The following is a 112203-nucleotide window of genomic DNA, read 5'->3' on the forward strand; positions in this document are numbered from 1 at the left end:
GGTCGGCATGGGTGCCACGGTGCTCAACGGCGCGCACATCGGGGCGGGTTCGCTGTCGTCTACGGTGCTGCTGGCGCGGCACCAGACCGGCGAGGAGAAGCGCAGATGACAGCACGGCCAGTGATTTCCGCGGTGGGCGAGGACCGGCCCCGTATCGACCCCGGGGCGTACACCGCCCCCACCTCCGTCGTCGTCGGCGACGTCACCCTGGCCGCCGGCGCGAGCGTCTGGTACCACGCGGTGCTGCGCGGCGACTGCGGTCCGATCGTGCTGGGCGCGGACAGCAACATCCAGGACAACTGCACGGTGCACGTGGACCCGGGCTTCCCGGTGACGGTCGGCGAACGGGTCTCGGTCGGCCACAACGCCGTGCTGCACGGCTGCACGGTCGAGGACGACGTCCTGGTCGGCATGGGTGCCACGGTGCTCAACGGCGCGCACATCGGGGCGGGTTCGCTGATCGCGGCGCAGGCGCTGGTGCCGCAGGGGATGCGGGTGCCGCCGGGCTCGCTGGTCGCCGGCGTCCCGGCCCGGGTCAAGCGCGAACTGACCGCCGAGGAGCGGGAGTCCATCAAGCGCAACGCGGCGATGTACCGGGAGCTGACCGCCCGCCACCGGGCGTCGGTCCCGGACGGCGCGGACACCGCGGGCGGCGCGGACTCGTAGCCGCCGCGGCCGGGGCCCGGGCCCGCGGCGGAACGGCATCACGGCGGTGCGGCCTGGTCAGGGCCGCACCGGCGGTGCGCGTCCCCCGTTTTGGCGGGGTCAGCCCCGCCGGGCGTACCGGGCCGCGCTGAGCGCCGAGGAGAGCAGTTCGGCGTCGAAGAGCGAGGCGTCCGCGAGCCGGTTGGCGCTGCCGTACGCGTTCATCATCAGCTTCGCGGTGCGCAGCGCCGACGGCGACCGCCGGACCAGCGGCTTGGTCCACCGCGCGATGGCCGCGTCCAGCTCGTCCTCGGGGACGACCTTGTGGAGGATGGACAGCTCCCGCGCGGTCTCGGCGTCGAAGTTGTCGGCGGTCAGGACGAGTTCGCGGACCTTGGCGGCGCCGACCTCGTGCAGCAGGCGGGGCATGATGCCGCCCCAGGCGGGCGGCACCCCGAGGCCCAGTTCCGGCAGCCGGAAGCGGCAGGTGTCGGCGCCGGCCCGCAGGTCGCAGAAGAGCGCCAGGCCCACACCGGCCCCGACCACGCCGCCGTGCAGCCGGGCGATGGTCACCACCTCGGTGGTGGCGAGCGCGTCGCACACCCGGCGGGCCTTGTTGCCCAGGGCGCGCAGCGCGAGGCCGCGGGGGTCCTCGGCGAGCAGGGCGGGGAACTCGGCGCGGTCGCCGCCCAGGCAGAAGTCGTCGCCCGCGCCGGAGAGGACCAGCACCCGTATGCCGGTCTCGTCGTCCAGCGCCCCGAGGACGGTGAGGAGGTCGTCGAGGACGGCGCCGGAGACCGCGTTGCCGGTCTCGGGGACGTTGAGGCGGACCGTGAGGACGGGCCCGTCCTGGGACACGAGCAGGGTCTTGAAGTCGTGCGTCATGGTGTTCCTTGTTCCGTAGGGCCGGGGTGCCGGGGACGGGGGTTTCCCGTCAGGCACGGACGACCGGGAGTTCGCTCAGCCGGCGGAAGGCGACCCGGGGTGCCCACACGGGCGGGCCGGCGACGCGCAGCCCGCGGTCGGGCAGGCGCCGCAGCAGCGAGGTGAGGACGCAGGTCGCTTCCATCCGGGCCAGGGCATTGCCCAGGCAGTAGTGGATGCCGCCGCCGAAGCTGAGGTAGGGGGCCTTGCGGCGGATGTCGAAGACCTCGGGGGCGGTGTACTGCGCGGGGTCGTGGTGTGCGGCTCCCACCATGAGCTGCACCATCTCGCCCTCCCGGACGGGCACACCGGCGAGTTCGGTGTCTTCCGGGGCGATCCGGCTGATCATGTGGATCGGGGCGTCGTAGCGCAGGGTCTCGTCGATCGCGCCCGGGATGTGCTCGGGGTTGCGGCGCAGCCATTCCAGCTGGCGGGGGTGGGCCAGGAGGAGCCACACCATGCTGGTGAGCAGGTGCGAGGTGGTTTCCAGGGCCGCCAGGACCATGAACAGCGCCAGGGCGTAGACGGCCTCGTCGGCGGCGTCCCGGTCGGCCTCGAAGCCGTCCCACATCCGGAGCCATTCGGACACCGGGTCGTCACCCGGCGATTTTCGCCGTTCTCGTATCAGATCGGTGAAGTACTCCCGCAAACGCGCGGTGGCCGCATCGGATATGTCGAGCTGGCTCGGCGAGGGGAACAATTCCTGGGTGTGCACCTGGTCGTGGGTCAGTGTGCGAAGCAGCGGGAAATCCGCGGAAGGCAATCCGAGCCATTCACCGATGGTGACGACGGGAAGTTCGTCACCGACCAGGGCGCAGAAGTCCGCGCCGCCGTCGCGGAGTTTCTCGGTGAAGGTGTCGAGGAGTCGCTCGGTGTTCCGCTCGATGGAATGCCGCATATCGTCCAGCGCGGTGCGGTCGAAGACATTCCCCAGCGGCCGCCGCACCTGGGTGTGATGCGGCGGGTTGAGCATCGGCATCGTGGCCCCCATCTGGCGTGATGCCGGCCGGTGCCAGCGGGCCGCGTCGGACTGGGCGGCCCGCCAGGCACTGTCCGGCACCCGCCAGTCCCGGCTCCGCAGCACCTTGTGGCAGAGCCGGTAAGACGTCGCCAGATGCCCGCCCCAGGGTGCCGGGATGACTTCCCCCATTGCGCGGAGTTTCGTGTAGAAAGGCAATGGATTCGACTGTCCTCGCGCGGAACGCAGTCGGGAGAAAAGCGCGACGACGCTGCGGCGGTCGACAGGTGCGGCAGCCAGGGCGGGCTCCACGGGCGACTCCTTTTCCAGAAGATCACACAGTAATCGCCAGCGCTGCATACCCCTCCGCGGGAACGTTCATGCGAGCAAAGAACGTCTGCGCTGTTGCAAAGCTCACACCTTCCACCAGGTCAGGAATCCACTCCACCAGCCGCTCCGCTTTCGCTTGCCCTGGTCCGGTCCGGGCGCGCCGGCGCCGTCCGCGCGCTGCGCCGGAAGCGGACCGGCGGAGCGACGTTCGGTACGCACCGGGGTGAACCGGGCGGGGAGGGCGTTGAGCGCCCGGTGGAACGGCCCCGGCCGCCAGGTGAGGGAATCCGCAGGCACGCCCAGCTCGACGTCGGGCAGGGTGTTGAGCAGCTTCTCGATCGCGCGCACCGAGATCAGCAGCGCCGGGTCCTTCGCCGGGCAGGCGTGCGGACCGGCACCCCAGGCGAGATGCGCCCGCTTGCTGAAGGTCTGTCGGCTGGCGGTCAGGCTCGGATCGGCGTTGGCCGCCGCGAAGCTGATCAGCACCGGGGAACCGGCCGGCAGTTTGCACCCGGAGATTTCCACATCCCGGACGGGATAGTGGGTGGCGTAGTTGGCGATCGGCGGGCTGTTCCAGAGCACCTCGTTGATGGCGTCCTCGACCAGGACGCCCGCGCCGTGCTGTCCGCCGCCGATGTGCTCCTCGGAGAGCAGCAGCCGCAGCGCGCTGGCGATGATGTTCTGCACCGGCTCGGTCCCCGCGCCGATGAGCAGGGCGAGCTGGTGGACCATCTCCTCGTCCGTCAGCCCGGCCGGGTGCTGCATCATCCAGGTCGTCATGTCCTCGGCCGGCTGCCGCCGCTTGAGCGCGACCAGCTCGAACAGCGCGCCGGCCATCTCCTCGTTGGCCCGCTCCACGTCGATGCCGTCGAACAGGCTGGAGATCGCCACGATCAGCCGGTCACCGAGGTCCGGCGGGCAGCCGAACAGGTCGTTGAACACCAGCAGCGGCAGGACCTGCGCGAAGTCGCTGATCAGGTCGGCCTTGCCGCGGATGCTGAACTGGTCGATGAGGTAGGCGGCGACCCGGTCGACGTGCCGGCTCACCCGGTGCATGTCGACCTGGGCCAGGCTGTCGGTGACGACCTGGCGGAGCCGCAGATGCGTCGCACCGTCCGAGAACATGCTGTTCGGGCGGTACATCATCATCGGCAGCACCGGGCTGTCCAGCGGCACCCGCCCGTCGTTGAGCGCCCGCCAGCGGCGCGGATCGCGGGCGAAGGTGTCCGGATTCTGGAGGATCTGCAGCGCGGTCGCGTAGTCCGTGACGAGCTCCGCCTCGACACCGGGGGCGAGTTCGACCGGTGCGGTCGGCCCGTACTGCCGCAGGCGGTCGTAGACGGCGTGCGGGGCGGCCGCGAATTCCGCGCCGTGCAACGACGTTCTCGTGCCATCGGCATGTGCCGGGCAGCCCGGCGGCGGAGTCTGGAATTCCGAATGGGATTGCATGCGTCAACTCCTAGTTGAGGCGGGACTGGAGATAGCGGACCAGCGTGATCAGGGAATCCGCGGAGGACTTCTGGTCGCGCGCATCGCAATGGACGACCGGCGTCTCCGGGAGCAGATCGAGCGCCTCCCGGATCTCGTCGAGCGAGTGCTCCGGAGTCCCGTCGAAGCGGTTCACGGCGATCGCGTAGGGGATGCCGTAGTGCTCCACCAGGTCCATGACGGGGAAGGATTCCTCCAGCCGCTGCGGGTCGACCAGGATGAGCGCCCCGAGCGCACCGCGCGTCATGTCCTCCCACACCTGAACGAAGCGCTGCTGCCCGGGAGTTCCGAAGAGATAGAGCACCAGTCGCTCGCTGAGCGTGAGCCGGCCGAAGTCCATGGCGACCGTGGTGGTGGTCTTCCCCGGTACCGCCCGGAGGTCGTCAATTCCCGCGCTCGCCTGCGTCATCACTTCTTCGGTCCGCAGCGGAGGAATCTCCGACATCGTCCCGATGAATGTCGTCTTGCCGACCGCGAAGTGCCCGACGATGAGGATCTTCGCCGCGGTCTGCACGGAATTCCGCAGGTACACGCCGTCATCCAAAGCGAGCCTGGAGCCCATTCAGCACCTCCTCAAGGATTTGCCGGTCGACAAGCTGAGCGCTGGGGATGGGCGCGCGCACATAGAGATGGCCCTCCTCCGTGAGATCGAACACCAGAATTTTGACGACACCCACCGGCAGACCGGCGTGCCCGGCTATCTCGGCGATCGACAGGAAGCCCCCGGCGCACAGCTCCAGCAGACGCAGCTTCTCCGGGTCGAGCGGCTTGGTCCGCGGCGGGTCCTGGGCGACGGTGACCAGTGTCAGCAGCGAGAAGGCGCTGTCGTCGACAAGGTCCCGGCCGTTGGTGATGACGTACGGCCGTACTAATTCCGCTGCCTCGTGTACCAGCTCCGGCTCGTCATCGGTCGTCATGGTTGGACATCGGCCCTCTCACGCGGAGGACTGGTCAGCGCCTTGCCGAGCTGTCCGACCAGCTGCTGCATCCGGAACGTGATCTCGGCCATGTCGACGTCGGGCGAGGCCGACACCGCGAGATAGGCGCCCTCGCCGGCCGAAATCAGGAAGACCCAGCCGTGGTCGAATTCCACCAGCGTCTGCCGCCACTGCGGGCGCATCTGGGGACCGGTCGGGTTGCAGAAATCGGCGACCGTACGGCTCAGCGACTGCATCCCGCTCATCGCGGCGGCGACGGTATCGGCGTGGTCCCGGCCGACTTCCTTCGAACGGGCCATGAGCAGCCCGTCGGCGGAGACGAGAATGGCATGCTGCGCTTCAGGCAATTCCAGAGCACTGTCAAGCATCCACGACAGATCGTAGTTCACGGAACCTCATGCCCTTCACTGCTTGCTTGGGTGGAACGACGGCCCGATTGCGTGCCGCGCTGGAATGCGCCCATGACGGACGCGGTGCGCGCGCTGTCCCGAGCCGGGGTGGGGGTGCTCTCGGCCGCCGGCGGCACGATCGAGATCGCGCCGCGGCGGCGCCGCTTCGGCAGTCCGCCGGCGGTCGTCTCGGCCACCGCCGGGCGGTCGGCGTCCGGTCCGCCGAAGGCCGGCGGGGCCGGCGGGAGCGGCGCGCGATGCCGGCCGGTGGCCTCGGAACCCTGGTGGCCAGGGGGGTTCTCGGGCGGCAACGGGGTGGAAGCAGCCACGGCAGGACCCTCCTCGGGCTCGTGCAGGGACGTGAGCAGCTCGTCGGGGAGCAGGACGACCGCGCGCACGCCGCCGTACGGCGAGGTGGAGTCGACCGACACCGTGAAGCCGTAGCGGGCGGCGAGCACACCGATGACGGTGAATCCGAACTGGGGCGGGTTGCCGAGGCTGGAGACGCTCGCCGAATTGCCGCCGGAAAGCAGCTGACCGGCCCGCGCCTTCTCCTCCTCGTTCATACCGACACCGGCGTCGTCCACGATGATGCAGACGCCCTTGGGCACCGGACGGATGTTGATCTCGATGATCGTTTCCGGTGCGGAATAGCTGGTGGCGTTGTCCAGCAGTTCCGCCAGGACCAGCGCCACCGGTTCGACGGCGCGGCTCACGATGGCGAAGTTGCTCTGCGATCGGATCTCGACGCGAGTGAAGTGGCGGATACGGCCCTTGGCGCTGCGGACCACATCGTAGAGCGACGCGTCATTACGCCGCCGGCCGAGCCATCCGTCGCAGAGCACGGCGATGGACTGGGCGCGCCGCGCGAACTGCGAATTCATGTGGTCGATATCGAGCAGATCCTGGAGGATCTTGTGCTCGCCGTACGCCTCCTGGAGTTTGGAGATCGCCAGCTGCTGCTCGCTCGCCAGACCCTGAAGCGTGCGCATGGCGGTCTTCAGGGTGTTCTTGGTGGCTTCTTCGGCGCGGTCCTTGGCCTCCTCCACGGCCTCCGTGTAGTGCTCTTCCAGCGTGGCGTAGTGCTGTTTCAGCTCAACTTGTTCTTTTCTCAGCTCCGAGATTTTTTTCCGGCTACGAACGATCGCGGTAGCGGCGACAGGTGTACCAGCGACCAAAGCCCACAGCGCTGGATCCTGGAAGTATTGCGTCATAGGTCTCTCTTCGGACGACGAAGCCACCAGGTGCCGTATGCCCGGCTGCCGTACGGACGTTCACGCGCGGCCCCAGACAATAGACGAACGGCCGCGCACGGTCGCCTGCCAGAAAGCCTCATAAGGCCCGGATAATGGCATAGCTCTCCCCGGGGTGGCGTTTTCTCAGGTCAATGCGCGGAATTTCCTTTTGCCATAGCAGGTGACTACCCGGTTGGCAAGTGCGATGATCTTAGCATCACGCCATCGGCGGAAGTCCAACAGTGATCTGTAACGTTCTGGCACCTGACGGAGATTCAACACAGGCCCCCTTTGGGGCCATTGGCTCCCGGCACCGCCCCCGGACGCAACCGTCCCGCCCGCTTCCTGACGGCCCGCTGACGCCCGCACCACCCGGTAGCGAACGCAACGTGAACGGCAGCCCGCGGCACCCCGGCCGGACCGTCCCGGCGCAGGTCGGCGCAGGCCGGCGGTACGCACCGGCCGCCCGCTGCACCGCGGAGCGCGCCCGCCGCCGGCCCGTACCACCGCTCCGGCGGCCGACCCTGACGCCTCGTCAGACCGTCGGTGCGGCCACCGGCCCCTGCATCTGCTCGCTGATCCAGTGCAGCGAATCGGCCATCTTCTTGATGTAGGTGTGACCGCTGTGCACGCCGTCCGGTATCTCGAAGAGCGTGGAGTGGACCGGCCCGCGGGGCCCGTCGGTCCAGCCGCTGATGAACCGCTTCACATCCGGCACCGCGGCCTCCTTGCTGCCGAGTTCGAAGGCCAGGTAGACCTGCGGCCCGCCGCGCGCGGCCAGCTGCCGCGCCAGGCGCCGCGGGTCGTTGGCCAGCTTCTCGGCCGGGTGCCCCCGCCACAGCGGCGAATCCGGCGCGGTGTCCGGCCCGTTGACGATCGCCGCCTTGAACCGCTGCGGCTCCTTGAGCACCGCCTTCAGCGCCGCGAACCCGCCCGAGGAGGACCCCATGAACGCCCAGCCGTCCCGCGTCCCGTACGTACGGAAGTTGGCCCGGGCGAACGCCGGCACGTCCTCGGTCAGCCAGCTGCCCATCTTCGGCTGCCCGGGGATGTCGCTGCCGTCGTAGTACGTCTTGCGCGGATTGAGGACCGGCATCACCAGGATGAACGGCAGCGTCTTGCCCTCCTGCGACCACTGGGCGAGCCGCTCCTCCAGCGCGAACGGCGCGTCCGCCCAGTAGTTGGACGGGTACCCCCAGGCGCCCGGCAGCGCGATCAGCACCGGGAAGCCGCTCTTGGCGTACCGCGGCTGGTCGTACTGCGGCGGCACCCACGCCCAGATGTCACCGGTGTAGCCGGACACCCGGCCGTGCCACCGGGTGCGCACCACACGGGTCCCGTCGTCCCCGGTCGTGCGGTACGTGGTGAACACCGAACGCGGGCCCTGCGGCGGCACCATCCGGGGCCGGCCGTTGACGGCGTCCGCCGCGTGGGCGCGCAGCCGCGGCACGTCCGACGCGTCCACGACGTCCTGCCCCGGGCCGCCGCAACCGGCCAACAGCCCCAGGGCCACCACACTCACCGCAGCTCGGACGCGCAGGGACTTCATCGGGACGTTCTCCTCAGGCACTTGGGGCCGGCCGGGGCACCGCGCTGCCGCCGCGAAGCCGGTCGAAAGGGATAACGATAGGAGCGGCCGTTCCGCGGCCCGACGCCGCCCCGCCCTTCGTGACCTGGGGTTTATCGTTCTGTGTCAGCACCAAGACGAACGGCCTCGTCAAACGGCCCGCACGTGTTTCCCCCTAACGGTGAACCCCAGCCGCTGTTTACCCGGCGGTCGGTTCTGGCATCGTGGGTCACTCCTGGGAAGTGCGCGGCGCTGTGCCGCGGTGGGGGATGACCGATGACCGCGTGGGCCGATCACGGGCCGCTGCCCGGCGTAGTGGGGCGAGCGGCCGAGCACGACCTGGTGGCCGGACTGCTGGGCACGGCCGCACCGGTCACGCTCACCGGGCCGGCGGGGGTGGGCAAGAGCCTGCTGGCCCGGGCCGTCCTGGAGGCGCACCTCCCGGGCCGCCCGGACGCCGTCCTGCGGATCCCCTGCTGGGACGGGCTGACCGCACCGGAGCTGACCGGCGCGCTGCGCGCCGCCGCGGGCCTGCCGCCCGGCACCCCCCTCACCGCCTTCGCCGCGCACTGCCGCGCCCACCGCCTGGTCCTCCTGCTCGACGACTGCGACCCGCTCCTGGAGCCGTGCGCGCACCTGGTCCGCCGGCTGCTGCGGGCGGAAGCGGACCTGCGGATCGTGGCGACCGCCCGCCGCCCCCTGGGCCTGCCCACGGAACGGGTGGTTCCGCTCGCGCCCCTGCCGGTGACGCTCGCCGAGGGCGTCACCGGCCCGGCCGTCGAACTCCTCGCCGCGCGCACCGGCCCCGCCGCCCCCGAACTCCTGGTCGCGGTCTGCCGGGCGGTGGAGGGCTGCCCACTGGGCATCGGGCTGGCCGCCCGGCAGCTGGACCGGATGCCGCTGGCCGAACTGGCCGCCCGGCTGGCAGCGGAGGGCCCGCTGCACTGCTCCGGCCCCTCCCCCACCGCCCGCCACACCTCCCTGTACGCCGCGCACGCCGCGGGCTACACCCTCTGCTCCCCGCTGGACCGCCGGGTCTGGGCCCGCCTGTCGGTCCTGCCCGGGGACTTCGACCCCTGGCTGGCGGGGTGCGTCTGTGCCAGCAGTGACGTTCCTGCTGCCGCCGTCGAGGGCGCCCTCGAACGCCTCCGCACCGCCTCCGTCCTCGAACGCGTACGGGACGCCGCCCCCGGTCCGGGCCCCGAGCTGCCGCCCCGCTACCGGCTGCCGCGCGGCGCCCGGGACTTCGGCCGCACGCGGCTGCGCGAGGCCGGCGACGAGGCCGGGGCGCTGCGCCGCTTCCGGCAGGCGTGCGCGGCCCTCGCCGCCGAGGCCCAGATCACCTGGCAGGGCACCGGCCAGCAGCTCGCCGTCCGCCTCGTCGAGGACGAGCGGCACCACCTCGACGCGGCGCTCACCCGGCCCCCGCTGGACGCCGACGACGCGCTGGGCGCCCTGGAGATCGCGGTCTCCCTGTGGTTCCAGTGGGCGGCCTGCGGCTACCGCCGCGAAGGCCGCGCCCATCTGGACCGGCTGCTGCTGCACTCCCCCGGGGACACCGCGGTGCGCGCCCGCGCGCTGTGGCTGGCCGGCTACCTCGCCGCCCAGGAGAACGCCCCCGACGCCGCGGAGCCCCTCCTCTCCCAGGCGTGGGCGGCGGCCGTGATGCACGCGGACACCGACGGCCTGGCCCGGATCGCGCACGCCCACGCGATCCTCGCCCTCTACCGCGAGGACACCACGACCGCCGTGGCCTGCCTGGAGGAGGCGGTCCGGCACACCTTCCGCGACCCGTGGTTCGGCCCCGGCCCCGCGCACAGCTGGGCCCTGCTCGCCATCGCCCTCGCCCCGTCCGACGCGCCCCGGGCCCGGGCCGCGGCCCGCCGCGCCTGGGACGCCCGCCACTCCGACGGCGACTTCTGGCTGCACTCGACGATCCTCTACGCCCGCGCGCTCATCGCCCGCGCCCACGGCGATCCGGCCACCGCCCTCCGCGCCTGCCGCAAGGCCCTGGTCGCCAAGAAGCTGATCGGCGACCCGCTGTTCATCGCGGGCGCCCGCACCATACTGGCCGGCCTCCGCCGCGGCGTCCGCACCATCCCTCCGGCCGCCGTACCCGGCGCCGCCGAACCCCGCTGGTGGCATCGCCCCACCTCCGGCACGAACCGCCGACCGTTCTTCTCCCGGCCGCGGATGGGGGGTTGAGGCAGGCGCACCCTTGGGGGCGGGGCTTGAGGGAGCCAGGGCGTTGGGGCCTGGGGCCTGGGGCCTGGGGGCCGGGGCCTGCCTTGAGGGGGCCGGGCTGGTGGGGCGGGGCACTGGGCGCCCTGTCGGCGCGGCGCCGGCCGGCGCCGCGCGGGACCTCCGCCGGTGCCGCACCGGGGCCTCCGCCGCTCCCGCACCGGCCCGACGCCGCACTGGGCCCCGCCTTTCCCTGACGGGCCCCCGCCTTTCCCTGACGGGCCCCCGCCTCTCCCGGAGCACCCACTCCCCCGCTGCCCACCCCACCCGGCACTGTCGGTGACGCCCCGCTCGCGCTGCGGATGCGCCCGGCAACCCCCCGCCGCATCCTGGAACGCATGAAGCGTGCCCCCGTCATCGTGCACCCGCCCTCCACCGGCGGCCGCCGCGTCACGCTCCACGGCCAGGACCTGGGCCGCGCCCGGCGGCCCGGCGACGTGGCCGCGATCCTCCGCCGGGCCGGATTCACCACCAGCCGCTTCGTCTGGGACGACACCGGCCTCATCGAATGGCGCGCCGGCGGCCCGGACACGTGGTTCATGCCGTAGACGAGGGCCCGCAGGGACCCGGATGGGAGTCCTGGCGGGGGTTCGGGGCGTTTCGGGCGTCGCAGCGAGGTCGCACAGCAGCCCACTCGACGGGGCTGGCGGCCGGCGGCCGCGGCTCCTGGCCGGACCAGCCGGCTGCGGACCGCGACCTGCGACGGTTCCGCTCAGTGCTCAGCCCAGGACAAAGGCCGGCCGACGTCGCCGTCGGCCGGCCCTACCCGCGACCGGCTCCGTAGAACCGGCCGCGGCGGTGAGTCCTGAGGGGTCGGCGGCGGGTCGCCGCCGGTCGTCAGTCGCTCGTGGTCGTCGCGGCGACCGGGGACTCGGCCCCCGCTTCCGCCTCCGCCGCCTCGCGCGCCGCGGCGGCCTTCTTGGCCCGGTACTTCATGAGCAGGAACGACCCGATGCCGAAGAGCGCCGCGGCGACCAGGCCCCACGTCGAGAAGCGCTTGAGCCAGGGTTCGGCGACGAGACCGACGGTATAGATCAGGGCGGTGGTACCGCCGGCCCAGATGATCCCGCCGAGGACGTTGGCGATCAGGAACTTCCAGTACGGCATCTTCAGCACACCGGCGAGCGGCCCGGCGAAGATCCGCAGCAGCGCGATGAACCGGCCGAAGAAGACCGCCCACATCCCCCACTTGTCGAACTTGGCCTCCGCCATGGCGACGTGGTCGGGACCGAAGTGCTTGGGGAACTTCCGGCCGGCCCAGACCAGCAGCGGCTTACCGCCCTTGCGCCCGATCAGGTAACCGATGGAGTCGCCGATGATCGCGCCGGCAGAGGCGCAGGCGCCCAGCACGTAGGGGTTGATGTGATCCTGCGTCGCGGCCAGGATCGACGCGCTGACCAGGACGATCTCACCGGGGAGCGGAATGCCCAAGCTCTCCAGTCCGATGACCAGCCCCACGAGGAGGTAGACGCTCACGGCGGGTACCGTCGCCAGCCATTCCTGGATGTGCAAGGCCGCTTCCTCCGCTGGTGTAAGGCCCCCGTGGGCCGCTGCCCGGTGCCGCGCGCACCGATCGCTCGTTCCCGGGCGCGCTATAGCAGCACGCCCGGGAAGCGTACTCGATCGGGTGGCACGGACCGCGATTTCGCGGCGCACGGAGGTACATCTCCGCACCGCGCCATCCAGCGGCACCGCCCCGGTCTCCCACCGGCCGCTTCTCACCCACTCCGTACCGGGGCCCCACTCCCCTCACTCAGCGGCTTCGCTCAGCAGCTCACGCCCCGTCCGCTTCCTACCGGCCGTTCGGGCGCAGCGTCCAGACGATCGTCATCTCGCCCGTGACCGCGCCGTCACTGTCGCGCGTGATCTTGACCGCCACCGGGAACTCCGGGCGCCCCCCGGCGTCCAGCTCGGCGATCACCTCGGATATCGGGCGGCCCAGCTCGGCGATGGCGGTGACCCCGCCCATCGCGAGCTTCTTGTAGCCGATCTCCGCGCCCACCGCCAGCGGGACCGCGCGGCCGAGCTGATCACCGAAGGCCGTCATCACGATCGCCCCGCTCGCCGACTCCGCGAGCGTGAACATCGCACCGGCGTGCGGACCGCCGACGTGGTTGTGGAAGTCGGGCTGGTCGGGCATGCGGACCACGGCACGCTCGGCCGTGGTCTCGGTGAACTCGAGATTCAGGGTGCGGACCATCGGCACGGATGCCGCCATCATTTCGCCGATCGACGGCAGGGTCTCGGAGGACATACCCTCCATGTTACCTAGCGGTAGCTTAGCTGTGAAGCCCCCACCCCCTTCATCCCACGTCCGGGACCGCGTACGGCTCCCCTCCCCCAACACCCCGCCGAAAACCGGGTGTTGCCGACCCCTCACCCCTCCTATCGTGAACCCCCATGACGCGACGGGGGCGAACGGACCGCAGACACCACACCCGACCCCAGCCACACGGGACCGCCCACCGGCCTCCCCCCTCCCCTCCCCTCCTCCCTCTCCTCCCTCTGACCGCGGCCGCCGTAGCACGCCCGGAACCGCACCGTGCAGAACGAGGACCGACGCAGCGGACGTTCCGGATACCGCAGCACGCTCCCGGGACCGCCGAACCGACCCTCGGAACGCCACCGCCCGCCCCCGGAACACCGAAGCGCACCAACCGGGCATCGAAGCGGGCCCCCGGGGTGCCTGGGCGCCTCGGCCGAATACCGAAGTGCGCCGGCGCACGCCACGTCCGCCCCGCCACCGGGGACGGCTCTGATGCCGGCCCGCCCGGCGTGGGCGAGCCGCAACTTCCTCCTGCTCAGCGCCGCCACCGTGATCGCCGGCCTCGGCAACAGCGGAGCGCTGATCGCCACCTCGTTCGCGGTGCTGGACGCCGGCGGCTCCGCCACCGACGTCGGGCTGGTCTCCGCCGCCCGCACGGTCCCTCTCGTCCTCTTCCTTCTGATCGGCGGGGCCGTCGCCGACCGGCTCCCGCGGCACCGGGTCATGGTCGCGGCGAACACCCTCAACTGCCTGTCCCAGGGCCTGTTCGCACTGCTCGTGCTCTCCGGGGCAGCGCGGTTGTGGCAGATGGCGCTGCTGGCGGCGATCGGCGGCACCGGGCAGGCGTTCTTCGCCCCGGCCTCCGAGGGCATGATCCTCGCCAGCGTCTCCGGGGAGGGGTCCGGCCGGGCCTTCGCGGTGTTCCGGATCGGCGTGAACGGCGCGGCCATCGGGGGCGCGGCGCTCGGTGGTGCCCTGGTGTCCGCCGCCGGGCCGGGCTGGGTCCTGGCGGTCGACGCCACCGCCTTCGCCGCCGCGGCAGCGCTGCGCGGTCTCCTCGACGTCCGCGGCCTCCCGGACCGCGCGCCGAGCGGCGGGATCGTCAACGACCTGCGCGACGGCTGGCGGGAGGTCACGCCCCGGCCCTGGCTGTGGGCGATCGTCGCCCAGTTCTCCGGCGTCAACGCGGTGGCCGTCACCGTCCAGTCGGTCTACGGGCCACTGGTCGCCAAGGACCACCTGGGCGGCGCCGGGCCCTGGGGACTGGCCCTGGCGGCCTTCGCCGTCGGCACCGCGACCGGCGCGCTGGTGATGACCCGCCGCACGCCGCGCCGCCTGCTGCTCACGGGCACGCTCTGCATCTTCCCGCTCGCCCTCCCCGCCGCCGCGCTCGCCGTACCGGTGCCGGCCGGCTGGCTCACCGCGCTCATGCTCGGCACCGGCATCTCGGTCGAGGTCTTCGCGGTGACCTGGATGATGGCCCTCCATCAGGAGATCCCGGAGGAGAAGTTCTCCCGGGTGTCCTCCTACGACTGGCTCGGCTCCCTGGCGGGCGCCCCCGTTGCCACCGCGCTCGCCGGCCCCGCCCAGAACCTCATCGGCCGCCCCGCCGCCCTCTGGTCCTGCGCCGCCCTGATCACCCTCCTGACCGCAGCCGTCCTCTGCGTCCCCGACGTCCGCCACCTGACCCACCGCCCCCACCCTCCTTCCCTTCCCCTCCCCCACCCCCCTACCGAGAGCAACAAACAACCGGGAACGAATCACTCTCCGTAATCGTTGCCGTAAAAGGAAGAAAGGAAGCGGCGAAGAAGGCAAGCAGGCGACAGCGAAGAAGGGCAGGCGCCCCCAGCAAGCGGACACCAAGCACAAGCCCCAACGACACGAGGAAGCACCCAGCGGGCCCTCGCGCGTGACCATGACCCGATCGCCCCGCCCCGGCCCCGCTGGCCTCGCCAACCCCGAAACCCCGTCGGGTCCGCCAGCCCAGGGGCCTGGCGGACCCGGCGGGGCCTCGGGAAACGAAGACTGAGGAGGCTTGAGGAGACCGACTTGAGGAGACCGAGGAGGCCAGGGGATCACTTAAGGCTGAACGCGCCGTCCGGCGGTTGCGGGGACGGGCGGGCTTCCGCGTCGGGCACCGGGGCCGCACCGGCGACCAGGCGTCGCAACGGAGCGCCGTGCTCGACCCGGGCCGGGAACGCGTCGGCGGCGGTGCGGCGGGCCAGGGCCGCGAGGGGGAGTTCCACCTGCGAGGCGAGGAGCACCGCATTGCCGAAACGGCGGCCGCGGAGCACGGAGGGCTCGGCGATCAGGGCAAGGTGAGTGAACGCCGTAGCGACGTTGGCGAGTTGACGGCGGAGGAAGTCGAAGGGGGCGCCGTCGGCGAGGTTCGCCGCGTAGAGGCCATGGGGCCGCAGTGCACGCGCGGCGGCGCGCGTGTACTCGACCGAGGTCAGCGACGCGGGCACCCGCGCGCCGCTGAAGACATCGGCCACGATGACATCGAACGCGGCCGGCGGCGCTGCCTCCAGGGCCGCGCGGGCGTCCTGGGCGTGCAGCGTGATGCCGGAGCTGTCGGGCAGCGGGAGGTGTTCGGTCACCAGGGCGAGCAGGCCGCGGTCGGCGTCGACCACGTCCTGGCGGGAGCGCGGGCGGGTCGCGGCGACGTAGCGGGGCAGAGTCAGCGCGCCCCCGCCAAGGTGCAGCACGTCGAGCGGCTGCCCCTCGGGCACGGCCTCGTCCAGGACGTGCGCGAGCCGGCGGACGTACTCGAACTCCAGGTGAGTGGGTGCGTCGAGGTCGACGTACGACTGGGGCGCGCCGTCCACCGTGAGCAGCCAAGCGCGGGGGCGGTCGATGTCCGGGAGGAGCTTGGCCATGCCGTAGTCGACGGGCTGGGTGAGGGGGAGGGGGTCGAGAGACTCAAGGGAATCGAGGGGGGCGTCGAGAGGGGCTGGGTCCTCGGATGGAACTGCGCCAGGGCTTGCACCTGGGCATGGGCCCGCCCTTCGGGGCGCGTCCGGGCCCCGGGACGGCGCCGGAGGCGAGGCAGGGTCCGCGGGAGGCGAGGCAGGGTCCGCGGGAGGCGCGGCAGAGTCAGCGGGGTCCGGGGAGATGTCGACCCCTCCGCGGTCGTCGGCCCCTCGGAAGCCGGCGGGGACCGCGGAGCTGTCGCCCCCTCGGGCGTCATCGGTCCCTCGGAGGTCGTCGGCGCCTCGGAGGTCGTCGGTCCCTCGGAGGTCGTCGGCTGCCGGGGTTCCGTCGGCCGCCGGTGGTTCGTCGTTCACCAGGCCATTGTGCCGCCCGGGCCGTGGAGCAGCCCGGGCGGCAGTGGCCCCGGATGTCAGGGCACGTGACCAAAGGTGGTCACGGCATCCCAAAGGGAGCCGGGCCCGTCCCGATGGCCGCCCCGGTGGTGGTCGCATCACCGGCGGTGGCGAGGCCATCAGGCGGGCGACGTCACCACGGCCGGGCCCGGTCACCGTCCGCTGACGTCACGTCATCACTGGACGGCTACCTCAACCGGCCCTGACCTTTCAGGCGTTACGGGTGTCCTCCACCGTGCGTACGGTGCCGGCGCCCACCGTGCGGCCGCCTTCGCGGATGGCGAAGCCGAGGCCCGGCTCCAAGGGGACGGCGCGGTCCAGGTCGACGGTGGCGGTCACCGTCTCGCCGGGCCGGGCGACGGCCCTGACCCCGAGGTCGAGGGCGCCGGCCACGTCGGCGGTCCGAATGTAGAACTGCGGGCGGTAGCCGGTGGACAGCGGCGTGCGGCGGCCGCCCTCCTCCGCGGAGAGGAGGTAGACCTCGGCGGTGAAGCGCCGTCGCGGGGTGACGCTGCCCGGCGCCGCGACGACGTGCCCGCGGCGTACGTGCTCACGGTGCAGCCCGCGGAGCAGCAGCGCCACGTTGTCCCCGGCCTCGGCGCACTCCATCGGCTTGCCGAAGGTCTCCACCCCGGTGACGACACTGGTCATGGCCTCCTCACCGCCCAGCACGGCCACCTGGTCGCCGCAGCGCACCGTGCCGCGTTCGACGGCGCCGGTGACGACCGTGCCGCGGCCGGTGATCGTCAGCACGTTCTCCACGGACAACAGGAACGGTGCGTCCACGTACCGCTCGGGCATCGGGACGTAGGTGTCCACGGCGTCCAGCAGCGCGCCTATCGCGTCCGTCCAGCGCGGGTCGCCCTCCAGGGCACGCAGCCCCGAGACCCGGACGACGGGCAGGTGCTCGCCGTCGTAGCCGTGCGCGCTCAGCAGTTCGCGGACCTCCAGTTCCACCAGGTCGGTGAGCTCGGGGTCGCCGGCGTCGGCCTTGTTGAGCGCGACGACGATGTGGCGCACTCCCACCTGCTTGGCGAGCAGGACGTGTTCGGCGGTCTGCGGCATGACGCCGTCGAGCGCGGAGACGACCAGGATCGCGCCGTCGAGCTGGGTCGCGCCGGTCACCATGTTCTTGATGAAGTCGGCGTGGCCGGGCATGTCGACGTGGGCGTAGTGCCGGGTGTCGGTCTCGTACTCGACGTGCGAGATGTTGATGGTGATGCCGCGGGCGGCCTCCTCCGGGGACCGGTCGATCCGGTCGAACGGGACGAACGTGCCGCTGCCGCGGTCGCTGAGGACCTTGGTGATGGCGGCGGTGAGCGTGGTCTTGCCGTGGTCGACGTGGCCCATGGTGCCGATGTTGAGGTGCGGCTTGGTCCGGACATATGCCGTCTTGGGCATGGTGTGCTTCCTCGCAACGATGCGGTGGTGACGACGACTTGGCGTCGTGGTGACGACAGCTCGGCGTCGTGGGGACCCCTGGCCCGCTCCGACCCTCCCCCTGCGGGGTCCGCCGGACAATCCGGAGAGGGTCAGCGTCGCGCGCCGTCGGCCGCGGCGGCAGTCGGGACGACTGCGGCGGTGGCGGTGACGGCCGCGGTGGCGCAGGGGCCGGCTGCGGTGGGCGCGGTGGCCGTGCCGACCAAGATGGCCACGCCGTTCGAGGCGCCAGTGGTGCCCGAGGTGACAGTGGTATCCGAGGTGACAATGGTGCCCGAGGTGGCCGTGGAGACAGTGGTGGCCTGGGTGGTCGCAGCGGTTGAACGGAACGCCGGGGTGTCCGTGAAGGCAGGGGCGCCCGTGATCGACCTGAGGGCCGTGGTGGCCGCGGCGAGGGGCGTGGCGGCAGCCTTCGGCGCGTCCGCGGCGGTCACGATGACCGCGGACGGCGTCGGAAGGAAGGCGTGCCGGAACATGCCTCCTATGGTGCCGGGACGACACCCCGGCGTCGAACGATTTACGCCCCGTCGCAGCAGGTACGTTCCGCCGGAACCCTATGAGGGCCGGGAGGTTGGCGGGATCGCGGTTACGGAGGGGGCCCGCCCCTCCGGGGCTGCGCGGCCCGGATTGCGGTCGTGCGGCACTCTTGTCGGTTACGCTCCCGGGATGCCCGTCCCCGCCGCAACGCCCGACGGCCTCGCCGTGCGCTGCACGCGTCTGCTGTTCTCCCCCTGGTCGCGCCTGGCCCTGCTGCTGGTCCTGCTGCTGAGCGCTGCGACCACGGTGCTGCTGTGGCATCCGCAGCGGCTGCTGACCGGCGACTGGCCGGCGCAGTTGTCCGGCCCGGGCGCCCTGGTGGTCTTCGCGCTGGCGTACGGGGTGTGCACCACCGCGTTCGTGCCGCGGCCGGTGCTCAACCTGGCCGCGGGGGCCCTCTTCGGAAGCCAGTCGGGCCTGGTCGCGGCGCTCGCCGGGACGGTGCTGGGCGCCGGGCTGGCCTTCGGGCTGGGGCGGCTGCTGGGCCAGGAGGCGCTGCGGCCACTGCTGCGGGCCCGCTGGCTGGCCGCCGCCGACCGGCAGTTGAGCGAACACGGGTTCCGTTCCATGCTCGCGATCCGCCTCTTTCCCGGCCTGCCGTTCGCCGCCACGAACTACGCGGCCGCGGTGTCCCGTATGCGCTGGTCCCCGTACCTCCTGGCCACGGCTCTCGGCAGCCTGCCCAACACGGCCGCGTACGCGGTCGCCGGCGCGCGGGCGTCCGCCCCCACCTCGCCGGCGTTCCTGCTCGCCATGGGGTTCATCGCGGTCAGCGGGCTGGCGGCGCTGCTGGTGGCCTGGTTCAAGCGCAAGGCGTTGCGGGGACGCTGATGTCCGGTGGCAGCGGAGCGGTTTCCTCCGCCCGCGCCGCCTGCTGGACGGGGTCGGCGCACCCCGGGTGGCCCGGCCCCGGTCCCTTCAGGAGGCCGGGGTGCCCGCTCGGCCGGTGAGGTGCGGCGGGGGCGTGATGTCCGGGCCGAGGGCCGGGTCGGGCCGGAGGGCGCCCCACCGGGTGTGGAGGGGCAGGGTGCCTGCCCAGAGGCCCAGGGCGGCGTCGGGGCCGTCGCCGTCGTCCGGGGCCCCGGTGCGGATCTTCACCGATGCTTCGTCGAGCGGGAGGGCGAGCAGCGCGGTGGCGGCCAGTTCCTTGCGGTTCGGCCGGCGGGCGTAGTCCCACTGGCCGGGGGCGGACTGCTCGGTGAGGCAGCGCAGGCCCGCCAGCTTCTCCTCGGGGTCGGTGACCGTGCGGGGGACGCCGTAGATCATCGCGCTGCGGTAGTTGACGCCGTGTTCGAAGACGGAACGGGCCAGTACCAGGCCGTCGACATGGGTCACGGTCACGCAGACGTCCGCCTCCGGGGCGGCGAGGAGGCTGCGGCTGGCGACCGACCCGTGGAGGTAGAGGGTGGTGCCGTCGGCGCCGTAGACGGTCGGGAACACCCGTACCGAGCCGTCGACGGTCACGCCGAGGTGGCAGACGAAGCCGGCCGCCAGGATGGCGTCGAGTGCGGCGCGGTCGAGGCTGCCCTGTTCGCGCAGCCGGCGGTGCCGGGTGCGGTCGGTCTCGGTCAGGGTGCGGCCCGGGTGGGGTATCGGCGCGGTCATGCCTCTTACCTGTCTGTCTCGGCCGCCCCCGCACCACCCCGTCCCCGGTCGACTGCCTCGGCAGCCATCCTCGGACGACCGGCCATGACCTGTCTGAGGGCCTGGGTGTCTGGATGTCTGGGTGCGTGTCTGGGTGTCTCGTGGACGGCTGTGCGGAGCGGGCTGCCTACGCGAGCGGGCAGCCCAGCGGGACTGCCCGTCAGAATAACGACTTCACAATTTTCAGGCCAGGTAATTCACCGAATCAGTTGTCGATTGCAGAGTGAGCGACTGATTTCGTGGCGACTTGGGCTTCGGTTTCGGCTTCGGCTTCGGCTTCGGCGGGGACCGAGACCGGTCGGGCGGCGGCCGGTCAGGAGCTGAGGTGGTACTGGGCCCATGGCTGGTGGGCCGCTACCGGTTCCTCGTGGGTGGGGGTGATGGTGCCCCAGGGGGCGAGGGCGCTGTCCCAGTCGGAAGCGAGGGCGGTGACGTCGGTAACGGGTTCGCCGGTGGGCATGGCGCCGCTGTGCCAGGAGGCGGACGTCATGTGGTGGGCGGCCGGCGCGGGGGTCCAGGACGACGTCTGCTGGGCCGGAATGGTGTATTCGGACTCGTGGACGTCGCCGGCGCCCCGGCGGTGGCGGCCCGCGTGGCTCTCGGTGGGGCCGGGGTAGAAGCGGCCCTGGGCGGAGAGCTGCTGGGCGCGCGCCATCAGGCGGCTGAGGTCGAGGCCGAATTCGGTGGCCAGTTCGCGCAGGTCCACCCCGGTCTGCCAGCTGCCGATGAGGACCGCGTCCATGGCCGGGGACCAGTTCTGCTCTCCGGTGCCGGCGGCGTGGTCGCGCGGCCCCCCGGCCGGCCGGCCCGGCGGCGGTACGGACATCGCCGGAGAGGTGTAGGCCGCGGCGGAATAGTCGGCAGGGTGGTCGAGCCCCGGGGCGGGCTCGTCCGGCTCCTTGGGGGGCGTACGGGCGGCGGACAGCAGCTCCTCGGCGACGGCCCGGGCGTCGTCCTTGCCCACCGTGCGCCGGGCGATGCGCACTTCCCGTTCGTGCAGCCCGAACAGCCCGGCCACCGCGCCCGTGCTGCCCACCGTCACCGCGAACGCCGCCAGAACGCGTGAGCGGTCCGCCTGTGCCTCGTCCAGTCTGGCCTGCGCTTCCCGGACGCGCTCGTCACCAAGGCAAAACGCTTCTGCCAGTACGGCGTTGCGGTCCCACAATTCTCTCGGATCCATACTCAGACAACGCCGCTTCCGTCGGAGGTGATCCGATCCGTCGCTGCAAAGCACTCCAAAGCACCCATCGGACCACCAGATGACAATCACGTCGTAGCCCCGCGGCATCCCCCACGAGTGAGAGTCGATTGTCAGTGCGGCGCGTTACCTTCGGAAGAAGTCGGAGGGAGAGGCGGCGGGCGGGGCAGCCGTCGAGGCACACGGGGGTGCGGAAGTGACAGTGGGCATGGTGAGCGCGGGGGGCGTGGCGGGCCGTGGTCCGAGCGGGGCGTCCTACGGCGTGTCGGGGTGGGGCAGCCCGATGGGGTTGGGGAACGGCAGCAGATCGGCGGCCAGGACGCGGCGGACGACGGGGTGCAGCAGCTCCATGAGGTCGTCGGTGTCCGCGGGGGCGAGCGGGCGGAGCAGCCGGGCCGCCAGGCGGTCGGTCTCCGCCTCGATGTGGGTGCGTTCGCGCAGGCCCGCCGCGGTCGCGCCGCCGCCTGCGTCCAGGAGGCCCCGGGAGCGCAGGCGGTCCCCGGCGGCCGCCCACTCCTCCTCGGTCCAGCCGCGGTCCTCCCGCATGGTGTCCCGGGGCACCCGGCCGGAGGCGGCGGTCAGGACCAGGGCTTCGCAGCCGTCGAGTCCCCGGTCGGCGAGTACGGCGAGGTGGGCGTCGCCGCGGAATTCGCGGAGCGCGGTGGTGAGTTGCCAGAGCCGCTGGACGGGGTCGGCGTGGTCGCACAGGGCGCGGTTGGCGGCGAAGAGCGGGCGTGCGGTGACCGGGGCGTGGTCGACGAGCGTCTGGAGGCGGGGCAGCAGCGTGGCGGCGGACCGTTCCAGGCCCGGGTCGATGGTGCGGAGAGCCCGGGCGGCGCGGGTGCCGCGCTCGTCGAGGACGTGGGCGGGGCTGACGACGCTCCATGCGGCGGGCAGCGCGCGGGCCACCATACCCGGGGCGAAGACGCCGAGGACGGCGGTGGCGGCAGCGGGTTCGACGGCACCGAGAGGAGCGGTACGGGAGGCGAAGTAGCCCATCCAGAAACCCTTGAGACCGAGGGACTTGCCCAGCGTCCGGCAGTCGGGGGCGAAGTAGCAGACCGCGTGGAGGGGTTCGGTCATCAGCCAGAGCGATCGTGCCCGCTGTGCGGTGTGGGGTTCCATGTCTGCTCCTTGCCGCCTCGGCTGGGTGGCTGCTCGGTTCTTGGGCTTGGTGCTGGGGTCTTCGGGCTTGGATCTTGGGGCTTGGGGCTTGGGGCTTGAGCTGACGCCTTGGGGTCTGGCCCGACCCCTTGGGGGCTGACGTGGCGCCGGCTCCTGGCTCGGAAGGGGCGCGGGCCCGAGCCCCTTCCGAGCCAGGGGCCGGTTACGGGGGCGGGGCGGCGCCGCCTCGACCGCTATCAGGGGCGTGCCCGCCATGGTCATGACGGTGGCCGGGCCGCAGCCGCAGCCGCAGCCGCAGCCGCAGCCGCACGCTATCGCTGCCGGGGCGGCGGCGCAGGGAAAGCGTTGGGAGGGGTGGGGTGGTGCCGGGGCGGGACGTGCGGACGTTCGGCGCCCCACCATCCGGCGGCAGCCAGCCGGTGGGGCGCCGGCCGGCCGGTCGGCCCTCAGGCCGTGGGGCTCCGGACGGCCCGGTGCCGAAGGGGCGACGGGGACGCCGGTGCAGGGTGTCAGCCGCCGGGAGCAGGGTGCTGGCGGCGTGACGGTCGGTGTCGGGACACCCAGGGGTGGCGCGCCGGAGGAAGGGGCCAGAGGTCGGAGGTCAGGGGGCCGGCCGCCGGTCGCCGGAGGACAAGGTGCTGGCCGCGGGGCGCCTGAACACAAGGGGCCGCTCGCCGGTCGTCGGTCGCCGGAGCACGAGGCACTGATCGCCGGACGCCGGTCGCCGGTCGCCGGTCGCCGGACGCCGGACGCCGGACGTCGGGTCAGGGTGCTGTAGGGGGTGCATCTGCGCCGGAGTCCCAGGACCAGAGGTGGGCGCAGTGGGGGCACTGGAGGTGCACCAGGCTGCCCTTGTTGGAGAGGAGGTAGCGCCAGTGGTCGGGGCAGGCGCGGCCGTCGCGGCAGACGTCGCAGTCCCGGTGGTCCTGGCAGCGAGGGCAGGGGACCCAGGCGCGGCGGCCGATGTCGGCGGTGGGATCGATCGGCAGCATGATCAGTCCTGCCCGGTGGGCGGGAGGACTCCGGCGGCGACGAGCATGTCGTAGGTGGCCTGCTGGTCGGCGTCCAGGCCGGAGTAGAGGAGCCGCTGGGCCGCGGTCTCGTCCGCCAGGGCCGCGGCCGGGTCCCAGGTGTCGCCGAGCGCGGCGAAGACCTCGGCCCGACGGCGGGCTTCGTGGCCGCCGAGGTCGAGCTCGAAGGTGCCGTGGGTGCTGTCGGCCGAGAGCGCGGTGAGGCGGGATATGCCGTAGGTGGCGTCGACGGCGGCGGTGGGGTGGGCGGGGTCGGCCGGGTGGGCTGCGTGGGCGGGGTCGGTCATGCTGCGCTTCCTGTGGCGATCGCGGATGTTTCGGGCGAGTCGCCCTGATCGGTCGTGTTTAGCAAGGGGGACGGACATGGGGAAGCGTCAAATGGAGGGGCACTCCGGTTCCAGGTGGGGGGCGGAACGCGCAAGGCCGTATTTCGGGGAGGTGAGGGCAGGGCGGGGCGGCGGGCGTGACGGACGTCATGCGGGGAGGCCGGCCGCCGGGGCTGCCGGTGGGCCCCCTTTGTCCGGTTACGCGGCGCCGGATTGATCGGCCACTGGGTACGGGCGGGGGCCGGGGCCCGTTCCCGGGCGGGCGGTGGGGTGGGGTGGCGAGGCCGACGCAGGCGCGAGTGCCCCTGCTCCAACGAGGCCCTGTCCACGGGTCTCTTCACCGGCGGGGTCCTTCTCCGGTAGGGCCCGTCCCGTGCGGGTCTCTCCTCCCGACGAACGCGGGCCAGCCGACGGGCTGCCCGCCGGCGAGCCCAGTCCGTCAGCTGAACGCCGCTCGCCAGCTGGACACCGCCCGCCAGCCGCATATCGCCCGCCAGCTCAGCACCGCCAGGCACCTGACACCGTCCGACAAGCTGGTCTGCCAGGAGGCGGCCACTGGCAGGAACCGCTCGGTCAGGTCCCGTCGGCCGCCCCGGCCGCCCCGGACGCCCGTGCGCGATCACCCCGCCGCCGCGTGGCGCCACTGCGCGGATCAGCGTGCGGAGCTGCCGTGGCCGCTGCCCGGCGGCCGGGTGTTCCTTGAGGTGCCCGCCGGGTGGTGGTGGCGGTGGGGCAGGCGGCGGACGGCTACTGCGGCGGCGTCGTCGCCGAGTCGGCCGCCCGTGTGGGCCAGCAGGTCCTCGCGCAGGCGCCGGAGCACGTGCTGGGGGCTGCTGCGGCTCCAGGCGCCGGCCCGTTCGGCCAGCGGGTAGAAGGCGCCGTGGGCGTCCCGCGCCTCGGTGACCCCGTCGGTGTAGAGAAGCAGCAGGTCACCGGGGTGGAAGGGGAAGGTCTCGATCGCGTAGTCCGGTGGGCCGGCGAGGGCGCCGAGGCCGATGGGCAGGGCGGTGCGCCGGGGCTCAAGGGTGTGGGCGCGGCCGTCGCGCAGCATGAGGGCGGGCGGGTGGCCGCAGGAGATGGCGCTGAGTTCGGGCCGCCGGTCGGGGATATCGAGGAGCGCGACGGTGGCGAAGGTCTCGTCGGCGTCCAGTCCGGGGACGTCGGCGAGGCTGGGGAGGCCTGCGGCGCCGAGGCTGGAGACGCCCGTGACGCCGAGGTCGGGGGCGTCCCCGGGGGCAGGGCCGGGCGCCCTTCCGATGCCCTGGTCGGGAGCGCCTCCGGGGCCGGGGCCGGAGCCGGGGACGTCTCCCGGGCTGAGCTCTGAAGCACCACCCGCGGCGCGCGGGGGGCCGGAGCCGGGTCGGGGGGCGGAATCGGGTCGGGGGCCTGACCCGGGTCGGGGGCCGGAATCGGGGCCGGGCCTACCTCCCCCGCCGGAGGCGGGCCCGGATACGGGCCCGGATGCGGCAGGGGAGGTGGGTTCAGGGCCACGGCCGGGCTCAGAGCCAGTGCCGGGCTCAGGGCCAGTGCCAGGTTCGAGGCCAGAGTCGGACGCAGGGCCAGAGCGGGGCCCCCGGCCGGAGCCGGAGGCAGAGCCGGAGCCGGGCCCCGGTCCGAGGTCGGGCGCGTCCGTAGCGGCCGGGGCGGAGGGGGCAGGGCGGGCGGCGGGGGTGTGCCACTGGCTGGTGTCCCAGCGGACGGCGCCGTCGAGGTGGCGGGCGAGGCGCGGCAGGGTGGCCTGGCGGTGCGCGGCCGCCCGGAAGGCGCCGAGGATCAGCGCCGCGTGGCTGTACGCGGGCAGGCCCTTGCCCCGGACGTCGCCGATGATCAGCCGGGTGCTGGCGGAGGTGCGGGCCGCGGCGAAGAGGTCACCGCCCATCTCCGCCTCCTCCTCGGCCGCGAGGTAGAGGGAGGCGATCTCCAGGTCGCCGCTGCGGGCCGGCAGCGGCCGGAGCAGGACCTGCTGGGCCACCGCGGCCACCGAGCGGCTCCGCGACAGGCGCGTCTCGTTGCGTTCCCGTACGACGGTGAAGACGAAGACCAGGGCGGAGACGAGGACCAGGGCGCCGATCTGGGCGTAGAGGTTCTCGGTGAACAGGACGCCGCGGGCGGCACCGACGCCCACCTGGGCGGCGACCGCCAGGACGCCGGCCAGGGCCGTGGGGCCGGGGCCGGCGAAGGCGGCGGTGAGGGCCGGGGCGGCGACCAGCAGCGGGCCCAGGTGGATCTCCGCCGGTGCGAGGACGTCGATCACGCAGACCGCGACGATCAGCCCGAGCGGGAGCAGCAGCAGGGCGTGGCTTGCTTCCGGTCGTTGGCGCAGCCGCATCAGCCGTGGAAAGGGCATGCATCATGGTTGCACTCGGGCGGGAGAAATGCCCGGATGGTTTGGATACGTCTATTCGCCCCGGGGCCCTGCCTCCCACCCCTCTTCTCCCCCTCCCCGCCCCAAGGCGCCCGAGCAAGCCGACCGCCGTGCCCAGGGACGTAGCACCGACCCGCCCCGCGACGACGTATCACCGGCCTGCCCCGCGGCGCATCATCGACCCGCCCCGCGCCGTAACGCCGACCTGACCGCGGGGCGCGCGGCCGACCTGACCGCATGACGCGCCATCCACCCGCATGACGCGCCGCCCGCCCGCGCGACGCACCGCCCACCCCGAGGCGCACCGCCGCCCCGCCACGTGCTACTCGATGACCAGTTCGACCTCGATGTTCCCCTGCGTGGCCTTGGAGTACGGGCAGAAGCGGTGGGTTTCCTCGACGAGCCGGCGGCCGGTCTCGCCGGAGAGGGTGTCGGGGAGTTCCACCCGCATGACGACGGCGAGCCCGAAACCGGTGGCGTCCTTGCCGAGCGAGACCTCGGCGGTGACCGAGACGTCCTTGGTGTCCAGGCCCGCCCGGCGGCCGACGTTGGCCATCGCGCTGGCGAAGCAGGCGGCGTAGCCCGCGGCGAAGAGCTGCTCCGGGTTGGTGCCGGCGCCGTCGCCGCCGAGGGCCGGGGGCATGGCCAGGGCGAGATCGAGCCGGCCGTCGGAGCTGACGGCCCGGCCCTCGCGGCCGTTGGCGGTGGCGACGGCGGTGTAGAGCGCGTCCATGAGGGGTCCCTTCGGGATGCGGAGAGGGGGAGGTGACCGGCCGGACCGGTGCGCCGGCGGCCCACCGGGCACCCCCAAGGGGCCCGGCGAGCCTTCACCCTCACACAGGAATGAGTTGTGTGCAACTTGATTGCGCGCAATTAACCTGAGCGCGATTAAGCCGGGCGCCCATCCCGCCCCTCGCCCACCCTCCACGAGCCCCCGCCCCCTCGATCGCCGCACAATCAGATCGCCCGCAGCCCACCAACCCACCGGGCGCTAGCCTGGCGGCATGAGCTCGCTGCCCGTTTCCGATGCCGAACTGCTCCGCCTCGACCATCAGGTCTGCTTCTCGCTGCATGCCGCCTCGCGGGCGTTCGGGGGCGTCTACCGGGAGGCGCTCAAGGAGCTGGGGCTCACCTACCCCCAGTACCTGGTGATGCTGGTGCTGTGGGAGCACGGGCCGGAGCCGGTCAAGCGCATCGGTGAGCGGCTGCGGCTGGACTCCGGGACGCTCTCGCCGCTGCTCAAGCGGCTGGAGGCGGCGGGCCTGGTGCGCCGGGAGCGGAGTGCGGAGGACGAGCGGTCGGTGATCATCCGGCTGACCGGGGCCGGTACGGAGCTGCGGGAGCGGGCACTGCCGGTGCCGCGCCGGATGCTGGCCGCCACCGGGCTCACCGTCGAGGAACTGCGTACGCTGCGCGGCCTGTTGGGGCGGGTCACCGGGGCGCTGGACGCGACCTGAGGGCGCGCCGCCGGACCGGCGGGCGGCGGGCGCACCACGCGCGGACAGGCGCGCGGACAGGCGTGCGGACAGGCGTGCGGACAGGTGTACGGACAGGTGTACGGACGGGCGTCCGGGCCGTGCCTCGGAGCCCGTTCGGGCGTTGGACAGCGTGCCGTCCGGCGAGCGGCGCGGGGGCCTCTCCGCCACTCCGGTGCGCCCATCACCCCATTGAGCTACCACGGTTGGGGAGCGTCCGGAACAAAGGCGTATAAAGGGTGGCCAAACCAGCCGGAGCCACCGGCGAAATCCCGCCCAGGACACGGTTGGCAGCATCGCCTACGAGCACCGGAGGAGCGCCACGTGAATGCGGCAGAAGTCGTCAACACCTTGCTGGAGGAGCGGTTCGGGGTCGCGCGGGACGAGGTGACCGCGGATACCGCGCTGCGCAGTCTGCGGCTGGACTCGCTCGCACTGGAGGAGCTGCGGGTGCTCATCGAGGAGCAGCTGGACATCAACCTCGAAGAGGTGTCGCTGACCTCGCGCGACACCGTGGGACAGCTGGTGGCGGCCATCGACGGCAAAGTCGCGGCGTGACGGGGCGCCAGCGGCCGTTCGCCGCGGCCGTGACGGGGCTGGGGCTGGTGACCGCGGCAGGGGTCGGGGCGAAGGCCACCTGGCACGCCGTCACCCATGACGTGGTGCCCGCCAACGTCTCGCACCAGCCCCAACTCGCCGATCTGCCGTGCGACTTCATGTACACCGCGGCGGATCTGGATCCGACCGCGCAGCTGGGGGTGGCCGCCCAGCGGCTGATGGACCGGTTCGCGCAGCTGGCGGTGATCGCCGCGCGGGAGGCGGTCGGTGATGCCGGGCTGGACCCGGAGACGTGGGACAGCGGCCGGGTCGCGGTGGTGATCGGTTCGGCGCACGGCGGGCTGCCGTTCTACGACCAGCAGAGCGCGGCGATGGCCGGGCACGGTGCGCGGCGGGTCTCCCCCAAGCTCGCGCCGCTGACCGTCGTCAACGGCGCGGCCAGCAGCGTCTGCATGGACCTCGGGGCACAGGGGCCCAGTCTGGGGGTGGCGACGGCGTGTTCGTCGGGGACCGTGGCGGTGGGTACCGCGCACCAGCTGCTGCGGGCCGGGGCGTGTGACATCGCGATCGCGGGCGGTGCCGAGTCGGTGCTGTCCCGGTTGCTGGTGGCCAGTGCCTGCCAGATGAAGGCGGTGTCCACCCGGCGGGAGGATCCGGCCGCGGCCTGCCGGCCGTTCGACACGGACCGGGACGGGTTCGTGATCGGCGAGGGGGCGGGGCTGCTGGTGCTGGAGCGGCCGGAGCACGCCAGGGCCCGGCGGGCGCCGATCCGGGCGCAGATCGCCGGTTACGGTGCGTCCAGTGACGCGTACGCGGTGGTGGCGCCGGATCCGGAGGGGCGGGGCGTCGAGCGGGCGCTGCGCAGCGCGCTGGCGGACGCCGGGGTGGCGGCCGGTGACGTGGGGCATGTGAACGCGCACGGTACGTCGACGGTGCTGAACGACCGGATCGAGGCGGTGATGCTGCGGCGGGTGCTCGGCGAGGGGCCGCTGGTGACGTCGACGAAGGCGATGACGGGGCACACGCTGGGGGCCGCGGGCGGGATCGAGACCGCGCTGACGGTGCTGGCGCTGGAGCAGCAGCTGGTGCCGCCGACCGCGAATCTCACCGTGCCCGATCCCCGGATCCCGGTCGAGGTGGTGCGGGACGAGGCCCGGCCGGCGGTGTTCGACTGCGCGGTGAAGACGTCGCTGGGGTTCGGGGGCCACAATGCGGCGCTCGTGCTGACCCGCGGCTGACCAGCCGTTTTACCGGGGCCCGGCGGTGGCGGGCCCCGTTCGTGTGCTCCGGCGGGTTCGGGTTCCGGGCGCGTTCGGATTCTGTGCGAGAGGGAAGCAGCCATGTCCGAGGAAGTGATCCGCTCGCTGTCGGTGAGCGGGGTGCCGTACGCGTACCGGGTGGTGCGGCAGCCGGAGCGGCGGACCGAGCCCGTCGTGGTGCTGGGGGGTGCGTTGCAGGGGATGTTCGGCTGGCCGCAGATGGAGGAGCAGCTGGGGGCGGTGGCGGACGTGGTGACCGCGGACCTGCCGGGGATGGGGAGCGCGGGGCCGCTGCCGCCGGGGCCGGGCATCGAGGTGCTGTGCGCGGCGATCCTGGGGGTCATCGACGATCTCGGGGCGCCGCGGGTCAATCTGTTCGGCTTCTCCTACGGGGCGGGGCTGGCCTTCGGGTGCGCGCGGCGCTTCCCGGAGCGGATCGCGCGGCTGGCGCTGGGCGGGGTGCCGGCGCACATCACCGAGGAGCAGGTGGCGCACTGGCGGCGGGCCGCGGGGTTCCTGCGGCGGGGGGACACCGACACGTTCGCGTCGATGGTCGCGGAGGGGCTGCTGTGCCGGGACGAGCACCGGCCGGTGGCCCGGCGGGAGCTGGCCTACCGCTATGTGCGGCGGGCGATGCTACAGGCGGCGCTGCACTCCCCGCACGCGGTGGAGTCGCTGCGCCGGGCGCTGACCGACCGGCCGGACTTCTCGGGGGGCCTGGCGGGGCTGCCGGCGCTGGTCTTCAGTGGCGAGCACGACACGGTGACGCCGCCGGCGCGGCAGCGGGAGTTCGCGGCGACGCTGGCGGGCAGCCGTTTCCTGACGATCCCGGAGGCGGACCACTGGGTGGTGCTGGAACGTCCTGAGGTGGTCACGGAGTTGGCGGTGCGCTTCTTCACGGACCGGCCGCTGGAGGACGCCGTGCCGGGGCCGGAGGCCGCGGGGGCGGTGGCCGGGACGGCGCGGGCGTGAGGGGGCGGGGCGGCGCGCGGGGCCCGGAGGGCTACGTGGTGTAGCGGGGTGGGTGCGCAGAGGTGGGCCGGTTCGCCGCGGGCGGGCCGGCCCCGCCGCGTTGTGAGCCAGGCAACAAACTGCCGTGTCCGGAGGGGGTCTTGGGGCGGCGAAACGGTGATGCCGGGCACGCGACGTACGTCACGTACGGCCCGGCCTAGTGGTGTGCGGGGGCGGGGCGGGGCGGAATCAAGCGGTGCATTGCGGACATCTGCCCTCAAGGCACGAAGTTCGGTAGTACATCACATCATTGCCTCCGTCCCGGGGCGGCGCTAACCATGTTTCCGGTAGCACCGAGAACGAGCCTGCGGACTCCGCCGGAGCGGCGAGCGCGGCACTGACCCTCGGTCCCCCACGACACCGAAGGCCACCTCCGGCCGCCTCCACGCCCTGGAAGAGGTCACCACCGCATGCCCATGCCCCAGTTCTCCCTGCCCCGCACCCTCCGCATCACCCGCACGCACAAGGTCTCCGCCGCCCTGGTGGCGTCCGCGAGCTGCGCGGCCGCGCTGGCCATGACCGCGGCGCCGAGCAACGCCGCGGCGCCCGCCGCGCAGGCGTCCGCCGTGGTCAAGCCGGTCAGCGCCAACGGCCTGCCGGTCGTCGCGAAGGAGAAGCCCGCGCAGCAGGACGGCGCGGCGACCCGCTCGGTCGCGGACGGCCTGAAGGTGACCGCGGTCGCCGCGCAGGGCCACGCCGCCGAGCAGGCCGCGAACCGGTCCGCGGAGCGCACGGACATCGCCAAGGACGCGCCGAAGGCCGCGCCCAAGGCGCCCGCGCCGAAGAAGTACGCCAACAACCTCGACGGCTGGATCCGCCAGTCCCTGGACATCATGAAGACCAAGGGCATCCCCGGCAGCTACGAGGGTCTGCACCGCAACATCATGCGGGAGTCCAGCGGCAACCCGTACGCCATCAACAACTGGGACATCAACGCCCGCAACGGCATACCCTCCAAGGGCCTGCTCCAGGTGATCCAGCCCACCTTCGACACCTACCACGTCGCGGGTACGGCCCATAACCTCTACGACCCGGTGGCCAACATCACCGCCGCCGCCAACTACGCGGCGCACCGGTACGGCTCCATCGACAACGTCAACTCCGCCTACTGAGGCGACGTTCGGCGCCGGATCCCGGCGCCCCGGCAGTACGGCAATGGCCCTGCCCGCGATGTGCGGGCAGGGCCATTGCCGTTGGCGGTTCTCAGTACATGTGCCGGTGGCGCGAGGGGCCGCCGAAGAGGACGTCGAGGACGTGTCCGGCGATGCGCAGGCCCGCGCGCTCCTTGGGCGTCAGGCGGTGCTGGTGGCTGTGGTGCCCGCGGTGGTGGTCGGCGGGGGCCGCGGCGGCGGGTCCGGCGGCGAGGAATCCGGCGGCGGCGAGACCGGTGAGCACGACGGCGATGCGACGGAGCATGAGCACTTCCCTACGGTGAGTTGCGGCTGTGCGTGGTCTCACTCTCGGGGGCCCCTCCGGCCGCCGCCATCCGACAGTCCGGGTGCTGCTACGAACGGACCAGCGGCACCGCCGCATCGACGGACCGGGGGGCGCGAGGGGTTGCCGGTGCGCCCCGGAGGGGTGAAGTGGGCGGTGCGGACGGGCATTTCGCGGTGTGACCCAGGCAACTCGCAAGGGGTGCCGGAGGGGCTTTCCGGGGGGCCGGCGGGTGACCCCGGGCACGCGACGTACGTCACGTACGAGGCGGCGTAGTCGTCGCGGTGGCGGGCCGGGCCCGTAACCACGGGGAAAATAACAGAGCAATACGGACATTGCGCCCTCTCTCACGAAGAGGGGTAGTAAAAGGGGTCATTGCCACCCGCCGGGTCGGCCGTTAACCATGGATTCCGTCGCACCGAGAGCGCACCGCACCTCCCGCCCCGATGGCGAACGCGGCCGCAAGGCTCCGGTCCGAACGCGCCAACGATGGCCGCCTCCCCGCTCCCGTACCTGGAAGAGGTCACCCCCGTATGCCCAAGTTCACCCTGCCCCGCGCTGCCCGGATCTCCCGCGTCACCCGCACCCACAAGGTCGCCGTGGCCGTTCTGGCCGCCGCCGGCGCCACCACGGGTCTGGCCGCGACCGCCGCCCCGGGCAACGCCGCGACCCCGGCGGTGCACGCCTCCGCCGCGGTCAAGCCGGTGAGCACCAACGGGATGCCCGCGAAGGCCGATGCCAAGGCCGCCGGCGCCGAGGCCGCGCGCCCGGCCGGCGCGACCGTCGCGGACCACATCAAGGTCACCGCCGTGGCCAAGCAGGACCGCGCCGCCGCCCAGGCCGTCAGCCGCTCGGCCGACCGCCCGGCCGCGCCGAAGAAGTACACCGACAACCTCGACGGCTGGATCCGCCAGTCCCTGGACATCATGAAGGCCAAGGGCATCCCCGGCAGCTACGAGGGCCTGCACCGCAACATCATGCGGGAGTCCAGCGGCAACCCCAACGCCGTGAACGACTGGGACGTCAACGCCAAGGCCGGCATACCCTCCAAGGGCCTGCTCCAGGTGATCCAGCCCACGTTCGACACGTACCACGTGGACGGCACCGCCCATAACCTCACCGACCCGGTGGCCAACATCACCGCCGCCGCCAACTACGCGGCGCACCGGTACGGCTCGATCGACAACGTGAACTCCGCCTACTGATCCACGGCGGACGACCGGCGAAGCGGCGACTTTGGCGCGTTCGCCGCTGAGACGGAGAGCGGGTCCCGGCACTGCCGGGGCCCGCTCTCCGTGTGCCACGGGCGCCGGGCGGGGGCCGCGCGGGGGCGCCCGGACGGGTGAGATGGCCGGGCCGGTCGGCGGACCGGGGGCCTGCTTAGCCATGGAATGCGGCATTTCAGCGTATATGTCTTTTCATCGGCAGGGTCCTGCTCACAAGCTGCCGAAACTGACTCGACCGAAGTCCTTCGGAGGCACGCGATGCCCTTGCGCAGATCCGCACCGGCCCGCCGTAGGGTCCCCCTGGCGGCCGGCTCCCTCGTCTCATTCGTCACCGTGCTCGCACTGCCCCTCACCCTCCCCGGCACCGCGACCGCGACCCCGGAAGCCGGCCGCACCCCGGCCCACCCCGAGCAGGACTGGATGGGCTCGACCATCGCCACGCACGAGGGCATCGAGCGGGCCGGCGGCTCGGAACCGCGCAACGCCTGGTCGCGGAAGTCCGTCGCCGGGGTCGACGTCTCCAGCCACAACGGCAACGTCAGCTGGAAGAAGCTGCGCCGCATGGGCGTGCGGTTCGCCTACGTCAAGGCCACCGAGGGGACGAGCTACACCAACCCCTACTTCACCCAGCAGTACCGGGGCTCGTACCACGCGGGCATGATCCACGGGGCGTACCACTTCGCGCTGCCGGACCACTCCGGCGGTGCCACCCAGGCCCGCTTCTTCGCGCGGCACGGCGGCGGCTGGTCGGCGGACGGCCGGACGCTGCCCGGCGCGCTCGACATGGAGTACAACCCCTACGGCGCGACCTGCTACGGCAAGAGCCACTCCGGCATGGTCAGCTGGATCGCCGACTTCGTGCGCGCCTACCGCGAGGAGACCGGCCGGGACGCGGTGATCTACACCTCGACGAACTGGTGGAAGCGGTGCACCGGCAATTCCGGCCGGTTCGGGCGGACCAACCCGCTGTGGATCCCGCGCTACGGGTCCTCGGTCGGCACCCTGCCGGGCGGCTGGCGGTTCCACAGCATCTGGCAGCACACCTCCTCGGGGCGCACGGTCGGCGACCACAACCGCTTCAACGGCCCGTACAGCCGGCTCAAGGTGCTGGCCAACGGCGAGGACGACGACTGACGAAGCCCGGCGCGCCGGGCTTTCGGAGAAAGCGGAGCGAACCGGAAAAGGAACCCACGTACTGGCGGAAAGGCGCCTGCAACCCTCCCCGTCCGGCCGGTGTCCAACAGGTGCAGCACCGAAAAGAACGCGGTGCACGACCATGCACAGGACACCACCTGACGGGGGTTTTCCATGCGGTTCTCCATGCGGCGTCCCACTCTTCTCGCCGGTTCCGCGGCCCTGGCCCTGGCGGGCGCCGGCACCCTGGGCCTGACCACCACCGCGGCGGCCGCGCCGGTCCGCGCCGCCTACAACGGGGCGTGCGGCAGCGGCTACGGCGTCGTGAATTCCGTACCGGTCGGTGCGAAGGGAACGGTTTACCTCACCTACAGCGCCAAGACCGGCAAGAACTGCGTGGTGACGATCCGGAACAGCCCCGGCACGGCGGTATCCGTGCTGGCCGAGCTGGGGCCGTCGGACCACAGTGCCCCGCCGGTGACCGACAGCGGGAAGTACACCAGCTATGCCGGTCCGGTCCGCCTCGCGGCGAAGGGCCGGTGCGTGGACTGGGGCGGCGCCATCGAAGGGGTGAGCGTGCGGGTCACCGCGTCCAACTGCGGGCGGCTGGCGCCCGGGACGGTGGTCCGGCACTGAACGGGCCGTCCCGGTAGGGGAGTTCAGTATCCGGCGGGCCGCACCAGGCCCGTCTCGTAGGCGAAGACGGTGGCCTGGGTGCGGTCGCGCAGGCCCAGTTTGACCAGGATGCGGCCCACGTGGGTCTTCACCGTCTGCTCGGCCACCACCAGGCGCTGGGCGATCTCCGCGTTCGACAGTCCCTGGGCGACCAGCGACAGCACCTCGGTCTCCCGCTCCGTCAGACCGGCCACCCGGTCCTTGAGCGGGGCCCGCGGGCCGCTGGTCACCCGGGAGAACTCGGCGATCAGGCGCTTGGTGATGCCGGGTGCCAGCAGCGCGTCGCCGGCCGCCACCACCCGCACCGCCTGGGCGAGTTCCTCGGCGGAGGCGTCCTTGAGGAGGAAACCGGAGGCGCCGGCGCGCAGCGCCTCGTAGACGTACTCGTCGAGGTCGAAGGTGGTCAGCACGAGGACCTTGACGGTGGCGCCGGGCGGGGCAGTGAGGCGGCGGGTGGCCTCGATGCCGCCGAGGCCGGGCATCCGGATGTCCATCAGGACCACGTCGGGGGCCAGTTCGGCGGCCCGGGCGACGGCGTCGTGGCCGTCCACGGCCTGGCCGACGACCTCGATGCCGGGTTCGGCGTTGAGCAGCACCGTGAAGCCCTGGCGGACCATCTGCTGGTCGTCGGCGATCAGGACGCGGATGGCGGGCGGGGTGGCGGGCGTCATGGGGTGGGGTCCTGGGCGTCGTCGGAGGGGTGGGGAGCGGGCGGGGCGGGGGCCGGGAGGATCGCGGTGACCTCGTAGCCGCCGTCGGGGGTGGGGCCGGTGGCCAGTTCGCCGCCGAGCATCGCGGTGCGTTCGCGCATGCCCAGCAGGCCGTGGCCGGCGCCCGGGGAGGGCGGGGCGGGGCGGTCGGGGGCGGTGTTGGTGACGCGCAGGGTGAGGCGGTCCGGGCGGTAGCCGACCGCGATGCGCACGGCGGCTCCGGGGGCGTGCCGCATGGCGTTGCTGAGCGCCTCCTGGACGATGCGGAAGGCGGAGAGTTCGGTACCGGGCGAGAGGGGGCGCGGGGCGCCGGTGGTGGCGACGGCGACCTCGACGCCCGCGCCGCGGACGTTGCCGACGAGTTCGCCGAGCCGGTCCAGGGTGGGCTGCGGGGCGTGCGGGGCGCTGTCCGGGCCGGTGTCGCCGGAGCGCAGGACGCCCAGGACGCGGCGGAGCTCGGTGAGCGCCTCGACGGCGTTCTGGCGGATGCCGCGGAGGTTCTCGCGGAGTTCGTCGGAGGGGTTCTCGGCGAGGTGCGGGGCGACCTGGGCCTGGATGGAGATCACCGACATGTGGTGGGCGACCACGTCGTGCAGTTCGCGGGCGATCCGGTTGCGCTCCTCCAGCAGGGTGCGGCGGGCGCGTTCCTCCGCGGTGAGCTCCTCCTGGGCGACGAGGGCGGTGCGGGCCTTCTGGCGGCCGCGGAGGAGGGCGCCGACCAGGGCGCAGACGAGGAGCGTCAGGGCCGGTAGCTGGTCGTCGCGGTAGCCGCCGGAGACCCAGCCGTTGGCGAGGGCGCCGGCCAGGACGCCCAGGACCAGCATTCCGGCGGTGGCGCGGGGGCGGACCCGCAGGGCGGCGAAGAACAGCACCGCGGCCTGGGCCGGCAGCCCGGTGCGCTCCCAGAGCGGCGCGGTGAACGGGCCGGCCCCGGCCGCCGCCGCGTATCCGGCCAGCAGCAGCGCCCCGGTGGCCGCCCACCAGCCCAGGGCGGGGCGGTAGAGGGCGAGGACGGGGGCGGCGGCCTGGGGGGCGGCCAGGAGTACGGCGGGGCCCATGGGGATGCCGTACCGGAAGTGGTAGGTGTTGACGTTGCCGGCGAGCATGACGACCCCGAGCACCACGAGGGGGACGACGATCGCCGGGCGCCATTCGAGCCAGGCGGGGCGCCGGCCGCCGGCCGGCGTCGGTTCCTCCGCCGCCGTGGTCCACAGGTCCTCGCGCAGATGGCGCGGCACCGCGCGCAGGGCCGCCGTCAGCCGGCCGGCCGTGATCCCCCTCTTCACGGGATGCACCTTAGGCACGGGGCACCACGGCCGCGCGGCCGGGGTTGCCTTCGCGGGCGGCCGGGACCGGGCCGGGGGCGGCCGGTGCGGGGCCGGGGCGGCGCGGCCGGCGGTGCTCGTGGCCGGCGAACGCGGCCCGGCACAGCAGCAGCACGGCCGCGAAGACCGGGAGCCAGGCGAGCCGGGCGAGGATCCAGGCGGGGCCGTCGGGGAGGGTGTGCAGACCGGGCAGCGGGCCGGCCAGGAACCAGGCGGTGGCGGTGACGGCCATCATCGCGGTCTGGTGCCAGAGGAAGACGGTCATCGCGGAGAGGTTCAGCAGGGCGACCGCGGCCCAGGCCGCGGGGCGGCGCAGCAGGCGGTTGAGCGGGCCGTGCAGCAGCAGGGCCGCGCCGCACTGGGCGAGGCCGAAGGCGACGGCGGCCAGGGTGGGCGGGTTGAGGTTGGAGACCGCGGCGCCGGGCACGCCGACCATGGCCGCGGGGTAGCCGGCGAGGACGATCAGGAGGGCGGTGGCCGCGGCGCCGCCGAGCAGCAGCGCCCAGCCGGTGCGCGGCCGGTGGGCGGCGCCGCGGGCCCGGGCCGCGCCCAGGCAGAACGGGACGAGCCAGCCGGCCGGGAGGTTGAGCCAGCCGAGCCAGGCAGGGGCGTCGAGGCCGAAGCGCAGCACGTCGGTGAGGAGGACGACGGCGCACGGCCAGAGCGGGTGCAGCCGGGCGGTCAGCGGGGTGGCCGCGGTGAGCGCGGCGAAGACCAGCAGGAACCACAGCGGTGACAGCACCAGTTTGAGCAGGGTGTGGAGGGTGTCCGGGCCGACGCCGGCGGCGAGCATCGCGGCGGTAGCCGCGGCCCAGACGGTGAGCAGTGCGGCGACCGGGCGGAAGAGCCGGTGGAGCCGGGCGTGCAGCCAGTGCCGGTAGGCGGTGCCGCGGGCCCGGGCCGCGCGGTGGCTGCGCGCGGCGACCTCGCCGCCGACCAGGAAGAACACCGCGAGGGTCTGGAAGAGCCAGGATATCGGGGCCAGGTGGGGCATGCGCTGGAGCGGGCTGGCGCCGTGCAGGGTGCCGCTGTCGGTGATCAGGGCGGTGACCAGCCAGTGGCCGAGGACGACGCCGAGGATGGCGAAGCCGCGCAGGGCGTCGGTGGCGCGGTCGCGGCCGGGCGGGGTGGCGGTCTGGACGCGGCGGACGAGGGCGGCCGCGGCGGCGCGGGGGGCGTTACGCACGGGGGGCCTCGCCGGAGGTGGTGTCCTGGGTGGCGACCGGGGGCCGTCCCGCGGTGATCAGCGCGAGGTTGGTCAGGGAGAGGGTGCCGGGCCTGAGGTAGGCGCTGTGGCCGCCGGTGCCGGCCGGGAAGACCCGGGCGCCGAACCGCGCGGAGACCGGGTCGGTGCCGAATCCGGCGGTGGTGCCGGGCAGCGGCAGCCGGACGTGCGGGACGCGGGCGATCCAGTCGTCGGTGCCGCGGGCGGCCCAGACGGTGGCCCGGGTGTGCAGGCCGGCGGCGGTGTCGGCGCCGGTGCCGGGGCTGCCGTAGAGGACGAGGGCGGTGCCGGCGGGGAGGCCGGCGGCGGCCCGGCCGCAGACCACGGAACCGTAGGAGTGGCACAGCAGGCTGATCCGGGCCGTGGGCCTGAGGGCCCGCAACTGGCCGGTGAACTCCCGGAGTTGGGGGGCCGCGTGGTCGGCGCGGGTGGTGGTGAGCGCGGCGGGGCTCACGGTGGCGGGGGTGGGGTAGCCGAGCCAGGCGAGGACGGCGGGGTGGATGCCGGGTTGGCGTCGGAGCTGCCGCAGGAGGGCCTCGGCGCCGGCCCGGAAGCGGGGGTAGGTGTCGAGGCCGGTGTCCGAGCCGGGGACCAGGACGGCGATGCGGTCGGCGTGTGCGAGGTCGCCGTGAACCTCGGTGGCGCGGCCGCCGTCGCGGCCGTCGAAGGTGAGGAAGTGGCGGGTCGGTGCGGCGAGGGTGTGCAGGGCGGCGGCCCGCCGGTGGTCGCCGTGGGCGTCGGCGGTGCGCTCGGCCGCCCGGATGTCGGCGCGGGTGGTGGCGTAGCGGCGGGCCAGGGCGGCGGGGGTGGTGGCGTCGCGGAGCGGGCCGAGGGCGGTGGGGGCCGGTGCGGGGACCGCGGCGGGCCGGGCCGCGCCCGACACCGGGACCGCCACGGAGGCGGTGACCAGTGCGGCGAGCAGGGTGCGGAGCAGGCGGCGGCTGCGGGGCGGGCGGGGCGCCATGGCGGGTGGTCCTTCCGTACCGGGGTTCTGAGGTGGTTCCGGAACGGAAGGTAGGCAGCGCGGCGGCTGGTCGGCGTCCCGCCGGAGAGCGCATCCGGCGGGTAGCTCTCAGGTATGACGGGTAGGGGTGGGCGGGGTCCGGGGCGTGGTGGCCGCAGCCGGCCGGCGCGCGACCGGCCGGCGCCGCACCCGCGCAGGGCGTCGGCCCGGCGGCGTCGCGGCGCTGCACGTCCTGCTGACGCGGAGCGCGTACGCGGTGCTGCCGCTGATCGTGGTGTGGGCCCGCCTCCGGCGTTTTTTCTTCCGCGGGGTCGGGGAGGGCGCCGTGGAGGGCCGATGCGCGGCCCCACCCGGAGGGACGGACCCCATGCCCCTACCGCACGATGCCCGCCGGATCCGTTTCGGCGTCAACTACACACCCCGGCAGGGGTGGTTCCACCACTGGCTGGATTTCGACCTGGACGCGGTGCGGGCGGATCTGGACGCCCTCGCCGGGCTCGGTCTGGACCACGTCCGGGTGTTCCCGCTGTGGCCGCTGTTCCAGCCCAACCGCACGCTGATCCGGCCGCGCGCGGTCGAGCAGTTGGTGCAGCTGGCGGACGCGGCGGCCGAGCGGGGGCTGGACGTGGCGGTGGACGGCCTCCAGGGCCACCTGTCCAGCTTCGACTTCCTGCCGGCCTGGACCCGGACCTGGCACCGCCGGAACCTCTTCACCGACCCGGAGGTACTTTCCGGCCAGGAGGAGTACCTGCGGACGCTGGCCGCGGCGCTGGCCGACCGGCCCGGCTTCCTGGGGATGACGCTGGGCAACGAGATCAACCAGTTCGCGGACGGCCCGCACCCCGATCCGGACCGGATCACCGGTGCGCAGGCGGCGGCGTGGCTGGAGCGGATGCTGGCCGCCTGCGAGCGGGGCGCGCCGGGCCGCGCGCATCTGCACGCCGCGTACGACGCCGCCTGGTACCGCGACGGGCACCCCTTCACCCCCGCGCACGCCGCGCGGCTGGGCGCCATGACGGCGGTGCACTCGTGGGTGTTCAACGGCACCGCGCAGCGGCACGGCCCGGCCGGGGCCGCCACCGAGCACCACGCGGCCTATCTCATCGAGCTGTCCAAGGCGTGGGCGGTGGACCCGCACCGGCCGGTGTGGCTCCAGGAGGTGGGCGCGCCCGCCCCGCACATCCCCGAGGACCGCGCGGCGGCCTTCACCGCGGCGACCGTCGCGCGCGCACTGGACTGCCCGGGGCTGTGGGGCGTCACCTGGTGGTGCTCGCACGACGTCCCCCGGTCGCTGGCCGACTTCCCGGAGCTGGAGTACGGGCTGGGCCTGCTGGCGTCCGACGGGTCGGTCAAGCCGGTGGGCCGGGCCTTCGCGGAGCTGGCCGCGCGGTGGCGGGGCCGTCCGCACCGGCCGCCGGCCCGGACCACCGCGCTGGTGGTGGCCGCCGGGGATGTCGAGGAGGCGCCGCACCGCTCGGTGTGCGCGCCCGGCGGCCCGGTCTTCGAAGCCTGGGCGGAGCTGGCCGCGCGGGGCGTCCGGCCCGCCCTGGTCCTGGACCGGCTCGCCGGTGACGCCGCCCACCTGGCGTCCCGGGGGATCACCGAGGTGTGCACGCCGCAGGAGGTGGGGTGGGGGTGAGCCGGCCGCCGGGCCCGCTCCCCCGCCGCCGGGTGCCGTCCGCCGGCGCGCGGGCCGCGGCGGCCCGGCCCGGCCTCCCGCCCGGCGCTCCCGGCGGCCCGGGCCCCGCGGGGCCGCCCGCGGCCGCCCCGCCCAGGGCCGCCCCGCTCCCCTCCACCCGTCCGCCCGTCCCCACGCCCCCTGGAGCCGTCCGCCATGCATGACGATCGCGCCCTGATCGAGGCCCGCCTCGCGCGGGTCCTCGACGAACGCATCCGGCCCGCCGTGTACCCGGAGTCGGTCCCCCTGGAGGTGGCGGCCTGGGTGGTGCCCCGGGCGGAACCGGGCGCCCCGGGGCCGGATCCGGTGGCCGAGGGCCTGGCCGCCCGGCACACCCCGGTGGCGGTGGGCGACGCCTGGGGCGCGCCCTGGCGGACGACGTGGTTCCGGGTCCGCGGGACGGTGCCGGAGGCATGGGCCGGGCGCACCGTGGAGGCGGTGCTGGACCTGGGGTTCGACGAGCGGATGCCGGGGTTCCAGTGCGAGGCGCTGGTGTACCTGCCGGACGGCACCCCGGTGAAGGGCCTCAACCCCCGCAACTCGTGGGTGCGGGTGGGCGCGCCGGTGCGCGGCGGGGAGCGGGTGGAGTGGCATCTGGAGGCCGCGGCCAACCCCGTCCTCCTCGGTGCCCGCCCGTTCCGGCCGACGGCGCTCGGCGACCCGGAGACGGCGGGCGACGCACCCCTGTACCGGCTGGCCCGGATGGACCTGGCGGTGTTCGACACCGAGGTCTGGGAGCTGGTCCTGGACCTGGAGGTGCTGGGCGAGCTGATGGCGGAGCTGCCGGTGGACGGACCGCGGCGCTGGGAGGTGCTGCGCGCGGTGGGCCGGGCGCTGGACGCGGTCGACCTCCAGGATGTGAACGGGACGGCCGCGGCGGCCCGCCGGCAGCTCGCCGGGGCGCTGGCGGCACCGGCGGCCGCGTCCGCGCACCGGATCAGCGCGGTGGGGCACGCGCACATCGACTCGGCCTGGCTGTGGCCGGTGCGCGAAACGGTCCGCAAGGTGGCCCGGACCACGGCGAACATGACGGCGCTGCTGGCCGACGAGCCGGAGTTCGTCTACACCATGTCGCAGGCGCAGCAGTTCGCCTGGCTCAAGGAGCACCGGCCCGAGGTGTACGCGAAGGTCGAACGGGCGGTGGCGGAGGGCCGGTTCGTGCCGGCCGGCGGGATGTGGGTGGAGGCGGACACCTCCATGCCGGGGTCGGAGGCGATGGCCCGCCAGTTCGTGCACGGCAAGCGGTTCTTCCTCCAGGAGTTCGGGATCGAGAACGAGGAGGTGTGGCTGCCGGACACGTTCGGCTTCGCCGCCGGGCTCCCGCAGATCATCAGGGCGGCCGGGTCGAAGTGGCTGCTGACCCAGAAGATCTCCTGGAGCCAGGTGAACGCCTTCCCGCACCACACCTTCCGCTGGGAGGGCATCGACGGCACCCGGATCTTCACCCACTTCCCGCCGGTGGACACCTACAACTGCCGGCTGTCGGGCGCCGAACTCGCCCATGCGGCACGGAACTTCCGGGAGAAGGGCGCGGCCCGGCACTCCCTGGCACCGACCGGCTGGGGCGACGGCGGCGGGGGCACCACCCGCGAGATGGTCGCGCGGGCGCGGCGGCTGCGGGACCTGGAGGGCTCGCCGGTGGTGACCTGGGAGAAGCCCGCCGACTTCTTCGCCCGGGCGGAGGCGGAGTACCCCGACGCCCCGGTGTGGGTGGGCGAGCTGTATCTGGAGCTGCACCGGGGCACCCTGACCAGCCAGGCCCGCACCAAGCGCGGCAACCGCCGCAGCGAGCACCTGCTGCGGGAGGCCGAGCTGTGGTCGGCGACCGCCGCGGTCGCCACCGGCTTCCGCTACCCCTACGCGGAATTGGACCGCCTCTGGAAGACGGTGCTGCTGCACCAGTTCCACGACATCCTGCCCGGGTCCTCGATCGCCTGGGTGCACCGGGAGGCGGAGCGGACCTACGCGGCGGTCGCCGCGGAGCTGGCGGAGCTGATCACCGCGGCGCTGACGGCGCTGGCCGGTCCCGGGGACCGGCGGCTGGTGGCGAACGCCGCGCCGCACGCCCGCGGCGGGGTGGCGGCGGGCGCGGTGGCCGCGCCGGTCGCCGCGGGCGGCCCGGTGGCGGCCGGGCCGCGCCCCGGCGGCGGCTTCACCCTCCGCAACGGCCTGCTCCGGGTCGAGATCGACGGCTGCGGCCTGGTCGTCTCCGCGTACGACGAGACCGCCGGGCGGGAGGCCGTCGCCCCGGGCGCGGCGGCCAACCTGCTCCAGCTCCACCCGGACTTCCCGAACAAGTGGGACGCCTGGGACGTGGACGCCTTCTACCGCGAGGTGGTCACCGACCTGACCGACGCGGACGAGGTCGCGCTCACCGAGGCGTCGGACGCGGCGGCGACGGTCCGCGTGGTCCGCCGCTTCGGCCGCTCCCGGGCGGTGCAGACCCTCACCCTGGCGCGCGGGCAGCGGCGGCTGGACCTCGCCACCGAGGTCGACTGGCACGAGACCGAGAAGTTCCTCAAGGCGGCGTTCCCGCTGGACCTGCACGCCGAGCGGTACGCCGCGGAGACCCAGTTCGGGCACCTGTACCGGCCCACCCACACCAACACCAGCTGGGAGGCGGCCAAGTTCGAGGCGTGCGCGCACCGCTTCGTGCATGCCGGGGAGCCGGACTGGGGCGTGGCGCTGGTCAACGACGCGACGTACGGGCACGACGTGACCCGCACCGTGCGGGACGGCGCGGGCGGCGCCGCGCCGGGCACCACCACGACCGTGCGGCTCTCCCTGCTGCGCGCGCCCCGCTTCCCGGACCCGGGGACCGACCGGGGCACCCACCGCTTCCGGTACGCGCTGGTGCCCGGCGCGACGCTGGGGGACGCGGTGTGCGAGGGCTACCGGATCAACCTGCCGGAGCGGGCGGTGACCGGCGCCGGCCCGGTGCCGCCGCTGGTCGCGGTGGACCACGACGCGGTGGTGGTCACCGCGGTCAAGCTGGCCGACGACGGCGGCGGCGATGTCGTCGTCCGGTTCCACGAGGCCCGCGGCGGCCGCGTCCGGGCCACGCTGACCGCCGGCTTCCCGCTGGCCGGGGCGCTCGCCACCGACCTGCTGGAACGCCCGGTGGACGACGGCCCCGAGCTGGTGCGGGAGGGCCGTACGGTGCGGCTGGCGCTGCGGCCGTTCCAGCTCGTGACGCTGCGGCTGCGCCGGGCGGTGGACACCGCACCGGCCGGCTGACCGGGTCGGGCCGGGCCGCGCGGCGGGGCCGGGCGCCGGCCGCCGTTTCAGTCCGGGTCGGCCGAGGGGGTGCGGGCGTCGCGGCAGGTGTCCCGGCGGGCCGCCTGCCGCCGGTCCCGCCCGGCGGGACGGCCGCGGCCGCGCGGCGGGCCGGGGCCGGGCTCGGGGTCCCGGCCCGGATCCCGGCTGGGGTCCAGCCCCAGCATGTCCATCAGCAACGACAGATCCGCCGCGTCCCGCGCGCGGCCGGCCAGCGCCTGCCTGGCGCGCCGCCGCTCCTCGGCGCCGGGCCCGGCACGGGAGGCGGTGTCCTCGGCACTGCGGTGTTCATCGGTCACCGCTGCATTCTCGGCCGGACCGGGACGCGCTGCCCGTCGAGCGGGCCGATGGGCGCACGACGGAACCGCCGGCGGCGGAATTACCTCTTTATGGTCACTTGCACTTTGATCGTTCACGGTCACTCGCATGTGATCGTCCAGTAGCGGAGTCACCGTTGAAAATCCCTTACGCCCGCGCGCTCACGGCCGTCGCCGTCGCCTCCTGCGCTCTGCTCACCGGCTGCTCGGAGAACGGCGAGCCGGTCGACTTCAACGCGGGCGCCCCGGGCAGCCCGTCGTCCCCGGCCACCCCGGTCGACAAGGACACCCGGATGCCGACCGGGCCCAAGAGCGAGTTCCGGATCACCCGCACCCTGGACGACGGCACGCGTATCGCCCGTACGACGCTGAAGGGCGCGAAGTCCGGCGTCACCGGCAGTGTGTGGGTGTGGGCCCCGAAGGAATACCAGGACCCCAAATTCGCCAAGAGCGGTTTTCCGGTGCTGATAGCCCTGCCCGGCGGACTGGGCAGCCCACAGGACAAGGACGGCGTGACCAATTACTGGGTCGGCGGGGACATCAAGCTCCAGGAGAACCTCACGAAGTGGACCGCGGAGGGCAAGAGCCTGCCGTTCCTCGTGGTGATGCCGATGCTCAACCCCGACACCCGCTACCACGACGGCAGCGACATACCCGGGCAGGCGAAGATGGGCACCTGGCTCACCGACGACGTGGTCGATCTGGTGAAGGCGAATTTCCGCACCTTCGGCTCCCGCGACGGCTGGGCGTTCATGGGCTCGTCCTCGGGCGGTTTCGCGGGCCTGAAGTCCGTGCTGAAGTACCCGGAGAAGTTCAAGGCGGCGATCGCCAGCGGCCCGGACATCGTGCCGGATTCCCCGATGTGGGCCGGCCACCAGAAGGAGAAGGACGCCAACAATCCGGAGAAACTCGCCGCGCAGCTGCTGAAGAAGGGCGGGCCGGACGTCTACCTCGCGTTCCAGACCGGCAGCAGGGAAGGCGCCGCGGTCATCAATCCCGTCAAGCGGTTCCGCCAGAAGTACGGCAAGGGCCCGATCCACACCTCGCTCCAGATGATTCCCGGCGGCCGGCACAACGCCTGGGACTACCAGAAGGGCATGGAGGCCGGCTCCCTCAAGTTCATCAGCGACCATCTGAAGGCCCCGGTCCCCAGCTCCTCCTGATGCGCCCGGCCCGGCCGGGGGCCATCCTGGCGGGTGCGGGGGACCCGTGCCGAGGAGGGCGAGGCCATGTCTGTGTTGGACAAGCTGAAGCAGATGCTCAAGGGCCACGAGGACCAGGCGGGCAAGGGCATCGACAAGGCCGGCGACTACGTCGACGAGCGGACCCAGGGCAAGTACCGGAGCCAGGTCGACACCGCCCAGGACAAGCTCCGCGACCAGCTCGGCGACCAGGGGCGGGACCGGCCGCAGCCGCCGCAGTAGAGCCGCGCACGGCCCGGGACACCGGCCTGTCCGGTGATTAGGCTGGACGGGTGATCACCACATCCGTCCGGCTCGCCCCCGGCATCCTGATGCGTCCCGCCGAGGTGGCGGACGCCGCCGGCTTCTCCCGGGCCTACGTGCGCAGTCTGGAGCACCTCCGCCGTACCGAACCGGTGCGGGCGGAGGGTTTCTACACGGAGGCGGGCCAGCGGGCCCGCCTCCGGTCCGTGCTGGCCGAGCGGGACGCCGGCCGGGCAATGCCCTGGGTCCTGGTCAGCGAGCCGGACGGGGACCGCGGCGAGCCGGAGGTGGCGGGCGCGATCACGCTGTCCCAGATCGCCTACGGGCCGCTGCGCAGCGCGAGCGTGGGCTACTGGATCGACGCCGGGCACCTGCGCCGCGGGCTCGCGTCGGCCGCGGTCCGGGCGGTCTGCGCGCTGGCCGACGAGGAGCTGGGTCTGCACCGGCTGGAGGCCGGCACGCTGCTGGACAACGTCGCCTCGCAGCGGGTCCTGACCGGCTGCGGCTTCACCCCGTACGGCACCGCGGAGCGGTATCTGCACATCGACGGTGCCTGGCGGGACCACCGGCTGTTCCAGAAGATCCTCAACGACCGCCGGCCGTAGCACCGGGCCCGCCCGCGACACGGCGGCGCCCGCCCCGGAGCTCGGGACGGGCGCCGCGTGCGAGGGCGGAGCGGGCGTTACGGGGTCGAGGTCACCCGGATCTTCTCCGCCTGCGGGCCCTTGTGGCCCTGCGTCACCTCGAACGTCACCTTCTGGCCTTCCAGCAGCTCGCGGTAGCCGGTGGCGTCGATGTTGGAGTAGTGCGCGAAGACGTCGGCACCGCCGTCGTCCTGCGCGATGAAGCCGAAGCCCTTTTCCGAGTTGAACCACTTCACCGTGCCCGAAGCCATGTTGTCTCCTTCGCTCTATGGGCCCGAATCGGCTCCCGCACCCCGCGGAACCCGGAGGTGATCGCCCTGGTCCGGAGACGTACCGGACAGCAAGAACGCCCGTGAATGCGACACGGGCGTCCGGCACTTCGGAACCACGACAGCTGATCAGGACGCTACACCGACCTGGCCCGCCAGTCATCACAAACCGTGGCAAACGCGTCATGCGTCACCGGGCAAGGTCACATTCGTCCTCCGTATCCGGGACCGATCGGACGGATGTACGAACCCAGGGGGCCGTCAGGAGGCCGGTCCGCCGCCCTCCTGGCCGGCCGGCCGACGGCGGCGCCACCACAGGCCGGCGCCCAGCCCGGCCAGCGCCACCACGCCGGCCGCGGCGGCGGACCACACGATCAGGTCGCCGGTGCGGTCGGCGGGGCGGGCGGCCGGTGCCCCGTGCAGCGCGGTGACCGCCTGCCGGGCGGTCTGCCCGGTGCCGCCGCCGGTCCGGCTCGGGGCCGGGGCGGGCAGCACGCCGACCGCCGCGGCCCGGGGCGCGGCGGCGAAGCCCCAGTCCAGCAGGGCCCGGGTCTCCTCGTAGACCGCGTTCCCGGCGCCGGACTGCGGGTTCATCACGGTGACCAGCAGGGTCCGGCCGCCGCGCCGGGCCGCCGCGATCAGGGTGTTCCCGGCGTGGGTGGTGTAGCCGTTCTTCACCCCGATCAGACCGTCGTAGGGGGTCACCCCGTGCGAGCCGACCAGCAGCCGGTTGGTGTTCTGGATGCCGTACGCGTCCGGGCCGGCGTCCTCGGGGAAGCGTGCCGTGCGGGTCGCGGCGAAGCGGGCGAAGTCCCGGTTGGTCAGCCCCGCCTGGCCGAAGAGGGAGAGGTCGTAGGCGGAGGAGAACTGGCCGGGTGTGTCGAAGCCGTCGGCGGACTCGACGGTGGTGTCGCGGGCGCCCAGCCGCTCGGCGGTCGCCTGCATGTCGTCGATGGTCTTGCCCCAGCCGCCGTTCATGGCGGCCAGCGCGTGCACCGCGTCGCTGCCGGAGCTGAGGAAGACGCCGTGCCACAGATCGGCGACGCGGTAGGGCATGTCCTCCTTGACGCCGGCCAGGGCACTGCCCGGCTCGATGCCGGCCAGGTCGGCGGCGGAGACGGTGTGCACCGCCCCCTGGGAGAACTTCGGCAGCACGGTGAGCGCGAAGAGCGTCTTGAGGGTGCTGGCGGGCGGCAGCGGCCGGTGGGCGTCCTTCGCCGCCAGGACCCGGTGGGTACCGAGGTCGGTGACGATCCAGGACAGCGCCGAGACCCGGGGTGGCTCGGGAACCCCCGGCCGGGGCAGGAACTGCACGCCGGGCTCGTCCAGCAGATCCTCGGTACGGGCCGGGCGCGCGCCACGCAGGTCGTCGATGCCGTTCGGGCCGTCGGCGGCCGCCGGGCCGCACAGGGCCAGCAGGCTCGCGGTGCACACGGCGGCTGCGGTCAGGGCTCTGACGGGGAACCAACTCGCTCTCGACATGTGGCCACGCTAAGAACGCCGCGGGCCGCGCGCCGGTTGGCCTACTCCATACGGTTCCCGGCCCGCGGGCGCGGCGGGCGGGCGCCGGGCCCGCGCCGCCGGCGGCGTGGCGCTCCGTCAGGACCGGACCGCGCACACCTCCCGGGCCGCTTCGGCATCGGTGGCGGCGGACGGCGCAGCGCCGTCGGCGGCCGGCCGCGCGGGGCCGCGGAGCAGGTCGGGCAGCAGGGTGAGCAGTCCGAGGACGGCGAGCCCGGCGCCGAGCCACAACGGGGCGCGCAGCCCGTAGGAGTTGAGCACCAGTCCGCCGGCCGAGGACCCCACGATCACGCCGAGGGTGATGAAGGAGGAGTGCACCGTGTTGACCAACGGGCGGGCGTTCCCGGCCCGTTGGACCCGGGTGGCCATCGCCGGGTTCATGGTCACGCCGACCAGGCCGATGCCCAGCATCATCGCCACCGCGGGCACCGGCAGGTGGGCCAGGAGGGCGAAGCCGGCCAGGAAGAGGGCGTTCAGCGCCAGCCCGGCGATCTGGACGCCGGTGGTGTGCCGGTCGGCGAGGCGGCCGACGACGGTGTTGCCGACGACGGTGGCCGCGCCGTAGGCGATGAGCAGCAGCGGGACGGTGGCGGTGGAGAAGCCGGTGACCTGGGTGAGGATGGGGTTGAGGTAGCTGAAGGCGGCGAACGTCGCACCGATGATCAGCGTGCTGGTGGAGAGCACCAGCCACAGCCGCGGACTGCGGAACGCGGTCAGTTCGGCCCGTACGCCCCCGCCGCCCCCGCTGCGGCCGAGCCGGGGCACCCCGGCGGCGGTGGCCAGCGCGGCGAGCACGGTGAGGCCGGTGATCACCCAGAAGGCGGCGCGCCAGCCCAGGCGCTCGCCGACGAGGGTGGCGAGCGGCAGGCCGAGCAGGGTGCCGAGCATCAGCCCGTTCATGACCAGCGCGATCGCCCGGCCGCGGATCTCCGGGCGGACCAGTTGGACGCAGAGCGAGACGGCGACCCCGAAGAACGCCTGGGCGGCCACGCCGGTGAGGATCCGGGCGGCCATCATCACGCCGTAGTCCGGGGCCAGGGCGGCGAGCACGTTGCCGCCCAGGAAGATGCCGAACAGGACCATCAGCGCGGTCTTCTGGCGGAGTTTCAGCACGGCGACGGTGAGGAACGGCCCGCCGACGGCCATCGCCACCGCGTAGGCGGTGATGAGGTAGCCGATCTGCGCGATGCCCACCCCCAGCCCCTCGGCCATCTGGGGCATCAGGCCCGCCACCACGAATTCGCTGGTCACCATGGCGAAGATCCCCACGGCCAGCAGATATACGGCGCGATGCATGCGCGGCGCCACCTTTCACAACCGATCGTTCCAATATGGCGGCAGGCGGAAACCCCGTGATTCCAGGGGGGATTGAGCGGACCCCGGAGGGTTCCGGGCCGCCTGCGTCCGGCGACTCTACCTCACTCTGAACCGATCGTTCCAAAACTTCGGTGAAGAACAGGCGGCGGGGCGGCCCGCCGCCTGTTCTCCGTCCTCACCCCTCAGCGCAGCCCGGGCAGACTCCGCAGCTCCCCGACCCGCAGCACCTTCGCCACCAGCACGAACGCCGCCACCATGGTCGCGCCGCCGGCGGCCGTCGTCAGCGCCGCCGTCCAGCCCGCCGGCACCGCCACCCCGGCGCAGGCCCGCGCCACCAGCAGCCCCAGCCCGCCGGCCGCCGCGGCGGACACCACCAGCTTCCCGTACGTGCGGCACAGCCGGCGCCCGTCGAGGCGGCCGGCCAGCCGGCGGCGCAGCAGCAGCGCGGTCAGCAGCAGCCCCAGACCGTAGGCAAGGCTGTAGGCGGCGGCCATCCCGATCACCGCCCAGCGGGCCGGCAGCCACAGGTGGCAGGCGGTGGCCAGCACGATGTTCGCGCCGGCGATCCACACCGCCATCCAGAACGGGGTCCGGGTGTCCTCGAAGGCGTAGAAGCCGCGCAGCAGCAGGTACTGGGCGGAGAACGGGATCAGGCCGAGGCCGAACGCCTGGAGCATCTGCCCGGCCGGCCGGGCCGACGCCGCGTCGACCGCGCCGTGCGCGAAGAACAGCTCGGCCAGCTGCGGGCCGAAGGCCAGGAAGAAGAAGGCGGCCGGGACGATCACCACGCCGCTGACCCGCAGCCCCTGCGAGAGGTCCGCGCGCAGGTCGTCCAGGCGGTGTTCGGCGACCGCGCGGCTCATCCGCGGCAGCAGCGCGGTGACCAGGGAGACGGTGACGATCGACTGCGGGAGGTTCCAGATGGTCTGGGCGTAGCTGTAGGCGGTGTAGCCGGCGCCGGCGGTGGGCAGCTCCTGGTCCGCGGCGTTGGCGTAGTGGGTGACCACGGCCATCGCGGCCAGGTTGGCGAGCACGAACAGCAGGGTCCAGCGGGCGGCGGCGACGCTCTTGCGCAGTCCGGTGCCGCGCCAGTCGAAGCGCGGCCGGAAGCGGAAGCCGGAGGCGCGCACGAACGGGATCAGGGCCAGCCCCTGGAGGGCGATACCGCCGGTGGTGGCCACGCCCAGCAGGCCGATCTGCCCCCGGGTGAGGTCCTCGACGCGGTCGGCGCCGGCCAGCAGCCCGATGTAGAGCCCGAACATCGCGATCAGCACGAGGTTGTTGAGCACCGGCGTCCACATCATCGCGCCGAACTTTCCGCGTGCGTTGAGCACTTGGCCCAGGATGAAGTAGAGCCCGTAGAAGAAGATCTGCGGCAGCAGGAAGCGGGCGAAGACCACGGTCAGCTCGAACGCGGCGTGGTTGCCCGGCGTGTCGGGTGTGTAGACCGCGACGATCTGCGGCGCCGCCCACACCGCGAGGCCGGTGCCCACCGCCAGCACGGTCAGCACCAGGGTGACCAGCCGCTGCTCGTAGGCCCGGCCGCCGTCCGGCTGCTCGGCGCGGGCGCGGACGAGCTGCGGCACCAGCACGGAGTTGAGCGCGCCGCCGATCAGCAGGGTGTAGATGCTCATCGGGACGACGTTGGCGGTGTTGTACGTGCTCGCCAGCAGCGCGGTGCCCAGCGCCGCGGCCTGGAGCACCGTGCGGATCAGGCCGGTGGCGCGGGAGACCACCGTCCCTGCGGCCATCAGCAGCGACGAGCGCCGCAGTCCCCCGCCCTTCCCCTGCCCGGCGGCCGCCGCTCCCCCGCCGGTGTCCGGCTCGTCCTCGTCCGGCAGGCGCAGCAGCAGCGTGTCGTGGTCCATGCGCAGCCGCATGGTGTGGTGATCAGAGGTCCCCTCCAGCATCCGGTCAATCTAAGGGATGCCGCCCGTCACGCGATCCGGCGGCCGGCCGCCGGCACCGGGCCGGCCGCGGACGGGCTCAGCAGCGGGGCGTGCAGATCGCCGTGGCGCTCCCGGCGGGCGGCGATCTCCTCGAAGCGGAAGGAGAGTTGGTCCGGGGCGGTGCAGCCGGCGACCTCGTCCCAGGTGACCGGGGTGGAGACGGTCGGTTCGGGGCGGGCCCGCAGGGTGTAGGCGACCGCGGTGGTCTTGGCGGCGGCGTTCTGCGAGAAGTCGATGAAGACCTTGCCGGGGCGCAGCGCCCGGGTCATCTTGTGCGTGACCAGGTCGCCCAGGGCCGCGCCGGCCTCCACGGCCAGCGTCCGGGCGTAGGCGGTGGTCCGGTCGGACGGGGTGGGCTCGACGGCGACGACCAGGTGCAGGCCCTTGGAGCCGCTGGTCTTGGCGTAGGCGGCCAGACCGTCGGCGGCCAGCCGCTCGCGCAGCCACAGGGCGGCGGCGCAGCACTCCACGATGGTGGCGGGCTCCCCCGGGTCCAGGTCGAGGACCAGGCGGTCGGCCACGCCCGGGGCGCCGCAGGTCCATTGCGGGGTGTGCAGTTCGACGACGAGGTTGGCGGCCCAGACCAGCGACGCGAGGTCCTGGAGGACGACCTGCCGGACCGGTCCGGACCTCGAATGGGGGACCTCGCAGCTCTTCACCCAGGAGGGCGTGCCCGGCGGCACGTTCTTGGTGAAGAACCGCTGGCCGTCCGGCCCGTCGGGGTAGCGCAGGAAGGACACCGGGCGGTCCCGGAGGTGCGGCAGGAGCAGGTCCGCGGTGGTGGTGCAGTAGTGCAGCACCTCACCCTTGGTGGTGCCGGTCGCGGGATAGAGGACCTTGTCGAGGTTCGTCAGGGAGAGGCGCCGCCCCTCCACGACGGTGATCGGCGACATACCATTGAGAATCCCACACAAGGGGCGAACTATGCGATCTATCTGGAATGGGTCCATATCGTTTGGCCTGGTCACCATCCCGGTGAAGACCTACAGCGCCACCGACCGCACCTCCTCGGTCTCCTTCGTCCGCGTCCACGAGAAGGACGGCGCACCGATCCACTACCGCAAGATCTGCGAGCTGGACGGCGAGGAGGTGCCCAACGAGGAGGTCGGCAAGGGGTATCAGCCGCCCGGCGACGACACCGTCGTGCCGATCACCGACGAGGACCTGTCCCGGCTGCCGGTGCCGACCGCCAAGACCCTGGCGATCCTCTCCTTCGTGGACCCTTCCGAGATCGACCCGCTCCAGCTGGACAAGGCGTACTACCTCGGCCCGAACGGGGCGTCCGCGGTCCGCCCGTACACCCTGCTGCGGGAGGCGCTGGAGCACCACGAGAAGGTCGCGATCGGCAAGGTGGCGATGCGCGGCCGGGAGACCCTGGCGATGCTGCGGGCGCACGACGGGGCGCTGGTGATGCACGCGCTGCTCTGGCCGGACCAGATCCGCTCGCCGGAAGGGATCGCGCCGGAGGACGTCCGGGTGCGCGAGAACGAGATGACGCTGGCCGAGACCCTGATGGACTCGCTCGGCGAACTGGATCCGGCCGAGCTGCACGACGACTACCGGGAGGCGGTGGAGGAGCTGGTCGCGGCCAAACGCGAGGGCGGCGTCCCGCCCGCCCCCGCCGCCACCACCGGTGCCCAGGTCATCGACCTGACCGCCGCCCTGGAGAAGAGCGTACGGGCCGCCCGCGGCGGCGCAGGGGCGGCCGGCCGGGACGCGGCGGCCTCCGTCACCCCGCTCCGCGGCCGCGGCTCCGCCCGCACCGCGCCGGGGGCGAAGCAGAAGGCCGCCGACGAGGAGCCCGCCACCGGGACCGGCGGCCGGAAGACCACCGCGAAGGCGGCGGCGAAGACCTCGGCGAAGACCACCGCCAAGACCGCTGCCAAGACCGCTGCCAAGACCGCCGCCAAGTCCGCCGGGAAGGCACCCGCGAAGAGGACCGCGAAAGCGGGGGCGAAGGACGGGGCGAAGGCCACCGCCGGCGCGGACGCCAGGAAGGCCACCGGCCGCTCCTCCTCGTCCTCGTCCTCGTCCGGCAAGGCGGCAGCCAAGAAGCGGACCGGCACCAAGCGCTCCACCGCCTCCTGACGCGCTCCCGCCGGCCCCCGCCCGTCGCATAGGGTCGCAGCATGGCTTCAGACGAGGGGATGACGACCGCCCGGGTCGACAGCTGGATCTGGTCGGTGCGGCTCACCAAGACGCGCTCGGCGGCCGCGGCGGCCTGCCGGGCCGGGCACGTCCGCGTCAACGGGGAGCGGGTGAAGCCGGCCCACGCGGTCCGGGCCGGGGACGAGGTGCGGCTGCGGTACGCCGGCCGGGAGCGCGTCGTGGTGGTGGCCCGGCTGCTCCGCAAGCGGGTGGGCGCCCCGGTCGCCGTCGAGTGCTACGTCGACAACAGCCCGCCGGAGCCGCCGCGCGAGCAGATCCCGGTCATCGCCGTACGGGACCGCGGCGCGGGCCGCCCCACCAAGCGCGATCGCCGCGAACTGGACCAGCTGCGCGGCCGGCCCGGCGGGGGGCCGGACACCCCCTAGCTAGGGAGTGTCCTCGGGCAGCGCGTCCAGGTAGACCCACCGGCCGTCCTCGCGGACGAAGCGGCTGTGCTCCTCCTGGCTGCCGGGGCGGCCGTGCGCGGTGTAGTCGGCCCGGAAGGCGACCGTGCCCTCGTCGTGGAAGGCGCTGCCGCCGGTCGTGGAGAGGATCGTCAGGCCGGTCCAGCGCAGGGCCGGATCGAGGTCGAGGGCCGGCGGGCGGGTCGTGGAGTGCCAGCTGCGGAGCAGGTAGGCGGTGTCGCCGACGGCGAAGGCGCTGTAGCGGGAGCGCATCAGGCGCTCGGGGCCGGGGGCGGCGGCGCGGCCCTGGTGGAAGGGGGCGCAGCACTCCCCGTAGCGCGCCTCGCGGCCGCACGGGCAGGGGGAGTTCTCGGTGACCGCGGGCCGGGCGGTGGACTGTGGCCGCGTGCGCCGTCCGGTGGTGCGCGGCGGCTTCCTGGAGTGTGACACCCCACGATTGTGCCGGTCGGGGCGGGTGCGGCGGGCGGCGGGCCGGGCGGGCCCGGCAGCCCTCTCGGCCGTTTGGGCGATTTCCACGATAAATACGCCATTTGCGGCTTTTCATGGCTTGATACCGGAGGTGAGGCTGGAAGAACTCACGGTGACCGTCCCCACACCCAGGAGAGAACCCTCATGATTCTGTCCATTTCCGGCGTCGTCCTGCTCGGTGTCATCGTCTTCCTCTTCTTCCGCAAGGACGGCCTCAAGTTGTCCCACGCGCTGGTCTGCGCGCTCTTCGGGTTCTACCTCGCGGGCTCGGCCATCGCGCCCAGCATCAAGGCCGGCGGCGCCAGCCTGGCCAGCCTGCTGGGCGGGATCAAGCTCTAGGGGGTGTCCGCCCGGCGCACGCGCCCGGGACCCCCGCCCCGGCTCGCCGCCCACGAGCCGGCCCGCCGCCCGTACGACCCCCTGGAGGCACGCCGTGGCCCGGCGCCCCCTGCCCCGCATCCTCACCGGCAACGCCCTGACCAGCAGCGCGCCGATCGCGCGCGGCCGCGAACTGGCGCGGACCGCGGCCGACGGCGCGACCGATGTGCTCCACCCGCTGATCACCGTCAGCCGGGGCCTGCGCCGGCTGGCGGTGGCCGGGCGGGGGCGCTGGGCCGCCACGCCCAAGGAGCGGCGCGGGCCGCTGTGCTTCCTGGCCGCCGCCGGGGCGCTCACCGTGGCCCTCGTCCCGTACGGGCCGCTGCTGGCGGTGGTCGCGGTGCTGGCCGCGGCGGGCTGGACGGGCCGGGACCGGCCGGCGCCGCCCTCGGAGGGCCCGGACGAGGCGGAGACCGGTCGGCTGCGGGCGCTCTACGACGCGCTGGTCCCGCACTTCTCCGCCGAGGGCGACCCCGCTCCGCTGTACGCCCACGACGGCGACTGGCAGCGGGCCCTGAGCGAGTACGTCTTCGACGGCGACGGGCGGCTCACCCGGCTGCACCTGGCGTACCCGCCGTACTTCCCCGACGGCGAGGACGGCGCCCGGGCCCGCGTCGAGCAGTTGCTGGCCGCCAAGTGCGGGCGCGGCCGGGAGTACCGCTTCGCCTGGGACGAGGAGGCCAACCAGCTGGTCATGACGGTGCTCGGGCCGCTGCCGGCGGACCTCGCCGCGCAGCGCTTCGTGACCGCGCCGGGCGAGACGGTGCTCGGCTTCACCGACCCCGACTCCGTCCAGCGGACCCTGCCGGTGGCCGGTGCGGAGGGCGGTACCCGGGACGTGCCGCCGGTGGTGTGGCGCACCGGCCGGCGGTCCACCGAGCCGCACCTGCTGGCGGTGGGGCAGCCGGGGGCCGGCGGGACGACGCTGCTGCGGTCGATCGCGCTCCAGGCGCTGCGGCACGGCGAGGTGCTGGTGATCGACGGCGGCGGCACCGGCGAGTTCGGGTGCCTGGCCGGGCGGCGCGGGGTCCTGGCCGTGGAGAGCGGGCTGGCGGGGGCGCTGGCGGCGCTGGAGTGGGCGGCGCACGAGACCGAGCGGCGGCTGGTGGCCGCCAACCGGGCGCAGCAGTCCGGGCGGCCCGCGCCGGCGGACGCCCGGCGGCCGCTGTGGATCCTCGCCGACCGGCTGACCGCGCTGTCGCACCTGGCGGCGGTGGAGGGCCGGGACGACCCCCAGCGGCTGCTCCAGGTGCCGCTGCGGCACGGCCGGGCGGCGCAGGTGACGGTGGCGGTGGCCGACCAGTTCGAGACCGCCGAGCTGCTGAGCGATCCGGTGCGGGCCCTGACCCGGGCCCGGGTGGTGCTGGGCCCGGCCACTGCCGAGGAGATCCGCGCGGTGCTCGGGGCGCCCGCGCCCACCACTCCGCTCCCCCAGGTGCCGCCGGGCCGCGGTTACGCCCGGCTGGGTACCGGCCCGGTACTGCGCCTCCAGGTGCCCGCGACCCCGGACCCGTACGACGAGGCGGCCGGCGCCGCGCACCGCAAGGCCGTACTGGCCCTGCTCCCGGAGCGGACGGCGCCGGACGGCGCGGAGCGGGCGGGGGCCCCGGCCGGTCCTCAGGACGCGGCGGCGCCGGCGGACGCGCCGGTGACCGGGGCGCGGCCGGTGTCCCTGGCCAAGCCGGGGGCCGACGGGCCGGCGGCCGGCTGACGGCGGCCGTCAGGCCACGAACGCGTGCGGGGCGCCGGCCTCGGCCGGCGCGACACCGGTGGCCACCAGCTGCGCGGCGCGGGCCAGCCGGACCACGGCCTCGTCGGCGACCGCGCCGCTGACCGTGAACGGCAGCCGTACGAAGCCCTCGAAGGCGCCGTCGACGCCGAACCGCGGCCCGGACGGGACGCGCACCCCGAGCCGCTCCCCCGCCTCGGCGATCCGGGAGCCGGAGAGCCCGCCGGTGCGGGTCCAGAGGGTCAGGCCGCCGCGCGGGACGCTGAACTCCCAGTCGGGCAGGTGCCGCCGGAGCGCCCCGACGATCGCGTCGCGGTTCTCGCGGGCCTGCTCGCGGCGGATCGCGACGGCCTCCTCCCAGCCGCCGTTCGCCAGCAGCGAGGCGATGGCGAGCTGTTCCAGGACGGGCGAGCCGAGGTCGGAGTAGGCGCGGGCGGCGACCAGGCTGCGGATGATGTCGGGCGCGGCCCGCACCCAGCCGATCCGCATCCCGGCCCAGAACGCCTTGCTGGCGGAACCGACGGTGATGACCGCGCTGCCCGCGGGGTCGAACGCGCAGACCGGACGCGGGAGTTCGGTGTCCGGGTCGAGCACGATCTCGGTCATGGTCTCGTCGACGACCAGCAGCGTGCCTGCCGAGCGGGCGGCGTCCACCAGGCGGCGGCGCTGGTCCTCGGTGGCGAGGGTGCCGGTGGGGTTGTGGAAGTCCGCGACGACATACGCCATCCGGGGCGCGGCGTCGCGCATCACCTGGCGCCAGACCGGGAGGTCCCAGCCCGTCAGCCGCTCACCGAGCGCCACCGGGACGAGCCGGGCACCGGCGTCCCGCATCAGCTGGAGGATGTTGGCGTACGAGGGCGAGTCGACGGCGACCCGTTCGCCGGGGCCGGTGCAGAGCCGGCAGATGGCGGCGACCGCGCCCATCGCGCCGGTGGTGACCATGATCTGCTCCGGCATGGTCGGTATGCCGCGGGCGGTGTAGCGGTCGGCGAGGGCCTGCCGCAGGACCGGCAGACCGGCCGGGTAGTCGCCGTGGGTGTGGGCGTAGAGCGGCAGATCGGCCATGGCGCCCTGGACGGCGCGGGTGAGCCAGGGCTCGGGGGCGGGCAGGGCGGCGCAGCCGAGGTCGATCATCGAGCCGGCGGCCTCCGGCGGGAGCGGTTCCAGGCCGCGGGTGGGGAGCGGGTTGCCGGCCGGGACGGCGGTCCAGCTGCCCGAGCCGCGGCGGGACTCCAGGAACCCCTCGGCGCGCAGCGCCTCGTAGGCGGCGGCGACGGTGGTGCGGCTGACGCCGACCGCGGCGGCCAGTTCGCGCTCGGCGGGGAGGCGGGCGGCCACCGGCACCCGGCCTTCGAGGACGAGCAGGCGGACGCCGTCGGCGAGGCCGCGGTAGGCGGGCAACTTCCGCCCGTTGGCGGTGAGTTCGGCGGCCCGCGGATCCTGCGACCGGAGCAGCCGGGCGAGCTGGGGCGCCCCTACCGCGGAGGTCCACTGCGCCATGAAGATCAGTCCACCTTCCCCGAATTGGCTCTACTTCCGGAGCCGGAACACGCCACATGGTGACACGCACCAGTCCAATCCCGCCAGAAGGGGGAAGCGTCGTGTCCGTCACCCAAGGGTCCACCGGGCCGCGGCCGCACCTGCCGCGCCGGCTCGTCCAGCTCTACCTGGGGCTGGTGCTGTACGGCGTCAGCATGGGCCTGATGGTCCGCGCCGGGCTGGGCCTGGAACCGTGGAGCGTGCTCAACCAGGGCATCGCGCGCCACACCGGGCTGACGATCGGCACCGTGACGATCGTCACGGGGGCGCTGATCCTGCTGCTGTGGATCCCGCTGCGGCAGCGCCCGGGCCTGGGCACGGTCTCCAACGTGGTGATCCTCGGACTCGTCATGGACGGGACGCTGGCGCTGGTGCCCCCGCTGCACGCGCTGGCCGTCCGCATCCCGCTGCTGGTCTGCGCGGTCCTGCTCAACGGGGCCGCCACCGGCCTCTACATCACCGCCCGCTTCGGCCCGGGTCCCCGGGACGGCCTGATGACCGGGCTGCACCTGCGCACCGGCCGCCCGGTCCGGCTGGTGCGGACCTGCATCGAGGTGACGGTGCTGGCGGCGGGCTTCCTGCTCGGCGGCTCCCTCGGCGCCGGCACGGTGGTGTACGCGCTGGCCATCGGGCCGCTGGCGCAGTTCTTCCTCCGCCGGTTCGCGATCCCGGGGCTGCCGGAGCGGCCGTCCCCCGTGGTGGCCCGCTCCGGCTCGTCACCCGAGCGCGCGATACTGCGGGAGTGAGCACCGCGATACGCCTCCGCCACCCCTATCTCGACCATCCCGGCCCGCTGCCCTTCGCCCACCGCGGCGGGACCGCGGACGGCCTGGAGAACACCGCCGCCGCCTTCCGCCGCGCGGTCGGCCTGGGCTACCGCTATCTGGAGACCGATGTGCACGCCACGTCGGACGGCGCCCTGGTCGCCTTCCACGACGCGACGCTGGACCGGGTCACCGACTCCCGGGGCGCGCTGGCCGACCTGCCGCTGCGGGCGGTCCGCCGGGCCCGGGTCGCCGGGCGGGAGCCGCTGCCGCTGTTCGAGGAGCTGCTGGAGGAGTTCCCCGAGGCCCGCTGGAACGTGGACCTCAAGGCGGAGGCCGCGCTGGAACCGCTGCTGGACCTGCTGCGCCGCACCGGCGCCTGGGACCGGGTCTGCGTCGGCTCGTTCTCCGAGGCCCGGGTGGCCCGGGCGCAGCGGCTGGCGGGCGGCCGGATGGCCAGTTCGCTGGGCACCCGCGGGGTGGCCGGGCTGCGGCTGCGCTCCTACGGGCGCGGGGCGGTGCCGCTGGACCGCCTGCTGGGCGCGGCGGTGCGCCGCAACGCGGTCTGCGTCCAGATCCCCGAACGCCACTCCGGTCTGCGGGTGGTCGACCCGCTGCTGCTGCGCGCCGCGCACGCGCTGGGCATGCAGGTCCACGTCTGGACGGTCAACGACCCGGCCCGGATGGCGGCCCTGTTGGACCTCGGCGTGGACGGCATCATGACCGACCACCTGGAGACGCTGCGCACGGTGCTGACCGAGCGGGGCTGCTGGGTCCCGTCGGGTCCGTGAGCACCGGCGCGCGGGCGGCCGGCCGTCCCGACACCTGACCGGATTTAGCCCTTCGGCGTGCGGGGCGGTAGTGTACGCCCTTGGCTCACCGGACGGACCGTTACTGCGCGCTCAACTCCGTGAGGCGCTGGGTGACATCTGCTGCCAGATGTGACAAACCGGGCGTTGGTGGGTACAACAAGGGGCGGCACGACGGGCGACGCAGGCGACGCATGTCCCATGACGGGAATCTTCACCGCCGACCGGACGTTGACCGGATGACGACGACAGCGACACCTGTCCTGTGGGCGACAAGCCCGGGAGGCACGATTCATGAGTGAGCGAGCTCTCCGCGGCACGCGCCTCGTGGTGACCAGCTACGAGACCGACCGCGGCATCGACCTGGCCCCGCGCCAGGCGGTGGAGTACGCATGCCAGAACGGACATCGTTTTGAGATGCCGTTCTCGGTCGAGGCCGAGATTCCGCCGGAGTGGGAGTGCAAGGTTTGCGGTGCGCCCTCCCTCCTGGTGGATGGCGATGGCCCTGAGGAGAAGAAGGGCAAGCCCGCGCGTACGCACTGGGACATGCTCATGGAGCGGCGGACCCGCGAGGAGTTGGAGGAGGTGCTGGCCGAGCGGCTGGCCGTCCTGCGCTCCGGCACCATGAACATCGCTGTGCATCCGCGCGACAGCAACCGCAAGTCCGCCTGACGGCGGCCGAAGCCGAGCGGCTGTGAGAAGGGCCGGGGCCACCGATTCCGGTGGCCCCGGCCCTTCTCGTGCGTTCCCGGCCCGGTGCGCCGGGGCCGGTGCGGGTCGTCAGGGGATGAGCGGCGGGTCCTGGCGCGCGCCCGGCCCGGAGCCCCGGCCGTCCGCACCGGGCTGACCGTGCGGTCCGGACCGGCCGGGCCCGTCGGGCCGGACGACCTCGCCCGGGACGACCTTGCCGTCCGGCTGGTGCATCCGCACCTGCTGGTAGACGTCGCCGAACGAGCCCGGGGCGAAGCCGGCCGGGCGGACCAGCAGCTTGTCGGCGCGGCGCAGGATCAGCCGGCCGGTCGGCGGGAAGAGGCAGAGCAGCCCGAGCACGTCGGAGAGCAGACCGGGCAGGATCAGCAGCAGGCCGCCGATCATCGGGAGGGTGTTGCCGGTGCCCGAGGAGCCGGTCTCCCGGGAGGCGCCCGCGTCGCCGGTCCGCAGGGTGCCGGTGAGGTTCCGCCAGGCGCGGCGGCCGGCCCGCTTGATCACGGCGCTGCCCGCGATCACCCCGGCGAGCAGCAGCAGGAAGACCGTCAGGCCGTTGGTGGCGCCACCGACCACCGTCAGCAGCCAGATCTCCAGCACCATCCAGGCGGCGACGCCCAGCGGGGCGAACCGGCGGGCGCGCGAGCGGGGCGGGCGGGGACTCGGCGGTGGCGTGGCTCCGAACGTCATGCCCCCAGTGTGCCTGGCCCGGCGGCCCGGTGGATCAGCGCCCGCGGATCTTGCTCACCTTGGAGCCGACGCCCCAGGCGGTGATCCGCCACAGCGCCTCCACGACGATGTCGCGGCTCATCTTGCTGTCGCCCAGCTCCCGGTCGACGAAGGTGATCGGCACCTCGACGACGTGGTAACCGGCCCGGACGGCCCGCCGGGCCAGGTCGACCTGGAAGCAGTAGCCCTGGGAGGCCACCTCGTCCAGGCCCAGGCCCTCGAGGGTCTCCGCCCGGAAGGCGCGGAAGCCGCCGGTGACGTCGCGGATCGGGACGTCGAGCATGACCCGGGAGTAGGTGCTGCCGCCGCGGGAGAGGAACTCGCGGTACTTGGGCCAGTTCACGACCCGGCCGCCGGGCACCCAGCGCGAGCCGAGCACCAGGTCGGCGCCCTTGAGGGCGGTGAGCAGGCGGGGCAGCTCCTCGGGCTGGTGGGAGCCGTCGGCATCCATCTCGACCAGGACGCCGTGGCCCTGCTCGATACCCCAGCGGAAGCCCGCGAGGTAGGCGGCGCCCAGCCCCTCCTTGCCCTTGCGGTGCAGGACGTGGACCTTCTCGTCCACGGCGGCCAGTTCGTCGGCGAGCTTGCCGGTGCCGTCCGGGCTGTTGTCGTCCGCGATCAGGACGTGCGCCTCGGGGACGGCGGACCGCACCCGCGAGACGATCGGCTTGATGTTCTCCGCCTCGTTGTACGTCGGGATGATCACCAACGTGGTGCCGAGCGGACCGTACTGCCGCTGACCGTCTGTCACTGCTGCCCCTTCTCGTCCTTCGTTCGCCCACGGCGGCCGGCGATGACGGCGGCCCCGCAGGACAGAAGGCCCACGATAGCGAGCAGCCACTCGGGAGCCGCGCCAACGCGGTCGGCGAGCGTCGTTTCGTCGCGCAGAGGGATGCGCGCCGACACCACGCCCTGGGTGAATTCGGGAATCTGGTGCGTAACGGTCCCGTCGGGGGCGACCACCGCGCTGATGCCGCTGGTGGCCGCGGTGACCACCGCCCGGCCGTGCTCGACGGCCCGCAGCCTGGACATCGCCAGCTGCTGCTCGGGCTGGCCGGTCCGGCCGTAGGTGGCGTTGTTGGTCTGGATGACCAGGGCCCGGGCACCGGCCCCGACGGTGTCGTGGACGATCTCGTCGTAGGCCACCTCGAAGCAGATGACGTCTCCGAGCCGGGCCGGGCCGACCTTCAGCAGACCGGTGTGGTCGCCGGGGTAGAAGTCGCGCGGCACCCGCTGGAACCGCGTGATGATCTTGCTGAGCTGCTCCCGGAACGGGACGTACTCGCCGAACGGCACCGGGTGCTGCTTGGTGTACGAGGCGCCGGGGCCGGTCCTGGGGTCCCAGACGATGCCCTCGTTGAAGACGTAGCCCGGCTTGGTCGGGTGGTCGACGAGGGCGCCGACCAGGACCGGCACGCCGATCGCCTTCACCGCCTCGTCGATCCGGTCGTACGCCTGCGGGTACTGGTACGGGTCCAGGTCGGAGGAGTTCTCCGGCCAGATGACCAGGTCGGGTTCGGGGGCCCGGTGGTGGCGGACGTCGTCGGCGAGCTTCTCGGTGGCGGTGGCGTGGTTGTCGAGGATCTGCATCGGGCGGCCCAGGAAGTCCATCCCGGGCCGCTGGACGTTGCCCTGCACCACGGCGATCCGGACGGTGTCGTCGGCCTTGGTGGGGACCGGTACCGCCAGGCCGGCCAGGGTGACCGCGGCGGCCAGCCCGAACGCCTCCGCCGTCCGCACCGGCCCGCCCGCACCGCCGCCGCGGCGCAGCCCCCACAGCCCGGCCGCGACGGCCGCCAGCAGCCCGCCGGCCAGGGCGACCGCGAAGGTCACCAGCGGGGCACCCCCGAGCGCGGCGAGCGGGGTGAACGGCGAACCGGTGTTGGCGAACGCCAGCCGGCCCCAGGGGAAGCCGCCGAACGGCACCCGGTCCCGGGCCCACTCCTGCGCGACCCACAGGCAGGCGCCCCACAGCGGCCAGGCCGGCAGCCGGGAGGTGAGCGCCAGCCCCGCGCCGAGCAGCACGACGAACAGCGCCTCGGCGACGGAGAGTCCGGCCACCGCGTCCCAGCCGATCACGTGCAGCCACTTCAGCAGCACCAGGAAGAACGGCAGCCCGAACGCGAAGCCGGTCCAGGCCCCCTGGCGCGCCCGCCGGCCGCGGGTCAGCAGCGCCAGCGCGGCCACCGCCACCAGCGACAGCGGCCACAGGCCGTACGGCGGGAAGGCGAGGGCCAGCGCCAGGCCGGCGACGGCCGCGAGCGCGGTGCGCGGTGCCTCGCGCCGGGCCAGGGAGGCCAGCCGGCGGGCGCGGCCGGGGCGGCGGTCGGTGCCGGCCGCGGTGGGTGCGGTGGACGGCACCGGGCCGCCGGGCGCGGTGCCGCGCACGGCTGCTGCGGTGGTGTCGGAACCCGATGACACGGTCGCGGGCCTTCCTGCAGGTCGTCCGGTAGTCAGCTGACCGTACATCGGAGGGGCGCGGGTGCGGGCCCGGGGTGCGCGAGGGTGCGGGGAATCACGGGGGCCGGCGGGAGCGGGGGCGCGGCCGGGGCGCGGGGTACGGATCGGGGCCCGGCGCCCTTCGGGCCGACCTGGGACCCGCTGGCTGCGGGTCGACCGAGAGCCGTTGTCTACTGAGCGCCGGGCCCCACCCGGGTCGCACCTGCCGACCGGCCTGGCCAGCCCCGTGCCGCGGGCGCTGGACCTGGCTCCCAGTGGCGGTGTGCCGGATGGCTCGCCGCCCATGGCCCAGCTGCGTTCGACGACTGCGCGGAGGTCTCCCGGTCGGACGTCCTGTGGTGGACCCGGCCGAACCTACCGGCCGACCGGCGGCTGCTGTCAACAGTCGCTCCGCCTGCGTCGTTTTCGCGTCGTCCCAGGTCAGTGCCGAGCCTTCCCAGGTAGGGCAGGGAGGTTCGGGCGCCGGGTCCGGCGGCACCGGCGCCCGGGATGTCACTCGTTCGGCCGGTCGAAGACCGTCCGGCCGCCGACGACCGTGCGCAGGCAGCGCGGCAGGGGCGTGCCGGGGGTGAGATCCGGCAGGCCGGGGGTGCCGGAGCGGGGGTCGGTGGACCAGCGCTCGACCCGCTCGTCGGGGGCCTGGACGACCAGTGCGCCGGTGTGCCAGACCGCGTAGTCGGCCGGGGCGCCGGGGACGAGGACGCCGGCGCCGTCGCGGCCGATGGCGCGCCAGCCGCCGCGGGTGTGGGCGGTGAACGCGGCGCGGGCGGAGATGCCGTGGCCGGGGGTGCGGTGGAAGACGGCGGCCCGCACGGTACCCCAGGGGTCGAGCGGGGTGACCGGGCTGTCGGAGCCGAGGGCGAGCGGGACACCGGCCTTGAGCAGGGCGGCGTAGGGATTGAGGCCCGCCGCCCGGTCGGCGCCGAGGCGGGTGGCGTACATCCCGTCGGGGCCGCCCCAGGCCGCGTCGAAGGCGGGCTGCACGGAGGCGGTCAGGGCCAGGTCGGCGAAGGCGGCGAGGTGCGCGGGGGTGAGCATCTCGGCGTGTTCGACGCGGTGCCGGGCGGCGCGGACCCGGGCGGTGCCGAGCCGGTCGGCGGCGGCCCGGACGCCGTCGGTGACGGCGGTCAGCGCGGCGTCACCGATGGCGTGGAAGCCGGCCTGGAGCCCGGCCTCGGTGCAGGCGGCGACGTGGGCGGCGACGGCGTCCGCGTCGAGGTGCGCGGTGCCGGTGTGCGGGGCGTCGGCGTAGGGGGCGTGCAGGTGGGCGGTGTGCGAGCCGAGCGAGCCGTCGGCGAAGAGGTCGCCGGCCGCGCCGAGGGCGCCCAGCTCCCTGATCCGGTCGGCTTCCTTTGCGGATGCGATGAGTTCGGCCCAGTAGCCGATGACGCGCGGGCCGGTGCCCTCGGCGGCCAGGGCGAGCAGTCCGGTCAGGTCGTCCTCGCCGGAGATCTCCGGGCCGGCGCACTCGTGGACGGTGCCGATGCCCAGCGAGGCGGCCCGGGCCAGCGCGGCGGCCTGCGCCTCGGCGCGCTGCGCGGGGGTGACGGTGGCGTACGCGGCGGCCCGGACGGCGTGGTGGGCGTCGCCGGTCAGCGGCGCGCCCGGGTGGTAGCCGGCCCGCTCGCGGATGCCGGGGACCAGGTCGAGCAGGGCGGTGGTGACGACCGCGGAGTGCACGTCGATCCGGGTGAGGTAGAGGGGGCGGCCGCCGGCCGCGGCGTCCAGTTCGGCGCGGGACGGCGGGCGGCCCTCGGGCCAGGCGGCGGCGTCCCAGCCGTGGCCGAGCAGCACGGCCCCGGCCGGGCGGGCCGCGGCGTACTCCTTGATCCGCAGCAGCGCGTCGGCCAGGGTGGCGGCGCCGGAGAGGTCCAGCCCGGTGAGGGACAGGCCGGTGGCCGTGGTGTGCACATGTGCGTCCGTGAACGCCGGGGTGACCAGGGCCCCGTCGAGGTGGACCACCTCGTCGACGCCGTCGGCGAAGGAGTCGGCCGCGCCCTCCTCGCCGACCCAGGCGATCCGGTCGCCCTCGACGACCATCGCGGTGGCGAAGGGGTCGGCGGGGCTGTGCACCTCACCGCCCCGCAGGAGGACGGTGCGGGGGGCCTGCTCGGGGTTGCGCTCGCTCATACCGGACAGTTTCGCCCCTGCGCGGGGGCGCGCGGCGCCCGGGGTCGGCTCCCGGGCGGGTCAGATCCGCGGCGGCCGGGCCTCGTAGGGGGTGGAGAGCACCACCGTGGTGCGGGTGGAGACCCCGGCCAGGGTGCGGATGCGGGTGAGCAGGTGCTCCAGCTCCAGCGGCGTGGCGACCCGGACCTTGAGGATGTAGTTCTCGTCGCCGGCGACGCTGTGGCATGCCTCCAGCTCGGGAACCTCGGCGAGCCGGTCGGCGATGTCGTCGGGGGCGCTGGGGTCGAAGGGTTTGACCGAGATGAACGCGGTCAGCGGCAGGCCCACGGCCTCGGGGTCGACGATGGCGGCGTAGCCGCGGATCACCCCGCGCTGTTCCAGGCGGCGCACCCGCTGGTGCACCGCCGAGGTGGACAGGCCGGTGGCCTTGCCCAGGTCGGTGTAGCTCATCCGCCCGTCCTTGACGAGCAGATCCACGATTTGTCGGTCCAACTCCTCCACCCGCTCAACCTACTGTGCGCGGGCGCGGACGCGCAGCGCGCACCGGATGCTGGACACCCCGGCGGCGCCCCGTGTGAGAAACGCCACACCGGCGCCACCGGGTCCGGGGGGCGCCGGTGATTATGCGCCCGGCACGGAGGGCATTGCTGGTGATGGCCGAGACCGCCGGTCACACGAACGAAGTCAGCGGTCCGACGTGGCCCACCCGAGGGGGATGGACATCATGCGACGCCTTGACCAGGAATCCGCCGCTGCCGGCATCGACGCCCAGGAGGGCGACAGTCCCGGTTTCCCGGCCGGGGACGGTGCCGACGATCCCTTCGACACCTACGAGATCTACCGGGTGACCTGCCCGGACTGCCGGCAGCCGATCGCGCTGCTGGCCGATGAGGACACCCTCCCGGAGCACGCGCTGTGCCCCTCGCCGTGGAACCCGTTCGCGCTGACGGTGTGCCAGGGCTCCGGCCGGCCCGCGGCCGACGCCCCGGACACCGAGGACACCGCTGCCGCCCAGGAGCGGGACGCGGCGATCCTGCTGACCCTGCCGGAGAGCCTGGACTGGCGCCGCCAGCCGTTCTCGCACCCCGGCGGCCCCGGGGAGCGGTCGGGCCGGGTGCCGCGCTCGCGCCGCCGGGGCTGACGGGCCACCCGCCGGCCGCGGCGATTCACCGGGAGCGGCCGGCCGGCATCGCCGCCAGGCTGCCCCGGAGCAGGTTCAGTCCGCCGGGGCCCTCCGGGACGCCGGGGCCTCTGGCCCCGTGGACCCCGCCGGTAGGCGATCCGCAGCATCACCACGGCGTACCGCAGCACCGCGCAGAGGGTGGGGAAGCCCCTCGCGCGGGCCGGTGGCCGGTCAGCCGGGCGCCGGCGGCTCTCGACGCAGTCGCCGCCGAAGGAGCCGAGCAGTCCCCTCACCGCCCCGCTCTCCGCCCCGTTCGGCGAGATCCTGGAAGGGGCGGTACAGGTAGCTCATCCAGCCGAGGCCGGCTTCTCAGGGGCCCGGCACGGCCGGCTCCCGGCCGAGCACCGCGGCCGGTTCGAAGCCGTCGTGGACGGTATGGCCGATCCGAGCGTCGCCCCGGCTCAGGACCGTGCCTCGCCATACCCCCGGGTCGTGCGGCCGGTGGCCGGCGAGCCGGGCGACGTCGCGCCCGATGGGTCGTGAGCGCGGCAGTCCGCCAACCACCCCGTGGGAGCAGGCGCGTGGGGCCGCGACGTGGCGCCGGAACGGGGTGCCGGCCCCGGGCGGCGCGAGGAACGCGGCGGCGTCCGCGGGACGCGCCCCGGCCCGGACGGGGGCCGGGGACCCGGGGGGGGCGGGTCGCAGAGCACCGGGCCACACAGCGAGTTGACGGGGCGTCAGGTGCGGGCGGAGGGCCGCGCCACGACGGGACGGCAGGTGTGCGCCCCGGGGCACTCACCGGGCGCCGCCGCCCTCGGGGGGGCGTACGGGCGGGGCGTACGGGCCCCGCCCGGGCCGTCAGTGTGCTTCGGGGCCGGCCAGGTGGCGGGCGATCACCATCCGCTGGATCTGGTTGGTGCCCTCGACGATCTGGAGGACCTTGGCCTCGCGCATGTAGCGCTCGGCCGGGAAGTCGACGGTGTAGCCGTAGCCGCCGAGCAGTTGGACGGCGTCGGTGGTGACCCGCATCGCGGCGTCCGTGCAGAAGAGCTTGGCCATCGCCGCCTCCTTGGAGAACGGCAGGCCGGCGTCGCGCAGCCGGGCGGCGCTCAGGTACAGCGCCCGGCCGGCCTCCACCTGGGTCGCCATGTCCGCGAGCATGAACCGCAGGCCCTGGAAGTCGGCGATCGCACGGCCGAATTGGCGCCGTCCCGCGGTGTACGCCAGCGCCTCGTCCAGCGCGGCCTGGGCCACACCGATGGCGCAGGCGGCGATGCCCAGGCGGCCGGAGTCCAGGGCGGACAGCGCGATGGAGAAGCCCTGGCCCTCCTCGCCGATGCGGCGGGCGTCGGGCACCCGCACCCCGTCGAAGTGCAGCTGCGCGGTCGGCGAGCCCTTCATGCCCATCTTGCGCTCGGGCCTGGCCGGCCGGAGCCCCTCGGCGTCCCCGGGGACGAGGAAGGCGGTGATGCCGTGCGGGCCGCTGCCGCCGGTGCGGGCCAGCACCGTGTAGAAGTCGGCCACTCCCCCGTGGGTGGTCCACGCCTTGGTGCCCTCGATGGTCCAGGTGTCGCCGCTGCGGGTGGCGCGGGTGGTCAGCGAGGCCGCGTCGGAGCCGGCGGCGGGCTCGGAGAGGCAGTAGGCGCCCAGCAGGCCGCCGCCGAGCATGGCCGGCAGGTGCTCGGCACGCTGCTCCTTGGTGCCGTACCCGGCGAGCGCGTGGCAGGCCAGGGTGTGCACGCTGACGCCGAGGCCCACGGTGAGGCGGGCGGCCGCGAGCTCCTCCAGGACCTGGAGGTAGACCTCGTAGGGCTGGTCGCCGCCGCCGAATTCCGCGGCGTACGGGAGGGAGAGCAGCCCGGATTCGGAGAGCAGCGTGAACAGCGTGCGGGGGAAGCGGCCGGCTTCCTCCTCCTCGGCGGCCGAGGGGCGGATCTCGCGGGCGGCGAGCTCCCGCACCAGGGCCATCAGGTCGCGGGCCTCCTCGGTGGGCAGCCTGCGGTCCACCGGCGGGGGAACGTACTCGGTCATGGCGGCGCTCCTCTCCCTTTCGGGCGCTGCGGCGACGCGCGCGGGGTGGGCGGCGGCGCCGGTATCCGTCGTGCCTCGGCCGATGATCACCCTCCGGATCGCGGACGGCGATGACCTGCGACTGTGGCGCTAGGAGTATGCCCGATCGGCGGCCCGCCGTCACGGGTCGATCTTCGATCACCGGCCGGTTCCGGGCCACTTGGCGGCCGGCGGGCACCGGACACCGAATTGGTCCGAACCATTGACGCAGTGGTCTAGTCCTTCTACCTTCTCAGCAACGTTCCGCGCGTTCATGCCAATTCGGCAGGCATGCGCGCCGGGACGCCGCCATGCTCCACCCTCGCCCCCTCCGAGGAGACGACATGCTCAGACCGCACCGGAAACGATCCCCGCGGAAGCTGCTCGCCACCGCGACCGCCCTGTGTACCGCGGCCCTGGCCGGCACGCTCTTCGCCGGCTCCGCCTCCGCCCGCCCCTCGCCGGCCGGCGCCCCCACCGCCGCGCGCCCGGCCGCCGCGCCGCAGACCACCGCGGCCACCGCGCAGACCACCGCGGCCGGCACCAAGGTCGTCGGCTACTTCACCGACTGGGGCATCTACGACCGCAATTACCAGGTCAAGAACATCGAGACCTCGGGCTCCGCGGCCAAGCTGACCCACATCAACTACGCCTTCGGCAACACCCAGGGCGGCCGGTGCTCCATCGGCGACGCCTACGCCGACTACGACAAGGCGTTCACCGCCGACCAGAGCGTCGACGGCAAGGCCGACACCTGGGACGACCCGAACGGCCTGCGCGGCAACTTCAACCAGCTGCGCAAGCTCAAGAAGCTGCACCCCAACCTCAAGGTGCTGTGGTCGTTCGGCGGCTGGACCTGGTCGGGCGGGTTCAGCGAGGCGGCCAAGAACCCCGCGGCGTTCGCCCAGTCCTGCTACGACCTGGTCAAGGACAAGCGCTGGGCGGATGTCTTCGACGGCATCGACATCGACTGGGAGTACCCCAACGCCTGCGGCCTGACCTGCGACACCAGCGGCAAGGCGGCGTTCACCAACGTGCTCAAGGCGGTCCGGGACAAGTTCGGCCAGGGCAGCCTGGTGACCGCGGCGATCACCGCGGACGCCTCGGACGGCGGCAAGATGGACGCCGCGGACTACGGGGGCGCGGCCCAGTACGTCGACTGGTACAACGCGATGACCTACGACTACTTCGGTGCCTGGGACGCCAAGGGCCCGACCGCCCCGCACTCCCCGCTGACGTCGTACAACGGCATACCGAAGGCCGGTTTCAACACCAGCGACACCATCGCCAAGCTCAAGAAGCTCGGCGTGCCGGCGAACAAGCTGCTGCTGGGCATCGGCTTCTACGGCCGCGGCTGGCAGGGCGTCACCCAGGACGCGGCGGGCGGCACCGCGACCGGCGCGGCGCCCGGCAAGTACGAGGCGGGCATCGACGACTACAAGGTGATCAAGGCACGCTGCCCGGCCACCGGCACGGTCGGCGGCACCGCCTACGCCAAGTGCGGTGACCAGTGGTGGAGTTACGACACGCCGCAGACCATCGGCACCAAGATGGCCTTCAAGGACGCCCAGGGGCTGGGCGGCACCTTCTTCTGGGAGCTGAGCGGGGACACCCCGAACGGTGAGCTGATCAAGGCCATCAGGTAGCGGCCCGGCCGCCGGGCGGCCTGGGCACCGGACCACGGGTACGGGGGAAGCAAGCGGGCGGGAGGCATCGGCCTCCCGCCCGTTCTCCGTGCATCCAGCGACTCTTGACGGTATGTCAGGCAGGCGGCCGGGGCGGGGCCGGGCAGTCCGGCTCGTACTCCTCGATCAGCCGCAGGGTGTCCCCCAGTCCGCGGACCAGCAGCGACACCACCGTCTCCCGGGGCAGCTCGGGCCGCTCGATCCAGTCGAGGGTGACGCCCTCGACGCTGGAGAGCCAGCCGGTCAGCGCCGTGCGGGCGAGCGGGGGGATCCCCTCCCGGCCCCAGGCACCCCGGGCGATGGTGGCCAGCAGCCGGGCGCGGACCCGGGCCCGGATGGCCAGCACCTCGGCGTCGAAGCCGACCCCGCCGGTGACGATCGCGCGGTAGGCCGCCTGGTGGTGCTGGGCGTAGCGGAGGTAGCCGTCGACGGTGCGCCGGACGCGTGCGACGGGCGGCAGCTCGCGGGTGCTGCCGGCGCGCTGGACCAGCTCGTCGACCGCGTCCTCGATGATCGCGAGGTAGTAGCCCCGCTTGTTGCCGAAGTAGTAGTAGATCAGCCCCTTGGCGACCCCGGCCCGCCGGGCGATGTCGTCCATGGACAGCGCGTCGTAGGAGGTGTCGGCGAACAGCGTCCGTCCGGTGGCTATCAGTGCGGCGCGGCGGGTCCGGGACCGTTCGGTGCCACCGGTCCCGGAGGCCGTCCGCCGCTGCTGTTGACTCTTGTTCAAAATCCCGCCCTACTCTCCAACTGCCAGGAGTTCAGCGCAGTATGACAGAACGTCATACTTGCCATTCCGGTCCGTGGCGGGCCCCCGCGGACGGCTCCACGCAGCACTTCCCTCGCGCACTCGACCACTGCCCCGGGGAGGACCGGTGTTCCTGTGGTGCACGCCCGCCGCGCACCACTACGTGAGCATCAACGCGCTGATCCTCTCCGTGCTCTCGTTCGCCGCGACCCACCTCGGCGGCTTCCTGGTCGGCATGGGCCTGGGCATCGCGGGCAGCGCCATGGGGTTCGGGTGGAGGGCGGGGACGGGCCGGTCCGGGGCCGGTGGGACGGATGCGGCGGCGGCGGACGGTTCCGGGGCCGCCGGGGCGGAGGCGGCAGGGGCGGCGGGTCCCGGGGCCACCGGGGCGGAGGCGGCAGGAGCGGCGGGTCCCGGGGCCGCCGGGGCGGAGGCGGCGGGTCCGGGGGCCGCGGCCCGTAGCCGGGACCCGCGCGGCAGCGGGCGCACGCTGCTCGCGGTCGCCCTGCCGGCCGCACTGCTCACCACCCTCGGCGGCCCGGCGCAGCGGGCCGGTGCGGCCCCGCCTCCGGCGCCGCCGGTCCCGCCGACCGTGACCACCACCCGCTTCGCCCCGCAGGGCTTCACCCTGGCCGGGGTCACCACCGTCCCCACCGCCGACGGCCCGCGCACGGTGATGGTGCTGCGCATGCGGGCGGCCACCCTGACCGACTACCGCCTCACCACCCGCGACCCACCGGGCCCCCAACTCTCCCTCGCCGCGGACGCGTTGGACCTGCACGGCACGGTCACCCTCTACCTCACCAAGTTCAGCGGCTGCCTCGAAGGCGTGCTCTGCCTCACCTTCACCCCCGACACCCTCCCGGTCCCCCCGGTCGTCCCGCCGTTCGTCTCCATGACCCGGGTGAGCGCGGAACAGGCGCTCGTCACCGCCGACCTGATCGCCGCCGACGGCCTGCGGCTCCGGGCGGGCGGCCCGGCCGCCGGCGGCTGACCGGCGCCCGCCCCGCGGGGTTTACGCCCCGGTCCGCGCCGAGCACCATCGGCGTACGGGGCATCAGCGGCCGCATCGGAGAGGTGACGCGTGGGCAACCCTTGGCTGGCACTGGAGGCGGGCGCCGACCCGGCCGAACGCATCCGCGCGGTGCGCCGGTCCCACGAGGCGTTCCTCGCCGGCGGGACGGTCGCGCCGCCGGTCCGGCAGGTGGTCGCCGACTCCTGGCGCCGCTCGGCGCGGGCCCTGGCCGCCCCGGACGGCCTGGCCCCGGTGGAACTCCACGGGACCGCGCTGCGCGACTACCGGGAGGCGCACCCGCTGGCCCGCGCGATGCCGGTCTTCCGGGAGCTGCTGGGCAGCATCGCCCAGGACGGCGCGCACCTGCTGGCGGTCTGCGACCCGCAGGGGCGGCTGCTGTGGGTGGAGGGGCACCCGGGGGTGCTGCGCCGGGCGGAGCGGATGAACTTCGTCGTCGGGGCGCGCTGGGACGAACGCCATGCCGGCACCAACGCACCGGGCACCGCGCTCGCCGCCGGCCACGCGGTCCAGATCTTCGCCACCGAGCACTACAACCGGCGGGTGCAGCCGTGGACCTGCGCCGCCGCGCCGCTGCACGACCTGCGGACCGGGCGGCTGCTGGGCGCCGTGGACATCACCGGCGGCGACCACCTGGCCGGCCCGCACAGCCTGGCCCTGGTCCGGGCCACCGCCCGCGCCGCCGAGGCGCACCTCGCCGCGGACCTGCCGTGCTCCGGCACCTCCCTGACCTGCCTGGGCCGGGACGAGGCGCTGCTGGTCCGGGCCGGTGAGCGGCTGCGGCTGAGCCGCCGGCACAGCGAGATCATGGTGCTGCTGACCCGCCACCCGGCGGGCCTGACGGGTGATCAGCTCGCGGTGCTGCTCTACGGCGAACGGGACGTGCGCCCGGTCACCCTGCGCGCCGAACTCTCCCGCCTGCGGCAGCTCACCGGCCCCCTGCTGGCCTCCCGCCCGTACCGCCTGACCACGCCCGTCGGAACCGACCTCGACGCCCTGGAGAGGGACCTGGCGGCCCACCGCCCGCTCCCCGCCCTCGACACCTACCCCGGCCCGCCGCTGCCCTCGTCGGAGGCGCCCGGGATCCGCCGGCTGCGCACCGGACTGGAGGACCGGCTGCGCCGCGCACTGCTCGCCACCGGCGACCCGGACCGGCTGCGTGCCTGGTCGCGCACCCCCTGGGGCGAGCACGACCTGGAGGTCTGGGAAGCCCTGGTGGCCGCGCTGCCCGTCCGCTCCCCCGCGTACGCCGCGGCCCTCGCCACCGCCGGCCGCCTGCGCTCCGCGTACGGCCTGCCCGCCGCGCTCCCCGGCCGCGCGTCCCCCGCCGCGCGCTGACCGCCGCCCGGCGCACCGCCCGCCCCGCCGGAACCGGCGGCTCCGCCGCCCGCAACGTCCGCGCAACGTCCGCCGCCCTACCCTCCCCGCACCGCCCGCCGCACGGGAGCGGCGGGCCGAGCCGAACGACCCTTGGGGAGGCCGCCCGTGGCACGCTACGCGAACCCTGGTTCCGCCGACGCCGTGATGTCCTACCGGTCCCGTTACGACCACTGGATCGGCGGGGAGTTCGCGGCCCCCGCCCGGGGCGGGTACTTCGAGAATCCGACCCCGGTCAACGGCCAGGCGTTCACCGAGGTCGCCCGCGGCACCGCCGAGGACGTCGAACGGGCCCTGGACGCCGCCCACGCGGCCGCCCCCGGCTGGGCCCGCACCCCCGCCGCCGAACGCGCCGCCGTCCTGCACCGGATCGCCGACCGGATGGAGACGCACCTGGAGGCGCTGGCGGTCGCCGAGAGCTGGGAGAACGGCAAACCGGTCCGGGAGACGCTGGCCGCCGACATCCCGCTCGCCATCGACCACTTCCGCTACTTCGCCGGCGCGGTCCGCGCCCAGGAGGGCACCCTCTCGGAGATCGACGAGGACACCGTCGCGTACCACTTCCACGAGCCGCTGGGCGTGGTCGGCCAGATCATCCCGTGGAACTTCCCGATCCTGATGGCCTCCTGGAAACTGGCCCCGGCGCTGGCCGCCGGCAACACGGTGGTGCTCAAGCCCGCCGAGCAGACCCCCGCCTCCCTTCACTACCTCATGAGCCTGATCGCCGACCTGCTGCCGCCGGGCGTCGTCAACATCGTCAACGGCTTCGGCGTCGAGGCCGGCAAACCGCTGGCGTCCAGCCCCCGGGTGGCGAAGATCGCCTTCACCGGCGAGACCACCACCGGCCGGCTGATCATGCAGTACGCCTCCGAGCACATCCGGCCGGTCACCCTGGAACTGGGCGGCAAGAGCCCCAACATCTTCTTCGACGACGTCTCCGCCGCCCCGGACGACTTCCGGGACAAGGCCCTCGAAGGCTTCACCATGTTCGCCCTCAACCAGGGCGAGGTGTGCACCTGCCCGTCCCGCGCCCTGATCCAGCGCGGCCACTACGCCGACTTCCTGGCCGACGGCGTGGCCCGCACCGAGCGCATCGTCCAGGGCCACCCCCTGGACACCGCCACCATGGTCGGCGCCCAGGCGTCCAACGACCAGCTGGAGAAGATCCTCTCCTACCTCGACATCGGCCAGAAGGAAGGCGCCCGCATCCTGACCGGCGGCGCCCGCGCCGAACTGGGCGGCGAGCTGGAGGGCGGCTACTACGTCCGCCCGACCGTCTTCGAGGGCGACAACGCGATGCGGATCTTCCAGGAGGAGATCTTCGGCCCGGTCGTCGCCGTCGCCCCCTTCACCGACTTCTCCGACGCCATCACCCTCGCCAACGACACCCTGTACGGCCTCGGCGCCGGCGTCTGGACCCGCGACGGCTCCACCGCCTACCGCGCCGGCCGCGCCATCCAGGCCGGCCGCGTCTGGACCAACTGCTACCACGCCTACCCGGCCCACGCCGCCTTCGGCGGCTACAAGCAGTCCGGCATCGGCCGCGAAACCCACAAAATGATGCTCGACCACTACCAGCAGACCAAGAACCTCCTCGTCTCCTACTCCCCCAAGGCGCTCGGCTTCTTCTAGCAGCCCGAAAAAAGGCGCCTGGCCAGCGGTTTTGCTGGTCAGGCGCCTTCCGTTCGACTCTCTCGAACCCGAACTCGTTTTACGCCCTAACTCCCGATTCCTCCCACCGCTATCCCCCTCCTGACCAGCTGTTCCGGACCAGTCGCCATGACAGCGGCACCGTGCTGGGCACGGTGTGCCTCATCGACCCCGACAAGCGCCCCTTGAGCGAGGCCCGACGGCTCAGGGACATCGTCATCAACGCCGGTGCCCAGGTGATCGACCGGATGGTTCGCGCCCCCGCCCGCAGTGCGGGGTGGACTTCGTGGTGCCGTCGAGCAAGGTGACGCCGGCCGCGGTTTGCGCCTTAGAAGCGATTCCCAAACCGAGGGTAGGGTCACGTTTTCCCAGGTGAGGTGTGTGGCCGTCGCTCGTTAGGCATGCTCGGGCCGTCGTGTCGGTGCGGGGCGCGCTGGGAGGTGGCGGATGGCGTCGGTGCTGGGGGTGCTGGAGCGGCGTGAGCGGGTGGCGTTGGCTCGGGCGGAGGAGCTGAGGGCCGGGCTGGAACGGCTTCAAGCTGCTGTCGCGGAGGCGGAGGAGGCCGCGCGGCGCGCGGTCATCGCTCGCGAGGAGACCGTCGAGGCCCTGGCCGAGGCGGCCGATGAAGCCGCTCTGTCCGAGGCGCCGACGGCAGCGGTGCCAGTCGCGGTCGGCGTCGGACAGCGGGTCGAGGTGCCGCTGTGGCGCGAAGGGATGGGGACCGAGATGCTTCCGCCGGACTGCGCGCGGATCGTGGCTCTGGTCCGGGAGGACGCGGCCGACGGTGGAGAGGGGTGCGGGCACGGGCGATGTGCGAGCATCTGGGCTGACCGGCCAGTGACGCGAGGGAGCAGGCGGCGCGGTTTCGGGCGAAGCGGCTGGTGGAGCGGGGCTGGTTGGCCGAGGGGCGGCCGGGGTTGTTCAGGCCGCGGACCGGTTGAGGCGGCGGGGTGTCGGTCGGCCGGAGCGGGCCAGGCGGCGGGTGGCGGGGATGCTCGCGGCCCACCAGGCCATCGCCTCGGCGCTGTCGATGCGGGGCTCGTAGTCCCGGGCGAGGCGCCGGGCCCGGATCAGGTGGGAGAAACCCAGGGTGTCCACGGCGATGTGCCGCTTCCTCCCGTTGATCTTCTTCCCGGCGTCATAGCCGCGGGTGGCCGCGCCGACAGTGGCGTCGGCCTTCACCGACTGCGAATCGATGATCGCGGCGGTGGGCGCCTGCTTCTTCCCGGCCAGGGCGCGCAGCATTGTGCGCAGCCGGCCGTAGAGCTCCTTGATGAAGTCGTTGTCGCGCCAGCGGCGGAAGAACCTGTACACGGCCCGCCACTTGGGGAACTCGGCGGGCAGGCTGGCCCAGCGAACACCCTCGGCGACCAGGTAGCGCACCGCATCGATCAGCTGGCGGTGGCAATAGCCCTCCGGGCGGCCCCCTTGTCCGTTCAGCCAGGCCGGGACGGACGGTAGTGGCCGCACGATCGCCCACTCCGCGTCGGTGAGGTCGGAGCCGTAGCAATGATGCGCACGGAAGTTCGAGCAGCAGTCGTATCCCTCGGTTGGTGAACCGCTTCCTACCCGAGGAGGAACTGCGTCCCGACGACGTTCAGGAGCGCCAGCCGGTCGGCGTCCTCGGTGCCGGGCTGGGCGGAGTAGACCATGATCCGCAGGTCGCTGCCGGTGACGCTGAGGATGTCGCAGTCCAGGGTCAGCGCCCCGACAAGGGGGTGGTCGATGGTCTTGCGGGCGGCCTGGTGCTCGCCGACCGCGCCCGACTGCCACAGCGTCTCGAAGTGGGCGCTGCGGCGGCGCAGTTCGGCGATGAGGGCCTTGAGGTTTGCGTCGTCGGGGTAGCGGGCGGCGGTGCGGCGCAGGTCGGCGACGAGGGAGGCCTGCAGGGCGCCCCTGGATTCGGGCGTCTGGCGCACGCGGTGGTCGGGGTTGAGGAAGTTGCGCCAGACGCCGTTGAGGTCGTCGCCCTGCCATTCGCCCATGAGGGCCGTGTAGAGGGGGTTGGCGAGCAGTTGGTTCCAGGCGGCGTCGAAGACGGCGACGGGTGTGCCGGCCAGGCGGTCCAGCATGCGGTGGACGCCGGGGGTGATGTGCCGCGGGACCATGCCGGGCCCGGGCGGCGCGAGGCCGGCCAGGCGGAACAGGTGGGCGCGTTCGTCCTGGGTGAGCCGCAGGGCGCGGGCCAGGGCTTCGACGATCTGGGGTGAGGGGCTGGTGGCGCGTCCCTGTTCCAGCCGGATGATGTAGTCGGCGGAGACGCCGGCCAGCTGGGAGAGTTCCTCGCGCCGCAGCCCGGCGGCACGCCGTCGACCCCCGCCGGGCAGGCCGACGGCCTGGGGCGGGACGCGATCGCGCCAGTGACGCAGGGCCGCGCCGAGTTCTGTGGTCGCCATACCGTCGATTGTGGCAAATGAGTCGATGACCAGCCTAGTACTGCCATTCCCAGGAAAACCGGTCTACTGGCTGGTCGCACGGTCCTCGCCAACCGTGGACGCATGACACGAGCACGATTCCCTGAACGACCCGTCGTGGGGTTCATCGGGCTGGGTGACCAGGGCCTGCCCATGGCCACCGCGATCTCCGAAGCCGACTTCCCCCTGCACGCCTGGGCCCGGCGCCCCACCTCCCTGACGGCCTCGCCGAGGTCCTCCACCAGCGACACGACACGCTCGCCGAGCTGGCCGCCGCCTGCGACATCGTCTGCCTGTGCGTGGGCACCGACGACGACGTCCTGCAGCTCGCCGATCAGCTACTCGAAGACCTTCGTCCCGGCGCCATCGTGGTCAACCAGGGCACCGGCCTGCCCGGCAACGCCGTCCGCCTGACCGAGCTGTGCGCGAAGGGCGGCGTCGAGGTGCTGGACGCGCCGGTCAGCGGCGGCCGCCCGGCCGCGCAGGAGCGCCCGGCTGACCGTGATGGTCGGCGGCCCGCAAGCGGCGGCCGAACACTGCACACCGGTGTTCCGCTCGTTCTCCCGCCAGGTGGTGCACCTCGGTGACGCCGGGGCGGGGCAGACGGCGAAGCTGTTCAACAACGCCCTGCTGATGATGAACCAGGCCGCGATCGCCGAGACCGTCGACCTGGCCACCCGGCTGGAGCTGGACCCGGTCCCGCTGGTGGAAGTCCTGAAGCTGGGCAGCGCCGCCAGCGCGGCCCTGTCCCTGCTGAACACCATGGTGCGGCCCGACAACGTCGACCACCTCTCCGCCGCCGAAGCCCTCGACATGCAGCTGTTCGACCAGGCCATGCGCCAGGCCGGCATCGACTCCACCCCGGCCACCGAGCGCGGCCTGGCCGGCGTCCACGGGCTCACCCAGCTCGTGCACCGCCTGAGTGCCTGAACCACGACCGCCTTCACATCGCACAAGGAGGGCCCCTATGTCCGCCGATGACGTGACGCAGCTGGTGCTGCGCGAACGCCAGGGCCGGGACCGCGGCCGGTACCCCGAGATGGCGGCCTGCTTCGCCGACGACTCCATGGTCCAGATGAGCTGGTTTACCGGCAGCGGAGCCGAGTTCGCCCGCCAGGCCCGCGCTATGGCCGGGCGCGGCGACTACGCCGTGCACCGGCTCAGTCCACCCGCCGTCCGCCTCGACGGCGACCGGGCCCTGGCCGAACTGCCGCTGATCATCGAGTGGCGCATCGACGTCGACGGCACGGAGGCGGATCTGGCCTCCGCCTGCCGCTCGCAGTACCGAGCCCAGCGTGGCACCGACGGCCAGTGGCGCATCGCCCGGATCACCTCGATCTACGAGAAGGACCCCCTCGTCCCCGTTCTGCCGGGCGCCCGGCTCACCGTCGACCCGGACGAGCTGGCCCACTACAGGCCCTCCTACCGGTTCCTGGCCTGGTACCTGAACCGCAAGGGCTACACCGTCGGCGACCGCCACCTCGGCGACGACCGGCCCGAGGCCGTCGCGGCCCAGTACCGCGCCGAACACGCCTGGCTCCACCAGGACCCCACCCCGGCCGCTTCGGCCACCCTCTGAAAGGAAACGCTCCCATGAGCAAGCTCGCCCTCGTCACCGGCGCCACCTCCGGCATCGGCAAGGCCTTCGCCGAACGCCTCGCCGCCGACGGCTACGACCTGATCATCGTCGGCCGCAACAAGGACCGCCTGGAGGAGTTCGCCACCGCCCACCCCGAGGTCACCGTCCGCACCGTCGCCGCGGACCTGTCCACCGACATCGGCGTCGACACCGTCGCCGACATCTGCGCCACCGAGCCGCTGACCATGCTCGTCAACAACGCCGGAGTCGCCCACTACATGCCCCTGGCGGACCTGCCCGCCGACAAGGCCCGCGAACTCGTCCACGTCAAGGTCGTCGCCCCCACCATGCTCACCCGCGCCGTCGTCGCCGGCATGCAGGAACGCGGCGAAGGGAAGATCATCAATGTGGCCGGGATGATCGCCTTCAGCGGCCCCGCCGACAAGGCCGTCATGCCCCGCCGCGCCGTCTACGCCGGCAGCCTGGCCCACCTCGTCGCCATGTCCCAGACCCTCAGCGCCGAGCTGGAGGACACCGGCGTCCAGGTCCAGGTGCTGTGCCCGGGCGTGGTCGCCACCGAGTTCCACACCCGCCAGGGCCTCGACATGAGCGTCGTGCCCCGCATGAGCGCCGAGGACGTCGTCACCGCCGGCCTGCGCGGCCTCGAACTCGGCGAGGTCGTCTGCGCCCCCGGCGTCGAGGACGCCGGCCTGCTCGACGCCGTCTTCCAGGCCGACCTCGCCGCGTTCGGCGGCCAGAGCCCCGCTCTCGCCTCCCGCTACCGGGCCAACTGAACCAGGCCCTCGCCCCCGGCCCCGGCCATGCGGCCAGGGCCGGGCGACACGGGAACTGCCGCCTGTCGGCTACTCGAACACCTCCGCCACGGGCCGGATTACCGGCCCGGCCCGCAGGCCGAGGCCCTGCGGCAGGTCATCATGCAGAACTACCACCGCGACCCGGCGTGCTACTTGCGCTGGCGTACCGCCGAGGACGAAGGGCTGCCACCCTCCTCCTTGCAAGCGATTCCCAAACCGAAGGTAGGGTCACGTTTTCCCAGGTGAGGTGTGTGGCCGTCGCTCGTTAGGCATGCCCGGCCGTCGTGTCGGTGCGGGGCGTGCTGGGAGGTGGCGGATGGCGTCGGTGCTGGGGGTGCTGGAGCGGCGTGAGCGGGTGGCGTTGGCTCGGGCGGAGGAGGCCGCGCGGCGCGCGGACATCGCTCGCGAGGAGACCGTCGAGGCCCTGGCCGAGGCGGCCGATGTAGCCGCTGTATCCGAGGCGCCGACGGCCGTTCGGAGCTGGACGCGGACGGAGCAAGCACGCCACAGTGGGGCACCGGGCCTGCTGATGGTTCGTTGACTCGCCATCACCGAACTGTGCGGGAGGCCCTTACCCTTCTCCTGTGCGCCGACTGCGGAGCGATCACCCGAATGAGGCTGATACGCACGGAAGTTCGAGCAGTAGCCATATCCCTCGGTTTGGAAATCGCTTCTCACAAAGAGCGTCCACGCGGCCGCCTCTGTCCCCGCCGCCACGACCGGCCACGATCCGGCCAAGCGGGTGCCGGGCCGCAAGCGCGGCCCGGCCGTGGACGTCCTCGGCCTGGTCATCGCAGTCGTCGTCCTCGCCGCGAACGTTCACGACAACACCGCAGGCATCGCTCTGCTGAGCGAGGTCGCCGAGAACGCCGGCGGCACCGTCAGCAAGGCTCTGGTCGACCAGGGCTTCAAGACCCAGGTCGTCACACACGGAGCCGGCCTCGGCATCGACGTGGAGATCGTCCAACGCGACCCGCAGCACAAGGGGTTCGTCCCGCAGCCGAAGCAGTGGAGGGTCGAGCAGACTTACGGGATCTCGATACTGCACCGACGTCTGGTCCGCGACTACGAACACCACCCCTCCTCCTCGACCTCCCGCGTCTACTGGGCAATGACCCCTGTGATGGTCCGATGCCTCACCGGCGCGAACACCCCCCACCTGGCGCGAAACGGCGGCAGCCGTGTGAACATCCAGTCTCTCCTCCAGGCACTGGACATCCAGGAAGAGGCCGCCCGGGCCCTGGCCGACGACCTCCGCGCGCAGATCGACGACCTACAGATCCGGCTGCGGGAAGCCGAGACCCACCTCGAACACCTCGCGATCACCCGCAAGACCGTCACCAGCCTCGCCGACCGGATCCCCGCCTCCCCGCCCCAACTGCCCGAGCATCCGGACTACGCCCGCATTCTCACCGTGCTCAACGAGGCCACCGGACCGCTGCGGGCCAAGGACGTCTGCCAGGCCCTCGGCCACGAACTCCTACCCAAGAACGTCGAGGGCACCCGAGCCAAGCTGAAACGCCTGGTCAAACTCGGCGTCCTCGCCGAAGCCGACACGGGCAGCTTCGCCAGGAAGCAATAGCCGCCGCTACGACCAGCATCCCTGACGCAACCCTCATACGGAAACGGACATCACTTCACGAACCGTCCACTGAGAACCCCTGACGCAATGCGGGTGGCCGTGCCTTCCGGGCATGTGCGTGGGTTGCTTGCGTGTGGGTTAAACGGAACCCTCAACCCTGGCTGGCTGATGATGAGTTGTGGTCGAGGAGTTGTGGTCGAGGAGCAAGCCGTTGTTGCCGGTTCCGGTGCGTCGGCACCGGCATCCCGGCCGGAAGCGGGTGCTTGGACGACCGCAAGGTGTTGTACGGCATCCTGTTCCGTCCTCTACACCGGCATCCAGTGGGAGTGGCTGCCCGTCGCCCCGCTTGCGGGCCCCGGCCGCATGCTGGTGGGCGCGGCAGACCGTGGGGTCGACGTGCGGCTTCCACATGATCGCCCCCTTCAACGTCGGCCAGGGACTGGAGCCGGGTGAGGACCCGGTGCCAGGTGCCGTCCCGCCGCCACCCGAAGGGCACGAAGGCGGGAGGGCCGCCCGCCTCGGTGGGCGCTGATCGACGGCATCCGAATCCGGGGCCCAACCGGTATTCCCACAACGGCTCCGGCACCGCCCGCTGTTCCTCCGTAAGACCTCCCCGGCCCATGAACCGAGATCATCATCGGTCACAGTCCATTTCCGATGCACGCCCTGGAGCGGGGCAGGCGGCCAGGAGCTGGGCGGGCCTGACGGCTGTGCGCGGTCACCGGCTTGGCCGTGCGGGGGTGGACCAGCTGGCGAGCAGGCGCAGCGCTTGGTCGGAGGGGCTGCCGGGTTCTGCGGTGTAGAGGTAGAGGGCCTGGTCGGGGTCGTCGGGGAGGGTGAGTGACTCGTAGGTGAGGGTGAGCTCGCCGACGAGGGGGTGGCGGTAGAGCTTGGTGCCATGGGTGTATTGCAGGACATCGTGGTCGGCCCACCACTGACGGAAATCCTCGTCCCGTACGGACAGTTCGCCGACCAGTTCGTTCAGGCGGGGGTCGTGCGGGTGGCGGCCGGCGTAGAGGCGCAACACGGCCACCGTGCCGCGGGCGGCGGTCTCCCAGTCGGTGAGGAGGTCGTGGGCGGTGGGGTCGAGGAAAATGAAGCGGGCGAGGTTGCGGTCGCAGTGGGGCAGGGCGTCGAAGTCGGTGTAGAGGGCTTTGGCGAGGGGGTTGGCGGCGAGGACGTCCAGGCGGTGTCCGAGGATCATCGCCGGGGTGTCGGTCAGGGCGTCCAGGACCCGCAGCAGCCCGGGCCGTACCCGCTGGGGTGGCGCGGGGCGTCGGCGACCGCTGCCCGGCCTGGGTTTGGCCAGGTCGAACAGGTGGGCGCGCTCGGTCTGGTCGAGGCGCAGGGCGCGGGCCACGGCGTCCAGCACGGCGGCCGAAGCGTTCGGGGTGCGGCCGCGCTCCAGGCGTACGTAATAGTCGACGCTGACCCCGGCCAGCTCGGCGACCTCCTCGCGGCGCAGCCCGGGGACCCGGCGCCGCCCGGCGTGCGGGCTCAGCCCCGCCTCCTCGGGGCGAATCCGCGCCCGGCGCGAGCGCAGGAAGTCCCGCAGTTCCACGTTGGGTCCGCGCTCCGCTGACGTGCTCATTCCTTCAGCCTAGGGCGGTGTGCGGGGCCGCGCGCCACGCGAGGGGGGGGTCTGCCGAACCCCCGGTGGACCCGGGCTCCTCTGCCGGTGCGCGTCGGGCTGTGGACGGTGCTCTCCTGGGATGCGACACCGCACATCTCCCCGGAGGTTTCCCATGGCCAAGCCCCTGATCGTCATCACCGGCGCCAGTTCCGGTATCGGCGCCGCGACCGCGCGACTGCTGTCCTCGCAGGGCCACCCGCTTCTGCTGCTCGCCCGCCGGCTGGAGAAGCTGGAGGAGCTCGGTCTGCCGGACACGCTGTGCCGGCAGGTGGACGTCACCGACCGCCATGCCGTCGAGGAAGCCGTGCGCGAGGCGGAGGAGCGGTTCGGTCCGGTGGACGCGATCGTCAACAATGCCGGGGTGATGCTGCTGAGCCGCATCGCCGACCAGCCGGCCGAGGAGTGGGACCGGATGATCGACCTCAATGTCAAGGGCGTGCTGTACGGCACCCGAGCGGTGCTGCCCGGCATGCTCACCCGGGGCAGGGGCACGGTCATCAATATCAGCTCCGTCGCGGGCCGCAAGACCTTCCCCAACCATGCCGCCTACGTCGCCACCAAGTTCGCCGTGCACGCCCTGTCGGAGAACCTGCGCGAGGAGGTCGCCGCGAGCGGCGTACGGGTGGTGACCATCGCCCCCGGCGCCGTGGAGACCGAACTGCTCTCCCACACCAGCGACGAGCAGATCAAGAGCGACTACGAGGCATGGAAGAAGTCCGCGGGCGGCGCGCTGGCCCCGCAGGTCGTGGCCGAGGCCATCGCCTACGCCTACCGGCAGCCGCAGAACGTCACCATCCGGGAGATCGTCCTCGCCGCCACCGGCCAGGAAGCCTGAACCAGGCCGAACCGGACCGCCGGGGGCGGGCACGGTGCCGTCTCGATGCCACCCGCTGGACCGGCGGTCCGACCTCATCAGGCGGTCCGTGGAACCCGGCATGTCCGACAACGAGACCGTGGTCGCCGACGATGGCTAAGGGTTGTCCCGTAAATGATCTTCGATCTGACTCAGGCACGGTCAGCCGTAGCGAGGGCCGCTCGATCTATCCGGTGATGGCGAGGTTGTGCATCCGGGCGATGCCGAGCATGGCGTGGTGGACGCCGTCGCCTTTGAGGCGGCCACGAGGCGTACGTCCGGCGCCATCAAGGCGACGTATGCGTTGATGTCCAGGGTCTCGATGACCCGCAGCACCTCGGCGAACCAGGCGAGTCCCTGGTCGCTGAGCTGGTTGATGCGCACTCTGTCGAAGTTGGCCATGAAGGCTTCCGTTCTACCGCGCCGGCATGGGACCGGGTCAGCCGAGTTCGATGACGACCTTGCCGAACAGTCCGCCGGAGGTCTGAGTGGTGTAGGCAGCGGGGGCGTCGAGGAAGTCGATCCGCCGGTCGATCACGGGGTGGATGTCGTGGGTCTCGACGAAGTGCACGAGGTCGTCGTGCATGGTCCGGCTGCCGACCGCGACACCACGGACACGCGCCTGCTTGCCGAGCAGGGCGTACCCGTCCAGCGGCTCGCCTGCGACGTCGAACAGTCCGAGGGTGGCGACCTCGCCGCCGGGCGCGAGCGCGGTCAGGGCCTGGGGCATGATCGATACGCCGACGATGTCGACCACCTTGTCCACGCCGCCGGACAGCTCGAACACCGCCTGGCCCCACTGGGGTTCGGTGACGCTGTTCACGAAGCCGTCGACACCGAGCCGGACCAGCGCCTCGCCCTTCGCGTCGTTCCGGACGGTCGCGTAGACGCGGGCGCCGGCGGCGCGGGCGAGTTGCAGGGCGAACAGCGACACGCCGCCGCTGCCGATGATCAGGGCGGTGCTGCCCGCGGTGATCGGCTGGTCGCCGAAGAGGGCGTTCCAGGCGGTCAGGGCGGCCACGGGCAGGGTTGCGGCCTCGGCGTGGTCGAGGTTCGCCGGCGCCTTCATGACGCGTTCGGCAGGCAGGACGACGTACTCGGCGAGCACTCCGTCCTCCTCCAGCGCGCCCAGACCCAGGCCCATCGCGGCAGGCGGACGGCCGTCGCTCCAACCGAGCACGTGCAGGTTGGTGACCCGGTCGCCCACACGCCACTGCTCGACCTGCGGGCCGACGGCATCGATCTCACCGGCGACATCCGAGAGCGGGACCAGGTCGCGGCCCGGCAGCCGCCCGAACGGGCCCTTCAGAACCAGCTGGTCGCGGTAGTTCATCGAGATCGCCCGGACGCGAATGCGCACCTCGCCGGGCCCCGGCACCGGCACCGGCACCTCGTCGAGCACCAGCTTGGCCGCATCGGTCACGTCTGCCGGGAGTATCCAGCGCTTCATCGGTTTCCCTCCGTAGATAACTAACCGGATGGTTATCAGCAGACACCCGATCGCCGAGATTGTCAATAACTGGTTATTTACCTAAGGTGGGGCCATGTCACGAGATGCCGCTGCCACGCGCAGGAAGATCCTTGACGCCGCCGTGGAGGAGTTCTCCGCACGAGGCTTCGCAGGGGCCCGCATCGACCGGATCTCCGAAGTCGCCGCGGCGAACAAGCGGATGATCTATGTCTACTTCGGCAACAAGGAGGGCCTGTTCAGCGCCGTCCTGCACCATGTGATCGGAACACTGATCGCCGAGGTCCCGGTCACCGAGGACGACCTGCCCGGCTACGCCGGCCGGATGTTCGATCATCTGTTGACCCACCCCGAGGCGCTGCGGCTGAGCCTGTGGCGCCAGCTGGAACGCCCCGCCATCGGACCGGACGCGGCCGACGTCTACACCTCGAAGGTGCAGGCCATGGCCGGGCAGCACGGCTCCGCGCACCCGAGCGGCCTGCCGGCGACCGACCTGCTCGTCCTTGTCCAGGGCATGGCGGCCAGCTGGCTGATCAGCCCGGCCGACCTCTTGGCCGCCGACGGCGCCGACCCCACCTCGGCCGACCGCCTGGCCGCCCACCGGGCCGCCCTGGTCGAAGCCGTCCGCAGAGTCATCACCCCCGACTCACACCCGACCGCGAAGTGACCCGAGGAATATGGATATTGCGCTGCATCTGCCCAGGTTCGACGTCCCCGGCGGCCCCCAGGCGCTGCCTTCCGTACTGACCGCCACCGCCCGCGCCGCCGACGAGGCGGGCTTCTCGGCGCTGACGCTGATGGACCACTGGTTCCAGATGGAACAACCCGGAACCACCGCCTTCGACCCCATGCTCGAGGGCTACACCACCCTCGGCTTCCTCGCCGCCCAGACCCAGCACCTGTCCCTGGGCCTGCTGGTCACCGGCGTCACCTACCGCCACCCCGGCCTCCTGGCCAAGACCGTCACCACCCTGGACGTACTCTCCGGCGGCCGCGCCATGCTGGGCATCGGAGCCGCCTGGTACGAACGCGAGCACCACGGCCTCGGCGTCCCCTTCCCACCCGTACCCGAACGCTTCGAGCGCCTGGAAGAAACCCTGCAGATCTGCCGGCAGATGTGGAGCGACGACACCGGCCCGTACACCGGGCACCACTACCGGCTCGCTGAAACGATCTGCTCACCGGCCCCGGTCCAGCAGCCGGGACCGCCCATCGTGATCGGCGGCATGGGCGAGAAGAAAACGCTGCGCCTGGTCGCCCGCTACGCAGACGCCTGCAACCTCTTCGCCTTCGACCCGGGCGAAGTCGCCCACAAGCTCGACGTCCTTACCCGCCACTGCGACACCGAGGGCCGGGACCCCGCCGAGATCAAGAAGACCATCATCGGGCACTTCGACCCCCTCGCCGACATCGACGCCTTCCTGGCTGCCATGCGGGAGTACGCCGAACTCGGCGTCCAACAGGTCTGGGTCAACCCCTCCGGCCCCGACCCCGCCGACTGGACAGCCCGCGTCGGAGAGCAGGTCCTGCCCGCGCTCCGCGATCTGTGAACCGCCTCCCGGCCGAAGGAGTCGGCCGGGCACCTGCCCCGCACCAAGGCGCATGACACGTTCGTTAACGGCACCCGTACCTGGAGGGCCGCTCCATCGCCGCCCTCGCCGGCGACCACGACGCCAGCTGCGGCGCCATCTGCACCGCCGTCACCCAGGGCCGGTACCGGGAGCTCGGCGTGATCGGCCACGGCGAGGGCGGCGCCGACCTCGCCGAGCGCGTCGTCAGCGACATCCGCGCCTGGGACGCGAGCCCGGCCCTTGGGAGCCCACAGCAGGGTGTCGTCGCCGTGGCACGGCTCGCCCTCAGGCAAGACGAGGTCGCCTGCCCGCTGCCGGAATCGGTCGAGAGCCTCGCTCAGGCGGCTGTAGTTGCGCCAGACGAGGGGAGTTACCGCTCCACTGCTTCGAGTGGCCGCCGCGGCCACACCGGGCGCAAGCGCGGCCGCCAGGTCGTCACCGCCGGTCAGCGGCACCGGGATGATCTCGGGCTCCCACGGCGGTTCCAGCTTCTGGTCGCAGGCGCTGACGATCTGAACGATCGTCGACTCGGGAACCCGATGATCCGGTCGTCCAGTTTGCGCTCGGTCACGCCAACCAGGATCAGGCCGCCGTAGCTGTTGGCCATCGCCGCGACGGAATCGGGGATCTTCTGCGCGAAGCTCTCCTTGTACTCCGAGGTCAGGCTTTCGGCCTGCCCGACGGCTACGAGCTCACGCACGCGCTCCAGCGACACATCGGCTGGCCGGCACAGCCGGGGCGCTCCCGGCTTCGGGTCGGCGAGCAGCAGGTCCCAGCAGCGGGCGACCGCGCGCGGGCCTCGGCGCCGGGCCGGGGCCGCGGCAGCAGCGGGTCGGGCTCGCTCGCCTCGGTGAAGACGACAGCCAACTCGACGGCCGAGGTGAGCAGTTCGGTCTCCGACAGGCCGCCGCACCATCGCGGCCACCGGCACGCGGTCGGGATCTCCGGCATGACGACCCCCCTGAGCGTTCATATTTGCTACGGTCGTTTCAAGAACGATAGATTGGCGAGTGAGCGATATGAAGATGTTCGGCAAGCGCCCGCGGCTCTGGGGATCGCTGCTGGCCGTGGCCGTGCTGATGGCCGGCGCGGGCGGCTGGGTCGCGTACCAGAACGAGTACGACATCACGGAGGAGCGGGTCACCGTCACCGGCGGCAAGCAGCCGCTCCAGGGCGTACTGGCCCGCCCCACCGGCGGCCACGGACCGTACGGACTCGTGGTCTTCGTCCACGGCGACGGACCCACCGACGCCACCCACGACACCTTCTACCGCCCGCTCTGGGAGGCCATGGCGAAGGCCGGGTACGCGACGCTCTCCTGGGACAAGCCCGGCGTCAACAACGCCCCCGGCAACTGGCTGGACCAGAGCATCCAGGACCGCGCCGACGAAACCCTCGCCGCGATCCGCTGGGCCAGGACCCAGCCCGGCATCGACCCGAACCGGATCGGGCTCTGGGGCGCCAGCCAGGCCGGCTGGGTGATGCCCAAGGCCGCCCGGCAGTCCCCGGACGTCAAGTTCGTGATCGCCGTCGGCCCCGCCGTCAACTGGCTCCAGCAGGGCCGCTACAACCTGCTCGCCGAGCTCAGGGAGCGGCACGCCTCGCCCGAGGAGACCGCCACAGCCGTCGCCCGCAGCGACCGCAACCTGGCCGCGTTGCGGGCCAGTGCGACCTTCGAGCAGTACCGGGCCGCCGGCGGCGACACCCAGGGGCTGACGCCCAAGCGCTGGGCGTTCAACAAGCGCAACTACCTCTCCGACGCCACCGAGGACCTCGCCGCCCTCCAGGTGCCGGTGCAGCTCGTCCTCGGCGGCCGGGACGTCAACGTCGACAGCGACGACACCGAGGCCGGCTACCGCCGCCTCATCACCACTCCGGGCCTGCTCCACGTCCTGCGCTTCGAGGACTCGACCCACAACATCGTGCCCAAGGACATCGAGGACTCCGAACTGCGCAGCACCTTCCTGGCCATCGCCGCACCGCGCTCGCTGTTCACCCCCGGCTACCTCGACGGCATGCGGAACTTCCTGACCTCGCTGGACCACCGAAAGGTCTGACCCACGATGAAACTGCTCGCCCTCGGCGGAGCCGGCGCGATGGGCCGGGTCGCCGCCCGGGTCGCGGCCGCACTGCCCGGCGTCCACGAACTGGTGATCGCCGACCGCGACCTCGACGCCGCCCGCCGCGCCGCCGCCCTGGCCGCCGGCTCACCGGTGCCCGTACGCGCGACCCGGGTCGACGTCACCGACGAGCGGGAGCTGCACGCGGCCCTCGCGGAGGCCGACGCCGTGGTCAACACCGTCGGCCCGTACTACCGCTACGGCCTCGACGTGCTGCGCGCCGCGATCCGCACCGGCACCCACTACCTGGACATCTGCGACGACTGGGAACCCACCGTCGAGATGCTGGAGCTGCACGACGATGCCCGCGCGGCCGGGGTGCGCGCGGTGCTCGGCATGGGCGCCAGCCCCGGCGTCAGCAACCTGCTCGCCGCCCGGGCCACCGCCCGCCTCGACACCCTGACCGACGTCCACACCGCCTGGCCGGTCGACGTCGACCCGGAGGCCGACACCTCGCTGCGCGACCCGAGCGGCGCGGTGTCGGCCGCCGCCGTGCACTGGATGCAGCAGATCAGCGGGACGGTCGCGGCGGTGGAGGGCGGTCGGCTCGTCCGGCGGCCCCCGCTGCGCCCGGTCACCCTCGACCTGCCCGGCGGCCACCGCGGCACCGCCTACACCGTCGGCCACCCGGAGCCGGTCACCCTGCACCGCAGCCTGCGGCCCGCCGGCGACGCGGCCAACCTCATGGTGATGTCCGTCGGCACCGCCGCCTACCTGCACGTGCTGCGCGACGAGCTCAACGCCGGACGGCTGACCAACGAGAGCGCCGCCGCCGGCCTCGACCACCCCACCGTGCGCCGCGCCCTGCGCGCCGCCGCCCGCGCCCCTCGTCTCCGGGGCCCGGGCACCCTTCCGCCGTTCTTCGCCGCCGCCACCGGCACGCGCGACGGCCGCCCGGCCGCAGCCCTCGCCCGTCTGAACGGGGCGGAGGCGCTGCTGGCGGACATGGCGGAGGCGACGGGGGTTCCGGCGGGGTTGGGGCTGGCGCAGCTGTTGGACGGGACGATGGTGCCGGCGGGGGTGCATGCGCCGGAGGCAGTGATCGACGGGGAGCGGTTCTTCCGCGACCTCGCGCGCGAGTGCCCCGGGGTGGAGGTGGTGGAGGAACTCTGAGGGGCGTCGGCGGGCAGGCGGCTCGTGCTCCACGGGCGCAGCTTCTCCGGGTTGCGGACCGCCCGGATGTAGGTGCCCCGGCCGTCCGCCAGGCCGGACGCCGCCACCGTCGCGTTGACGCCGGCGTGCCGGGCGACCAGGCCGGGGCGGCCGTTGACGGTCCGTTCGAGGAGCGTGAGCCCGGGGCCCCGTCGGCGAGGTGGATCAGGTACTGGGCGATCCGCTCGCCGCTGGTGGGCCGCCCCGAGGACTTCGCCCGGGACGTCCTGCGGACCGTGGCCGCGGACGGCCCGCTGCGGGTGCGCATCACGCTCGGTCCGGGCAGCGTGGACTTCAGCGCGGCCGCCGTCCGGGCCGCGGAGGTCGAACTCGCCGCCATCGGGGCCCTGGTGGAGGAGCCGCCGCAGGCGCCGGCCTGAGCGGCCGGACACCCCGGGGCCTGGACGCTCAGGCGGACGGGTCGAACGCGCGGAACAGCGACAGGTCCGGCGCCTGCTCGCGGATCGCGGTCCAGCGCTCCCGGAAGGCCCGTCGCAGCCGTGACGGCGGCCAGGGGGAGGGGCGCAGCTCCGGGGGAAGCAGCGGGTCGTGCTCCAGGGCGTGGCCGAACGCGTCGGCCAGGCGCAGTGCGCCGACGACCGGCCCGGTGGAGCCGTGCCCGGCGGGGGGCGGGTCCTCGTCGAGGGCCTCGGCGAGCGGGCGGTAGGCCTCGACGGTGGCGGCCGCAGGCCAGAGGCGTTCCGCGGCGGCGGCCGGGCCGCCGAATCCGGGGCCGGTCAGCCGGGTGGCCTCCGCGGTGATCAGGTAGGTGTCCACGAGGGCCCGCGAGGTCTCGCCGACGAGATCCTCCCGGAGGTCGTGCGGGCTGACGTAGGTGCCGGGCGCGAGCGCGGCCGCGCCGAGCCGGGTCAGTGCGGCGCGCAGCGCGTCGCGGTCCGCCCGGTGCTGCTCGGGGACGGAGAAGGTGTGGAGGCGCCAGAGCCCGTCCCAGGGGGCGAGTCCGGCGTCCTGCGCGTGGGCGAGGGCGATGAACCGGGCGTCGGCGTCGGCGCGGAGCCGGCCCGCGTCGGTGAGGTGGAGGGTGCCCTTGCGGCCGCGTCCCTCCTGGCGTACCACGCCCGCCGCCTCCAGCCGGCGGACGGCCAGTCGGATCGGCTGGTCGGCCAGGCCGGCTGCTGCGGCGAGGTCGTAGACATACCCGAGCGAGGCGGTGCCCTCGGGGTCGAAGCAGGCTTCGACGACCGTGCGCGGCGCGGGCTTGTAGTCGGGCACGAAGGACCTTCTCGATTCGTCACGGCATGTCCCCGGGCGGGGTGGTGCGGCCACTGTGCCACACGCGGGCGGGAGCGGGGCCCCGGCCGCCGGGCGGGCGGCTCAGGCGCTCTCCCAGGGGTAGCCGTGGCGCCGGAAGGCGGCGGCGACGGCTGCCTTCCCGCCCTCGACGTCGTCGTCGAACAGGACGCGGCCGACCGGCGACTCGATCCGGACCTTCTCGCCGTGGCGGTAGACGCCGCCGACCTGCTCCCGGGCGATGACGCGGGTCTCGTCGCCGGTGGTGACGGTGATGCGCTCGTCCGAGATCCGCAGGACGGCGCTGTGGTGGGTGAGGAGGAGCCCGATCACGAGTCCGGCGGCGGCGAGCAGCACCGGCCGGCCGACGACCACAGCGGGGGAGTCGAAGGAGCCGAGGAAGCGCACGGTGTCGGCGTACGGGATCGGGTGCCGGGCGGCGAAGTCCAGCAGCCAGGGGACGGCGAGCCCGAGGCCGGCGCCGGCCGCCGTGCAGAGGCCCCAGACGACCGCCTTGGTGCCGGGGGTCATCCGCAGCACGGTCTCGGCGGACGCCTGGGGGCCGAAATCGTTCGTCATATCTACGACCGTATCAGATGCAATAGTTTCAGCAGGTGGTCGAGGACGCCCGGGCGCGGGCGGGGCGGGAACCACGTCCGGGCCCTCGACCACGGCGTCCGCGTCGGCCGGCGCGCATCACGGTCAGGCCCCGGCGCTCCGCCAACATGGTGGGCGGTGCTGTTCGCCGGGCGATGGCGAGGCGGATCAAGGGCAGTGACGAGCAGACCTCCTGAAGGTGGACGAGCGAGGTGGCCCATGAAGCTGTTGGGCACAGCGATGTGCGCCGTCTGCCGCTTGCAGGCAGGAGACGGGCGTGGGAGACCGGACGTGTGGGCCCTGGCAGGGCGTCAGCCGCGCCGGACGACGGTGAGCCGACCCTGCGAACTCTCCGGCAGAGTGCGCCGTGGTACCGGGACCGAGGAGGCCCGCGAGGAGGCGAAGGCGGCGACGAGGTCGTGCGGAACGCTCGCGCTGAAGCTGGCACACCACAGGGAGGGGGCGCCAGGGCGGGTTCAGCCCACGCCTGCCAGCCCAGAAGGTCATCGCGCGGGTCGGCGTCGTGGATAGGCGGCGGCAGCGTCTCCAGGGAGACGTGCCCGGAGAAGCCGGGGTCCGTGGCAGTCGTGCGCGGGCGGTCCATGTCGCGGAGCCAGCCCCGCGCGCTGAGCGCCGTGAGGACCGACTCGTGATCCGCAAAACCCGTGTCGGGCGCCTCCCGGGCATCGAGTGCGAGAAGGAGGTCGGCGAGCGCCTCGGGCGGGACGCCGGCGGTGAAGTAGGCGTTCCACTCCGTCAGGGCGGCGTCGGCATGGGGACGGACGGACAGTTGCGAGGCAACCGGGAGTCCGCCGAGTTCGAACGGGTAGCTGGCGAGGATCCACCCGGCGCCGCGCAGCTCGTCCGGGCTCACGTACAGCAGGGTGTCGAGGGAGGTCGGCCACATGCGCCAGCCAAGGCCGCGCAGGGTGTCGCCGATCCGCTCGGCGAGGGCGTCGTCGTCACCGGCCAGGTGTCGTGGGGTGACCCAGTACACCGGGTCCGGCAAGTCGGGGCGGGAGGGGTCGAGGGGGTGGTGCGAGTTGTTCCGTGACGCCGGTGGCCGGTGGCCGCCCGAGCGTGCGGGAGAGGGGCGGGGCGAGGCCCGGTCGGCCGCTTCGACGCCAGGGGCCGGATCCCCTGGTGAGCGGTGGGCGCGATCGCCCCGGCCAGGTGCCCGGACCGGGGCGATCCCGGGTGCCCGGGTGGGAGAGGGCGGCCCCTCTCACCCGGCGGCGGCCACCGCACCACCTGGTGTCGGCGACGGCACGGCATCCGGCTTCGCCACGACCGGAGCGGTGCGGTCCGCGGCGGAACCGGAACCGTGTTGCACCGTCCAGCCGGTGGAGCCGGTCAGGTGGGTGCGGAGGGCGGGGTCGCGGACCGCGACGGTGCCGTCCGTGACGACGGCCGTCAGCCGGTGGGCGCCACGCCCCAGTGCCAACCCCCGCATCGGCACCCGGTCGCGATCACGGAAGCGGCGCAGTTCGGCCCCGTCGAGGTACCAGCGGACGGTCACCGGGCCATGGGCGGCGTCCTGCGCCCGGGGCAGGGCGAGCCGGGCCGTGGTGTGCCATGCCTGGGCGCGGTCGGCCGGGGCGGCGGGGGTGGCGTGCCGGTAGAAGCCGGCGATCATGGCCTCCGCACCGGGCAGGTTGAAGGGCTTGCCCAGGGTCCGCATCAGGGAGTCGGCGGTGGGCCGGTACAGGCGCTTGACGTAGTAGTTGCCGCCCTCGTACGCCCCGACCGTCCCGCCGTCCGGTGAGGCCGCGCCCAGCCAGCGGTACCACTTGGTGCGTGCGGACGCCATGGCGTCGGCGGTCAGCACCGACGAGTTGGCCTCGGGCTTCTCGGGCCCGGTGTACTGCTCGTACTCGGGGACGCCGGGGTAGGAGTACTCGTCGGCGAGCTTGCCCAGGGAGTGACCGGTCTCGTGGACGGCGACCTGACTGGACGCCTGGTTGTGGGCGGCCGCGGTGGCGATGCCGTCGTAACCGAGCTTCGGGCTGGCCTCGTTGTAGCCGGCGCCGCCGTACTTGCTGCTGTTGGCGAGCACCAGCACCAGATCGGCCTGCGGTGCCTTGGCGACGTAGGCGTCCACCTTCTGCTGGTCGACGCAGAGCAGTCGTTCGGTGCCGTCGCACCAGAAGTGCACGCCGAGGGCGGTGTTGCGGGTGACGTCCTTGCCGGGGTCGCCGCTGACCCCGCTCTCGGCGGAGACGGCGTCGACGGTCCAGACGTTGAAGAGCTTCTGGTACGTGCGGTAGGGCTCCACGCCGAGGAAGTCGTTCCACTTCTCCTTGGCGTCGGTGTGGAACTGGTCCAGCTGGTCGGCGGTGTAGCCGTCACCGATGACGACGATGTCGAGCCGGTCCTTGGTGTCGCCGTTGTCGATCACCTTGGTGACCTGGCCGTCGGCCGCGCCGGTGAACGCCTTCGGAGCGGCTGCCTGGGTATGGGGGAAGCTGCGGGGGACGTCCCGGTAGCCGGATCCCGCCATGCCGCCCGCGGGGCCGGGGACTTCCACCCGGACCCGGGGGCCGGGCGCGGCCTCGGCGGGGGCGGCAAGGCCGGCGAGCGCGAGCACACAGACCCCTATGACGGCACCCGCCCGTCTGGTGCGGCGCCTGGATATGTGCATGAAGTACTCCTTGCTGTAGGCGAATTGACGGTACGACGCAGATCTCGACGAGACAATGCAGGCCGTGCGCAATCCTGATGCGAGCCGGGTGGGCGAGTCGGATCACATCCGGGTGCGCGCCGACCGGGACGCCAGGCAACGATGGCACGGCCCGGCGATCACCGTCGCGGACAAGAAGGACGTCTCCGGCGACATCGCCAAGACGATCACCCTGATGCTGAACATGCTCTACGGCCTGCTGGCCATGACGGTGATCGTCGCGGTGCTCGGCGTCATCAACACCCTGGCGATGTCGGTCTTCGAACGGGCGCAGGAGAGCGGCATGCTGCGCGCCATCGGCCCGGACCGCCGCGGCATCAAGCAGATGGTCCGCCTGGAGTCGCTGGTGATCTCCCTCTTCGGCGGAGTACTCGGCATCGGCCTCGGCGTCTTCCTCGCCTGGGCGACCGGGGAGCTGATCAAGGCCACCGGTCAACTGTCGACCTACGAAACGGTGCTGCCCTGGGGCCGGATGGGTCTCTTCCTCGCCCTCGCCGCAATGGTCGGCGTACTGGCCGCGCTGTGGCCGGCCCGGCGGGCAGCGAAGCTCAACATGGTCCAGGCCATCAAGTCCGAGTAGCCCGGCCGCCACGGAACCGCCCTGAACGCCCCGGTGCCACGCCCTGCGCGCGGCACGGGGCCGTTGGCGAGTCGTGCCGGTTGGCCCCGTCGGAGACGATCCCGAGCGGGACACCGCACGCCTCGGACGCGGCCGAGCGTTTCAGCCCCTGCTTACCTCGGTCTACCGGCGACCGCCCCGCCCTCTCGCCACCGGATGGGGCCTTGGCGATACAGCCGTCCACCGAGATCTCGCCCGGCCCGAGGCCGATCATCCGGTCGTACGCCTCGAGTGCGAGGGCGTGAACCTTCTCGGATATCCCCAGCGTGGCCCGTGCTTTGACGCGCCGTCTGATCGCGCGGTCGGAGCCCCTGAGGATCGGGCGGGCGGCTCGGCGATCGCCCCAGTCACGATCACCCCGCTGTCCGAAGCGCTGGTGTCCAGGGTACTGCCGCCGGCCTCCGCCGTCCGCCCGGCCACCCGGCCCTTCTCGGCGGCTTCCCGCAGGGCGTCCCTCGTGGCGGCGGTCAGCCCGTCCGAGGTCGCGCCGTTGTCGACGCCCGCCAGCGCCGTGGAACCGTCGGGTGCTGATCGTGTGCGTCTCGAACGGGTTGCTCGTCCTGACCGCCTGCGCGGCTCCGGCCGCCGTCTGTACGGCCTCGCCGGTCGCCTTCTCGTATGCCGAGGCCGTCGCCTTCCACCCATCCGGAGCGACGAACCCCAGCTGCGCGCTCGCCCCATCCGGGGTGAGTGTTCTTGCGGGCACCTCCTCACTCGGCGGTCACCGTCGCCTGCCACGCGCCCGGGCGCATGCCTGTCGCCTTGCGAAAGAACACCGAGAAGTTGGATGCGTCGGGGAAGCCGAGTACGTCGGCGCAGCGGGCGGCGGTGAGGCGGTCGTGTGCGAGGAGCCGTTTCGCCTCCAGGACGATCCGTTCGACGATGTACGCCTTCGCGGTGCGGCCGGTGGCCCGCTGCACCGCTCGTGACAGGGTGCGGGGCGCGTATCCCAGCGCACGGGCGTAGTAGCCGGCGTCGTGGTGTTGCCGGAAGTGCGCTTCGACGCTGGAGCGGAACAACCGAAACACCAGAGGGGTGAGCCGTGCTTCGGCGTGCGGTGGGTGCAGCCGGGTGACGAGCGCGGAGAGCAGGATTCCGGGCAGTTCCGTCGAGCAGTCACTGGGTGGGGCGGATGCTTCGAGGAGGAGATGGCTGCGCGCCGCGTCGACGAAGGGCCAGTCGGCGTCGGGGATGCTCCAGTGCGCGGCCGGGTCGGGGGAAGCGACGAGTTCCCGGGTGGCGTGGGTGACCGGCGCAGTCGGCACGAACAGCACGAGATGCCCCGTCACTTCGGCGATGTCGTCCCACCGGTGCACCGCGCCGGGTGGGATCCACACCGCGGACCGATCCTGGAGCGGGTGGTAGAGGAAATCGACGCTGACTGAGCCGGGTCCGGCGTCGACGACGGCGAGGACGTGGAAGTCGGCGCGCTGTGTGTCACCGTCGTTCAGCTCGCGAAGGCGGCCGAACGTCATCATCTCGACCGAGACGGCGCGGCGTCCCACGGGCTGGTAGGTCATCTGCCGGATCACGCTCATGAGTCCAGTTTTCACCATCGGGTGACCTGTCACGCCGATGCCCCACCCCTGGTGCAAAAGCTTCAATGAATGCACAGGGCAATCGCCCAGAGCATCGATCGGAAGAGCCATCATGGACACGACGCGGCAGACGCTACTGCCCACTTACGACCATCAGCCGGGGACCGGACCGACTCTGGTGTTCCTGCACTATTGGGGCGGTTCCGCCCGCACCTGGGACCTCGTCGTCGACCGCCTGGCTGGCCGTGGCGTGCTCACGGTCGACTTCCGGGGGTGGAGCCGGTCGAGCGCTCTGCCCGGTCCCTACACGCTCGGTCAGCTCGCCGACGACACGCTCGCCGTGCTCGCGGATGCGGGGGTCACCGACTACGTCCTGGTGGGGCATTCGATGGGCGGCAAGGTCGCACAGCTGGTCGCGTCCACCCGGCCCGCCGGCCTGCGCGGCATCGTTCTCGTCGGCTCCGGCCCGGCGAAGCCCCCCGCACACGTCACTCCCGAGTACCAGGAAGCCCTGTCGCACGCCTACGACTCCGCCGAGTCCGTGGCCGGGGCACGGGATCACGTCCTCACCGCGACCGAGCTGCCCGCGTCGGTCAAGGCGCAGATCGTGACCGACTCGCGGACCGTCACCGGCGCCGCCCGCACCGAGTGGCCGCTGCACGGCATCGCGCAGGACATCACCGAGTACACGCGCATGGTCAGCGTGCCCGCTCTCGTCGTCGCCGGAGAACACGACCAGGTGGAGCCCGTCGGCGTGCTCCGTGACAACCTGGTGCCCTACCTCTCCCGCCCCGACTTCGTGGTGGTCCCCCACACCGGTCACCTGATCCCGCTGGAAGCCCCGGCCGACCTCGTCGACGCCATCACCGCATTCGCGCCGCCGGCGTGACCGTCCCCGCGCCGATCCCGACCCCGCCCAGCGTCCTGGCCGGCCGGCTCGGCCACGTCGACCGTCTCGCCTGCGCCGCACTGCTGGGCGGCTCACTGCCCACCATCGCCCTCACCCGTCGCATCGCGGCCCGCGTCGCGGACCGGGTGCACTCCGTTGCCCACGTCGTCCTGCTGGTGACCGTGCTGCTCGTCATGCCGGCGACAGGAGCCTGGAGACTCCTGTCGCCGGCACACCCCCACCGCCCTCGCGTTTTCCGCATGCGAGACGCCGTCCTGGAACAATTCGACTGTCCGAACACGACACGCCCCCGCCAACTGGGGCCGCGGCACATGAGGATGGGAGGGGCCGACACGTGTAGGAGAAGGTCGATGAGCCACCTCGGCAACCCCCAGTAGTGTCGACGGATGAGAGTGATGGACGGCAGGTGGCACGGGTGGGGCACCGATGCCGGGTTGCTCGTACTGACATTTCTGCCCGCGCTTCTGTCGCAGCCGTACGTGGATGCCTCTGGGCCGGCTTGGGTGTCGCTCACTCTGTACGAGGCGGTCGGCGTGGTGGTCCTGCTGCTGCGGCGGCGGATGCCGGCCACCGCCGTCGTCGTGGGTTTCGGGGCTCTTCTGGTGGCGCTGGTGGGGGGAGCGAGCGAGGGGGCCAAGCTGTCACCCCTGGTCTTCCTGCCGCTGGCGGTGCTGCTCTACAACCTGGGTCATCACGGTGCGAGCTGGAGGCGGACGCTGTCGGCGGTGCTGGGCGTCGCCGTGCTGGGCGAGGCGGGTCTGTGGCTCAACCGGATGACGACCGATTCCAGTGACTTCCGGGGCGGTCTGGACGTCCTCGCTGCGCTGGCCCCGATGCCGCTGGCCTGGGTGATGGGGTTCGCCGCACGGACGCGGCAGGCGCTGCTGGCCGCGGCGGAGCAGCGGGCCGCCGACGCACGCCGGGCGCAGGCTCTGGAGGCGGCGCAGGCCACGCAGCGGGAGCGGACGCGGATCGCCGGTGAGATGCACGATGTGGTCGCGCACTCGCTGACCCTGCTTGTCGTTCACGCGGAGACTTTGCGGGCCCGCGGTGGCGAGTTGCCCGACTGGGCCCGTGCCCAGGTCGACGGGCTGGCGGCGGCGGGCCGGCAGAGCAGCGGTGAGCTGCGGGATCTGCTGCGGATGCTGCGCGATCCCGCGGACGCGGTCCCGCTCCGGCCGACGCCGGACCTTGCCGAGCTGGACGCGTTGCTGGACGGCCACCGTGCCATGGGAGGAAGGGTCGAGCTGATGATGGATCTCGCACCGGAGGCCGTGCCAGGAGCGGTGCGGCTGGCGGGTTATCGTGTCGTGCAGGAGGCACTGGTCAACGCGCGTCGGCACGCGCCCGGGGCGCCGGTCCGGGTGACTGTCGAGTCAGCCGCGGGGCGGTTGCGGTGCGAGGTGGTGAACGGTCCCGCCGCGCGGCGTGGCGCGGCCGACGCGGGCATCGGACTTGGTCTGGTGAGCATGGACAAACGCGTGGGTGCGCTGGGCGGCGACCTCACGGCAGGCCCGACCGGCGACGGCGGCTTCCGCGTGGTGGCCACGATGCCGTTGGAGTGTGCGGGTGACTGAGCAGATCAGGGTGCTCGTCGTGGACGACGAGCCGGTCATCCGGGCCGGGCTGAGCGCCATCCTGGACAGCCAGGCGGACATCACCGTGATGGGCACCGCGGACGACGGTGAGAGTGCTGTCGAGGCGTGCGCACGGCTGCGGCCGGATGTGCTGCTGATGGACATCCGTATGCCGCGCCGCAACGGTCTGTGGGCACTGGCCGAGCTTCAGCGCCGTGGACTGACCGGGCCGGAGGGCAGCCGGGTGCTCATGCTGACGACGTTCGACCTGGACGAATACGTCGACGACGCGCTCGCCGCCGGGGCGTCCGGCTTTCTCCTCAAGAACAGTTCGTACGAGGAGCTGACCGGGGCCGTACGCGCCGCGGCGGCCGGGCACAGAACACTGAGCCCCGCGGTGACCCACCGGATCATCGAGGGCCATCTCCGTGGCCGGCACCGCCCCAGTGACCATGAGCTGGCGCGGCTGAGGACCCTTACCGAGCGGGAGGCCGACGTGCTGCGTCTGATCCGCGACGGCCTGAGCAACGCCGAGATCGCCGACCGGCTCGTGGTGAGCCTGCACACGGTGAAGACACACGTCAGCCGTGTGCTCACGAAGACCGGCTGCCAGAGCAGGGCGCAGGCTGCGGTGCTGGCCAGGAACACCTTGTCCTGACCCCGCCCCGGTAGGCGGGACGGCGAGGCGCCGTCTGCCACGGGGTCATTCCTTGGAGTGACGCCGTGTCGGAGGGAAGCCCTCCACCGAGCGATGTGCCAGGGGCGCGCCGCTGGCTGAATGGTCGCTGTGCGCGGAGCCTTCAGACGCCTTCAACGGGGTGAATGCCGGATCCCTCCACGCACGGAGCAACTGCCACGCGCCGAAGGGAATTGCCATGTCCGCACGCACTCCGTCTCGCCGTCACCGGGTTCTTCGAGGGGCGCTGACTGTGGCGTTGGCCACGTGCCTGGGCGCGGTGCTCGTCGGTTGCTCGGACGACGGGCAAGACGGAGCCGAACCCGCGGCCGGGCGGGGTACGGCTCGCACGGCTGCCGCCGGACGTTTGAGCGTCCTCGCGCAGCAGGCGGCCGACACCGGTTCCCTGGGGGTCATCGTCCGGATCGACCGCGGCGACGGGAAGCCTGTCGAGATCGCCCGCCAGGCCGCCTGGACGAAGGACGACCACCGCCTCGCCGTTGGCGACCGGTTCCGGGTCGGGTCCAACACCAAGACGCTCACCGCAACGCTCGTCCTGCAACAGGTCGCCCAGAAAAGGATCGGCCTCGACGACACGGTCGAGAAGTGGCTGCCCGGACTGGTCAAGGGCGGCGCGCGCATCACCGTACGGATGCTGCTCAACCACACCAGCGGCCTGGAAGACTTCCTGCTGACGCCCGAGTTCCTGCCCTCGCTCACCGGTCAGGAGCAGCGCACATGGAGGCCGGAGGAACTTCTCGCCACCACTCCCGAACAGGACCCGCCGACCGAGCCCGGCGAAAAATACTCTTACAGCAACGCCAATTACGAGGCCCTCGGGCTGATCTTGGAGAAGGCCACCGGGAGCAGCCTGGCAGCGCTGATCGAGCAGAAGATCACCAAGCCGCTCGGCATGAAGGACTCGTTCCTGGCCAAGGACGCCGCCTGGCACGCCGGGAAACCTCACGCGACCGGCTACGAACCGGACGCGAAGCGCCTGAAGGCCCTCCTTTCCGGGACCGTGGACCTGCCCGAGGGCGTCGGATTCGCCGGGCTCGAACGCCCCGGCAACAACGTCGACACCACCGCCATCGACCCCAGCTGGGCGTGGGCGGCAGGCGGTATGGTCTCCACCGCGCAGGACTGGCAGCGCTTCCTCACCGCGCTCACGTCCGGCCGGTTGCTGCCCGAGGCCCAGATGAAGCAGATGCGCACCACCGTGGACGCCCCCGAGGAAGGCGGAGGTTACGGGCTGGGCCTGATGAAGGTGGACACACCCTGCGGCACGGTCTGGGGTCACACCGGTGGCCTGCCCGGCTACTCCAGCGAGACATACACCGACGCCACCGGCATCCGTAGCGTCGCGGTCTTCACCATCACGAACTTCGGCATCAAGGAAAAGAAGGCCGCGACCGCAAACAAGGCCCTCGTCGACGCGGCCACCTGTCAGATGCTGGGCAACCCGCAGCCCTAGAACACGAAGACCGCGTGACGGGCACCGCACCCGGCCCGGGAACGAGCGGTGCAGCACTGCGGCAAGCGCCAACGCGGTCGTACGTCCCCAGCCGCACCCAATGCCCACGCCCCGGTCCTCAAAAGCCTCGGCCGGGACCGCAACGCGCTTCAGCACTACGGCCTGACCCACAACGCCCGCGCCGTGGAGTCCCGTGCCGGGCAGGCGCTGGACTTTCTCGTCCGCTTCCTGAACGAAGCGCTCCTACCGAACCTGGACGACCACGCCGGGCGAGAGTTCCCATGGCACCTGCTCAAGGAGATCAACGAGGGCCTGGAGAGCATCCACGTCTACGGCACCGAACGCAGGAAGCGGCTGCGCGGCACCCTCAAGCCCATGGCGCACCAGCGAGACCACCGTTTCAGCAGGTCAAGGGCCAACAAAAGGCTGTACCACCAGCAGACCAAGAACCTTCTCGTCTCGTACTCCCCGAAGGCGCTCGGCTTCTTCTAGAAGCCCGAAAAAGGCGCCTGACCAGCGGTTTTGCTGGTCAGGCGCCTTCCGTTCGACTCTCTCGCAGCAGGACTCGTTTTACGCCCTAACTGTATTGACCTGCCGGGTTGTTCACACGGCTGATGGGTGGCTTGCCTCCGAGTGCGGTGTGGCACCTGTGATGGTTGTAGTGGTGCAGGATGGTGTCCAGTGCGGTGGTTCGTTCGTCGTTGCTGGTGTAGGGCCGTAGGCAGGCCCATTCGTCGAGCAGGGTGCGGTTGAAGCGTTCGACCTTGGCGTTGGTCTGCGGTCGGTAGATGCGCGTGTGCTTGCCGGTCGCGCCGAGGTCTGCAAGCGCCCCATCTCGGCGGCGACGTGCGCGATGGGGCGGCCGAACGGACGCGCTCGACCAGCAGCCGCCTGCCGTGAACAGTCAGCCGGGCATTACGGTGGGACACGAAGACCTCCGTGCGGTGCAGTCCTCGACACCTCCACCACACCGGAGGTCTTCGCCATGATCAACCCCGACAAGCGTCAACAACGCTCGTGATCAATACAGCTAGCCGCCGCAGGTCAGGTCCTTCGCGGGCAGCCGGCCCGTGGTCAGGTACCGCGTGACGCCGGCATCCGCACAGGACGGGCCCGCGACCACCACGCCGTGCCCCTCACCGCCGGCCACCGTGACCATGCGCGCACCGTGCAGCGCCCGCCGCATGCCCTGCGCCATGGCCAGTGTCGCCTGCGGGTCCCACTGGTTCTGCACGATCAGCGCGTCGACGTCGTTGTTCACCACGGTGGCCGGCTCGCTTCCCGCCGACTTCCAGAACGCGCACGGTTGGATGTTGGCCCCCAGGTCGCCCGCCAGCGGGTACTTGGCCCGGTCCCGGATCACGTCCTGGTGGTACTGCTCGGGGTTGCGCGGCCAGCTGCGAGTGTCGCCGCAGAAGACGGCCCACACGACGGCGGACATGTTGTCCGCCGGAACGTCCGCGGCGAACGTCCCCGCCCTCGTGTCGGCGGCCCGTACCGGCGCGGAGTCGGACATCGCCGACGCGGTCGGCGTGGTCGGCGCGGGCGGTCCGCCCGCGGCCGCGGTCCTCAACGCGACGATCCAGGGGGTGACGGTCTCCACGTGGACGAACGCACCGTACTGCGCACGGATGTCGCCGCCGCTGAGCGTCCCGCCCTCGGTCGGGACGGGCGTGCGGTCGGCGCGGGCGACGAGCTCCCCGTACGTCTTACGGACCGCGGCCGGAGTCGGCCCCAACCCGTACGTGGCGTTGCGCGCGGCGGCCCACTCGGTCCACCGGGTGAAGGCGAGTTCGGCCCCCGCCGACCAGCCCCGGAACAGCCCTCGCCACACGAGTGTCGGGTCGAGCGCGCTGTCGAGCACGAACCGGTCCGAACGCCGGGGGAACATCTGCGTGTAGACGGCCCCCAGGTACGTGCCGTACGAGTGCCCGAAGTAGGAGATCTTCTTCTCTCCCAGTGCCGCCCGGACGACGTCCATGTCCCGTGCCGTGTTGCGGGTGGTGATGTGCGGCAGCACGTCCCCCGCCTTGGCCCAGCACTTGTCGGCCACCGTCCGGGCCCGGGCCACGTCGGTCGCGAACGTCCGTGCGCTGTAGGGGTGCTGGACGGTCTGTTCGTCGGCCGTCAGGTCGCAGCCGATCGGCGAGCTCTGCCCGACCCCGCGCGGGTCGAAGCCGATCAGGTCGAACCGCTCGCGTACCTCCGCCGGCAGCAGCGGCTGCATCTCCACGGGCATGGTGAGACCCGGACCGCCCGGGCCTCCGGGATTCATCAGCAGCACGCCATGCCGCTCTTTCGCACTGCCCGCCTTGATCCGCGATATCGCGAGGTCGATCTTCCGGCCCCCGGGGTCGCTGTAGTCCAGCGGCACCTTGGCCTTTGCGCACTCGAACGCCTCCGGCCGGCTCGAATCGCAGCGCTCCCAACGGAGTTTCTGCTGCGCGTACTGCTGGAGCGGATCCCCCGCCGCGAACGCCGTCACAGGGGTGAGCGCTGCCATCACGGTTGTCACCGCGCCGACCGTCAGCACGGACGTCGTCCGTCTGCCTCGTAGAGCCATGCCAGTCCTCTGTACAGGAATGAGTGTCTCGGGTCGCCTCCAGTCTCTGTTCCGCCCCACACGTACCCGTACGGCGCGGGGATGGGCTCGTGATCCATCCTGTGGCGTACGACGACGCACCGACGTCCTACTGGAGTCCTGCTCCTTGTCGTTCATCAGTCAGGGTGGGAAGCCGATCGGCCACCTACCGGCAGTCACGCCGTGGACACCCCGGCCCGCAGCACCGCGGTGGCACAGGCGGCCGCGGCGCCGACGGCACGGCCGATCGCCGTATCGCCGGCGCCGGGCCAGGAGCGGGTGGGCGGTTGCCTCGTTCCGGCCTCCGCCGGGGGTGAGGGCGCCGACCCTGTTGCGCATCACACCGACCGGGCTGGCGCATCCCCGCCGCGCTGACCCTCGGCGTCATCCTCGTCGCGGCCCCCCCCGCATCCGCCCCTACGTCATCACGGTCGGTGTGCTGTGGCACGCCTGCATCGCCGCCGCCGTCCAGGCCCTCGGTCACCACCGGCCCAGTGACGTGCTGGGGTCCACACTGCCGGCGCAGCCCTGCTCTGGTACAGCGCAACGGGGAGGCCCGCACACATCGCACGCCGCACACGCCCCACACTGGCCTCGCAGTCCTAGTAGGACCGTGGTCCTGCTCCGCCTCCCGGCGTCGGTCGCGGGGACCACGTTCGGGCTGGTGGGCCGCTGCGAGAATGGGCGCGTCAGCGCTGATCACGGGAGGACAGATGGACGGGCGTCAGCGCCCTGGGGCGGCCGCGCCTACCGACGGCCCGCCCAGGGATGGCACGGGGGGCGACGGCCGGGCGGCCCAGATCGGCGCCCAGGAGCGGGAGGGCGGCTGGAGCCACCGACTGCCGTGGACCCAGACCGATGCCCTGGTGGCGATCGGCGCCAGCACCCTCGACCTGCTCGCCTACCTGCTGCGCGGACAGATGCCCGGCGCGGGCGGCATCACTGTGGCGGGCATCGTCCTCGTCGTCCTGTCCGGCCTGCCGCTGCTCGCTCGGCGCAGCCGTCCGCTGCCGGCGCTGGCCGCCGCCTTGGTACTCCAGGTGGCGATCGACCTGTCCGCCCCGGCCGGCATCCGCTTCGGCGCGGTCCTCGCCGTCGCCGTGTACTCGGTCGGCCACCGCCGCACCATAGCGGTCACCGCGGCCGCCGGCGCGGCCACGGCGGTTGCCGTCGCGGCCACGGCGCTGAGCCAGGACCCCTTCCACGCGCCGTCCTGGAAGGTGCTCGCCGCCGTGCCGTTCTCCGCGGCCCTGATCGGTGGCACCGGCCTCGCCGTCGCGCGCTGGCAGCGCGAGGTGGCGGCCAACCGCCAACTGATGGCCGACCGCGCGGTGGCCGCAGAACGCCGCCGCATCGCACGGGAGTTGCACGACATCGTGGCCCACCACATCACCACCATGCAGCTGATGTCCGGCGGCGCCCGGGCCAACCTCGGCAAACCGGAGGTGGTCCAAGACGCCCTGGTCACCCTGGAGTCCTCGGGCCGACTCGCGCTGCGCGAGATGCGCCAGCTGCTGAACGTCCTGCGGGCCGGCGACGAAGGCGACGCCGCCCCCTCGTCGCCCCAGCCCGGAGCGGAGGACCTCGACCGGCTGGTGGACGAGTCCTGCCTGGCCGGACTGCCCACCGAGTTCACCGTCGACGGGCCCCGGCGCCCGCTGCCGCCGACCGTCGGCCTGACCGTGTTCCGAATCGTCCAAGAGAGCCTGACCAACGCCCGCAAGTACGCCGGCCCCGCCCGGGCGTTTGTCCGCCTGGTGTACCACCCGGACCGGGTCACCGTGGAGGTGCGGGACGACGGCCCAGGCGCGCCCCCGCCGGAGCGTCTGCCGGGTGCGGCGGGCCGGGCCGGGTACGGCCTGATCGGCATGCGCGAGCGCGTCGCCCTGCACGGCGGCACCCTGGCAACCGGCCCGCGGCCGAGCGGCGGCTTCACCGTGCTGGCCGAACTGCCGCTGCACTCCGACGAATCGGCCGACGCGGCCGTCCAGCACGGGGAGGCGACCCGATGACCCTCGGCACCAACAGCACCAACGGCACCGACCTCGCCGTGGCGATCAAGGTGCTCATCGTGGACGACCAGCCTCTGGTGAGGCGTGGCCTGTCGCTGATCCTCTCGCCCGACCCGGCCTTCCAGGTCCTCGGCGAGGCCGAGGACGGCAAACAGGCCGTCGCCGCCGCCCTGCAACTGCGCCCCGACGTCGTGGTGATGGACATCCGGATGCCCGTCCTGGACGGCGTCGGCGCGACGCAGGAGCTGACCCGCGTCCTGCCCGACTGCCGGGTGCTCGCCCTGAGCACCTTCGACATGGACGAATACGTCGTGGCCGCGCTGCGCGCCGGCGCCCACGGGTTCCTGCCCAAGGACGTCTCCCCCGAGGAGCTGAGCACGGCGATCCGGACCGTGCACGCCGGGGAGGCGGCGGTCGCTCCGCGTCTGCTCACCCGCCTGATCTCCACCTACGTCCGGGCGCCCGCCCCCGCCGCGGCCCCGCCGTCAGCCGTCGGCGGCAACGCCGAGCTGACGCCCCGGGAGGTCGAGGTGTGGCGGCTGATGGCCACCGGCCTGGACAACACGGCGATCGCGCTGGCCATGGACATCAGCCAGTCAACCGTCAAGAACCACATCACCAGCATCTTCGGCAAGCTCGACGTCCGCGACCGCGCCCAGGCCGTCATCGCCGCCTACGAAACCGGCCTGGTCACCGCCCGTGCAGGGCAGTGACCAGGCCGGCAAGAGCGCCTGGCCGCACGGCTGAACTCCCGTGCGGCGGCGTTACTTGGCGCAGAGGGTCTTGTCCGCCAACGCCTGGACGCGTTGGTCGGCCTTCGGGTCGGTCGACAGGGCGGTGACGGCGATGCTGGTGGCGCGGCCGTCCTCGGTCACCCTGGGGTAGGTGTAGAAGCCCGGGATCTTGCCGCCGTGCCCCCAGGCCACCTTGCCGCAGCTCAGCTGCGTCCGTATCAGTCCGAGCCCGTACGCCTCGGTGGGCGCCCCGGGGCGGTCCGGCATCCGGACCGTGGTCTTCATCTGTGCCAGCTGGGCGGGCTTCAGCAGCCGACCGCCCAGCAGGGCCGAGAAGAACCGGTTCAGGTCGCTCGGCGAGGTGACCAGCGACCCGGCGGCCCAGCCCCAGGACGGGTCCAACTCGGTGACGTCGTTCATCGCCCCGCCCGGCCCGCTCGCGTGGTAGCCCCGAGGGTGGGCACCCTGGATCTCCTCTTCGCCTTCGGCCGGGACGTAGGTGTGGCGCAGTCCGAGGGGCTCGACCACCCGCTTCGACACCTGCTCGGCGAACGGACGGCCGGTGACCCGCTCGATCAGCAGTCCGGCCACGATGTAGTTGGTGTTGCTGTACGACCATTTCGCCCCGGGGGCGAACAGCGCCTTGTGGGCGAAGGCAACGTCGAGCAGGTCGCGCGGCTGGTAGTAGCGGTGGCGGTCCTCGCCGAACGGGTCGGCGGAGAGGAACTCGGTGTAGTTGGGCAACCCGCTGGTGTGCCGCAGCAGCTGGCGCACCGTGATCTTCCGGCCGTCGATGCCCTCACCGCGCACCAGCCCGGGCAGGTAGCGCTCGATGGGGGCGTCCAGCTCGACCTTGCCCTCGGCGACCAACTGCAACACGACCACGGCGGTAAACGTCTTGGTGTTGCTGCCCGCCCGCACCCGGCCGTCCACCGGCACCTTGGCCTTGGTCCGCAGGTCGCCGACGCCCGCGGTGTAGTTGTGGACCTGTCCGTCCTGGTTGGTCGTCGAGGCCAGCGCGGCCGGGTACCCGTCGTCCTTGATCAGCTGCTCCAGCCCGGCCCGCACCCCGTCCTTCGGCCCGGCGGACGGCGCCGCCGAGGCGGGCACGGCCCCGGCCACACCGACCACGGTGGCTGCCGCGAGCAGCCCCACGAGCGGACGCCACGTGCTACGGAGTCTGCGCAACTGACGATCGGACATACAAAGCTCCTTGGGTACCGCGCCACGAGGGCATGAGGGAAGCAAAATCGAGGTGCCGGCGGCCCGGTCACGGTGTCCGCCCGGTCACACTCCCACCCTAAAAATCGCCCCCGCCCCTGACATCGCCCACCCGCACGAGGACCCCACTCCCACCCCGCCGCCCCCCTGGTCCCCCACTCCCCGCCCCATCACCCGAGACTCTCGGGTGATGATTCCCCCTCCCGCTACGGCAAAGGGCAGTGTCGCAACCCTTGACTCCGTCGAGGTAGACATCCAGGACATCCAGGCCAGCCGTGGGATCTCACCCCGCACTTCGGCTGGGGTTCCACGGCTGCCCTCGGCGCGGGTCGCTGGCGTACCTGACCATCCCGAACTCGCCTACAGCTTGTTGCACTGTCTCAACGACGCCGCCCGGCGCAAGAACAAGACCGACATCGACGGCCGCACCGTCGACCTCTCGGCCCCGGCCGGCACGGACGAGGACCACCGCACGGTGTGCCAGGAGCCGTACGTCACCCTGCTCGTGGACGGCGCCCGCGCCCTCGCCCGCACCGGGCGGTGGACCGAGGCCGCCGAGACCATGGCCCAGCGCGCAGTCGCCTCGCTCCTGGCCGAACCGGAGCTTTCGTTCGCTGTGTTCCAGACCCGGGCGGGCCTGGCCGCCCGGGAACTCGACGCCGATGGGCCGCACGCCCCCTCGCTCGCCTCAGCTCTCGCCGAAGTGGCCTGCCTGGACGCCTATGCCGCGTATGAGGTGCTGGGCCACACGGCCGCCCTGGCAATCCTCGGCACTGAGCGGGCATCTGCGCTCGGCGCGGTGGTCACGAACGCAGGTCTCGGTGCCGGCGCCCTGTCCGCGGACCACCAGCGGGCTTTGTCCGAGTCCGTCGCCCTCGGCGAAGCCGGACTGAGACGACTTCTCCGAGCCGACACGGCGGCACCAGGCAATCCCCTGAACGAGGTACCGCAACCCGCATGAGCGATCGAACACAGCATCACAGCTCGCCCCCGCCCTCGGGAGCGGCGCCGCCGGATGAACGACGGACGTCGGTCCGCCCGCGTATGCGAACGCCGACGGGTGCGCGGGCTGCGGCGGGAGGAGATCGCCCACCGGCTCACCACGTACCTCGCCCGGGTACCCGTCCGGAGGCCGCCGCCAGCCCCGAAGGGGCGCCGGCGCCCGCGTAGCCCGCACGCCCCGATCAAGCTGCCTGAGCAGGGTCGGAGACCGGCCCGGTGGCTGACGCCCCCGTCCCGCCCCGCCGCTTCCCACCGGGCATGCGGAGAGCCCGTGGAGTCCGTAGCGGTCGTCCTCGCCGGCGGCGCGTGGTGGGTCTTCGCGCCCCGATCCGGTCTGTGGAAGCGCGGTCCGGTTCCGTTCCGTTCATGGCGTGGACATGGGCTTGCCGGTGCCGCCGTGACGGTGTGCGGAGCGCCAGGTGCGGGGGCTTGAGCCGAACTCGGTGCGGAACCAGCGGGAGAAGGCGCTGGAAGCGGAGAAGCCGAGGAGTTCCGCGACCTCGGTCAGGGGGCGGCGCCGGGAGCTGACGTACTGCTGGGCGAGTTGCCTGCGGGTGGCGTTGAGGAGCGAGGTGAATGTTTCGCCGGATCGGGCGAGGTGCCGGTGCACGGTCTTCCGGTCGATACCCAGGCTGTGTGCGACCTGGTGGAGGGAGCAGCGTCCGGTCGGGAGCAGTGCCTCGATGAGGTCCCTGATGCGGTCGACGTCAGCGGTGGGCCGCGGGAACGCGATCGTTTCGAGGTACTGCCTCGTATAGGGGCGCAGGAGAGGGTCGGACAGGGCATTGGGGGCGTCGAGGTCGCTGGCGTAGATGACGACGCCGTCGAATGCCTCGCCGAAGCGGATCGAGGGGCCGAGGACGCGGTGGTGGGTGCTGAGGTCGGCCGGTGCGTCGTGGGTGAAGCAGACGGTGACGGGCTCCCAGCCGTGGTTGGCGAGACTGCGGAGGTTGCGGAGAAGGACGCCGATGATGAGTTGGATCGATTGGCGGCATCCGGTGGGCGCGCCGAGGACGGTGCTCACCTTGATGGTGGCAAGGCCGTTGGTCTCGGAGATCCGGATGTGGATCGCTTCGTTGTGCAGGTGCAGGTAGCGCGTGACCATCTCCAGTGCGCAGCGCACGTCGGGCTCCTCACGCGCGGCGAGGCTGACCGGGCCCAAATTGGAGAACGGCCGCCCTTCGGCAAGCCGCAGGCCGAAATCCTCCCGACCGGTCGCCGCCGCGGACAATTCAAGGAGTTCGGCGACGGCGTCGGCGGATATCCACTTCGGGTGGACGGCAAGGTCGGCGGGGTGCAGACCGGCGGTCCTCAGCAGTTGCAGCGGTTCGGCACCCAGGGACCGGGCGAGCTCCACATAGCCGTTGAGCGCGGCGTTACGGACGAGCGGTCTCACAACTCACCTCCAGTGCCACACAATGTCAAGTATTGGGCCACCTGAGGTCAAGCATCCTGGGTTGATCAAGCCTAGTCTTCGGTCACCCCCACCCGGCACCGGTTCGGCTGTGAACCCGGAGGATGCGCATGGGCATGTTGTCACGGCGAAGTGCACCACCCCTGACCTTGGACGCCACGGGTTCCGCAGCACACCTTGTCTCCCGGCGCTACGCGTGGGGCGCGTTCGCCCTGGCGTTCGCGCTGGCCTCCACCGACTACATCGACCGGCAGATCATCGTCTGTGGATTCCCGTACCTGAAGACGGAGTGGGGACTGTCGGACTCCGAGCTCGGTGCGCTGATGTCCGTGGTCTCGATCGTGATAGCCGTGTGTGCGCTGCCCGCCGCGCGGATCGCGGACCGCTGGGGCCGGGTGAAGACCATCGCGGCGATGGGCGGCTTGTGGAGCCTTGCGACGATCGGGTGCGCCGTCTCGGGCAACTACGCGCAGCTCTTGGCGGGTCGGTCGCTGCTCGGCCTGGGCGAGGCGGGCTACGGAGCGGCCGGCGGTGCGCTGCTGTCCAGCTACTTCCCCCGGCGCTCGCGGGCCACGGTGCTCAGCGCGTTCCAGGCGGCCGGCCCGCTCGGATCGGTGCTGGGTGTGCTGCTGGGCGGGCTGCTGGTCGAGCAGTGGGGCTGGCGGGTCGGCTTGGCCGCCTTCGGCGTGCCTGGCCTGGTGCTGGCGGTGCTGTTCCTGAAGGTGCGCGATTACCGCACGCCCGTCCTCACCGCCAGAGCTTCCCTGAGCGCCGGAGGGCTCGCCGGTGCGGCGGAGGCGCCCGTCGCCGTGGCCACGACCCGGCCGGGAATGCGGGTGGCGCTGCGGGAGCTGATGCGTCCTCGTACGGCGAGGGCGTGCTACGTGGGCGGCGCGCTGAACCTGATGGTGCTGTCCACGGTGTACACCTGGCTGCCCAGCTACCTGGTGCGGGCGTACGGTCTGTCCACTGACCAAGCCGGCGCGTGGGCCGCTCTGGTGATCCTGGCCGGCTTCGCCGGGTCGATCGGGTCCGGCTACCTCGCCGACCGCCGTGCTGCGCGGCGCCCGGCTCACAAGCTGCTCGTCCCCTCGGTGCTCGCCGTCGTGACCGCGGTGCTGCTGTGCACCGCGTTCGGCGCGTTGGCTCCTGGGGGCCTCCAGTTCGCCCTCGTCCTGGTCGGGGGATTCCCCCTTGCCGCGGCGCTGGGCACGGCCCCGGCCGCCGTGGTCGATGTGGTGCCGCCCTCGTTGCGCGCCACCGCCTTCGGCATGGTGGCCCTCGTCCAGAACCTGCTCGGTCTGGCCGTCGGCCCGCTCCTCACCGGGTGGCTCTCGGACGGCTTCGGTCTGCGCACCGCGCTCGCGGCCATGCCGCTGTTCTGTGTCGCCGCCGC

The 112203-nt window shown here is 73.0% G+C and carries 103 protein-coding genes and 5 pseudogenes (1 of these 108 only partly in view); 52 read left to right on the forward strand and 56 right to left on the reverse strand.

Translation table 11 applies throughout. The features are described from left to right. Positions 1-105: 105 nt before the first annotated feature. Positions 106-666 carry a gamma carbonic anhydrase family protein gene (locus MUU72_RS00005; protein WP_248010959.1) on the forward strand — a complete coding sequence of 187 codons (561 nt, stop codon included), beginning with the start codon at positions 106-108 and terminating at the stop codon, positions 664-666. A gap of 99 nt (positions 667-765) precedes the next feature. Here MUU72_RS00005 and MUU72_RS00010 read toward each other — a convergent pair whose 3' ends face one another. The 8 genes from MUU72_RS00010 to MUU72_RS00045 all read right to left on the reverse strand — a co-directional run bounded on the left by MUU72_RS00010 (position 766) and on the right by MUU72_RS00045 (position 8456). Further along, positions 766-1530 carry an enoyl-CoA hydratase/isomerase family protein gene (locus MUU72_RS00010; protein ID WP_248010960.1) on the reverse strand — a complete coding sequence of 255 codons (765 nt, stop codon included), beginning with the start codon at positions 1528-1530 and terminating at the stop codon, positions 766-768. Positions 1531-1579: 49 nt separating this feature from the next. Continuing rightward, positions 1580-2719 carry a cytochrome P450 gene (locus MUU72_RS00015; protein WP_248010961.1) on the reverse strand — a complete coding sequence of 380 codons (1140 nt, stop codon included), beginning with the start codon at positions 2717-2719 and terminating at the stop codon, positions 1580-1582. Between the two features lie 222 nt (positions 2720-2941). After that, positions 2942-4306 carry a cytochrome P450 gene (locus tag MUU72_RS00020; RefSeq protein WP_248010962.1) on the reverse strand — a complete coding sequence of 455 codons (1365 nt, stop codon included), beginning with the start codon at positions 4304-4306 and terminating at the stop codon, positions 2942-2944. Between the two features lie 10 nt (positions 4307-4316). Next, entirely contained in the window at positions 4317-4907 is a 591-nt protein-coding gene (locus tag MUU72_RS00025; RefSeq protein ID WP_248010963.1) for a GTP-binding protein, read from the reverse strand. Continuing rightward, on the reverse strand, positions 4882-5262 hold the full coding sequence (locus MUU72_RS00030) for a DUF742 domain-containing protein (protein WP_248010964.1): 381 nt from the start codon (positions 5260-5262) through the stop codon (positions 4882-4884). Before MUU72_RS00030 ends, MUU72_RS00025 begins: the two co-directional genes overlap by 26 nt. Then, positions 5259-5672: a roadblock/LC7 domain-containing protein gene (locus MUU72_RS00035; protein ID WP_248010965.1), complete on the reverse strand. Its 414-nt coding sequence runs from the start codon at positions 5670-5672 to the stop codon at positions 5259-5261. The genes MUU72_RS00030 and MUU72_RS00035 overlap by 4 nt, the downstream gene beginning before the upstream one ends. Continuing rightward, positions 5669-6886, reverse strand: a complete 1218-nt coding sequence (locus tag MUU72_RS00040) for an ATP-binding protein (RefSeq protein ID WP_248010966.1) — start codon at positions 6884-6886, stop codon at positions 5669-5671. Before MUU72_RS00040 ends, MUU72_RS00035 begins: the two co-directional genes overlap by 4 nt. 556 nt (positions 6887-7442) lie before the next feature. Continuing rightward, positions 7443-8456, reverse strand: a complete 1014-nt coding sequence (locus tag MUU72_RS00045) for an alpha/beta hydrolase (protein ID WP_248010967.1) — start codon at positions 8454-8456, stop codon at positions 7443-7445. A gap of 294 nt (positions 8457-8750) precedes the next feature. Between MUU72_RS00045 and MUU72_RS00050 the strand changes: the two genes are divergently transcribed. Together MUU72_RS00050 and MUU72_RS00055 are read left to right on the forward strand one after the other, a co-directional pair. Further along, on the forward strand, positions 8751-10679 hold the full coding sequence (locus MUU72_RS00050) for an ATP-binding protein (protein WP_248010968.1): 1929 nt from the start codon (positions 8751-8753) through the stop codon (positions 10677-10679). 374 nt (positions 10680-11053) lie between these two features. Further along, the gene (locus tag MUU72_RS00055; protein ID WP_248010969.1) at positions 11054-11263 is read left to right on the forward strand and encodes a hypothetical protein; all 210 of its coding nucleotides are present in this window, start codon (positions 11054-11056) and stop codon (positions 11261-11263) included. Positions 11264-11552: 289 nt separating this feature from the next. On the opposite strand, the gene MUU72_RS00060 is transcribed toward MUU72_RS00055, so the two are convergent. Then, on the reverse strand, positions 11553-12227 hold the full coding sequence (locus tag MUU72_RS00060) for a DedA family protein (protein ID WP_248010970.1): 675 nt from the start codon (positions 12225-12227) through the stop codon (positions 11553-11555). A gap of 280 nt (positions 12228-12507) precedes the next feature. Next, entirely contained in the window at positions 12508-12969 is a 462-nt protein-coding gene (locus tag MUU72_RS00065) for a DUF4442 domain-containing protein (RefSeq protein WP_248010971.1), read from the reverse strand. Positions 12970-13473: 504 nt separating this feature from the next. Here MUU72_RS00065 and MUU72_RS00070 point away from each other — a divergent pair. After that, a complete protein-coding gene (locus MUU72_RS00070; protein ID WP_248010972.1) occupies positions 13474-14754 on the forward strand; it encodes an MFS transporter in 1281 nt (426 codons plus the stop codon). 302 nt (positions 14755-15056) lie between these two features. Here MUU72_RS00070 and MUU72_RS00075 read toward each other — a convergent pair whose 3' ends face one another. From MUU72_RS00075 to MUU72_RS00085, 3 genes are all read right to left on the reverse strand, one after another. Further along, entirely contained in the window at positions 15057-15860 is an 804-nt protein-coding gene (locus MUU72_RS00075; protein ID WP_248010973.1) for a spermidine synthase, read from the reverse strand. Positions 15861-16517: 657 nt separating this feature from the next. Continuing rightward, entirely contained in the window at positions 16518-17708 is a 1191-nt protein-coding gene (gene tuf / locus MUU72_RS00080) for an elongation factor Tu (RefSeq protein ID WP_248010974.1), read from the reverse strand. Between the two features lie 131 nt (positions 17709-17839). Beyond that, positions 17840-18223 (reverse strand): hypothetical protein, encoded by a 384-nt coding sequence (locus MUU72_RS00085; RefSeq protein WP_248010975.1) that lies wholly within the window; start codon positions 18221-18223, stop codon positions 17840-17842. A 190-nt stretch (positions 18224-18413) separates the two neighbouring features. Here MUU72_RS00085 and MUU72_RS00090 point away from each other — a divergent pair, with 190 nt between their 5' ends. Then, positions 18414-19115, forward strand: a complete 702-nt coding sequence (locus MUU72_RS00090; protein WP_248010976.1) for a TVP38/TMEM64 family protein — start codon at positions 18414-18416, stop codon at positions 19113-19115. A gap of 87 nt (positions 19116-19202) precedes the next feature. Here MUU72_RS00090 and MUU72_RS00095 read toward each other — a convergent pair whose 3' ends face one another. The 7 genes from MUU72_RS00095 to MUU72_RS00130 form a co-directional block, all read right to left on the reverse strand. Further along, positions 19203-19889, reverse strand: a complete 687-nt coding sequence (locus MUU72_RS00095) for a pyridoxamine 5'-phosphate oxidase family protein (protein ID WP_248010977.1) — start codon at positions 19887-19889, stop codon at positions 19203-19205. Between the two features lie 352 nt (positions 19890-20241). Then, positions 20242-20964 carry a hypothetical protein gene (locus MUU72_RS00100; RefSeq protein ID WP_248010978.1) on the reverse strand — a complete coding sequence of 241 codons (723 nt, stop codon included), beginning with the start codon at positions 20962-20964 and terminating at the stop codon, positions 20242-20244. Between the two features lie 417 nt (positions 20965-21381). Next, positions 21382-22251 (reverse strand): SCO6745 family protein, encoded by an 870-nt coding sequence (locus tag MUU72_RS00105; protein ID WP_248010979.1) that lies wholly within the window; start codon positions 22249-22251, stop codon positions 21382-21384. A gap of 764 nt (positions 22252-23015) precedes the next feature. Beyond that, the gene (locus MUU72_RS00110; RefSeq protein WP_248010980.1) at positions 23016-23243 is read right to left on the reverse strand and encodes a hypothetical protein; all 228 of its coding nucleotides are present in this window, start codon (positions 23241-23243) and stop codon (positions 23016-23018) included. Between the two features lie 2 nt (positions 23244-23245). Further along, a complete protein-coding gene (locus MUU72_RS00115) occupies positions 23246-23494 on the reverse strand; it encodes a DUF6400 family protein (protein WP_248011274.1) in 249 nt (82 codons plus the stop codon). Between the two features lie 766 nt (positions 23495-24260). Further along, complete coding sequence (locus MUU72_RS35795) at positions 24261-25955, reverse strand: SpoIIE family protein phosphatase (RefSeq protein ID WP_372502908.1); 1695 nt, start codon at positions 25953-25955, stop codon at positions 24261-24263. Between the two features lie 340 nt (positions 25956-26295). Beyond that, a complete protein-coding gene (locus MUU72_RS00130) occupies positions 26296-26706 on the reverse strand; it encodes an organic hydroperoxide resistance protein (protein ID WP_248010981.1) in 411 nt (136 codons plus the stop codon). Between the two features lie 271 nt (positions 26707-26977). Between MUU72_RS00130 and MUU72_RS00135 the strand changes: the two genes are divergently transcribed. The 5 genes from MUU72_RS00135 to MUU72_RS00155 all read left to right on the forward strand — a co-directional run bounded on the left by MUU72_RS00135 (position 26978) and on the right by MUU72_RS00155 (position 31388). Then, on the forward strand, positions 26978-27430 hold the full coding sequence (locus tag MUU72_RS00135) for a MarR family winged helix-turn-helix transcriptional regulator (protein ID WP_248010982.1): 453 nt from the start codon (positions 26978-26980) through the stop codon (positions 27428-27430). Positions 27431-27772: 342 nt separating this feature from the next. After that, positions 27773-28006: an acyl carrier protein gene (locus MUU72_RS00140; protein WP_372502910.1), complete on the forward strand. Its 234-nt coding sequence runs from the start codon at positions 27773-27775 to the stop codon at positions 28004-28006. Beyond that, positions 28003-29244 carry a beta-ketoacyl-[acyl-carrier-protein] synthase family protein gene (locus MUU72_RS00145; protein ID WP_248010983.1) on the forward strand — a complete coding sequence of 414 codons (1242 nt, stop codon included), beginning with the start codon at positions 28003-28005 and terminating at the stop codon, positions 29242-29244. The genes MUU72_RS00140 and MUU72_RS00145 overlap by 4 nt, the downstream gene beginning before the upstream one ends. A gap of 102 nt (positions 29245-29346) precedes the next feature. Continuing rightward, a complete protein-coding gene (locus tag MUU72_RS00150; RefSeq protein ID WP_248010984.1) occupies positions 29347-30237 on the forward strand; it encodes an alpha/beta fold hydrolase in 891 nt (296 codons plus the stop codon). 455 nt (positions 30238-30692) lie between these two features. Further along, positions 30693-31388 carry a transglycosylase SLT domain-containing protein gene (locus MUU72_RS00155; RefSeq protein WP_248011277.1) on the forward strand — a complete coding sequence of 232 codons (696 nt, stop codon included), beginning with the start codon at positions 30693-30695 and terminating at the stop codon, positions 31386-31388. A 91-nt stretch (positions 31389-31479) separates the two neighbouring features. Here MUU72_RS00155 and MUU72_RS00160 read toward each other — a convergent pair whose 3' ends face one another. After that, a complete protein-coding gene (locus tag MUU72_RS00160; protein ID WP_248010985.1) occupies positions 31480-31692 on the reverse strand; it encodes a hypothetical protein in 213 nt (70 codons plus the stop codon). Between the two features lie 551 nt (positions 31693-32243). On the opposite strand from MUU72_RS00160, the gene MUU72_RS00165 reads away from it, so the two are divergent. The 3 genes from MUU72_RS00165 (at position 32244) to MUU72_RS00175 (ending at position 34706) form a co-directional block, all read left to right on the forward strand. Then, positions 32244-32915, forward strand: coding sequence for a transglycosylase SLT domain-containing protein (locus MUU72_RS00165; RefSeq protein ID WP_248010986.1), 672 nt, complete (start codon positions 32244-32246; stop codon positions 32913-32915). Between the two features lie 279 nt (positions 32916-33194). After that, positions 33195-34070: a lysozyme gene (locus tag MUU72_RS00170; protein ID WP_248010987.1), complete on the forward strand. Its 876-nt coding sequence runs from the start codon at positions 33195-33197 to the stop codon at positions 34068-34070. Between the two features lie 186 nt (positions 34071-34256). Further along, positions 34257-34706: a spore-associated protein A gene (locus MUU72_RS00175; RefSeq protein ID WP_248010988.1), complete on the forward strand. Its 450-nt coding sequence runs from the start codon at positions 34257-34259 to the stop codon at positions 34704-34706. A gap of 23 nt (positions 34707-34729) precedes the next feature. Here MUU72_RS00175 and MUU72_RS00180 read toward each other — a convergent pair whose 3' ends face one another. The 4 genes from MUU72_RS00180 to MUU72_RS00195 are packed head-to-tail and all read right to left on the reverse strand — an operon-like array spanning position 34730 to position 38969. Continuing rightward, entirely contained in the window at positions 34730-35416 is a 687-nt protein-coding gene (locus MUU72_RS00180; RefSeq protein WP_248010989.1) for a response regulator, read from the reverse strand. Next, positions 35413-36741, reverse strand: a complete 1329-nt coding sequence (locus MUU72_RS00185; RefSeq protein ID WP_248010990.1) for a sensor histidine kinase — start codon at positions 36739-36741, stop codon at positions 35413-35415. The genes MUU72_RS00180 and MUU72_RS00185 overlap by 4 nt, the downstream gene beginning before the upstream one ends. Positions 36742-36751: 10 nt before the next feature. Further along, entirely contained in the window at positions 36752-37966 is a 1215-nt protein-coding gene (locus MUU72_RS00190; RefSeq protein WP_248010991.1) for an acyltransferase family protein, read from the reverse strand. Then, on the reverse strand, positions 37959-38969 hold the full coding sequence (locus MUU72_RS00195) for an alpha/beta hydrolase (protein ID WP_248010992.1): 1011 nt from the start codon (positions 38967-38969) through the stop codon (positions 37959-37961). Before MUU72_RS00195 ends, MUU72_RS00190 begins: the two co-directional genes overlap by 8 nt. Before the next feature lie 367 nt (positions 38970-39336). Here MUU72_RS00195 and MUU72_RS00200 point away from each other — a divergent pair, with 367 nt between their 5' ends. Both MUU72_RS00200 and MUU72_RS00205 read left to right on the forward strand, forming a co-directional pair. Then, positions 39337-40608: a glycoside hydrolase 5 family protein gene (locus tag MUU72_RS00200; RefSeq protein ID WP_248010993.1), complete on the forward strand. Its 1272-nt coding sequence runs from the start codon at positions 39337-39339 to the stop codon at positions 40606-40608. Between the two features lie 195 nt (positions 40609-40803). Further along, positions 40804-43884 carry an alpha-mannosidase gene (locus MUU72_RS00205; RefSeq protein ID WP_248010994.1) on the forward strand — a complete coding sequence of 1027 codons (3081 nt, stop codon included), beginning with the start codon at positions 40804-40806 and terminating at the stop codon, positions 43882-43884. Between the two features lie 47 nt (positions 43885-43931). Here the strand turns inward: MUU72_RS00205 and MUU72_RS00210 are convergent, their stop codons facing one another. After that, positions 43932-44222, reverse strand: coding sequence for a hypothetical protein (locus MUU72_RS00210; protein ID WP_248010995.1), 291 nt, complete (start codon positions 44220-44222; stop codon positions 43932-43934). A 155-nt stretch (positions 44223-44377) separates the two neighbouring features. On the opposite strand from MUU72_RS00210, the gene MUU72_RS00215 reads away from it, so the two are divergent. The 3 genes from MUU72_RS00215 (at position 44378) to MUU72_RS00225 (ending at position 46290) form a co-directional block, all read left to right on the forward strand. Beyond that, positions 44378-45403 carry an alpha/beta hydrolase gene (locus MUU72_RS00215; RefSeq protein ID WP_248010996.1) on the forward strand — a complete coding sequence of 342 codons (1026 nt, stop codon included), beginning with the start codon at positions 44378-44380 and terminating at the stop codon, positions 45401-45403. A gap of 66 nt (positions 45404-45469) precedes the next feature. Then, positions 45470-45664, forward strand: coding sequence for an antitoxin (locus tag MUU72_RS00220; protein WP_248010997.1), 195 nt, complete (start codon positions 45470-45472; stop codon positions 45662-45664). Between the two features lie 50 nt (positions 45665-45714). Further along, positions 45715-46290, forward strand: a complete 576-nt coding sequence (locus MUU72_RS00225; protein WP_372502913.1) for a GNAT family N-acetyltransferase — start codon at positions 45715-45717, stop codon at positions 46288-46290. A 77-nt stretch (positions 46291-46367) separates the two neighbouring features. On the opposite strand, the gene MUU72_RS00230 is transcribed toward MUU72_RS00225, so the two are convergent. The 5 genes from MUU72_RS00230 to ligD form a co-directional block, all read right to left on the reverse strand. Next, a complete protein-coding gene (locus MUU72_RS00230; protein ID WP_248010998.1) occupies positions 46368-46580 on the reverse strand; it encodes a cold-shock protein in 213 nt (70 codons plus the stop codon). A gap of 279 nt (positions 46581-46859) precedes the next feature. After that, positions 46860-48080, reverse strand: coding sequence for a D-alanyl-D-alanine carboxypeptidase family protein (locus MUU72_RS00235; RefSeq protein WP_248010999.1), 1221 nt, complete (start codon positions 48078-48080; stop codon positions 46860-46862). Positions 48081-48197: 117 nt separating this feature from the next. Then, positions 48198-49415 carry an MFS transporter gene (locus tag MUU72_RS00240; RefSeq protein ID WP_248011000.1) on the reverse strand — a complete coding sequence of 406 codons (1218 nt, stop codon included), beginning with the start codon at positions 49413-49415 and terminating at the stop codon, positions 48198-48200. Between the two features lie 203 nt (positions 49416-49618). Then, positions 49619-51187: a murein biosynthesis integral membrane protein MurJ gene (gene murJ, locus MUU72_RS00245; RefSeq protein WP_248011279.1), complete on the reverse strand. Its 1569-nt coding sequence runs from the start codon at positions 51185-51187 to the stop codon at positions 49619-49621. A gap of 185 nt (positions 51188-51372) precedes the next feature. Then, complete coding sequence (ligD, locus tag MUU72_RS00250) at positions 51373-52278, reverse strand: non-homologous end-joining DNA ligase (protein ID WP_248011001.1); 906 nt, start codon at positions 52276-52278, stop codon at positions 51373-51375. 31 nt (positions 52279-52309) lie between these two features. Here ligD and ku point away from each other — a divergent pair, with 31 nt between their 5' ends. Together ku and MUU72_RS00260 are read left to right on the forward strand one after the other, a co-directional pair. Further along, a complete protein-coding gene (gene ku, locus MUU72_RS00255) occupies positions 52310-53473 on the forward strand; it encodes a non-homologous end joining protein Ku (RefSeq protein WP_248011002.1) in 1164 nt (387 codons plus the stop codon). A gap of 41 nt (positions 53474-53514) precedes the next feature. After that, positions 53515-53919, forward strand: coding sequence for an RNA-binding S4 domain-containing protein (locus tag MUU72_RS00260; protein WP_248011003.1), 405 nt, complete (start codon positions 53515-53517; stop codon positions 53917-53919). Here MUU72_RS00260 and MUU72_RS00265 read toward each other — a convergent pair whose 3' ends face one another. After that, the gene (locus MUU72_RS00265; protein ID WP_248011004.1) at positions 53920-54387 is read right to left on the reverse strand and encodes a YchJ family protein; all 468 of its coding nucleotides are present in this window, start codon (positions 54385-54387) and stop codon (positions 53920-53922) included. It abuts the gene before it with no gap. A 183-nt stretch (positions 54388-54570) separates the two neighbouring features. On the opposite strand from MUU72_RS00265, the gene MUU72_RS00270 reads away from it, so the two are divergent. Together MUU72_RS00270 and MUU72_RS00275 are read left to right on the forward strand one after the other, a co-directional pair. Further along, entirely contained in the window at positions 54571-54765 is a 195-nt protein-coding gene (locus MUU72_RS00270) for a hypothetical protein (RefSeq protein ID WP_066980979.1), read from the forward strand. Positions 54766-54859: 94 nt separating this feature from the next. Continuing rightward, positions 54860-56515, forward strand: a complete 1656-nt coding sequence (locus MUU72_RS00275) for a hypothetical protein (protein WP_248011005.1) — start codon at positions 54860-54862, stop codon at positions 56513-56515. Positions 56516-56524: 9 nt separating this feature from the next. Here MUU72_RS00275 and MUU72_RS00280 read toward each other — a convergent pair whose 3' ends face one another. Beyond that, positions 56525-58033 (reverse strand): SCO1417 family PLP biosynthesis transcription factor, encoded by a 1509-nt coding sequence (locus MUU72_RS00280; RefSeq protein WP_248011006.1) that lies wholly within the window; start codon positions 58031-58033, stop codon positions 56525-56527. Between the two features lie 194 nt (positions 58034-58227). Between MUU72_RS00280 and yczE the strand changes: the two genes are divergently transcribed. The 3 genes from yczE to MUU72_RS00295 all read left to right on the forward strand — a co-directional run bounded on the left by yczE (position 58228) and on the right by MUU72_RS00295 (position 60317). Next, positions 58228-58818: a membrane protein YczE gene (yczE, locus tag MUU72_RS00285; protein WP_248011280.1), complete on the forward strand. Its 591-nt coding sequence runs from the start codon at positions 58228-58230 to the stop codon at positions 58816-58818. Continuing rightward, complete coding sequence (locus MUU72_RS00290) at positions 58815-59627, forward strand: glycerophosphodiester phosphodiesterase family protein (protein WP_248011007.1); 813 nt, start codon at positions 58815-58817, stop codon at positions 59625-59627. The genes yczE and MUU72_RS00290 overlap by 4 nt, the downstream gene beginning before the upstream one ends. 312 nt (positions 59628-59939) lie before the next feature. After that, a complete protein-coding gene (locus MUU72_RS00295; protein WP_026170122.1) occupies positions 59940-60317 on the forward strand; it encodes an RNA polymerase-binding protein RbpA in 378 nt (125 codons plus the stop codon). 108 nt (positions 60318-60425) lie between these two features. Here MUU72_RS00295 and fxsA read toward each other — a convergent pair whose 3' ends face one another. The 5 genes from fxsA to MUU72_RS00320 all read right to left on the reverse strand — a co-directional run bounded on the left by fxsA (position 60426) and on the right by MUU72_RS00320 (position 66170). After that, the gene (gene fxsA, locus MUU72_RS00300; RefSeq protein ID WP_248011008.1) at positions 60426-61040 is read right to left on the reverse strand and encodes an FxsA family membrane protein; all 615 of its coding nucleotides are present in this window, start codon (positions 61038-61040) and stop codon (positions 60426-60428) included. Between the two features lie 34 nt (positions 61041-61074). Then, a complete protein-coding gene (locus MUU72_RS00305) occupies positions 61075-61830 on the reverse strand; it encodes a polyprenol monophosphomannose synthase (RefSeq protein WP_248011009.1) in 756 nt (251 codons plus the stop codon). Further along, positions 61827-63500, reverse strand: coding sequence for an apolipoprotein N-acyltransferase (gene lnt / locus MUU72_RS00310; RefSeq protein ID WP_248011010.1), 1674 nt, complete (start codon positions 63498-63500; stop codon positions 61827-61829). The genes MUU72_RS00305 and lnt overlap by 4 nt, the downstream gene beginning before the upstream one ends. Before the next feature lie 531 nt (positions 63501-64031). After that, the gene (locus MUU72_RS00315; protein ID WP_248011011.1) at positions 64032-65669 is read right to left on the reverse strand and encodes an amidohydrolase; all 1638 of its coding nucleotides are present in this window, start codon (positions 65667-65669) and stop codon (positions 64032-64034) included. A 60-nt stretch (positions 65670-65729) separates the two neighbouring features. Beyond that, positions 65730-66170 carry an Lrp/AsnC family transcriptional regulator gene (locus MUU72_RS00320; RefSeq protein WP_026170119.1) on the reverse strand — a complete coding sequence of 147 codons (441 nt, stop codon included), beginning with the start codon at positions 66168-66170 and terminating at the stop codon, positions 65730-65732. A 223-nt stretch (positions 66171-66393) separates the two neighbouring features. On the opposite strand from MUU72_RS00320, the gene MUU72_RS00325 reads away from it, so the two are divergent. Further along, complete coding sequence (locus MUU72_RS00325) at positions 66394-66810, forward strand: hypothetical protein (RefSeq protein WP_372502914.1); 417 nt, start codon at positions 66394-66396, stop codon at positions 66808-66810. A gap of 840 nt (positions 66811-67650) precedes the next feature. Here the strand turns inward: MUU72_RS00325 and MUU72_RS00330 are convergent. Next, positions 67651-68823 carry an acyl-CoA dehydrogenase family protein gene (locus MUU72_RS00330; RefSeq protein WP_248011013.1) on the reverse strand — a complete coding sequence of 391 codons (1173 nt, stop codon included), beginning with the start codon at positions 68821-68823 and terminating at the stop codon, positions 67651-67653. Between the two features lie 362 nt (positions 68824-69185). On the opposite strand from MUU72_RS00330, the gene MUU72_RS00335 reads away from it, so the two are divergent. Continuing rightward, positions 69186-70487 carry a glycoside hydrolase family 18 protein gene (locus tag MUU72_RS00335; protein WP_248011014.1) on the forward strand — a complete coding sequence of 434 codons (1302 nt, stop codon included), beginning with the start codon at positions 69186-69188 and terminating at the stop codon, positions 70485-70487. Between the two features lie 115 nt (positions 70488-70602). On the opposite strand, the gene MUU72_RS00340 is transcribed toward MUU72_RS00335, so the two are convergent. After that, the gene (locus MUU72_RS00340; RefSeq protein WP_248011015.1) at positions 70603-71256 is read right to left on the reverse strand and encodes a TetR/AcrR family transcriptional regulator; all 654 of its coding nucleotides are present in this window, start codon (positions 71254-71256) and stop codon (positions 70603-70605) included. 127 nt (positions 71257-71383) lie between these two features. Between MUU72_RS00340 and MUU72_RS00345 the strand changes: the two genes are divergently transcribed. The 3 genes from MUU72_RS00345 to exaC all read left to right on the forward strand — a co-directional run bounded on the left by MUU72_RS00345 (position 71384) and on the right by exaC (position 75316). Next, positions 71384-72268 (forward strand): DUF6114 domain-containing protein, encoded by an 885-nt coding sequence (locus MUU72_RS00345; protein WP_248011281.1) that lies wholly within the window; start codon positions 71384-71386, stop codon positions 72266-72268. Between the two features lie 90 nt (positions 72269-72358). Continuing rightward, on the forward strand, positions 72359-73645 hold the full coding sequence (locus MUU72_RS00350; RefSeq protein WP_248011016.1) for a GAF domain-containing protein: 1287 nt from the start codon (positions 72359-72361) through the stop codon (positions 73643-73645). 147 nt (positions 73646-73792) lie between these two features. Next, positions 73793-75316, forward strand: a complete 1524-nt coding sequence (exaC, locus tag MUU72_RS00355; protein WP_248011017.1) for an acetaldehyde dehydrogenase ExaC — start codon at positions 73793-73795, stop codon at positions 75314-75316. 939 nt (positions 75317-76255) lie between these two features. On the opposite strand, the gene MUU72_RS35800 is transcribed toward exaC, so the two are convergent. Both MUU72_RS35800 and MUU72_RS00365 read right to left on the reverse strand, forming a co-directional pair. Continuing rightward, positions 76256-76804 (reverse strand): transposase, encoded by a 549-nt coding sequence (locus MUU72_RS35800; protein ID WP_248011018.1) that lies wholly within the window; start codon positions 76802-76804, stop codon positions 76256-76258. Positions 76805-76899: 95 nt separating this feature from the next. Continuing rightward, a complete protein-coding gene (locus tag MUU72_RS00365) occupies positions 76900-77730 on the reverse strand; it encodes a helix-turn-helix transcriptional regulator (protein WP_248011019.1) in 831 nt (276 codons plus the stop codon). 317 nt (positions 77731-78047) lie between these two features. On the opposite strand from MUU72_RS00365, the gene MUU72_RS00370 reads away from it, so the two are divergent. The 6 genes and pseudogenes from MUU72_RS00370 to MUU72_RS35525 form a co-directional block, all read left to right on the forward strand. Further along, positions 78048-78335, forward strand: coding sequence for an NAD(P)-binding domain-containing protein (locus MUU72_RS00370; protein ID WP_248011020.1), 288 nt, complete (start codon positions 78048-78050; stop codon positions 78333-78335). Then, entirely contained in the window at positions 78295-78678 is a 384-nt protein-coding gene (locus tag MUU72_RS00375; protein WP_248011021.1) for an NAD-binding protein, read from the forward strand. Before MUU72_RS00370 ends, MUU72_RS00375 begins: the two co-directional genes overlap by 41 nt. Positions 78679-78715: 37 nt before the next feature. After that, positions 78716-79327, forward strand: a complete 612-nt coding sequence (locus tag MUU72_RS00380) for a nuclear transport factor 2 family protein (protein WP_248011022.1) — start codon at positions 78716-78718, stop codon at positions 79325-79327. Positions 79328-79341: 14 nt separating this feature from the next. Further along, complete coding sequence (locus tag MUU72_RS00385) at positions 79342-80121, forward strand: SDR family NAD(P)-dependent oxidoreductase (protein WP_248011023.1); 780 nt, start codon at positions 79342-79344, stop codon at positions 80119-80121. Between the two features lie 337 nt (positions 80122-80458). After that, positions 80459-80683 carry a hypothetical protein gene (locus MUU72_RS00390; protein ID WP_248011296.1) on the forward strand — a complete coding sequence of 75 codons (225 nt, stop codon included), beginning with the start codon at positions 80459-80461 and terminating at the stop codon, positions 80681-80683. 135 nt (positions 80684-80818) lie between these two features. Beyond that, a pseudogene (locus MUU72_RS35525) lies at positions 80819-81298 on the forward strand (transposase); the annotation flags it as partial. 1144 nt (positions 81299-82442) lie between these two features. On the opposite strand, the gene MUU72_RS00405 reads toward MUU72_RS35525, so the two are convergent. Continuing rightward, positions 82443-83315, reverse strand: a complete 873-nt coding sequence (locus tag MUU72_RS00405; protein ID WP_248011025.1) for a helix-turn-helix transcriptional regulator — start codon at positions 83313-83315, stop codon at positions 82443-82445. 154 nt (positions 83316-83469) lie between these two features. On the opposite strand from MUU72_RS00405, the gene MUU72_RS00410 reads away from it, so the two are divergent. Continuing rightward, positions 83470-84192 (forward strand): SDR family oxidoreductase, encoded by a 723-nt coding sequence (locus MUU72_RS00410; protein WP_248011026.1) that lies wholly within the window; start codon positions 83470-83472, stop codon positions 84190-84192. 180 nt (positions 84193-84372) lie between these two features. Here MUU72_RS00410 and MUU72_RS00415 read toward each other — a convergent pair whose 3' ends face one another. After that, positions 84373-84612, reverse strand: coding sequence for a hypothetical protein (locus MUU72_RS00415; RefSeq protein ID WP_248011027.1), 240 nt, complete (start codon positions 84610-84612; stop codon positions 84373-84375). 37 nt (positions 84613-84649) lie between these two features. Further along, complete coding sequence (locus MUU72_RS00420; RefSeq protein WP_248011028.1) at positions 84650-85660, reverse strand: zinc-dependent alcohol dehydrogenase family protein; 1011 nt, start codon at positions 85658-85660, stop codon at positions 84650-84652. Positions 85661-85754: 94 nt separating this feature from the next. On the opposite strand from MUU72_RS00420, the gene MUU72_RS00425 reads away from it, so the two are divergent. Both MUU72_RS00425 and MUU72_RS00430 read left to right on the forward strand, forming a co-directional pair. After that, positions 85755-86345, forward strand: coding sequence for a TetR/AcrR family transcriptional regulator (locus MUU72_RS00425; protein WP_248011029.1), 591 nt, complete (start codon positions 85755-85757; stop codon positions 86343-86345). Between the two features lie 10 nt (positions 86346-86355). Further along, positions 86356-87228, forward strand: a complete 873-nt coding sequence (locus MUU72_RS00430; RefSeq protein WP_248011030.1) for an LLM class F420-dependent oxidoreductase — start codon at positions 86356-86358, stop codon at positions 87226-87228. A gap of 466 nt (positions 87229-87694) precedes the next feature. Here MUU72_RS00430 and MUU72_RS35805 read toward each other — a convergent pair whose 3' ends face one another. Continuing rightward, entirely contained in the window at positions 87695-88375 is a 681-nt protein-coding gene (locus MUU72_RS35805) for an AlbA family DNA-binding domain-containing protein (RefSeq protein WP_372502915.1), read from the reverse strand. On the opposite strand from MUU72_RS35805, the gene MUU72_RS00440 reads away from it, so the two are divergent. From MUU72_RS00440 to MUU72_RS35810, 3 genes are all read left to right on the forward strand, one after another. Beyond that, complete coding sequence (locus tag MUU72_RS00440; RefSeq protein ID WP_248011282.1) at positions 88269-89306, forward strand: alpha/beta hydrolase family protein; 1038 nt, start codon at positions 88269-88271, stop codon at positions 89304-89306. The genes MUU72_RS35805 and MUU72_RS00440 overlap by 107 nt on opposite strands. A 6-nt stretch (positions 89307-89312) precedes the next feature. Beyond that, on the forward strand, positions 89313-90482 hold the full coding sequence (locus MUU72_RS00445) for a saccharopine dehydrogenase family protein (RefSeq protein WP_248011032.1): 1170 nt from the start codon (positions 89313-89315) through the stop codon (positions 90480-90482). Positions 90483-90607: 125 nt separating this feature from the next. Next, entirely contained in the window at positions 90608-90901 is a 294-nt protein-coding gene (locus MUU72_RS35810) for a hypothetical protein (protein WP_372502916.1), read from the forward strand. Positions 90902-90929: 28 nt separating this feature from the next. On the opposite strand, the gene MUU72_RS00455 is transcribed toward MUU72_RS35810, so the two are convergent. From MUU72_RS00455 to MUU72_RS00470, 4 genes and pseudogenes are all read right to left on the reverse strand, one after another. Then, positions 90930-91754 (reverse strand): transcriptional regulator, encoded by an 825-nt coding sequence (locus tag MUU72_RS00455; protein WP_248011033.1) that lies wholly within the window; start codon positions 91752-91754, stop codon positions 90930-90932. Positions 91755-91856: 102 nt separating this feature from the next. Next, positions 91857-92351, reverse strand: coding sequence for a YqeB family protein (locus MUU72_RS00460; protein WP_248011034.1), 495 nt, complete (start codon positions 92349-92351; stop codon positions 91857-91859). Positions 92352-92680: 329 nt separating this feature from the next. Beyond that, a pseudogene (locus tag MUU72_RS00465) lies at positions 92681-93366 on the reverse strand (DUF317 domain-containing protein). A gap of 228 nt (positions 93367-93594) precedes the next feature. Then, on the reverse strand, positions 93595-95010 hold the full coding sequence (locus MUU72_RS00470) for a M64 family metallopeptidase (protein ID WP_248011035.1): 1416 nt from the start codon (positions 95008-95010) through the stop codon (positions 93595-93597). A gap of 148 nt (positions 95011-95158) precedes the next feature. Here MUU72_RS00470 and MUU72_RS00475 point away from each other — a divergent pair. Beyond that, positions 95159-95629: pseudogene (locus MUU72_RS00475) on the forward strand (ABC transporter permease); the annotation flags it as partial. Positions 95630-95693: 64 nt separating this feature from the next. Here MUU72_RS00475 and MUU72_RS00480 read toward each other — a convergent pair. Next, positions 95694-95975: pseudogene (locus tag MUU72_RS00480) on the reverse strand (IS5/IS1182 family transposase); the annotation flags it as partial. A 403-nt stretch (positions 95976-96378) separates the two neighbouring features. Then, entirely contained in the window at positions 96379-97206 is an 828-nt protein-coding gene (locus MUU72_RS00485) for a helix-turn-helix domain-containing protein (protein WP_248011036.1), read from the reverse strand. 112 nt (positions 97207-97318) lie between these two features. Between MUU72_RS00485 and MUU72_RS00490 the strand changes: the two genes are divergently transcribed. The 5 genes from MUU72_RS00490 to MUU72_RS00510 all read left to right on the forward strand — a co-directional run bounded on the left by MUU72_RS00490 (position 97319) and on the right by MUU72_RS00510 (position 102335). Next, the gene (locus MUU72_RS00490) at positions 97319-98095 is read left to right on the forward strand and encodes an alpha/beta fold hydrolase (RefSeq protein WP_248011037.1); all 777 of its coding nucleotides are present in this window, start codon (positions 97319-97321) and stop codon (positions 98093-98095) included. 416 nt (positions 98096-98511) lie between these two features. Further along, positions 98512-99693: a sensor histidine kinase gene (locus tag MUU72_RS00495; protein ID WP_308403765.1), complete on the forward strand. Its 1182-nt coding sequence runs from the start codon at positions 98512-98514 to the stop codon at positions 99691-99693. Beyond that, positions 99680-100351 carry a response regulator gene (locus MUU72_RS00500; protein WP_248011039.1) on the forward strand — a complete coding sequence of 224 codons (672 nt, stop codon included), beginning with the start codon at positions 99680-99682 and terminating at the stop codon, positions 100349-100351. Before MUU72_RS00495 ends, MUU72_RS00500 begins: the two co-directional genes overlap by 14 nt. A 271-nt stretch (positions 100352-100622) precedes the next feature. Then, the gene (locus MUU72_RS00505) at positions 100623-101843 is read left to right on the forward strand and encodes a serine hydrolase domain-containing protein (RefSeq protein WP_248011040.1); all 1221 of its coding nucleotides are present in this window, start codon (positions 100623-100625) and stop codon (positions 101841-101843) included. Between the two features lie 183 nt (positions 101844-102026). Further along, the gene (locus tag MUU72_RS00510; protein ID WP_248011041.1) at positions 102027-102335 is read left to right on the forward strand and encodes a hypothetical protein; all 309 of its coding nucleotides are present in this window, start codon (positions 102027-102029) and stop codon (positions 102333-102335) included. 85 nt (positions 102336-102420) lie between these two features. Here the strand turns inward: MUU72_RS00510 and MUU72_RS00515 are convergent. Together MUU72_RS00515 and MUU72_RS00520 are read right to left on the reverse strand one after the other, a co-directional pair. Continuing rightward, positions 102421-102660 (reverse strand): annotated as a pseudogene (locus MUU72_RS00515) (integrase core domain-containing protein); the annotation flags it as partial. Positions 102661-102873: 213 nt separating this feature from the next. Then, entirely contained in the window at positions 102874-104406 is a 1533-nt protein-coding gene (locus MUU72_RS00520) for an alpha/beta hydrolase (RefSeq protein ID WP_248011042.1), read from the reverse strand. A gap of 731 nt (positions 104407-105137) precedes the next feature. Between MUU72_RS00520 and MUU72_RS00525 the strand changes: the two genes are divergently transcribed. Continuing rightward, positions 105138-106436, forward strand: coding sequence for a sensor histidine kinase (locus MUU72_RS00525; RefSeq protein WP_248011043.1), 1299 nt, complete (start codon positions 105138-105140; stop codon positions 106434-106436). Then, on the forward strand, positions 106433-107149 hold the full coding sequence (locus tag MUU72_RS00530) for a response regulator transcription factor (protein ID WP_248011044.1): 717 nt from the start codon (positions 106433-106435) through the stop codon (positions 107147-107149). Before MUU72_RS00525 ends, MUU72_RS00530 begins: the two co-directional genes overlap by 4 nt. Before the next feature lie 51 nt (positions 107150-107200). On the opposite strand, the gene MUU72_RS00535 is transcribed toward MUU72_RS00530, so the two are convergent. Beyond that, positions 107201-108373, reverse strand: coding sequence for a serine hydrolase domain-containing protein (locus tag MUU72_RS00535; RefSeq protein WP_248011045.1), 1173 nt, complete (start codon positions 108371-108373; stop codon positions 107201-107203). Positions 108374-108761: 388 nt separating this feature from the next. On the opposite strand from MUU72_RS00535, the gene MUU72_RS00540 reads away from it, so the two are divergent. Then, on the forward strand, positions 108762-109352 hold the full coding sequence (locus MUU72_RS00540; protein ID WP_248011046.1) for a hypothetical protein: 591 nt from the start codon (positions 108762-108764) through the stop codon (positions 109350-109352). Positions 109353-109757: 405 nt separating this feature from the next. Here MUU72_RS00540 and MUU72_RS00545 read toward each other — a convergent pair whose 3' ends face one another. Further along, the gene (locus tag MUU72_RS00545) at positions 109758-110789 is read right to left on the reverse strand and encodes an AraC family transcriptional regulator (protein ID WP_248011047.1); all 1032 of its coding nucleotides are present in this window, start codon (positions 110787-110789) and stop codon (positions 109758-109760) included. Positions 110790-110956: 167 nt separating this feature from the next. Here MUU72_RS00545 and MUU72_RS00550 point away from each other — a divergent pair, with 167 nt between their 5' ends. Continuing rightward, a protein-coding gene (locus MUU72_RS00550; RefSeq protein WP_248011048.1) for an MFS transporter crosses the window boundary here: on the forward strand, positions 110957-112203 show its 5' portion. 112 nt of this gene lie beyond the right edge of the window; only the first 1247 of its 1359 coding nucleotides appear in the window; its start codon is at positions 110957-110959; the stop codon falls past the right edge of the window.

Source organism: Streptomyces rhizoryzae, from assembly GCF_023155275.1.
GTDB classification, from domain to species: Bacteria; Actinomycetota; Actinomycetes; order Streptomycetales; family Streptomycetaceae; genus Streptomyces; species Streptomyces rhizoryzae.

What these genes read in the sequence shown, in the direction of transcription:
- ku (WP_248011002.1), top strand. Translation starts at nt 52,310, where the DNA reads ATGCGATCTATCTGGAATGGGTCCATATCGTTTGGCCTGGTCACCATC.
- MUU72_RS00130 (WP_248010981.1), bottom strand. Translation starts at nt 26,706, where the DNA reads ATGGACGCGCTCTACACCGCCGTCGCCACCGCCAACGGCCGCGAGGGC.
- MUU72_RS00495 (WP_308403765.1), top strand. Translation starts at nt 98,512, where the DNA reads ATGGACGGCAGGTGGCACGGGTGGGGCACCGATGCCGGGTTGCTCGTA.
- MUU72_RS00025 (WP_248010963.1), bottom strand. Translation starts at nt 4,907, where the DNA reads ATGGGCTCCAGGCTCGCTTTGGATGACGGCGTGTACCTGCGGAATTCC.
- MUU72_RS00490 (WP_248011037.1), top strand. Translation starts at nt 97,319, where the DNA reads ATGGACACGACGCGGCAGACGCTACTGCCCACTTACGACCATCAGCCG.
- MUU72_RS00295 (WP_026170122.1), top strand. Translation starts at nt 59,940, where the DNA reads ATGAGTGAGCGAGCTCTCCGCGGCACGCGCCTCGTGGTGACCAGCTAC.
- MUU72_RS00415 (WP_248011027.1), bottom strand. Translation starts at nt 84,612, where the DNA reads ATGGCCAACTTCGACAGAGTGCGCATCAACCAGCTCAGCGACCAGGGA.
- MUU72_RS00155 (WP_248011277.1), top strand. Translation starts at nt 30,693, where the DNA reads ATGCCCCAGTTCTCCCTGCCCCGCACCCTCCGCATCACCCGCACGCAC.
- yczE (WP_248011280.1), top strand. Translation starts at nt 58,228, where the DNA reads ATGGGCCTGATGGTCCGCGCCGGGCTGGGCCTGGAACCGTGGAGCGTG.
- MUU72_RS00010 (WP_248010960.1), bottom strand. Translation starts at nt 1,530, where the DNA reads ATGACGCACGACTTCAAGACCCTGCTCGTGTCCCAGGACGGGCCCGTC.
- MUU72_RS00315 (WP_248011011.1), bottom strand. Translation starts at nt 65,669, where the DNA reads ATGAGCGAGCGCAACCCCGAGCAGGCCCCCCGCACCGTCCTCCTGCGG.
- MUU72_RS00220 (WP_248010997.1), top strand. Translation starts at nt 45,470, where the DNA reads ATGTCTGTGTTGGACAAGCTGAAGCAGATGCTCAAGGGCCACGAGGAC.
- MUU72_RS00195 (WP_248010992.1), bottom strand. Translation starts at nt 38,969, where the DNA reads ATGGCGCCCCGCCCGCCCCGCAGCCGCCGCCTGCTCCGCACCCTGCTC.
- tuf (WP_248010974.1), bottom strand. Translation starts at nt 17,708, where the DNA reads ATGCCCAAGACGGCATATGTCCGGACCAAGCCGCACCTCAACATCGGC.
- MUU72_RS00380 (WP_248011022.1), top strand. Translation starts at nt 78,716, where the DNA reads ATGTCCGCCGATGACGTGACGCAGCTGGTGCTGCGCGAACGCCAGGGC.
- MUU72_RS00085 (WP_248010975.1), bottom strand. Translation starts at nt 18,223, where the DNA reads ATGTTCCGGCACGCCTTCCTTCCGACGCCGTCCGCGGTCATCGTGACC.
- MUU72_RS00170 (WP_248010987.1), top strand. Translation starts at nt 33,195, where the DNA reads ATGCCCTTGCGCAGATCCGCACCGGCCCGCCGTAGGGTCCCCCTGGCG.
- MUU72_RS00175 (WP_248010988.1), top strand. Translation starts at nt 34,257, where the DNA reads ATGCGGCGTCCCACTCTTCTCGCCGGTTCCGCGGCCCTGGCCCTGGCG.
- MUU72_RS00135 (WP_248010982.1), top strand. Translation starts at nt 26,978, where the DNA reads ATGAGCTCGCTGCCCGTTTCCGATGCCGAACTGCTCCGCCTCGACCAT.
- MUU72_RS00200 (WP_248010993.1), top strand. Translation starts at nt 39,337, where the DNA reads ATGCCCCTACCGCACGATGCCCGCCGGATCCGTTTCGGCGTCAACTAC.
- MUU72_RS35795 (WP_372502908.1), bottom strand. Translation starts at nt 25,955, where the DNA reads ATGCCCTTTCCACGGCTGATGCGGCTGCGCCAACGACCGGAAGCAAGC.
- MUU72_RS00180 (WP_248010989.1), bottom strand. Translation starts at nt 35,416, where the DNA reads ATGACGCCCGCCACCCCGCCCGCCATCCGCGTCCTGATCGCCGACGAC.
- ligD (WP_248011001.1), bottom strand. Translation starts at nt 52,278, where the DNA reads ATGTCGCCGATCACCGTCGTGGAGGGGCGGCGCCTCTCCCTGACGAAC.
- MUU72_RS00090 (WP_248010976.1), top strand. Translation starts at nt 18,414, where the DNA reads ATGCCCGTCCCCGCCGCAACGCCCGACGGCCTCGCCGTGCGCTGCACG.
- MUU72_RS00075 (WP_248010973.1), bottom strand. Translation starts at nt 15,860, where the DNA reads ATGGCCAAGCTCCTCCCGGACATCGACCGCCCCCGCGCTTGGCTGCTC.
- MUU72_RS00005 (WP_248010959.1), top strand. Translation starts at nt 106, where the DNA reads ATGACAGCACGGCCAGTGATTTCCGCGGTGGGCGAGGACCGGCCCCGT.
- MUU72_RS00470 (WP_248011035.1), bottom strand. Translation starts at nt 95,010, where the DNA reads ATGCACATATCCAGGCGCCGCACCAGACGGGCGGGTGCCGTCATAGGG.
- MUU72_RS00150 (WP_248010984.1), top strand. Translation starts at nt 29,347, where the DNA reads ATGTCCGAGGAAGTGATCCGCTCGCTGTCGGTGAGCGGGGTGCCGTAC.
- MUU72_RS00070 (WP_248010972.1), top strand. Translation starts at nt 13,474, where the DNA reads ATGCCGGCCCGCCCGGCGTGGGCGAGCCGCAACTTCCTCCTGCTCAGC.
- MUU72_RS00020 (WP_248010962.1), bottom strand. Translation starts at nt 4,306, where the DNA reads ATGCAATCCCATTCGGAATTCCAGACTCCGCCGCCGGGCTGCCCGGCA.
- MUU72_RS00235 (WP_248010999.1), bottom strand. Translation starts at nt 48,080, where the DNA reads ATGTCGAGAGCGAGTTGGTTCCCCGTCAGAGCCCTGACCGCAGCCGCC.
- MUU72_RS00485 (WP_248011036.1), bottom strand. Translation starts at nt 97,206, where the DNA reads ATGAGCGTGATCCGGCAGATGACCTACCAGCCCGTGGGACGCCGCGCC.
- MUU72_RS00430 (WP_248011030.1), top strand. Translation starts at nt 86,356, where the DNA reads ATGGATATTGCGCTGCATCTGCCCAGGTTCGACGTCCCCGGCGGCCCC.
- MUU72_RS00440 (WP_248011282.1), top strand. Translation starts at nt 88,269, where the DNA reads ATGAAGATGTTCGGCAAGCGCCCGCGGCTCTGGGGATCGCTGCTGGCC.
- MUU72_RS00040 (WP_248010966.1), bottom strand. Translation starts at nt 6,886, where the DNA reads ATGACGCAATACTTCCAGGATCCAGCGCTGTGGGCTTTGGTCGCTGGT.
- MUU72_RS00045 (WP_248010967.1), bottom strand. Translation starts at nt 8,456, where the DNA reads ATGAAGTCCCTGCGCGTCCGAGCTGCGGTGAGTGTGGTGGCCCTGGGG.
- MUU72_RS00160 (WP_248010985.1), bottom strand. Translation starts at nt 31,692, where the DNA reads ATGCTCCGTCGCATCGCCGTCGTGCTCACCGGTCTCGCCGCCGCCGGA.
- MUU72_RS00410 (WP_248011026.1), top strand. Translation starts at nt 83,470, where the DNA reads ATGGCCAAGCCCCTGATCGTCATCACCGGCGCCAGTTCCGGTATCGGC.
- MUU72_RS00405 (WP_248011025.1), bottom strand. Translation starts at nt 83,315, where the DNA reads ATGAGCACGTCAGCGGAGCGCGGACCCAACGTGGAACTGCGGGACTTC.
- MUU72_RS00520 (WP_248011042.1), bottom strand. Translation starts at nt 104,406, where the DNA reads ATGGCTCTACGAGGCAGACGGACGACGTCCGTGCTGACGGTCGGCGCG.
- MUU72_RS00330 (WP_248011013.1), bottom strand. Translation starts at nt 68,823, where the DNA reads ATGACCGAGTACGTTCCCCCGCCGGTGGACCGCAGGCTGCCCACCGAG.
- MUU72_RS00325 (WP_372502914.1), top strand. Translation starts at nt 66,394, where the DNA reads ATGCGACGCCTTGACCAGGAATCCGCCGCTGCCGGCATCGACGCCCAG.
- MUU72_RS00095 (WP_248010977.1), bottom strand. Translation starts at nt 19,889, where the DNA reads ATGACCGCGCCGATACCCCACCCGGGCCGCACCCTGACCGAGACCGAC.
- murJ (WP_248011279.1), bottom strand. Translation starts at nt 51,187, where the DNA reads ATGGCCGCAGGGACGGTGGTCTCCCGCGCCACCGGCCTGATCCGCACG.
- MUU72_RS00015 (WP_248010961.1), bottom strand. Translation starts at nt 2,719, where the DNA reads ATGGGGGAAGTCATCCCGGCACCCTGGGGCGGGCATCTGGCGACGTCT.
- MUU72_RS00460 (WP_248011034.1), bottom strand. Translation starts at nt 92,351, where the DNA reads ATGACGAACGATTTCGGCCCCCAGGCGTCCGCCGAGACCGTGCTGCGG.
- MUU72_RS00280 (WP_248011006.1), bottom strand. Translation starts at nt 58,033, where the DNA reads ATGGCGCAGTGGACCTCCGCGGTAGGGGCGCCCCAGCTCGCCCGGCTG.
- fxsA (WP_248011008.1), bottom strand. Translation starts at nt 61,040, where the DNA reads ATGACGTTCGGAGCCACGCCACCGCCGAGTCCCCGCCCGCCCCGCTCG.
- MUU72_RS00425 (WP_248011029.1), top strand. Translation starts at nt 85,755, where the DNA reads ATGTCACGAGATGCCGCTGCCACGCGCAGGAAGATCCTTGACGCCGCC.
- MUU72_RS00390 (WP_248011296.1), top strand. Translation starts at nt 80,459, where the DNA reads ATGGCGTCGGTGCTGGGGGTGCTGGAGCGGCGTGAGCGGGTGGCGTTG.
- MUU72_RS00525 (WP_248011043.1), top strand. Translation starts at nt 105,138, where the DNA reads ATGGACGGGCGTCAGCGCCCTGGGGCGGCCGCGCCTACCGACGGCCCG.
- MUU72_RS00365 (WP_248011019.1), bottom strand. Translation starts at nt 77,730, where the DNA reads ATGGCGACCACAGAACTCGGCGCGGCCCTGCGTCACTGGCGCGATCGC.
- MUU72_RS00420 (WP_248011028.1), bottom strand. Translation starts at nt 85,660, where the DNA reads ATGAAGCGCTGGATACTCCCGGCAGACGTGACCGATGCGGCCAAGCTG.
- MUU72_RS00530 (WP_248011044.1), top strand. Translation starts at nt 106,433, where the DNA reads ATGACCCTCGGCACCAACAGCACCAACGGCACCGACCTCGCCGTGGCG.
- MUU72_RS00065 (WP_248010971.1), bottom strand. Translation starts at nt 12,969, where the DNA reads ATGTCCTCCGAGACCCTGCCGTCGATCGGCGAAATGATGGCGGCATCC.
- MUU72_RS00110 (WP_248010980.1), bottom strand. Translation starts at nt 23,243, where the DNA reads ATGCTGCCGATCGATCCCACCGCCGACATCGGCCGCCGCGCCTGGGTC.
- MUU72_RS35805 (WP_372502915.1), bottom strand. Translation starts at nt 88,375, where the DNA reads ATGTCGTACTCGTTCTGGTACGCGACCCAGCCGCCCGCGCCGGCCATC.
- MUU72_RS00030 (WP_248010964.1), bottom strand. Translation starts at nt 5,262, where the DNA reads ATGACGACCGATGACGAGCCGGAGCTGGTACACGAGGCAGCGGAATTA.
- MUU72_RS00050 (WP_248010968.1), top strand. Translation starts at nt 8,751, where the DNA reads ATGACCGCGTGGGCCGATCACGGGCCGCTGCCCGGCGTAGTGGGGCGA.
- MUU72_RS00230 (WP_248010998.1), bottom strand. Translation starts at nt 46,580, where the DNA reads ATGGCTTCGGGCACGGTGAAGTGGTTCAACTCGGAAAAGGGCTTCGGC.
- MUU72_RS00535 (WP_248011045.1), bottom strand. Translation starts at nt 108,373, where the DNA reads ATGTCCGATCGTCAGTTGCGCAGACTCCGTAGCACGTGGCGTCCGCTC.
- MUU72_RS00165 (WP_248010986.1), top strand. Translation starts at nt 32,244, where the DNA reads ATGCCCAAGTTCACCCTGCCCCGCGCTGCCCGGATCTCCCGCGTCACC.
- MUU72_RS00445 (WP_248011032.1), top strand. Translation starts at nt 89,313, where the DNA reads ATGAAACTGCTCGCCCTCGGCGGAGCCGGCGCGATGGGCCGGGTCGCC.
- MUU72_RS00055 (WP_248010969.1), top strand. Translation starts at nt 11,054, where the DNA reads ATGAAGCGTGCCCCCGTCATCGTGCACCCGCCCTCCACCGGCGGCCGC.
- MUU72_RS00105 (WP_248010979.1), bottom strand. Translation starts at nt 22,251, where the DNA reads ATGGAACCCCACACCGCACAGCGGGCACGATCGCTCTGGCTGATGACC.
- MUU72_RS00335 (WP_248011014.1), top strand. Translation starts at nt 69,186, where the DNA reads ATGCTCAGACCGCACCGGAAACGATCCCCGCGGAAGCTGCTCGCCACC.
- MUU72_RS00260 (WP_248011003.1), top strand. Translation starts at nt 53,515, where the DNA reads ATGGCTTCAGACGAGGGGATGACGACCGCCCGGGTCGACAGCTGGATC.
- MUU72_RS00240 (WP_248011000.1), bottom strand. Translation starts at nt 49,415, where the DNA reads ATGCATCGCGCCGTATATCTGCTGGCCGTGGGGATCTTCGCCATGGTG.
- MUU72_RS00205 (WP_248010994.1), top strand. Translation starts at nt 40,804, where the DNA reads ATGCATGACGATCGCGCCCTGATCGAGGCCCGCCTCGCGCGGGTCCTC.
- MUU72_RS00385 (WP_248011023.1), top strand. Translation starts at nt 79,342, where the DNA reads ATGAGCAAGCTCGCCCTCGTCACCGGCGCCACCTCCGGCATCGGCAAG.
- MUU72_RS00270 (WP_066980979.1), top strand. Translation starts at nt 54,571, where the DNA reads ATGATTCTGTCCATTTCCGGCGTCGTCCTGCTCGGTGTCATCGTCTTC.